Below are 111,551 nucleotides of genomic sequence, written 5' to 3' on the forward strand. Positions count from 1 at the left end.
CTCGGCGGTCGCGATGAGGTCGATCGCGTCGGTCGTCGTGCCGGCGTCGGCGTCGGTGCCCGCGCTCTCCTCCGCCTCGGTCTGCGCCGTCGACTTGATGCGGCGCGAGGCGAGGCTCGGCGCCGCGGCGACGAGCCGCTTCGTGTACGGGTGCTGCGGGTTCTGCAGGATCTCGAGCGACGGACCCGACTCGACGACCTTGCCCTTGTACATGACCACGAGCTGCTCCGCGCGCTCCGCGGCGAGGCCGAGGTCGTGCGTGATGAACAGCAGGGTCGTGCCGAGCTCGCGGGTCAGCGACTCGAGGTGGTCGAGGATGACGCGCTGCACCGTGACGTCGAGCGCCGAGGTGGGCTCGTCGGCGATCAGGAGCTGCGGGTCGGCCGCGAGGCCCATGCCGATGAGCACGCGCTGGCGCATGCCGCCCGAGAACTGGTGCGGGAACTGCTTCAGGCGGCGGTCCGCGTCCTGCAGGCCGGCCTGCTTGAGCACCTCGATGGCGCGCGCGCGGACCTCCTTGCGGCCGCTCGCGATGCCGTTCGCGCGGATGCCCTCCTCGACCTGGAAGCCGATCGACCAGACCGGGTTCAGGTTCGACATCGGGTCCTGCGGGACGAAGCCGATCTTGCGACCGCGGATGTCCTCCATCTCGCGCTTCGACGCCTTCGAGATGTCCTGGCCGTCGAGCAGGATCTGGCCGCCGGCGATCCGGCCGGAGCCGGGGAGCAGGTTGATGATCGCGTGCGCGGTCGTCGACTTGCCCGAGCCGGACTCGCCCACGATCGCGAGGCTCTGGCCGCGGTAGAGCGTGATGTTCACGCCGTCGACGGCGGTGACCTTGCCCTCCTGGGTCGTGAAGTCGACCTGGAGGTCCTTGATCTCGAGCAGCGGGCGCTCGGCGGTGTCGGTGGTGCTCTGCTGCACGTCGGTTCCGTTCACGGTGGAGGTCATCGCAGCGCCCTCGCCTTCGGGTCGAGTGCGTCGCGGACGACCTCGCCGAGCATGATGAAGCTCAGCACGGTGACCGACAGCGCGATGGAGGGCAGGATCAGGGTCTGCGGGTTCGTCCGCAGGTCGACCTGGGCCTGGCTGATGTCATTTCCCCACGACATGGTCGACGACGGCAGGCCGACGCCGAGGAACGACAGGGTCGCCTCCGCGACGATCGCCGATGCGAGCGAGATCGTCGTGATCACGATCACGGGCGCGATCGAGTTCGGCAGCACGTGACGGAGCAGGATGCGGAACCGGGTGACGCCGACGGCCGTGGCCGCCATGACGAAGTCGGAGTTCTTCACCCGGAGGATCTCGGCCCTCAGCACACGGGCCGTCGCCGGCCACGCGAAGATGCCGATCGCGAGCGAGATCGTCCACACGCTCACGTACTGCGAGAGCACCGACATGATGACGACGGCCGCGAGGATGTAGGGGATCGAGAAGAAGATGTCGCCGAGGCGGGACAGGACCGCGTCGACCCACGTGCCGTAGAAGCCCGCCAGCGCACCGAAGAGGATGCCGAGGAAGGCGACGATGAACGTCACGATGAGGCCGACGGACAGCGACGTCGACGTGCCGTAGATGATGCGCGCGTAGATGTCGCAGCCCTGGCGGTTGTAGCCGAGGACGCTGCCGCCGCCGGGGCCCTGGTTGCTCAGCGAGAGCTGGCAGTACCGCGGGTCGAGGCTCGTGAACAGGGTCGGGAACAGGGCGACGATCACGATGATGAAGATCATCACGGCGGAGACCCAGAACATGGGCCGCTTGCGGACGTCGCGCCAGGCGTCGCGCCAGAGGTTCGAGGGCTTGCCCTCGGCCTTGACCGAGTCGATCGCGACGAGCGGGGTCTCGTCGATCGGCGCGACGAAGTGCGCCTGGGTGGGTCTGGTGTTACTTGGCATAGCGGATCCTCGGGTCGAGCACGGCGTACAGGAGATCCACCAGCAGGTTGATGACGAGGTAGATCAGCACCATGACGGTCACGAACGAGACGACGGTCGGTCCCTCGCCGCGGATGATCGCCTGGTAGAGCGTGCGGCCGACGCCGGGCACGTTGAAGATGCCCTCGGTGACGGTCGCACCGACCATGAGCGTGCCGAAGTCGACTGCCAGGTAGGTCACGACGGGGATGAGCGAGTTGCGCAGGATGTGGATGGGGACGATCCGACGACGGGACAGGCCCTTGCTCGCGGCGGTGCGAACGAAGTCCTGGCCGCCCGTATCGATGACCGACGCCCTTGTCAGTCGAACGATCTGGGCGAAGCTGATCGTCGCCAGCACGATGGCTGGCATGATCAGGTCCTGTATCGGTGCGCCCGGTCCGACGGTGGTCCGGAACAACCCGAGTTGGATGCCCAGGACGAACTGCGCGACGAACGCGACGACGAAGATCGGCAGCGAGATCAGGATGAGGCTGATCACGAGGAAGCTCGCGTCGAAGATGCCGCCCTTGCGCAGGCCCGAGACGAGGCCGATGGTGATGCCGGCGACCATCTCGAAGAAGACCGCGAGCACGGCCAGGCGGAGCGTCACGGGGAACGTCTCGGCGAGGATGTCGCCAACCGGCTGTCCCGAGAACGAGACACCGAAGTCACCGCGGAAGATGCCGCCGAGGAAGAGCAGGTACTGCACGATGAACGGCTGGTCGAGGTTGTACCGCTCACGGACGGCCTCGAGCACCTGGGGCGGGGGGGTCTTGTCGCCGAACAGGGCGACGACGGGGTCGCCCGGCATGGCGAAGACCATGAAGTAGATCAGGAAGGTGGTGCCGAGCAGCACAGGGATGGCCTGCAGGAGTCGGCGCGCGATGTAGCCGGCCATGGATCAGGCCCCGCGATCTGCGTGTGTAGACATTGTTGAAGAAACCTCACCGTTAAGGGAGTGCGCACACACGATGTTACGCGCCTCGGCACACCCCGGATACGTGGGAGTGGGGCGGCGATCCAACGGACCGCCGCCCCACGGGCGTCAGAGAGTCTAACCCTCGGATGCCCCGACCGAGAATTACTCGCTCTTGGTGACCTGGAAGTACAGCGGCACCGAGTTCCAGCCGAACTCGACGTTCTCCACCGACTCGCTCCAGGCGCCGTTCACCGTGGAGTACCAGAGCGGGATCGCGGGGAGGTCCTCGAAGAGGATCTCCTGCGCCTGCTGGAACTTCTCGATGCCAGCGTCGACATCGGTCTCGCCGAGGCCTTCCTGGATCAGCGCGTCGAACTCGGGGTTCGAGTAGTCACCGTCGTTCGAGCCGGCGCCGGTCACGTAGATCGGGCCGAGGAAGTTGGAGAGCGACGGGTAGTCGGCCTGCCAACCGGTGCGGAACGCGGTCTGGATGGTGCGGTCGGTGACCGCGGTGCGCATCTCGGCGAACGTCGGGTACGGAGCACCCGAGGCGTCGATGCCGAGCTCGTTCTTGATCTGGTTCGTCGTCGCGTCGACCCAGCCCTGGTGGCCGCCGTCGGCGTTGTACGCGATCTGGAACGAGCCCTCCCACGGGCTGATGGCGTCGGCCTCGGCCCACAGCTCCTTGGCCATGTCGCCGTCGTAGTCGAGCACGTCGCTGCCGGGGATGTCCTCCGAGTAGCCGTCGATGACCGGCGACGTGAAGTCGTGGGCCGGGGTACGGGTACCCGAGAAGATCACGTCGGTGACCTCCTGGCGGTTGATCGCGTGCGAGATCGCGGCGCGGCGGAGCTGGCCCTCCTCACCCTCGAAGTGCGGGAGGCGCTCCGGGATGGTGAAGGACTGGAAGATCGCAGCACCCTGCGTGATGGCACGGTCGCCGAACTCGTCCTGGAAGGTCGAGAGCGCGCTGTCCGGGATGGCGTCGAGCACGTCGAGGTTGCCACCCTGCAGGTCGGCGTACGCCGCGTCCTGCGTGGCGTAGAAGATGATCGAGAGACCACCGTTGGCGGCCTGGCGGTCACCCTGGTAGTCCTCGTTCTTCACGAGGTCGATGCGCTCGTTGTGCTTCCACGCGCCCTCGCCGTCGAGCATGTACGGGCCGTTGCCGATCGGGTTCTCACCGAAGGCGTCCAGGTCCTCCCAGGCCGCCTCGGGGAGCGGGAAGAAGGCCGAGTAGCCCAGTCGGAGCGGGAAGTCCGACTCCGGCTGCTTGAGGGTCACGGTGAAGGTCTTGTCGTCGACGACCTCGAGGCCGGACAGCTCGTCCACGTTCTCGTCGTAGCTGAAGCCCTCGATCGAGTCGAAGAAGTAGCTCGAGAGCTGCGCGTTGTCGAGCGCGGCGCCGTAGTTCCAGGCCTTGACGAACGACTCGGCGGTGACGTCCTCGCCGTTCGTGAACGTCTGGCCGTCCTTGATCGTGATCGTGTACGTCTGCGCGTCGTCGGTCTCGATCGACTCCGCCATGTCGTTGTGCGGAGCACCCTCGCCGTCGTAGTAGACCAGGCCAGCGAAGATCGAGTCGAGGATCTTGCCGCCACCGGTCTCGTTGGTGTTGGTCGGGATCAGCGGGTTCTGGGGCTCGGAACCGTTCGTGGTGATGATCGCGGTGCTGTCACCCGCGGGTGCGGTCGGCTCGCTGCTGGACGAGCAACCGGCGAGCGTGAGCGCACCGGCCGCCGCAAGAGCAATGGCGGCAACGCCGATTCTCTTGATCTTCAATGTTCCTCCTGTGAGATGAGCGCACGACTGTCCGATTCGTGGTCGAGCAGGGGGCGCTGGTAGGTGAATCGAGACTATAAGCGGCTCCGGGCCGAACAAACTTCACGGCGGAACCGTTACCGAGGCGCAATCTTGCGAGCCGCCGGTGCGCAGATGAGCATGCGCCGACGCACGATTCTTGCGCGTTGCGCGCCCGTGCGAGGATTGCCGCATGGCCGACGCCCGACGACGCCTGCGCATCGAGATCGCCATCGTGCTCGCGCTCTCACTCGGCGCCTCGGCCGTGTACTCGATCGTCGCGATCGTGGCCCGCCTGACCGACGAGCGGCCGCTCGCGCAGCAGAGCGCCGCGCTCAACCAGTCGCGCTCGGCGCGCGAGTGGCTGGACTTCACCTACCAGTTCCTCGACGTCGCGTTCGGGCTCGCGGTCGTCGCCCTCGTCCTCTACCTCCTCTGGCAGCCCGGTCGCAGCCCCTTCCGACGGATCGGCTTCGACCTGACCAGGCCGGGTCGCGACCTGGCCTCGGGCGTGCTGCTCGCGGCGGTCATCGGCGTGCCCGGACTCGCGCTGTACGCGGCCGGCCGAGCCCTCGGGTTCAGCGTCGCCATCGTGCCGCAGCCGATCGACACGCACTGGTGGACGGTGCCGATCCTCGTGCTGGCCGCCCTGAAGGCGGCCCTCACGGAGGAGCTCATCGCCGTGGGCTACCTCTTCACCCGGCTCCGGGAGCTCGGCGTGGGCCCGTGGGCGACCATCATCTCGAGCGCGCTGCTGCGCGGCAGCTACCACCTCTACCAGGGCTTCGGCGGGTTCGTGGGGAACGCCCTCATGGGCGTCGTGTTCGGCTGGGCCTACACGCGCTGGGGCCGCACGATGCCGCTCGTCATCGCGCACTGGCTCCTCGACATCGTGTCGTTCGTCGGCTACCCGCTCGCGGTCGGGTGGTGGCCGGCGCTGTTCGCGCCGCCCGCCGACTGACCGACGGGCTGCGTCGGGCGGCCCGGTCGGGGCGACGGATGCCGCGGCCGCGGCGCCTCGGCGACGTGGCGCGACCCGGCGAGCGCGACGACCGTCGCGGGCATCGGCGGGAGCACCTCCTCCGGCGGCTCGACGCGCAGGTCGGAGTCGTTCGCGCGGACGCGCGCGCCCTCGATCCAGCTGCGCCGGCCCGGCGTGCACACGGTGGAGAACTGCTCGGCCCCGCCGTAGAAGCCGCTGCGGGTCATGTCGCTGAACGACTCGGCGCGACGCAGCGCGTCGGCGAGCCCCGGGTTGCGGCGGTCCAGCATTCCGGCGCGCTGCTCGAGCCCGGTCATGCGAGACGCGCCGATCGTGCAGCCGACCATCACGCCCACGAATCCGAGCGTGGCGAGCGTCGCCACGAGGTCCATCGGGATCATGCGCACCCCCCTTAGTGCGAGTGATCCTCAGTGTACTCCCGGGCACCGACGACGGGACCGCCCGGATGCCGCGCCGACGCGGTCGGCGCACGCTGGCCGAGGCCGTCGCGAACGGCCCCGCCAGGGAGAAGGAAGACCATGGACCTCGCACACGCCGCACATGCCGGCGGCCTCGCCGCTCGCCGCACCGAGCGCCGGTTCTCCGCGACCGAGGCGGAGGTCCGCGAGGCCGAGCAGCGCGTGCTCCGCCGCCGGGCCGCCGCCGCGGAGTCGCGCATCGTCTACGTCGAGCGCGGCCGCCACGCGGCGCCGCGGACCGCCTGACCGCCGCGCCGCGCGGCCGGATGGAGCCGCGCCCTCAGCCGCGGACCGGCTCGCCCGCCGGGGTGAGCACCCACCAGACGCCGTTGACGCCCTGGCCGGCCGTGTCGCCGGCCGCCGCGTCGCCCGCGAAGTAGTAGAGCGGCCATCCGTCGAGCGTGAGCTGCGGTTCGCCGTCGATGCCGGTGATCGAGCCGACCTCGCCCGTGACGCCGTCGAGCTCCACCGCTGCGGCGTCGCCGTGCACGGCCGGCCAGTTGTCGGCGCACTGTCCCTCGCAGGTGGATGCGTCGCCGCCCTGCGTGTCGCTGTCGAACTGGTACACGGTGGTGCCGTCCGAGTCGACGACGATGGTGCCGAGGTCGGAGTCGGCGGTCGAGAGCCCGGTGATGCCGGACGTGTCGTCGTCGGACGGCGACTCGGTGGCCGCGGTGTCGCCCGGCGCCGACTCGCTCGACTCCACGCTCGACGAGCTCGATGCGCCGTCGTCTCCGGCGGCGCATCCGGCGAGCCCGAGCAGTGCCGCCGCAGCGACCGCGACGCCCAGCATGATCCTGGAATCCATGGGAACCCCTCCGTTCGAGGATCGCGAGGTGCGATCACCCGAGACACGAGACGGGTGCCGCCGCGGTTCACCGCGGTCCGGCGGGCGGTCCGTTCAGGGGAGGTCGGCCTCGAGCTGCGCCTCGCCGGTCGCGAGGGCGCGCACCTCGATCGAGACGAGGTCGTCGCGCTCGAGCGCGGTGCCCGCGTCGAGCCTGACGACCTGCCCCTGGCCCGCATGCCAGGTCGACACCTGCGTCTCCTCCCCCGCGGCATCCGTCAGGTAGAGGCCGTACTCCCACGTCTCGCCCTCCCCCGTCCACTCGCCCGTGCCGTACCGGCAGGTGATCGACAGCCGGGTGCCCCACGGCACGCTCGCGACCGCGACCGACGCCGTCAGCGGGGTGTCGCCGACCGGCTCCATGGCGACCACCTCCGCGTCGCCGCGCGGGAGCGTTGCCGTCACGATGCCCGCCACGACGGCCGCCACGAGCAGCACCGACGCCGCGATCGCGGCGAGGAGGCGCACGCGGCGCGGCCCCGCTCCGCCGATCCGAGCGGGTGGGGCGCCCGTGCGGGCGATCGCCGGGGCGGGCACGGCGGGCGCCTCCGGACCGGCGACCGGGTCCGTGCCCGGACGGGCCGCGGCATCCGCCCCGCCGACGGCCTCCGCGGCCTCCGCATCGAGCCTGGCGAGCAGGCCGGGCATCGGCGCGAGCTCGGCGACGGCGGCACGGCACCGCTCGCAGCCATCGAGATGCGCCTCGTACGCTCGGCGGTCGACCGGCGTCAGCGCGCCGAGCACGTACGCGGCGTCCCAGTCGACGTAGCGCTCGTGGTCGTCGTTCACCGGGTCACCCCCTTCTCCTGCAGTGCGAGGCGCAGCGCGCGCAGCCCGTAGTGGAGCCGCGACTTGACCGTGCCCTCGGGGATCCCGAACCGGTCGGCGAGCTCCGCGGTGCTGCGTCCGCCGTAGTACGCCTCGACGATGACGGCGCGATGGTCCTCGCTGAGCGAGGCGAGCGCCTCCTCGACGATGAGTCGCTCGAAGAGGGCGTCGGTCCGGTCGTCGACGGCGCGCTCGGGCGGGTCGGGCGTGCCGAGCTCGTGACGTCGACGGGCGCTGCGCTGCTCGTCGACCACGAGGTGCCGCGCGACCGTGAACATCCAGGCGCGGGTGTGCTCGGGCCCCTCCGCCATGATGCCCGGCGTCCGCCAGGCCCGCAGCAGGGTCTCCTGCACGACGTCGTCCACGCTCGCGCTGCCGCCGGTCAGGTGCATGACGTAGCGGCGGATCGCCGGCGCGTGCGCGTCGTGCAGCGCCCGCAGCGCGGAATCGTCGTCGCTCGGCATGGCACCTCCACCGGGACCACGAGGCCGGCGCCCGATCGGTTCACCCTGCGGATGAACCGGAGGCCGATCGGTCTCGTGCCCTCGGTATGGACGATATCTCCGAACTCATCGGGCTTCCGCTGCATCCGCTGCTCGTCCACGCCCTCGTCGTGCTCGTGCCGCTCGCCGCACTCGCCCTGATGCTCGGCCAGTGGTGGCCCGCGGCGCGTCGGCGCCTCGGCATCCTCACCTTCCTCGCGACCCTGGCGGTCGCGGTGCTCGCCCCGGTGACGATGCAGGCCGGCGCGGACCTGCTCGCGCGCGTCGGCCCGCTCCCCGGCACCGCGCAGCACGAGCAGTTCGGTCGCGCCGTGCCGATCTGGACGACGGCGCTCTTCGTCGTCGCGGCGGCCCAGTGGACCTGGTTCCGGGTCGGCGTGCCCGCGCTCGCCGAGCGTCGCGGCATCCGGGTGGCCGGGAACGTCGTGCTGGGCGTCGCGGTCGCCGTCGTCGGCGCAGGCAGCGTGGTCGCGGTGGTGCTGGCCGGCGACTCGGGCGCGCGGGCGGTGTGGGGCGGGATCTTCGGATGACGGGAGCGGGCGCGGTCGTGATCGACCGCGCCCGCTCCCGTCGAGTCGTCGGCGCTTACGCGAACGCCGAGACTGCGTCCCGGCGCGATGCCGCTGCGCTTCCCATCGAGGCGTCCGCTACGCGAACGCCTCGATCGGCGGGCACGCGCACACGAGGTTGCGGTCGCCGTACGCCTGGTCGATGCGGCGGACGGGCGCCCAGTACTTGTTTCGCACGAGCGAGTGAACCGGGTAGACGGCCTGCTCGCGCGTGTACGGGTGCGTCCACTCCCCCGCGATGACCGACTCCGCGGTGTGCGGGGCGTTGCGCAGCGGGTTGTCCTCCGCCGGCCACTCGCCGCGCCCGACGGCGTCGGCTTCGGCCTTGATCGCGATCATCGCCTCGACGAAGCGGTCGAGCTCGCCGAGGTCCTCCGACTCCGTCGGCTCGACCATGAGCGTGCCCGCGACCGGGAACGACATCGTCGGGGCGTGGAAGCCGTAGTCGATGAGGCGCTTGGCGACGTCGTCGACCGTGACGCCGGTCTCGGCCGTCAGCGGACGAAGGTCGAGGATGCACTCGTGCGCCACGAGCCCGTTCTCACCCGTGTAGAGCACCGGGAAGTGGTCGCGCAGGCGTGCGGCGACGTAGTTCGCGGCGAGCACCGCGGTCGCGGTCGCCTGCTTCAGGCCCTCGGCTCCCATCATGCGGACGTAGGCCCACGAGATCGGAAGGATCGACGGGCTGCCGTAGGGCGCCGCCGAGACCGGCCCGCCGCCGTGCTCGACGCCCCCGGCGTGGTCGGCGCGCTGCGCCATCGGGTGGCCGGGCAGGTGGGGCGCGAGATGCGCCTTCGCCGCGACCGGGCCGACGCCGGGGCCGCCGCCGCCGTGCGGGATGCAGAACGTCTTGTGCAGGTTCAGGTGCGACACGTCGCCCCCGACGTCGCCGAAGCGGGCGAAGCCGAGCAGTGCGTTGAGGTTGGCGCCGTCGATGTAGACCTGGCCGCCGGCGTCGTGCACGGCCTGCGTGATCGACTTCACCTCGTGCTCGTAGACGCCGTGCGTCGACGGGTAGGTGATCATCAGCGCGGCGATGTGCTCGGCGTTCGCGGCGATCTTGGCGCGCAGGTCGTCGAGGTCGACGTTGCCGAGCTCGTCGGTCGCGACGACGACGACCTTCATGCCTGCGAGCACCGCCGACGCGGCGTTGGTGCCGTGGGCGCTCGACGGGATGAGGCAGACGTCGCGCTCGGCGTCGCCGTTGGCGAGGTGGTAGCCGCGGATCGCGAGGAGGCCCGCGAGCTCGCCCTGGCTGCCCGCGTTGGGCTGCAGCGAGACCGTGTCGTAGCCGGTGACCTCGGCGAGCCACGCCTCGAGCTGCTCGATGAGCCCGAGCGAGCCGACCACGTCGGCCTCGGGCGCGAACGGGTGCAGGTCCGCGAACTCGGGCCACGTGACGGCCTGCATCTCGGTCGCCGCGTTGAGCTTCATGGTGCAGGAGCCGAGCGGGATCATGCCCCGGTCGAGCGCGTAGTCGCGGTCGGCGAGCTGCTTGAGGTACCGCATCATCTGCGTCTCGGAGTGGTGCGAGTTGAACACCGGGTGCTCGAGGTACGGGGTGGTTCGGCGCATCGCCTCGGGCAGGCTGGCCGGCAGCTCGCGCAGCGGGACCGGGACCTCGACGCGCTCGCCGAGGCCGAACGCGTCGACGACGAGCGACAGCTCGGCCTCGGTCGTGGTCTCGTCGACCGCGACGTGGACGGTCGCCTCGTCGGCCTCCCACAGATGGACGCCGAGCTCGCGGGCGCGCTCGACCACGTTGCGGGCGAGGCCGGGCACGTGGACCCGGATCGCGTCGAAGTACGCGTCGTGCTCGAGCGTCAGCCCGTAGCCGGTCAGCGCATCGGCGAGGGCCTTCGCCTTCGCCGCGGTGGTCACGGCGATGTGGCGGATGCCGCGCGGCCCGTGGTACACGGCGTACATCGACGCCATCACGGCCAGCAGCACCTGGGCGGTGCAGATGTTCGACGTCGCCTTCTCGCGGCGGATGTGCTGCTCCCGCGCCTGGAGGCTGAGCCGGTAGGCGGGGTGGCCGGCGGCGTCCTGGGAGACGCCGACGAGCCGTCCCGGGAGCTGTCGCTCGAGGCCCTTGCGCACCGCCATGTAGCCGGCGTGCGGACCCCCGAAGCCCATGGGCACGCCGAAGCGCTGCGACGTGCCCACGGCGACGTCGGCGCCGAGCTCGCCCGGGCTCGTGACGAGCGCCATGGCGAGCAGGTCGGCCGCGACGACCGCGAGCGCGCCCTGCTCCTTCGACGCGGCGATGATCGACGACGGGTCCCACACGCGACCCGACGCGCCGGGGTACTGCACGAACACGCCGAAGTGCTCGCCGAGCGCCGCGACATCCGTCGTCTCGTCGAGGTCGGCGACGACGAGCTCGATGCCGACCGCCTCCGCGCGCGACGCGAGCAGGGCGTGCGTCTGCGGCAGCGCGTCCGCGTCGACGACGAACCGGTTCGTGCGGTTCTTCGACGCGCGACGTGCGAGCAGCATGCCCTCGACGACCGCCGTGCCCTCGTCGAGCATCGACGCGTTGGCCGTGTCGAGGCCCGTCAGGTCGGCGACGACGGTCTGGAAGTTGATCAGCGCCTCGAGCCGGCCCTGCGAGATCTCGGGCTGGTACGGCGTGTAGGCCGTGTACCAGCTCGGGTTCTCGAGCACGTTCCGCTGGATCACCGCAGGCGTGATGGTCCCCGAGTAGCCGAGGCCGATCATCGAGGTGCGCACGGTGTTCGCATCGGCGAGGGCGCGCAGCTCGGCGAGCGCCTCGCGCTCGGTCGCGGCAGCCGGGATCGCCGAGTCGACGACCTCCTGCATCCGGATGGCGCTCGGCACCGCCGCATCCATGAGCGCGTCGAGCGAGTCGTAGCCGAGCGCCGCGAGCATCCACTCGTGGTCGCGCGGGGTGGTGCCGATGTGGCGGCGCCCGAAGGCGTCGACGTCGAAGGCCGGGGAGGTGCTGGGCATGTGCGTGCTGGTTTCCTTGTCGCGGGTCGCGGTGCCGGGCGGGCCCGGCGGAGGGGCGACTACTCGCCCGTGAGGGCGCGGTACTCGTCGTGGCTGAGGAGGGCGGGCAGCGAGGTGGTGGTCACCTTGAGCAGCCATCCGTCGCCGAAGGGGTCGCTGTTGACGAGCTCGGGCGAGTCGACCACGGCCTGGTTCGACTCGACGACCTCGCCGTCGACCGGGGCGAACAGCTCGCCGACGGACTTCGTCGACTCGATCTCGCCGACGACCGTGCCGGCGGCGACCGTGCTGCCCGGGTCGGGCAGGTCGACGTAGACGACGTCGCCGAGCTTCTCGGCGGCGTAGTCGGTGATGCCGATGGTGACGGTGTCGCCGTCGACCTTCACCCACTCGTGCTCGGCGGTGTACTGCAGTTCGCTGCGATCGGTCATCAGGTGCTCCTCGTGCTGGTCGTGTGGTGCGGTGCGGGTCCGGCGGGGCGCCTAGGCGCCGCGCTTGTAGAAGGGCAGTGCGGTGACGGATGCCGGCATGCGCGTGCCGCGCACGTCGACGAAGAGCGCGGTCCCCGCCTCGGTGAGGTCGGGCGCGACGAACGCCATCGCGACCGGGTGGCCGAGCGTCGGCGACAGCGCGCCGGACGTGACCTCGCCGACGCGGCGGGCGTCCTCGCCGTCCCCGTCGAACACGGCGTAGCCGGCGCGCGGGGCGCGGCGCCCCTCGGCCGTCAGGCCCACGAGCACCGGCGCGTCGGCCGCGGGGCCCTGCTCGATCGCCTCGCGCCCGACGAAGTCGCCCTCCTTCGAGAGGGCGACCACGCGGCCGAGGCCCGCCTGCACGGGGAAGATGTCGCGGCCGAGCTCGTGGCCGTAGAGCGGCATGCCCGCCTCGAGGCGGAGCGTGTCGCGGCTCGCGAGCCCGCACGGCACGACGCGCGGGCCACCGGTCTCGCGCAGCGCGTCCCAGAGCGTCTTCGCGCGATCGGGGGCGACGTACAGCTCGAAGCCGTCCTCGCCGGTGTACCCGGTGCGGGCGACCAGCACGGGCTCGCCCTCGAACGTGGCCGGCAGGGCGCGGTAGTACTTCAGCGCGGCGACGGCGGCGACGAAGTCCTCCTCGTCGTTGCCGGGGCCCTCGATGCCGAAGCCCTCGGTCTGCTGGAGCACCTCGAGCGCGTCGGGTCCCTGCAGCGCGATGAGCGCGATGTCGTCGGACTCGTCGAACACCTCGGTCTCGAACGGCGCGGTGCGGGCGCGGAGCTCCTCGGCGACGACGTGCCGGTTGGCCGCGTTCGCGACGACCATGAAGCGGTCGGGCCCGGTGCGGTAGACGACGAGGTCGTCGATGACCCCGCCGTCGCGCGCGAGCAGCAGCGAGTACTTGGCCTGGCCCTCGGCGATCGCGGAGAGCTTGCCGGCGAGCGCGTAGTCGAGCGAGTCGGCGGCCTCCGGCCCGACCACGACGATCTCGCCCATGTGCGAGAGGTCGAAGAGGCCGGAGTGCTCGCGCACCGCGTGGTGCTCGGCGAGGTCGCTGGAGTAGCGGACCGGCATCTGCCAGCCGGCGAAGTCGGTGAACGAGGCGCCTTCGGCGCGGTGCACCTCGTCGAGGGGGCTGCGGCGCTCGGTGGTGCCCTGGTCGGTGGTTCCGGGTGCGTCGGTCACGAGTTCTCCTGGATCGCGCGGATCGCGCGGCGGTCGCCGCTGGAAAGAACTCCCCCTCTGTCATGGGCCTGAGAGCTTCGCGACGCCCCGGGGAGCTGTGCTTTCACCTTCGGCGGGAGGTCCGCCGGGGCGGCATCCGCTTTTCAGAGTCGGCCTCGTCATCGCGGTGATGCGACCTGAGAGATTGGCGGGGAGGCTTGCTCCTTCGGTGCCGGTCGGCCTCCGTCTGGACGGATTCCGCCGGCTCTCCCGCGATGCGTCGATGGCCCGGTATGAGGTTGTCGGGGGCAGTCTACCAACGCGCGCGCGTCGCGCCATGCACGCGCGGGCATGCACCGCGCCCGCCCGACATCGGGGGTCGGGCGGGCGCGGTGCGGCGGTCGTGCTCAGAAGGTGAAGTACGGGTCCAGCACGCGGACCTCGGTGATGCGGTCGACGGGGAAGCTGTTCAGCTCCGCGGCCGCGCGGATCGCTTCCGGGTCGGGACCGTCGTACACGCAGAACGTGTGCTTGGTGTCGCCCGTGACGTACGAGTGGAGCCAGGTGACGCCGCGCTCGGCGTTCCGGTCGACGACCTTGAGCATGGCCGCCGCGCCCGTCGCGTCGGGCGGCACGGAGAGGCCGTCGGGGAAGGTCCGTTCGACGATGTATCGGGGCATGCGCGTCTCCTCGTGTTCCGATGACCGGCCGTCGAGCCCGGTGCCCGTGGTCCGGTGCGGGAACGCTACGGCCGCGCGGGGCGGCGGGACATGGGCGGGATCGCCCATGTTCGGACCTCGGCTACGGGGTCTCGGACTCCGCGCGACGGGCCAGGGCTGCCGCCGCGCCGCGCGTCGCGACGCCGAGCTTGCCGAGGATCGCCGACACGTGGTGGTCGACGGTCCGGACCGACAGGCTCAGCCGTTCGGCGATCGCCTGGTTGGAGGCGCCGTCGGCCACGAGCGCGAGCACCTCGGACTCCCTCCGGGTGAGCCCGAACGGATCGTCGCGGGTCGAGGCGCGCGGCCCCCTCGGCAGGTTGCCGACGCCCGCGGCGCGCAGCCGTCGACGGAGCGCCTCCGCCGCCGGCGGGGCGCCCATCGCCTCGAGCGCCCGGACCGCCTCGATCGCCTCCGGCGCCTCGGCGAAGCCGCGCGCGAGCTGCTCCTCGAACACCGCGCCGCGCTCGGCCCACCCGCGGGCGGCGGCGGCCCAGTCGCCGGCCGCCATGGCGGCGTACGGGCCGTCGGCCCACTCGGGCACGGCCGGCTCGCGGCCTGCGGCGCGCAGCCACCACGTCAGCTCGGCGGCGAAGACGGGATGCCGCTTGGCGACGGCGAGCGGGAGCGCCGCCTCGGCCTCCGCCGCGGCACGGTCGTCGTCGCCGGCGAGCCAGGCCGCTTCGGCGCGCGCGGCGCGCACGGGCGCGATGCGCTGGAGCGTGTCGGAGGACTCCGCGAGCGCGAGCGCGTCGTCGAGCGCCTCGTCGGCGCCGGGGTCGCCGCGTCGGGCCCGGAGCCGGCCGAGCGCCAGCAGTGCCATGATGCGGCTGATCGCGGCCGTCCCGTCGCGGCCGAGCACGGCGTGCGCGTCCTCCGCGGCCCCGGCGGCGTCCCCGAGGTGCAGGCGCGTGAGCGCGCGCCACGCCTGCATGTAGTGGTGGAACACGTCGACGTCGGCCGTGCCCGCCTCGGCCATGCCCTCGGTGAGCACGGCGTCGGCGAACCGGTACTGCCCGATCTCGCCGCTGGCGCTGCCGAGGTTGGTGAACGCCGCGCAGGCGTCGTAGTCGAGCCCGGCGCGTCGTGCGACGTCGAGGCTCTCGCGCAGGTCGGCGACGCCCGCCTCGAACTCCGATCGGACGATCCGCGCGGAGCCGGTCGCGTTGAGCGCGCCGGCGAGCAGCGCGTCGTCACCGATCGTCCTGGCCAGCGCGAGCGCGCGGTCGCCCCACTCGATCGCCTCGTCCGTGTCGCGCGTGAGCATGCGCAGGGCGGCCCGGCGCCGGTAGGCGGCCGCCAGCTCGCGACCGGGCGGATGCCGCTCGGCGAGCTCGACGGCCTCGCGGCTCGCGGCATCCGCCTCGGTCGTGCGCCCCAGCGAGAACGCGATGGCCGCCAGTCGCACGAGGTCGTCGACGAGGCGCAGGTCCTCACCGCGCCCGCGGCGGAGCGCCACGGCGTCGGCGATGGCGGCCTCGGCCGCCGTCGGGTCGTCGATGGTGTCGGCCTCGCGAGCGTACGCCTCGAGGAGCTCGGCTCGCCGATCGTCGGGCTCGCCTCCGGCGACGGCGAGCGCGGCGCGGAGGTGCGCGGCGGCCTCGCGGTGCGAGCCGGCCGCGGCGGCCTCGGCCGCGGCGAGCGGGGCGAGCTCCAGGACGGCGGCGTGGTCGTCGGCGCCGATGGCGTGCGCCACGAGCCGGGCGAGGTCGTGGCGCGCGGGCGCGGCGCGGAGCGCGTCGAGCAGTCGCCGGTGGATCGACGCGAGCCGCGCGGGCGGGATGTCGGAGCGGACCGCTCGGCGGGCGAGCTCGTGCCGGAAGCCGAGCGCGTCGTCCTCGGCCGAGAGCACGCCCGCAGCCACGGCCTCGTCGGCGGCGGGGAACTCGGCGCCGGCGGCGGTCGCGACGAGGCCGCGTTCGAGGCGAATGCCGCCGACGGCGACGATCTCCACGACGTTCCGCGCTGCAGGCCCGAGTCGTCCGACGCGGGCCAGCACGGCGTCCCGCACCGTGCGGGGCAGCTCCTCGCCGGCGGCGACCACCTCGGTGACGAAGAACGGGTTGCCCGCGGTCCGCTCGTGCAGGCGGCCGGCATCGAAGTCGGTCCCCGCGGCCAGGACCCCGACCGCCTCGACCGACAGCGGAGCGAGCCGGATGCGCACTACCCCGGGCATGCCGGCCAGGTCGCCGAGCAGGCCGCGCAGCTCGGGCGTGGGCGGCTCGTCGCGGAAGGTGAGCACGAGGGCCGTCCGCAGTTGCGCGACGCGACGCGCGAGGGAGCGGACGACGTCGAGCGTCGCAGCATCCGCCCAGTGCAGGTCCTCGAGGACGACGGCGCGGGGCGCGCCGGCACCGGCGAGCGCCTCCGCGAGCGCGCGCGACATCCGAGCGGCGTCGGCGGTCTCGACGAGGTCGTCGTCGAGGCCGAGCGCGGCCGCGACGTCGCGGACGGCGGCGAGCGGCGTCGGCGTCTCGAGTGCGTCGCTCCAGCCCCAGGCGACGCGACCGGGCACGCGTTCGGCGAAGCGGCGCACGAGCGCGGACTTGCCGATGCCGGCCTCGCCGCTGACGAGCACGACCGTGCCGCCGTGCGCACGCGCCGCAGGGTTCGCCGCGCGGTCCAGCGCGGCAACGTCGTCCTCGCGCTCGAGCAGCTCCATCCCGGCGCGAGTCTACGACCGGCGGGCCTCCCGATGCATGACGGGCGCTCTCGTCATGCGATTCGCGTTCGTGTCACGGTGACTGTAAGCTGGGCGTCGACGACTTCGCGTCATGCTGACTCGAAGTCCGATCCGCATCGACGAAGGGGGTGAGCGGATGCCGCAGCACGACGCGCACGCGCGCCTGGCCGTCTCCACGGTCATCTTCGCGCTCGCGCCCGACCAGGCCGATGCCGACCTGCCCGGTCGCGAGCGCCCCGCCAGCCTGCGCGTTCCGCTCGTCCGCCGGCTCCGCGAACCGGGCCTCGGCCGCTGGGCGCTGCCCGGCGGCTGGCTGCCCGTCCACGAGGCGCTCGACGACGCCGCCGCGCGCACGCTGCGCGAGACCACGGGCCTCGTCCCGCGCTACCTCGAGCAGCTCTACACCTTCGGCGACCCCGACCGCTCCCCCGGCGAGCGCGTCGTCTCGGTCGTCTACTGGGCGCTCGTGCACTCCGCCGAGGTCGAGCGCGCCGTCTCCGACGAGAACGTCTGCTGGTTCGACGAGGACGCCCTGCCGGAGCTCGCGTTCGACCACGACGCGATCCTCGACTACGCCCTCCGTCGCCTGCGCACCAAGCTCGAGTACTCGCGCATCGCGCACGCCCTCCTCGGCGAGGTCTTCACGATGGCCGAGCTCCGCCGCGTGCACGAGGCCGTGCTCCGCCGCCGCCTCGACCCCGCGAACTTCCGCCGCACGATCGAGGCCTCCGGCACCCTGATCGACACCGGCGAGCGGCTCGCCGGCACCCGGCACCGACCACCCGCGCTCTACCGGTTCGACCCCGCCCACTCCCCCGTCGCGTCGCCCTCACCGACGCCGGCGGGCCCGCCGCCCGCGGCATCCGCCACGGCATCCGAGACCAGGCCCGGCACGCACAGCAAGGACACGCCATGAGCACCACCCTTCCCGCCACCACGCCCGACGCCGAGCGCCGCATCCGCGACGCGGCGTCCGTCGACCGTGCGATCCGGCTCATCACCACGGGCCGCGCGACCGGCGAGACCTGCACCCCTGACCTCGCCAAGGGGCCGTGGGAGTTCGACGCCGGTCCCGCCGGCTACGGCCCCGGCTCGTCGATGGGCGACGTCATCCCGACCGGCGCTCCGCGCCAGGGCGCGCTGCCCGCCGTGTACCGCGAGGCGAGCGACGCCGAGCTGCACGACCGCATCCGGGCCGCCAAGGCGACGCTCGGCGAGAAGGTCGTCGTCCTCGGTCACTTCTACCAGCGCGACGAGGTGGTGCAGCACGCCGACTTCACGGGCGACTCGTTCCAGCTCGCGAACGCCGCGATGACCCGTCCCGAGGCGGAGGCCATCGTGTTCTGCGGCGTGCACTTCATGGCCGAGACCGCCGACATGCTCTCGCGGCCCGACCAGGCCGTGATCCTGCCGAACCTCGCCGCCGGCTGCTCCATGGCCGACATGGCCGACGAGTCGGGCGTCGAGGAGTGCTGGGAGCAGCTCGCAGAGGTCTACGGCGACCTGTCGGCCGTCGACGACGAGGGCCGGGTCCCGGTCGTGCCCGTGACCTACATGAACTCGTCGGCGGCGCTCAAGGGCTTCGTCGGCCGCAACGGAGGCATCGTCTGCACCTCCTCGAACGCGCGCACCGTGCTCGAGGAGGCGTTCGCGCGCGGGCAGCGCGTGCTGTTCTTCCCCGACCAGCATCTCGGCCGCAACACGGCCAAGGCGATGGGCGTGCCGCTCGAGCGGATGCCGATGTGGAACCCGAACCGGCCCCTCGGCGGCAACGACGCTGCCGACCTCGACGACGCCCGCGTCATCCTCTGGCACGGCTTCTGCTCGGTGCACAAGCGGTTCACGGTCGACCAGATCGCGAAGGCCCGCGCCGAGCACCCGGGCGTGCAGGTCATCGTGCACCCCGAGTGCCCCATGCCGGTCGTCGACGCGGCGGACGCCGCCGGCTCCACGGACTTCATCGTGAAGGCCATCCAGGCCGCCCCCGCCGGTTCGACCTTCGCGATCGGCACCGAGATCAACCTCGTGCAGCGGCTCGCCGCGGAGCACCCCGAGCACGAGATCTTCTGCCTCGACCCGGTCGTGTGCCCGTGCTCCACGATGTACCGCATCCACCCGGGCTACCTCGCCTGGGTGCTCGAGGAGCTCGTCGCCGGCCACATCGTCAACCGCATCGAGGTGCCGGCCGACGTCGCCGAGCCCGCACGACTCGCACTCGAGCGCATGCTCGCCGCGAAGCCCCCGGCGTCCGTTCCCGTGCCGGCCGGTTCGACGATCGCCCAGGCGACGGATGCCGCGGCGGCGGCCTCCGCGACCGGAGCCTGACATGACCGCCGTGCTCGTCGTCGGGTCCGGCATCGCCGGCCTGTGGACGGCGATCCGCGCTGCCGAGGCGGGGTGCGACGTGACCGTCGTGACGAAGGCCGCGATCGGCGAGGGGTCGACCCGGTGGGCGCAGGGCGGCATCGCCGCAGCCGTCCACCCGGGCGACGCCCCGGCGCGCCACGCCGCCGACACGCTCGCCGCGGGGGCCGGGATCGCCGACGCCGACGCCGTCCGCGTGCTCGTCGAGGAGGGGCCGGCGCGCATCCGCGACCTGATCCGGTTCGGCGTCGCGTTCGACGCCGACGAGTCCGGCCTCGCACGCGGCCTCGAGGCGGCGCACTCGCGCGCCCGGGTCCTGCACGCCGGCGGCGACGCGACGGGTGCCGCGATCGAGGCGGCGCTCGTCGACACGGTCCGCAGCCGCGGCATCCGCGTGCTCGAGCGCACGACGCTCGTCGACCTGGTCGTCGAACACGGCCGGGTCACCGGGGTGCGCGTGCTGGACGACGGCGTCGGCGTCGCGGCATCCGTCGTCGGCACGCCGGCGCTGCGCGAGCTCCACGCCGATGCCGTGGTGCTCGCGACGGGCGGCACCGGCGCGCTCTACCCCCACACGACGAACCCCGACGTCGCGACCGGAGACGGCGTCGCGGCCGCCGTCCGTGCCGGCGCCGAGGTCGCCGACCTCGAGTTCGTGCAGTTCCACCCGACCGCGCTCGCGGTGCCGGGCACGCCGCTGATCTCGGAGGCGGTGCGCGGCGAGGGCGCGGTCGTCCGCGACGCCGACGGTCGGCGGTTCCTGCTCGACATCGACCCGCGCGGCGAGCTCGCACCGCGCGACGTGGTCGCGCGCGCCGTCTGGCGGCGGATGGCCGAGCAGGGCGGCGTCCCGGTGCGCCTCGACGCCACGGCGCTCGGCGCCGGGTTCCTCGCCCGGCGCTTCCCGTCGATCGATCGCGCGTGCCGCGCCGCGGGCTTCGACTGGTCCCGCGAACCGGTGCCGATCGTGCCGGCGGCGCACTACGCGATGGGCGGCGTCGTCACCGACCTCGACGGTCGTGCGAGCCTGCCCGGGCTGTGGGCCGTGGGCGAGGCGTCGCGCACCGGCGTGCACGGCGCCAACCGGCTCGCCTCGAACTCGCTGCTCGAGGGCGCGGTGTTCGCGGAGCGCGCGGCTCGCGCCATCGCCGCGGCCGAGCCCGAGTCCGCGGCATCCGCCGGCGCCGCATCCACCGCCGCCGCCGCATCCGCCGCGCTCGCCTCCCCCGCCACCCACAGCGCGGCCGCCGCGTCCTCGGGAGGAGGAATCCCGCGACACGCCGACCGTCGCGGCCCCGGCCACGGCGCGTCGGCCGGAATCTCCTCCCGAGCCGCGACGCAGTCGAGCGGGCAGGCACGGCCCGCGCAGCCGACGCAGCCCGTCGACCGTGAGGCGCTGCAGCAGCTGATGTGGCGGCACGTGGGCCTGGAGCGCGACGCGCACGGCCTCGCCGAGGCATCCGCCCGACTCGACGGATGGCACGCCCCCGACCCCGTCGATCGGCGGAGCGTCGAGGACCGCAACCTGCTCGACCTCGCCCGGCTCACCGTCGCCGCCGCCCTCGCCCGCACCGCCAGCGTGGGCGCGCACACCCGGAGCGACGCGCCGCCCGCCGCTCGGGACCGGATCGCACCGACCCCCGAGAGGCAGGCCGCCTGATGACCGAAGCCCGCGAGATCGAGCGGATCGTGCTCATGGCGCTCGACGAGGACGCGCCGTGGGGCGATCTCACCGGCGAGACGCTCATCCCTGAGTCCGCGACCGCGACGGCCGACCTCGTCGCCCGCGAGCCGGGCGTCTTCAGCGGCGCCGCCGTGGTCGAGGCGACGTTCGGGCTCGTGGACCCGAGCATCGACGTGCAGGTGCTCGCCGCCGACGGCGACCGGTTCGAGGCGGGCGACGTCCTGGCGCGCGTCGCCGGGCCCGCCCGCGGCATCCTCCGCGCCGAGCGGGTCGCGCTGAACCTCGTGCAGCGGATGTCGGGCGTCGCGACGCTCACGGCCCGGTACGTCGCCGCAGTCGAGGGCACCGGCGCGCGCATCGTCGACACCCGCAAGACGACGCCGGGCCTGCGCAGCCTCGAGCGCCAGGCAGTGCGCGACGGCGGCGGGCGCAACCACCGCCGCTCGCTGTCCGACGCGATCATGGCCAAGGACAACCACCTCGCCGTGCTCACCTCGGGCGGCGCCGACCTCGCCGGGGCGCTGCGCGCCGCCCGCGAGCGGATGCCGCACACCGCCCACCTCGAGGTCGAGGTCGACCGGCTCGACCAGATCCCGCCGGTGCTCGCCGGCGGCGCCGACACGATCATGCTCGACAACTTCGACCTGGACGCGCTCCGCGAGGGGGTCGCGCTGATCGGCGATCGGGCGATCGTGGAGGCATCCGGTGGCGTGACCCTCGACACCGTCGCGGGGATCGCCGCGGCCGGCGTCGACGTGATCTCGGTCGGGGCGCTCACGCACTCGGCCCGGGCGCTCGACCTCGGCCTCGACGTGGTCATCGAACCGGCGTCCGCCGGCGCGGCGCCCGCGGAGGCCGGACCGGGAGGTCCGGCGTGATCTTCGCCGACCACGCCGCCACCACGCCCGTCCGCCGCGAGGCGCTCGAGGCGATGTGGCCGTACCTCACCGGCGCGTTCGGCAATCCGTCGAGCCGGCACGGCGTCGGCGAGGAGGCGGCGCGCGCCCTGGCGTGGGCGCGCGAGACGGTCGCGGCGGTCGTCGGCGCGCGGCCCGGCGATGTCGTGTTCACCTCCGGCGGCACCGAGGCCGACAACCTGGCGGTGAAGGGCCTCGGGCTCGCGACCCCGCGCGGTCGGCATGTCGTCGTGTCTCCCGTGGAGCACGAGGCGGTGCTCGAGGCGGCCGACGCGCTGCGGCGCCTGCACGGCTTCGAGGTCGCGCACGTCGAGGTCGACGCGACCGGCGCCGTGACGCCCGAGGCGCTCGCCCGCGTCATCCGTCCCGACACGACGCTCGTGTCGGTCCAGCTCGCGAACAACGAGGTCGGCACGGTGAACCCGATCGCCGACCTCGCTCGGGTCGCGCACGGAGTCGGCGCGCTCATGCACACCGATGCCGTGCAGGCCGCGGGCTGGCTGCCGCTCGCCGTCGACGACCTCGGCGTCGACGCGCTCTCCCTGGCGGGGCACAAGGTCGGGGCGCCCAAGGGCACCGGTGCGCTCGTCGTGCGCGGCCGGCTGCCGCTCGAGCCGGTGCTCCACGGCGGCGGCCAGGAGCGCGGACGGCGCTCGGGCACCGAGAACGTCGCGGGCGCGGTGGCGTTCGCGACGGCGCTCCGCCTCGCCGAGGACGACCGGGCGGATGCCGCGGCGCGCGTCGCCGACGTCACCGCCGCGTTCCGCGCCCGCGTGGCGGTCGGCGTGCCGGACGCGGTCCCGACCGGGCATCCGGACCGGCGCCTCCCCGGCACGGTGTCGTACGTGTTCCCGGGCACGGGCGGCGAGGCCGTGCTGCTCGAGCTCGAGCGGCGCGACGTCGTCGTATCGAGCGGCTCCGCGTGCGCGGCCGGAAGCGACGAACCGTCGCACGTGCTCACCGCGATGGGACTCGCTCCCGAGGTCGCGCAGACCGCGGTGCGGTTCTCGTTCGGAGCGGACGTCACGGAAGCGGATGCCGCAGCAGCGGCGGACGCCCTCGCCGAGGCGGTGTCGGCGGTCCGGGATATCGTCGCCTGATCGGCCCGCCCGCGTGCGTCGGGCCTCGGGGGAACCGGCGGATGCATGCGTCGACATGGGTCGCGCCGATCGGGAATAGCGCCCGCGCGTGCGCGGGTTGCATTCCATGTTCGCCCGGTCCCGGGTATCCCTGTCACGCCCGGCGAGCACGAGACGACGAGATGAAGGACGCACCGTGAGCGAACGCACCCCGCCCCATACCGATTCGATCGCCGTGCCCGACGATGCCGCGCTGGCGGCAGCGGCCGCCGACGAGGCCGCCGACCGCGCGATCGACCAGCACGTCCGCGCCGCGCAGCCGGAGCACGGGGCGCGCAACACGCGCGTGATCTGGCTGCTGCTCGCCGCGACGTTCACCGTCTTCCTCAACGAGACGATCATGAGCGTCGCCATCCCCGAACTCGTCGACGACCTCGGGGTCACCCTCTCGGCGGCGCAGTGGCTCACGACGGCGTTCATGCTGACGATGGCGGTCGTGATCCCGATCACCGGCTTCCTGCTGCAGCGCTTCCCGACGCGGCCGATCTTCGGCACCGCGATGGGCCTGTTCTCCGCCGGCACGCTGCTGGCCGCGCTCGCGCCCGGCTTCGAGGTCCTGCTCGGCGCGCGCATCATCCAGGCGACCGGCACGGCGATCATGATGCCGCTGCTGATGACCACGCTGATGACGCTCGTGGCGCCGTCGGACCGTGGCCGGTTCATGGGCCGCGTCTCGATCGTGATGTCGGTCGCACCCGCGATCGGCCCCGCGATCTCGGGCCTCATCCTCAACACGCTCGGCTGGCGGTACATGTTCTGGCTCGTGCTCCCGCTCGCCGTGGGCATGCTCGTGATCGGGCTTCGCCGCGTCGAGAACGTCGGCGAGACGCGGGTGTTCCCCATCGACCTGTTCTCCGTGGTGCTGTCGGCGTTCGGCTTCGGCGGGCTCGTCTACGGCCTGAGCCTCGTCGGCGAGGTCGTGAGCGCGCGCTCCACCGGCCAGCCGGTCGCGATGTGGATCGCGCTCGCGGTGGGCGCCGTCGGCATCCTCGCCTTCATCCTGCGTCAGCTGCTCCTGCAGCACCGCGACCGTGCGCTGCTCGACCTGCGCACGTTCCGCTCGCGCAACTTCGCCGTGTCGATCGCACTGATGGCGGTGATGATGGCGGCGCTGTTCGGCACCATCATCCTGCTGCCGATCTACCTGCAGGACGTGCTCGGGCTCGAGCCGCTCGCCACCGGGCTGCTCGTGCTCCCGGGCGGCCTGATCATGGGCCTGCTCGGACCGACGGTCGGCCGCCTGTACGACCGCGTCGGGCCCACGCCGCTGCTCGTGCCGGCCTCGATCGGCGTGAGCGCGGTGCTGTGGTCGCTCACCCTCGTGACCGACTCGACGCCGCCGTGGATGATCCTCGTCGCGCACGTCGTCCTCTCGACCGCGCTCGCCTTCATGTTCACGCCCCTCTTCACCACGGCGCTCGGCTCCGTCGAGCCGCACCTGTACTCGCACGGCGCGGCGATCGTCGGCACGCTGCAGCAGGTCGCCGGCGCCGCCGGCACGGCGCTGTTCATCACCGTGATGACCGCGACGGCCGCCGCCGCCGAGTCTGGCGGCACGGCCGCGATCGCGGCGCAGGCGGCGGGCGTGCGCAGCGCGTTCCTCGTCGGCGCGCTCGTGTCGCTGCTCGCGATCGTCGGCGCGACCCTCGTGCGACGCCCCGCCGACATGGTCCAGGGCGCCGCACCGGGGCACTGACGCCGGAACGCGCCCGCCCGGCCAGGACGACGACGGGCCCCCTCCGATCGGAGGGGGCCCGTCTCGCGTTCCGGTCCGGCGCGGCGCGTCAGCCGCAGTCCGGGCGGCAACCGCGCTGCGAGAGCGCGTCGACCAGCACGGTGCCGAGGTCCTCGGGCTTGGTCGCCGAGTAGGCGCCGCCCTTGGTGGCCGCGGCGATCTTCTTCATCGCGTCGAAGTCGGTGTCGGGGCCGAAGCCGATCATGATGATGGCGACGGGCTTGGTCGGGTCCTCGAGCTTCTTCAGCTCGCCGAGGAGCTGGTCGAGGCTGATGCCGTTCTCGTCCTCGTTCTTGCCGTCGGTGATCACGAGGACCGAGTTGACCTTGTCGGGGTCGTACGACTCCTGCACCTTCTTGAAGGCCGCGAGCGTCGTGTCGTACAGGCCCGTCGCGCCGCCGAGGCGGCTCGGCAGCGATCCGATGATCTGCTGGATCTGCTGCGTGTGGCCGGTGTCGGCGAGCGGGGCGATCGGCGAGAGGTCCTCGTAGTCCAGGTCGCCGTTGCGGGCGGTCGAGAAGATCCACACGCCGAGTTCCACCTCGCCCGAGAACTTCGACATGGCGCCGACGGCGGCCTGCTGGAAGATGTCGATGCGGCGCAGTCCGTTGTCGGCCGGCTCCTCCATCGAGCCCGACACGTCGATCACGGCGAGCATGCGCGAGCGGAGCGTGAGCACGCTCCACGAGCGGAGGATCTCGACCTGGGCGGCGCCGTCGAGCTCGGTCTGGGCCGGCGGGGCGGTCGGCGTGATGCCGGGCGACTCGACCTCGCCGGAGCCGTCGGGTCCGCGGAACCCGGCCTCGAGGAAGAGGTCGGAGGCCGTGCCGAGCGCCGTCTCGAGCTTGTCGAGGTTCTTCGAGCCGGCGTCGCCGATCCGGACGAACGGGTAGTCGAGGGCGACCGTGCCCTCCTCGGGGTAGGCGGCGACGAGCGGTTCCGCCGAGGCGTCCGCGTTGTGGGCCGCGACGCTCGCCTCGCTCGTGAGCACGACCGTCGGCGTGCCGGCCGAGGCGACGGTGGCCATCGCGGCATCCGCCGTGGCCGGGATCGACTTGCCGAGCGCGATCAGCGCGCCCGCGAACTGTCGCGGGTCGTCGGGCGACGACTGGCCCTGGAGGGCGTACAGGCTGGCGAGGCTCGCCGCGGACGCCTCGGGGTCCGGGAGGAGGGCCGGCAGCGTGCCGTTGAGCACGCGCGCCCAGCTCACGGGCTCGGCGGCCAGTTCCTGCGCCTCGCTGGCGGGGGCGGCGAACACGACGGGCGAGCTCGCGATCGAGGCGCCGGCCGCCGCATCCGGCTCGTTGAGGCCGAGGGACGCGGCCGTGGATGCGGTGCGCGCGAGCCAGACGCTCGAGTCGGGCACCCAGGCGTCGGCGGAGAGCGTGCCGGCGGCGAGCTCCGCGGCGGTGTCGGCCGAGTCCTGCGCGCGGACCTTGGTCTCGACGCAGCGCTTCGGATCGGCGTCGAAGTCCGCGGCGAGTTCCTCGATCGGCGCGGCGATCGAGGGGTCGGCCACGATCTGGAGCTGCTCGATCTCCTCGCAGGCGGGTTCGCCGGCGGACGCGAAGAGCGGGTTCAGGTGGCCGCCGACCCACAGGTAGACGCCGGAGGCGACGACGCCGACGACCGCCACGCCGGCGATGATGGACAGGATGAATCGGCGGCTCGGCGTCTTCGCCGGAGCCGCGACGCTATGACGTCCCACGGACACTCCAAGCCGATCGGCACCACCGTGAGATGCCAATCCCAGTCTGAACGGGTTCCCCCGTTCAGGGGGAAGGGTGCTGCCCAGTGTAGGCGAACATGAGCGATCGCCGAGAATTCGCTCCCACGCGCCTAACCACAGGTCCGTGGGCCGCGCAAGGCCTAGCCTGCCGATGCCCCGCTGCGATTGGGTGACGGCAACTGACGAAAGGACCTGCGCAGTGGACACGAGCACCACCATCTGGATCGTCGTCGGCGTCATCGCGTTCCTGGTCGTCGTCGCGGCGATCGTGCTCATCGCGACCGCCGGACGACGACGCGAGGCACGGGTCGAGGCCCAGCGAGAGCGCGCCGCCGAGATCCGCGAGCAGGCGGCGCAGACCGACCGCGAGGCACGCGAACGCGAGGTGCAGGCGCTGCAGGCGGATGCCGCGGCGCGATCGGCCGAGGCCGACGCCGCCCGGGCCCGCCTGGAGGCCGAGCGCCTCGCCGATGCCGGACGGGAGCACCGCTCCGGCGCCGAGCAGCTGCGCGCCGAGCAGGCGGAGCAGGAGCGCCAGGCCGCCGAGCTCGACCCCGACGGTGCCCGCCCCGCCGCGGAGCCGGAAGCGGCCCCCGCCGAGGCAGCGCCCGCGGCCGCCGCCGCTCCGGCCGACGAGCCGGCTGCTCGCGACGAGCAGGCCGAGCGCGCCGAGGAGCGAGCGGACGAGCGCGACGCGGAGCGGGCGGACGAGCCCGTGGCGGAGCGCGTCGACGAGCCCCTCGCGGCCGCGTCGGTGCACGACGACGACGCGCATCGGGCTCCGACCGAGCACGCCGAACCGCGCGTCGAGGCGACCGACGCCACCTCGCGCGGCGACGACACGGTCACGGCCGATGCGGCGACCCGCTCGGAGGAGGACGACCGCATCGTCGCCGACGAGCCCCGGCCGGTCGACGAGCGGATGCCCGCGGACGACGCGCAGCACACCCCGCGGCACGCCCGCGAAGCCTGACGTGACGCGAGGAGGCGGCGCGTGCGCCGTCTCCTCGCTCCGCGTCCGCACGTCGGAGGTCTGATGCCGGTTCGATGGCTCTTCGCCGGCCAGCTCGGTCCGCAGTTCGACGACGGCGGACGGGTGCTGCTCGTCGAGTCGCGCTCGGCGTTCGGCCGGGCGCCGATGCACCGGCAGAAGGCGCACCTCATCCTCTCGGCCCTGCGCCACCGCGCCGCCGAGCTGGGCGACCGCGCCGAGTTCCGCCGGGTCGAACGGTTCGCCGAGGCCGTCGACGGCCGCGACGACCTCGAGGCGATCGCGCCGCCGTCCCGCGCGGCGCGTGACGCGCTCCGCCGCCGCGGCATCCCGATGCTCCCGAGCCGCGGCTTCGTCACGTCGGAGGCCGACTTCGCGCGCTGGATGGCGCAGCGCGAGGGCCGCCGCGTGCGCATGGAGGACTTCTACGGCTGGGTCCGCGAGCGGACCGGCATCCTCATGCGCGGTCCGGAACCGGCCGGCGGTCGACTCAACCACGACCGGGAGAACCGGCATCCGCCCCCGAGGGGCGCCACGACCCTCGGCCTGCCCGAGCCCGTCTGGCCCGAGGAGGACGAGCTCGACCGCGAGGTGCGCGACGACCTCGACCGATGGCAGGCCGACGGGCACGTGCGGCTGATCGGCGAGGACGGTCCGCGCCGGTTCGCGGTCACCCGGGCGGAGGCGGACCGGGCCGTCGACGACTTCATCGAGTCGCGGCTCGGCGACTTCGGCCCGTTCGAGGACGCCGTCCTCGCGCACGACCGGGTCATGGCCCACTCACTGCTGAGCGTGCCGCTGAACCTCGGCCTGCTCGATCCGCTCGCGCTCGCGGAGCGGATCGCCGCCGAGTACGACGCCGGACGCGCGCCCCTGCCGAGCGTGGAGGGCTTCGTCCGGCAGGTCATCGGGTGGCGGGACTGGGTGTGGCACCTCTCCTGGCACCTGGGCCCGGACTACGTGGCGGCGAACAACCGGCTCGAGGCGACGCGGCCGGTGCCGAGGCCGTTCGCGACGCTCGATCCGTTCGGCGTCGAGGCGGCCTGCGTGCGCGAGACCATCGCCGACGTCCGCGATCACGGCTGGGCGCACCACATCCAGCGGCTCATGGTGCTCGGCAACTGGGCGCTGCAGCGAGGCGTGGACCCCGCGGCGCTGACGGACTGGTTCGCCGGCGCCTTCGTCGACGGCACGCCGTGGGTCATGCCCGCGAACGTCGTCGGGATGTCGCAGCACGCCGACGGCGGGCTCGTGGCGACGAAGCCCTACGCCGCGGGCGGCGCCTACCTGGACCGCATGACCGACTACTGCGGCGGATGCCGCTTCGATCCGAGGGTTCGCGTCGGCCCCGACGCGTGCCCGATGACGGCCGGGTACTGGGCGTTCCTGGACCGTGCCGAACCCCACCTGCGGGGCAACCATCGGATGGCGCAGCCCCTCGCCGGGCTGCGCCGGCTCTCGGACCGCGCGGAGGTCGTCGCCCAGGAGCGGGCGCGCGACGAGGACAGCGAGGGCTTCGGGCCGGCGCCGACCTGAGCGCGGGGCACCGGGTCGACGCGGCGCGGCGCCGTGCCGTGCCGTGCCGCGCCGTGCCGCGCCGTGCCGTGCCGTGCCGTGCCGTCGACGGTCAGCCGAAGACGTGGCGGATGCCGAGGGCCTCGTCGATCCGGCCGTGCAGGTCGTCGAGGCGGCATCCGTTCGGGCATCGGTAATCGGCCACGGCGAGGCCGGAGTCGCCCATGGTCGGCACGACCGTGACGAGCGCCGCGGCGGTCGCGCCGCAGTGCGGGCATCGGAGTCGGCTCCAGCGGTCGGTCATGCGGGTCCCCCCTCGGGTCCGGGATCAGGGTCGGTGGAGCGGTCGTCCGCCCCGGCGGCGCCGTCGTCGTCGGATCGGTCGTCGTCGTCGGATCGGTCGCCCCCGTCGCCGGATCGGTCGTCCCCGTCGACCGGGTCACCGTCGACCGGACCGAGCGCCGCGGCGATCTCGGCGTCGAGGTCGTCCTCGGCGGCCCACGACAGGGTGAGCACGTCGCCGGCGCCAAGGGTGAGCTCGACGAGGTCGGTGAGCAGCACGCGGAGGCTGGTCGACCCGAGCAGGCGCACCTGGTCGAGCGCCGTCAGCGGCGCGATGCCGGCGAGCTGCCATGCCGCCTCGGCGGGATCGTCGCTCAGGGATGCGTCCGCGTCCCACGGGAGTTCGACGAACTCGCTCGCGCGGGCGATGGTGCGGCGCACCACGAGGTCGGCCTTCTCGAGGAGCGGTCGCAGCGATTCGTCCCACTCGAGCTCGGGGAGCTCGCGGACGATCGCCGACGGATGCGGATCGTCCGGCAACCACTCCACGACCTCGATGCGGCGTCCGCCCCGGGCGATCACCGCGAGGTCGCCGTCGGTGGCGCCGAGCTCAGTGATCCTCGCGACCGTGCCCACGCCGAACCGGCGCTGCGCCTCGGCCCCGGCCGCCTCGCGACCGCTCTCGATGAGGACCACGCCGAACTCGCTCGGCTGGTCGTCGAGGATGCGCGACATCATCACGAGGTACCGCGGCTCGAACACGCGCAGCGCGAGCGGCATGTGCGGGAACAGCACGCTGCCGAGCGGGAACATCGCGAACGCGCCCATGTTCCTCATGGAAGCACGACCGCGCCCGTCGCGGGCGATGCCACAGGGGCCTCGCGGCATCCACCCAGCCGGCTCGGAGCAGCTACTTCACGAGACGCGACCGGACCCGGTCGGCCAGGGGCGTGCCGCCCGTCTGGCACGTCGGGCAGTACTGGAACGTCGAGTCGTGGAATTCGACCTGGCGGATCGTGTCGCCGCACACGGGGCAGGTCTCGCCGGTACGCCCGTGGACGCGGAGGTGGCGCCGCTTCGCGTCCTTCAACTCGGCGGCGGGCTTGCCGGATGCCGCGGCGAGCGCCTCGCCGAGCGTGCCGCGCATCGCGTCGTAGAGCCGCTCGACCTCGCCCTCGTCGAGCGTCGCCGCGATCTTGTACGGCGACATCTTCGCCGCGTGCAGGATCTCGTCGGAGTAGGCGTTGCCGATGCCGGCCAGCACGGCCTGGTCGCGGAGCAGCCCCTTGATGCGGGTGCGGCGCCCGTCGAGCACCTCGGCGAACCGCTCGAGCGTGAAGTCGTCGGTCATCGGGTCGGGGCCGAGCCGGGCGATGCCGGGCACCTCGACCGGGTCGCGCACCACGTACACCGCGAGCGACTTCTTCGTGCCGGCCTCGGTCAGGTCGAAGCCGGAGCCGTCGTCGAGCCCGACCCGGAGCGCGATCGGCGAGCGCCCCGGGCGGAGCACCGTCTTCGGGAGCACGTCGTACCACCGCAGCCAGCCCGCGCGCGCGAGGTGGAAGACGAGGTGCAGCGCGTCGTCACCCGCCGCGGCACCCGTCGCCCCGACCTCGAGGTCGAGGAACTTGCCGTGCCGGCGCACGCCGATGATGTCGCGGCGCTCGACCGCCTGGAGCGGCGGATCGAACGTCTTCAGCGCCGCGATCGCGGCGACCCGGGCCGTCGTGATCGCGTGCCCGACGGTGCGCTCGCGCAAGAACCCGGCGAGCGCCTCGACCTCGGGCATCTCGGGCACGGCTCCATGCTCGCACCGGGCGCCGACATCCGCGAGGCCTCAGCCGGCGGGAGCCGCGGATCCCGGCTCGGGCGAGCCCCGGTCGAGCTCCGCGAGCGCGCCGAGCAGCTCGGGCGTGAGCTGCAGGCCGCCGACCCCGTTCGCGGACCGCATGAGCAGGTCGACCCTGCGACGGTCCAGCCGGAGGTCGCGCTCGTCGTCGAACGTCACGGCGACCGGCATCGAGGGATGCACCAGGACCTCGTCGTGGGTGCCCTCCGGCGACGTCCAGCCGACGAGCACGGGTTCGTGCACCCTGAGCTTGGCGATGACGACGACGTGGACGTGGACGAGGACTTCGTCGGGGAGGTCGATCCGCACGATGCGGCCGAGGTGGAGCGTACCCAAGCAGGGGTCCTTTCGGGCGGGGGCGATGAACGGGGCAGGCCGCCGGTCGACCCGGGGTGTCCCGGGACTCGCGTGGGTCGAACTCCACGCGTGGACCGACGGCCTGTGGCGGGCTTCGGGGACCCGCGCAGACAGTTCTATGCGTTCCCGATGATTTGCGGGAGGGTCTTGACACGCGGTCGCCGCACGTGCTTGCGGCGCACCGCTCAGCTCACCCCGCGCGGTGCGCGGCGTCGAGGAGCGAGGTCAGCTCGTCGCGGAGCCGCTCGAGGTGGTCGACGGGTACGCCGAGCCGTCCGACGACCTCGCCCGGGACCGCGATCGCGCGCTCGCGCAGCGCCGCGCCCTCCTCGGTGAGGGCGATGTCGACGGCGCGCTCGTCGGCGGCGCTGCGCCGTCGGGTGATGAGGCCCGACGCCTCGAGCCGACCGACGAGCGGACTCACGGTCGCCGGCTCGAGGTACAGCCGATCCGCGATCTCGCGCAGCCGCAGCGGGCTCTCCTCCCAGAGCGCGAGCATCACGAGGTACTGCGGGTGCGTGAGGCCGAGGGGATCGAGCGAGGGACGGTACAGCCGCACCACCTCGCGACTGGTCGCGGCGAGCGCGAAGCACAGCTGGCGGTCGAGCTCGAGCGGGTCGTCCATGCCGCCCAGAATAGTCTGTACACTAATGATTCGTGCACGAACAGAATCTGCCGAATCCCTGGAAGGGCGTCCCGGGCTTCTGGGCGCGCGTCAACCGGCTCGTCTACCCGTTCACCGGTCCCGCCCAGGTCGGCATCGGCCGCCCCGAGGCGCCGTACGTGCCGCCCGCCGACCCGACCTGCCCGCTGTGCGGTGCACTGATGGCCGACCACCGCATCGATCGCGGCGACGCCACGACGCCGACCCACCTGCACTGCCCCGCGCCGACCGCCTGACCGGCGCTCGGAGCCCGGACAGCGAATTCGTCAGGCGCCGCCGGCCGCGCAGGCCACCTGGTCGATCCACCCGTAGTCGAAGTCGTCGTTGCCGAACACGACCGGCACGGCCCGACCGTGCACGACGTCGCGCAGCACGACGGTGTCGGTCGCATCCGGCCGCAGGGCCGTGGCCCGATCGCTGAAGCCGAGGGTGACCTCGAGCTCCGTGCAGTCGGCCTCGGTGAAGAGCGCCGACTGCCAGCACCCCTCGAGGTACGCCGTCGAGCAATCCCCGTTGTACCGACCGTCGGCGTACAGCTCCAGCGCGGCCGGGAACTCGAACCCGGTGTCGCGAGCCTCGTAGCGCTCGACGTCGTCGCTGTCGGACGTCGCGGCATCCCCGTTGCCGTGCCCCACCTCGGCCATGACCGCCTCGGCCGATCGACCGAGCGCGAGGAGGATCATGAGGCCCGCGACCACGGCCCCCACGACCACGAAGGCTCCGGCGACGATGCCGACGATCGCCCCGACCGGCAGGCTGCGGCGGGGGCGGGAGGACGCCAGCGTCGGCGAGTGGAGCTCCGCGACCAGGGCCGATCGTGCGGCGCCCAGGGTGTCGCGCCACGCCTCGGCTGCACGGCGTCCGTCGCCGGCCGGGTAGCGCGAGGGATGCCGCAACCAGAACTCGTGCTGGTAGGCCGCGTCGATGCCCTCCATCGTCAGCGGCTGGTCGGCGGGGATCTGCAGGATCTCTCGGGCGGCGTTCGGGTCCACAGCGCGATCCTACGGACGACCACCTCCGCTTCGACAGCCCCGTCCGTCGGATCCGCGACCCGAGGCCGAATCGAGACGTCCGTCGAGGACGCCGCGCGACACGATGCCGCGCATCGCGGCCGCCCCGACGCCCCCGCGGTACGGTGACCCCGAGCGGCCGCTCCCCCGCGGCCCGGACCGGACGGAGCATCGACATGGCAACTCGACCCGCAGGCGTCACGATCGTCGCGATCCTGGCGTGGCTCTCCGGACTGCTGCAGATCGTCGGCGGCATCCTCACCCTGACCGGCGGCGGCGCGACCGCGACGGGATGGACGCAGATCATCATCGGCGTCATCACGTTCGTCGTGAGCCTCGGCCTGTTCCGAGGCAGCAACACCGCGCGCGTGCTCGTCACGATCGTGTTCGTGCTGAACCTCGGCGCGGCGGTCTGGGCGATGTTCGTCGTGCCGGGCGCCTTCTGGGCGGCCCTCGTCGCGGCGCTGTTCGCGCTCATCGGGCTGATCCTGCTCTACACCCGCGCGGCGAACGAGTTCTTCTCGCGCTGACCGATGCATGCCGTGCCGGGCATGCACGGTCGCGTACGGTTGGCGGATGCTCCGACGACTCGCCTCACGCCTCTACTGGGCCTGCAGCAGGTGGACCCTCGCGGGCGAGCCTGCTCCCGGACGTCCGTCGGTGCTCATCGGGGCGCCGCACACGTCGAACTGGGACTTCGTGCTCATGCTCGGCATCGCATGGCGCTACGGGATCGACGTCCGCTGGCTCGGCAAGAAGAGCCTGTTCGCGGGATGGCGCGGCCCGATCATGCGCCGGCTCGGCGGCATCCCCGTCGACCGCGACGACCCGAGCCGCGTGGTGGACGAGGTCGTCGCGCGCATCCGCGCCGGCGAGGTGTTCGGACTCGTGGTCACGCCCGACGGCACGCGCGGCGCGAACGAGTACTGGAAGTCGGGCTTCTACCGCATCGCCCGCGAGACGGGAATGCCGGTCACCCTCGGCTTCGTCGACCGCACGACCATGACGACCGGGCTCGGCCCCACCTTCGAACTCACGGGCGACGTGCCCGCCGACATGGACCGCATCCGCGCGTTCTACGCCGACAAGGCCGGGGTGCGGCCCCACCTGCGGACCGAGCCGCGGCTGCGCAGCGAGCACGCCGCGAAGCGGGCCCGCTGACGCGGCATCCGCCCTACATCGGCTCCTCGAGCCGGAAGCCGACCTTCATCGTGACCTGCACGTGCGCGACGCCGCCCTCGGCGAGCTCGCCGCGGATCGAGACGACCTCGAACCAGTCCAGGTGACGCAGCGTCGCCGAGGCGCGCTGCAGGCCGTTCCGGATCGCCGTGTCGACGCCCTCCGGCGACGTGCCGACGATCTCGGTGACGCGGTACGTGTGATTGCTCATGGCCCGTTCCCCCTCAGCCGGCGCCTCGTCGCACCGGCCCGTCCGACGCTACTCCGGGTCGTCTCGCCGCACAGCCCCGAACCGCCTGCCGCGCTCAGTCGGTCGAGAAGTCGAGCTGCGCGTCGTCGACGGCGATCATCGACCACGTGCCGCCCGCGCTGTCGGTGAACTCGTACGCCGGCACGACCAGCACACTGCCGTCCGGCTGCCACTGGCTCCCGAGCCCGAGCCGGGCGTCGACGATCTCGACCTCGGTGACGGGCCACGCGACGGGCGTGCCGGCCGCAGGGGCGGCGGGCGGCTCGGTCGGCGGCACCCACTCGGTCACGTCGTCCGTGACCGCTTCGCGGGCCGCGAGCGGATACGCGATCACCTGCGCGCCGAAGCGCGGGTCGGAGAGCCGCTCGAAGGCCGCCTGCTCGCTGACGACGGCGTAGTCGCCGAGGGGCACGAGGTCGGCGAGCGGGCCGTAGGCGCTGACGATGCCGTCCTCCGCGAGTTCGATCGTCCACGGCTGGTCGACGCGCTGCCCGTCGACCACGGGCCATGCCTGGGCGTTCCGGGTCACGGCGCCGTCCCACGTCTCCGAGGTGTACTCGTAGCCCTCGGCGTCGCGGCCGGACGAGGCGATCAGCGAGCGGAGGGCGTCGATCGCGGCGTCCTCGCCCGGGAGGTCGCCCGAGGGCGCGCACACGTCGTCGCCCTGCTCGCACAGCCAGGGGCTGATCCGCGGGTCGGAGTAGGAGAAGCTCAGCGTGCCGTCGAGCGAGACCCACAGGGCGGGTGCGGTCCCGTCCTGCGGCCCGACCGTCCATCCGCCGTCGGCGAGCACCGGCGTACCCTCGATGCCCAGGGCCACGGCGACCGCGGCGACACGGTCCTCGACCGACCCGGCACGCGGGTCGAAGGCGTAGGCGGTCGCCGTGCCGGCGTCCGTCGAGAGCCCGGATGAGGTGAAGTGGGTGCGGCCGGATCCGTACGGCACGGTCAGCGCCGCATCCGGCGCGGCGATCCGCTGGTCCTCGGTGGTGACGCCGGGGAGGGCGCCTTCGTTCGCACCGGCGCCCTGCAGGGCGATCGGCGGCGCCGCCCCGCCACCGGCGAGCTCGGATCCGCCCCCGGCGCTCGCGCCGAGCCCGTAGCCGGCGGCGCCCACGACGAGGACGGATGCCGCGGCCGCGGCGACCTGCAGCCAGCGGCGACGACGGGCCCGCGCCGCGGCGAGGTCGGCGACCGGCGCAGCATCCCGGCTCGCGGCACCGTCGGCGGCCGCGGCGCCTGCGGGCGCCGCGTCGGCGATCGAGCCGTCCGCGGTCGCTCGGGCGACCACGTCGTCGGCGAAGCCCGCACGGGCCTCGACGTCCGCGGCGGGGTCGGCGGCGCGCAGGCGCTCGATGGGGTCGCGCTCGTCGTCGTTCATGTCGTTCGCCTCCGTGGCATCTGGTCTCACCATGCCTGTGTGCCGAGGATCGAGAACCTTGCAAGGGGCGACCCGACGCGATCCGGCTAGAACGACATCCGTTCGCCCCACGCCTCGCGGAGGCGCGTGCGGGCGCGCGACAGCGCGGCATCCGCCCCCGACCGCGAGATCCCCAGCACCTCGGCGAGCTCCGCGCCGTCGAGGCCCTCCCACGCGTGCAGCAGCAGGATGCGGCGATCGCGCTCGCCGACGCTCAGGAGCGCGCCGCGGAGCTCGGCGTCGAACAGGGCGCTGAGCTCGGGATCCTCGTCGACGCGTCCGGAGTCAGCCTCGGGCACCTCGTCGACGGGGAGGTCGACGAGCTTCCGGCGGTGGTTGGCGAGCGTGAAGCCGGCCGTGCGGTACAGCCAGGGCAGCACGGCCTCGCGCGGCACGTCGTCGCGGCGCCGCCACGCGGTCGCGAACACCTCGGCCGCGAGGTCCTCCGCATCCTGGCGCGGGCCGCGGCGCGCGAAGTACTTCACGAGCGCCGTGGAGTGCTCGCGGACCACCGCAGTGAACCACTGCAGGGCATCGTCCGCCGGAGCGGGCGGTTGCTCGCGCTCGGGCATCGGCTCCCCCTGGGTCGTCCGGGCGTCGGCGGCGTCGGTGCTGGCGATCCTCACACCGTGCTTGTGTCGCGACTGGGGCGAGTCTTGCACGCGACGACGCCCGGGGTGATCACGGAATCGTCGCGATCACCGATGGGACCGCCTGTGGCCCGCCGACGGGCGATTCGCCCCCGGACAGCCTGAAAGGCCTCGGCGTCTGTCGACTCGTCGGGGCCTTTCTATGCCGGAGCGTCCTCCGGTGGTGACGACGATTCTACGCCGCTCGGCGGAGGATGCAAGAGATTTCATGACGATTGCTCATGTTCCGATGGCACGGACGCCTTCGACCCGCTGGCGGCGCTCATGGTCGTGCCCGTCCGAGTGGTGGCGATCGCCCCGCTCCCGTGATCGCGGGTCCCCCTGTATGGGGTCCTTTCCACGGGGTCAGTGGAGTCGTAGCGTTGCGATGTTCCACGCATGGCCGTTCGGTCGGTGGGAAGGAGCGCCCTGATGCGCAAGACATCGCGGAACTCGGTACGGGTCGTCGTCGCGGCGGGTGCGGTCGGTGCGCTCCTGTTCGCCGGCGGGGCCGCGGTCGCCGCGCCGGGCGGGAACGCGGGCGGGAACGCCGGCGGCAACGGATGGCCGGTGGCGGGCGGCGACCGGCAGGACACGCGGTACGCGGCATCCGAGCGGAAGATCTCGGCGACGAACGTCGACACCCTCGCTCCCGAATGGGTGTTCACCACCGAGGGGGATGTCACGGCCACGCCGGCCGTCGACGCGACGCGGGTCTACGTGCCCGACTGGGACGGCAACCTGTACGCCGTCGACCGCGCCACGGGGCAGCAGGCGTGGGCCGCGGAGATCGGCTCGTACACCGGGATCCCGAACGACCTCGCCGTCGCGACGCCGGCGGTCACCGACAGCGCCCTCGTCTTCGGGGACGTGGGCCCCTTCGGCCTCGGCGGCGGCGCGGTGATGGCCGTCGACAAGTCGACGGGCGAACTACTGTGGAGGACCCAGGTCGAGACCCATTTCGCCGCGACCATCACGCAGTCCGCGACCGTGTTCGACGGGGTCGTGTACGTCGGCACCGACTCGACGGAGGACCTCCTGGCCGGCGTGATCCCGAACTACGACTGCTGCAGCTTCCGCGGCAGCCTCGTGGCGCTCGATCTCGCGACCGGCGCGATCCTCTGGAAGACGTACCTCACGCCCGATGGGTACCCCGGCGTCGCGGTCCTGGGCGGCTCGCCCGCGATCGACGCGAAGCGCAAGTCGGTCTACGTCACGACGGGGAGCAACTACGACCTGCCGGACGACGTGCTCGCGTGCGTGGAAGCGGCGGGCTCCGACGAGAACGCCCAACGAGCGTGCATGGATCCCGCCGACCACTTCGACTCGATCATGGCCATCGACCTGCAGACGGGTGGGATCAAGTGGGTCACCCGGACGCTGCCGTTCGATGCGTGGAACTTCGCGTGCATCCCCGGCCTCGGCAACCCCGACGACTGCCCCGAGCCGGCCGGCCCCGGCTACGACTTCGCGCAGGCGCCGATGCTCGCCACGGCGAAGACCAGTCGCGGCAAGAACACGGAGTTCGTGGGCGCGGGCCAGGAGAGCGGGAAGTTCTGGGCGCTCGATCCCGGGACCGGCCAGATCAGGTGGGTGTCCGAGGCCGGCCCCGGCGGCACGTTCGGCGGCCTGGGGCAGGGCTCGGCGACGGACGGCTCACGCGTCTACACCGCGAACGCCAACAGCAATCAGATCGACTACTTCGGCAGCACGGACGGCGTGTGGAGCGCGCTCGACGCCGTGACGGGGGCGATCCTGTGGCAGACCAGGCCGACGCACGGCGGCTCCACCTCCGGACCGGTCACGACGGCCAACGGGGTCGTCTTCGGGTGCGCGCTCGACCCGCAGGGGTATATGTACGCGATGGATGCCGCGACGGGCGTGGTGCTCTGGGAGTTCGCAAGCGGCGGCTCCTGCGTCTCGGGCGCGGCGATCTCGAACGGGAGCGTCTACTGGGGCTCCGGATACCGCGACCTCGGCGTCGGCGCCGGCTTCACGACGCAGAACAACAAGCTGTACGCGTTCGGGCTGAACTGAGCCCGGAGTCCGGCACCGGTCGGCCCGCCGTGGCGAGAGGGGAACGCACATGGCCATCACGGTGATCGTGGAACTGACGGCGCATCCGGGCCGACGTGACGAACTCCGGTCCTGGATGGACGGACTCGTCGCGGAGCACGGGTCGGGTCAGCCGGGGTTCCTCGGCAGCGCCCGGTACGAGGTGCTGGACGACCCGGACACGCTCGTCGAGATCGCGGAGTGGGAATCGGCCGAAGCCCGCGCGGCGCACATGGCCGAGGCTGCGAAGACGGGCGTCTATGCCCCACTCGCGGACTTCCTGGCTTCCCCGTTCCGGGCGACGGTGATCCGCCGGCTCGACTGATCGCCCGGCTGGTGCGTCCACTCCCACGTGGGCGACCATCGCGCGCTCAGACGTTGAAGCGGAACTCCACGACGTCGCCGTCCTGCATGACGTAGTCCTTGCCCTCCATGCGGGCCCTGCCCTTCGCGCGCGCCTCGGCGACGGACCCGGCCGCGACGAGGTCGTCGAACGAGATGACCTCGGCCTTGATGAAGCCCTTCTCGAAGTCGGTGTGGATGACGCCGGCCGCCTGCGGGGCCTTCCAGCCCTTGCGGATCGTCCAGGCGCGCGACTCCTTGGGGCCGGCGGTGAGGTAGGTCTGCAGGCCGAGCGTGTCGAAGCCGACGCGCGCGAGCTGGTCGAGGCCCGACTCCTCCTGCCCGGTCGAGGCGAGCAGCTCCGCGGCATCCCCCGGGTCGAGGTCGATGAGCTCCGACTCGATCTTGGCGTCGAGGAAGACCGCCTCGGCGGGCGCGACCAGCGCGGCGAGCTCGGCCTTGCGCGCGGCATCCGTCAGCACCGCCTCGTCGACGTTGAAGACGTAGATGAAGGGCTTGGCGGTGAGGAGCCCGAGCTCGGCGATGGGCGCGAGGTCGACCTTCGAGGCCGACAGCGGGGTGCCCCTCTGCAACTCCTCCTGCGCCTCCGTCGCCGCGGCGAGCACCGACGGGTCGAGCTTCTTGCCCTTGACCTCCTTCTCGTAGCGCGTGATGGCGCGCTCGAGGGTCTCGAGGTCGGCGAGGATCAGCTCGGCGTTGATCGTCTCCATGTCGTTCTTCGGGTCGACCTTGCCGTCGACGTGCACGACGTCGGAGTCCTCGAATCCGCGCACGACCTGGGCGATCGCATCGGCCTCGCGGATGTTGGCGAGGAACTTGTTGCCGAGGCCCTCGCCCTCGGAGGCGCCCTTCACGATGCCCGCGATGTCGACGAACGACACGGCGGCGGGCAGGATGCGCTCGGAGCCGAAGATGCCGGCGAGCACCTCGAGTCGCGGGTCGGGCAGGTTCACCACGCCGACGTTCGGCTCGATCGTCGCGAACGGGTAGTTCGCCGCGAGCACGGTGTTCTTGGTCAGCGCGTTGAAGAGGGTCGACTTGCCGACGTTCGGGAGGCCGACGATTCCGATGGTGAGTGCCACGGGCGACCATCGTACCGGGCCGCGGCTGAGCGACGGATGCGCGCTCAGGGCGTCCCCTGAAATCCCGCAGGATCGCTGGCCGTCGCCGCGCGGCGGTCGTATGCTCCGGAACGAGAGCATCACTCAGGAATCGCGTCGGGAGTTCTGCGTCACGGGGGAAGGACCGGACATGGACGTCACGGTGATCGATGCGGAAGCGGGCCTCGCGCCCCGGGTGTCCGCCGACGACCCCGACGCGGCCGACGCTTCGGCGATCGAGGGCGGCGAGCTCGTCGGATGCTGGCGCCTCGCGCCCACGGAACGTCCGCTGCACGTGCTCGACGTCCGGTTCGGCGCGACGGTCGAGATCGACCTCGACCGGGTCGGCGTCTGGTTCCGGCATCCGACCGGTCCGGCCCTCCTGCCGTTGACGGTGCTGCGGCAGCGGATGACGGACGGGCGGCTCGGTCGCACGGTGCGCCTGCACGTGCCCGCGGAGGTCGACCTCCTGGCGCTCCTGCGCTTCGCCACGGTCGACGAGCTGCAGCGGGCCTGGGACCGACTCCCGGGCGCGTTCGGCATGGGCGGCGGCGCGGAGACGGCGGCGCCCGAGGCCCCGGAGGAGGAGGCGCCCGAGGAGGCCGCCGAGGAGGAGCCGCCGCCCGGTCCGTCGGTGCCGGCACCGCCGGTGATCCGAGGTGCGGAGCCGCCGACGCCTCCTCGACCGGGCCGCCGGCGCGGCCCGGTCTTCGGGATGGACGAGGCCGCCGAGGAGGCGGCACCCGAGGCCGCCGAGGAGGCCGCACCGGAATTCTCGGCGGCAGCGGAGTCGCCCGCGGCCGGGCGCGGCGCCGAGGGACCCGTCGCCGGCGGCGGCCCTCCGCCGCGAACGGCTCTCGCGCACCTGCAGGGCGAGATGCCGCAGACCGTGGTCGTCGACCGTCCGTTCCCCGTGCGGTTCTCGCTCTCGCGCCGGCCCGTCGCACCGACGCCCGGGTTCGGGCAGGCGTCGACCGTCGCGAGCGTCGACGTCTCGCGAGCGGTGACGGTCACGATCGTCCCGCGCGGATTCCGGATGGCGGCCGACGAGCCGCGCACGATCGACCTCGAGCTGCCGGGCTCGGACGACGACGTCGCCCGGCACGAGTTCACGCTGGTGGCGCCGGAGCCCGGGTTCGGCGAGGTCGCGCTCATCGTCCGTCAGGGCGCCGACCTCCCGCTCGCGACGCTGCGCCTGACCGCGGAGGCCGTCGCGGAGGAACCCGGGGAGTCCGGAGCGGCGACTCCCCGGACCGTCGAGGCCGCGGTCACCCGCCCCGATCGCGAACTGCTGGCGCTGCCCAGCATCCGCGTCGACGAGGAACTCGTCGACGGGGTCTCGACGCTCTCGATCCGGGCCAGCGTCGGTCGCGACTCCGCGGATGGCACCATGCGCCTGCCCGACAAGGGGGGCTACGTCAGCCGGCTGTACCGGCGCATCGACGGCATCCGCTCCCGCGTCGCGGGCATCCGGGACACGCAGCGCCGTGCCGATGCGGCGCTGCGCGAGCTCAGCCGACTCGGCCGGGCGGTCGCCGCCGACGTGCTGCCGCCCGAGGTGCTCGAGTTCCTCTGGACCCACCGCGACGAGCTCGACGGACTGATCGTGCAGACCACGGGCGAGGTCGACGTGCCGTGGGAGATCGTGCACCTCGTGCCGCCGCCGACCGAGCCGTCGTCCGGCGAGGACGGCCGGTTCCTCAGCCGCTACGGCCTCACGCGCTGGGTGTACGGCACCGCGCACCCGGTCGACCTGCACGTGGCGACGGATCGGGCGCACGTCATCTGCCCGACCTACAAGCTGCGGCGCTTCCAGCTGCAGGCGACCGCCGAGGAGCGCGACCTGCTCGAGGACCGCCTGAAGGCGACCCTGATCGACCCGGATGACGTCGACGCCGTGCGCACGGTCGTGACCGAGGGCTACGACCTCCTGCACTTCGCCGGGCACGGTCACTGGGCGACGACGGCGCCGCCCATCCAGGAGCTGCTGCTCTCCGAGTTCGACGACGAGGCACCCGGCCGCGACTGGCGGTACTCGGACGAGGACCTGCGCGCCGACCTGCCCGACCTCGGCACGATCGCCGAGGACGCCGAGGGGCCGCTGGTGTTCCTGAACGCGTGCGACCTCGGCCGCCTCCCGTCGGGCGACCGGTCGCTCGGCGGGTTCCCCGAGGCGTTCCTGCGCCGCGGCGCCGGCGCCTTCGTCGGCTGCTCGTGGTCGGTCGGCGACGACGCCGCCGGCAGCTTCGTCCGCGCGTTCTACGCCGCGCTCGTCACCGGTGAGACGCTCGCGGAGGCCACCCGCGACGCCCGCACCGCCGCCGCGCGCGACGCGGACCTGTCCGACCTCGCCTTCGCGGTCTACGCGCATCCGCGCGCCCGCCTGCACCTGACCTGATCCACCGAGCCGGCCGCCACGGCCCACCAGGAAGGAACCACCGCCATGGTCACGACCCGTCCTCCCGGACCGAGCACCGAGCTGCGCGCCTCCGCGCCCCGCGCCGCGGGTCACGACTTCACTCCGGCCGAACTCGCCGCGCTGCGACCGCACGTGGTCCTGCTCGAGGACGGTGCGCTCTCGACGGAGCAGGTCGACCATCCGCGCACGGTCGGCGAGTTCACGACGACCGCCGCCGACGTGGAGGAGATCTTCCGCACCCACCTGCCCGAGTTCGTCGAGCAGCACCGGCCGGGCCCCGTGCCGATCGTGGTCTACGCGCACGGCGGCCTCGTCGATCGCGGCGCGGGCTTCGAGATCGCTCTGCAGCAGGTCGACTGGTGGAAGGCGAACGGCGTCTACCCGATCCACCTCGTCTGGCAGACCGCCTTCGGCACGGCCCTCTGGGACGCGCTCGGGCGCTGGGCGTCCGGTCGTCGCGGGTGGGTCGACGAGGCGTGGGACGGCTTCCTCGAGACCGCGGCGCGCCTGCTCGGCGGGGGCGCGATCTGGAACGACATGAAGCTCGACGCGGCCGCGGCGTCCGTCGCCGACGGCGGCGGGGCGAAGCTCGCCGCCGAGCTGGGCGCGTTCATGTCCGCGCCCGGCCGGAGCGACCTGGTGTCGGTGAGCGCCGTCGGGCACAGCGCGGGCTCGATCTTCCACTCGCACTTCGTGCCGCGCGCGCTGGCCTCCGGCGTGCCGGAGTTCGAGCACGTCGACTTCCTCGCACCGGCCGTGCGCATCGACACCTTCCGCAAGATGCTCGTGCCCCACGTCGAGTCGGGGAAGGTCCGCAACCTCGCGGTCTTCGAGATGGACGACAAGCACGAGCGCGACGACGACTGCAAGGTCTACCGCAAGTCGCTGCTGTACCTCGTCGCCGCGTCGTTCGAGCCCCGGAAGGACACGCCGATCCTCGGCATGGAGAAGTACCTGCGCGCCGATCCCGCGTGCGCACGCCTCTTCACGGCCGCCGACGCGGTCTCCGACCTGGTGATCTCGCCGCGCGACAACCGTCGCCCCTCGGCGAGCGGCTCCACCTCCCACGGCGGGTTCGACGACGATCCGCTCACGATGGAGAGCGTCGCCATGCGCATCGCCGGACGCTCCGAGCGCGACGTGACGAGGTTCCCGATCGGCCGTCGCGAGCGGTCGCTCGCGCCGTGGGACGTCGAGGTGCCCGCACCGCCGACCGTCGGCGCCGACGCCTCGCGCGACGCCACGACCGGCCTCGGCACCACCCGCCGGATCGCGCTGTGCATCGGCATCGACGCGTACCCCGACGAGAACGACCGGCTCGCGGGCTGCGTGGCCGACGCGAAGGGCTGGGCGGGCGCGTTCCGCGAGCAGGGCTTCGACGTGCGCGAGCTGACGGATGCCGCGGCCACGCGCGACGCGATCCTGATGGCGATCCTCGACCTCGTCGCCGGGTCGTCGCCGGGCGACGTCCTCGCGATCCAGTACTCCGGGCACGGCACGTTCGTGCCGGACCTCGACGGCGACGAGGACGACGGCGACGTCGCGAACGACGAGGCGATCTGCCCGGTCGACTTCCGCGGCACGGGTCGGCTCGTCATCGACGACGACCTCGCCCGCATCTGGGACGTCATCCCCGAGGGCGTCAGCGTGACGGCGTTCTTCGACAGCTGCCACTCGGGGTCGGCGAACCGCGCGCCCGACGTCCCGGACGCCCCGGCCGGCAGCCGGGCACGCGTGCGGCGGCTCACGGAGGAGGACAAGCGCGCGTACCGTGCGGACCGCGGGGCCGCCGCGACCGAGGACGCCGCGCCGCTGCGCGCGGACGCGGCCGCCGCGCTCGCGGACTCCGAGACGCCGCCGGCGCCGGGCGGACGCCCGGTGGGCCCGCACCGCGAGGTCCTGCTCAGCGCGTGCCGGGCGGGCGAGGTGGCCTGGGAGACGAACGGGCACGGCGACTTCACGAGCCGTGCGCTCCCGCTGCTCGCGGCGAGCGTCGGCAGCACCTCGAACCGCGACTTCGTGGCGGCCGTCGTCGAGCAGCTCGGCCCGAACCGGCGCCAGACGCCGGAGTTCCACGGCGACGAGGTGCTCGGCGGCCGTCCGCTGCTCTCCCCGGCGACCGATGCGACCTCGCCGCTCCCGCTCGCACCCGCCGTCGGCGGCCCGACGCGCGGCGTGGACCGGCGCACGGCGGCCATCGTCTCGATCCTGCGCGCCACGGCGGACCTGCTGGAGGGCGAGGCCTGAGCCCGGGTCGGGGTGCACCCTGAGGCGATCGCGGACGACGGCACGTAGCGTCTCCTCAGGCGCTCGGCCGGGGCGCCGGATGTCGTGCGCGGCGAGGGGCCGCTCGAGGGGGTTCGGATGCTGCAGGATCGACGCGTCGTCGCGGAGGGGGCCGCCACGGCGCAGCTGCAGGCGGAGCTCAAGCCGATCGTCCCCGCCGGGTCGACGACGACGCTCACCGTGCGCCTGGTGCGGGCGGAGACGGCCGCCGGCGGCGGTCGGGGCGAACTGCCGTCCGACGCCCCGGTCACGGTGACGGTCGTGCCGCGCGGCCTGCGCTTCCTCGTCGGTGCCCGGCACCGCCGCCGCGTGCGACTCCCGTCCCGCGGCGCCGCCGAGCTCCGCTTCACGATGCTCGCGACGGACCGCGGTCCCGCCGAGGTGTCCGTGCTCGTCCGCGGCGACGACGAGCTGCCGCTCGCGACCGCCCGCCTGACGAGCGAGGTGGTGGCCGCGGACGACCACGACCAGGCGGGTCTGGCGCGCGTGACCGCGCCCCTGGTCCCGGCCGACCCGGCCATCGCGTCGCGTCCCACGATCCGCGTCGACGAGGAGACGGCGCGCGGCCGGTCCGTCCTGCACGTCGCGCTGTCGATCGGGGGCGACCGGCACCGGTTCCGGATGCGGATCGCGGACATGTCGGCGTTCGTGCACGAGGTGCGCGGGTCGCTCGCCGACGCCCGCGAGGCGGGCATGCGGCTCCCCCGGCCTGAGGGCGCCTTCGAGGTCGAGCGACGGCTGCGCGAGATCGGCTCGGGGCTCGCGGACCGCCTCCTCGACCGTCGTGCCCGCGACCTGCTCTGGGCGCACCGCGACGGGCTCGACGGCATCGTGCTCCAGGCGACCGGGGGGACCGCCCTCCCGTGGGAGCTGCTCGTCGTCCGCCGTCCCGGCGGCGGCGCGACCGCTGAGGACCGGTTCCTGGGCCAGTACGGCATGACCCGCTGGCTCACGGATGTCGCCAACCCCGCCGCGGTCCGGCTCGCGGCCGGCGACGGCGGGGTCTCCGCCCCGCGGGTGGCCACCGAGATCGCGTCGGCGTCGGTCGTCGCCCTCGGGGCGGGCACCGGGGCGCCCGACGGCGGCGCGGCCGCCGCGATGCGCAACGGCGCCGGCGTGGTCGTCGAGTGCGGTGGCCGGGGCGGCGGGGTGCACGCCGACCGCTTCCTCGCGGCGTTCTCGGCGGAGCTCGCGTCCGGCGCGCCCCTCGACGCGGCATCCCGACGCGCCCGCGAGGCCGCCCGCGACGCGGGCGAGACGTGCGCGCTCGCGTACGCCGTGTACGGACACCCCGCCGCCCGCACGACGGACTGAACGCCGAGCAGCAGGGTCGGGGCGGACGCGCTCGGCCGCGGCTCCCGGCCCTCGGGCTCAGCGCAGCATCGTGCGGAAGCAGTGCGTCACGTACGGCACGGCGAGCTCCTCCGCGCCGGCGACGTCGGGATGGGTCGCGAGCAGCGTCTCGACGACGGCGATCACCGCACGCTGCTCGTCGGGCGGCGCGGTCAGCCAGTGGCTGCGCGAGCGCACGAGGTCGAGGAACCTCGCACGCGACATCCGCTCGACCCAGTCGACGCGGTGCGACTCGATCGGCCCGAACGGCGAGCCGACCCGCACGTACGACGCGAACGACGCCGAGGCGTCGTGGCGCTCGTGCATGAGCTCCCCGGCCTCGCGCAGCCAGGCGACGGACGTGTCGCGCGCGTTCCAGGCGAGGCCGAGCACGCCGCCGGGACGGAGCACCCGCGCGATCTCGGGCACGGCGCGCTGCGGGATGAACCAGTGCCACGCCTGGCCGACGACGACCGCGTCGAACGAGCCGTCCTCGACCGGGAGGTCCTCGGCGGTGCCGAGGATCCGCGGGACGCCCGGCACGCGGATCTCGAGTTCCTCCAGCATCTCCTCGACGGGGTCGACCGCGGTGACGTCGCGGTCCAGGGCGATGAGCGCCTCGGTCAGCCGGCCCGTCCCGGCGCCGAGGTCGAGCACCCGGCGCGCGTCAGCGACGAGCCACTCGACGGCGGTGACGGGGTAGCCGGGCCGCGATGCGCCGTAGACGGATGCCGCCGCGCCGAACGATCGCGCGGCGCGGACGGTCTCCGGGTCGGCCGGGTCCGCCACGAGGGCGCGCCGCCCACGGGTCGCCGTGTCGTCATCGCCGGCCATGCCCACCCCCCGGATGCCGCCCATCGCACATTCCACGCCACCGACGCGCCGGCGTCAATGGCCGGTCGCCGCGGACGCGCCGGGCCGCCTCCGGATCGGGTCGGCGGACCGTGCGAGGATGCCCGCGTGCCAGTGAGCTTCACCGCGATCGACTTCGAGACCGCCAACCCCTCCGCCGCCTCGGCCTGCTCGATCGGGCTCGTGAAGGTCGTCGACGGCGCGGTCGTCGAGCGCGAGCACCGGCTCATCCGCCCGCCCTTCCCGCACGGCGAGTTCTCCCCCTGGAACATCCGCATCCACGGCATCACGCCCGACCGTGTGGCCGACGCCGACGGGTGGGAGGTGCACCTGCCCTTCCTCCGAGAGTTCGCGGGCGACGACTGGCTGGTCGCGCACAACGCCGGATTCGACATGGGCGTCATCCGGGCGACGAGCGAGGCCCTGGCGCTGCCCGTTCCGGACTTCCGCTACCTCTGCAGCCTCCAGGTCGCGCGGCGCACCTACCACCTCGACTCGTACCGCCTCACCGCGGCCGCGGCGGCGGCCGGGTTCGAGGACTTCGCGCACCACGACGCCCTCGCCGACGCCGAGGCCTGCGCCGCGATCGTCGTGCACGCCGCGAAGCGGCACGAGGCGCCCGACCTCGAGCGGCTCGCGCACGTGACCCGGGTGCGCGTCGGCGCGATCGGGCCCGAGGCCACCCGCGAGCGGTCGTCGCAGCATGGGCCGATGGCGCTCCAGTAGCGCGCCGGGCGGCCCGCCGCCGAGCCTCCGGGGGGATGTCGGGGGCCGCTGCCACACTGATCGCCATGGACATCCTCCTCCTCGTCATCGGGCTCGTCGTCGGCGGCACGCTCGGCGCCCTGGTCATGCACGTCGTCGCGCAGCGCCGCGCCGGCGAGGGCCTCGCGACGGAGGATCCGGCGCTCGTCGAGGCGAGGCACGAGCGCGCGCTGCTCGAGCAGCGGGCCGCCGCCGAGGCGGAGCGCGCACGCCTGCTCGGCGAGCAGCAGGGCGTGCAGGCGAACCTCCGCGCCGAGCTGGCCGCCGCCGATGCCGCCGCGTCCGCGCTGCGCGAGCAGCTCGAGGAGCGCGCCGCGCAGCAGCGCGAGCTGCTCGACCAGCAGCGCCGCGACCAGGCGGAGCGCACGGAGCGCGAGCGGCGCGAGAGCCAGGTGATGCAGGCCCTGAGTCCGGTCCGCGAGACGCTCGCGAACATGCAGCGCAAGGTCTCCGAGCTCGAGCAGCAGCGCAGCGAGCAGTATGGCTCGATCGCCGAGCAGCTGAAGCGGGCACAGCTCTCCGATGCCGAGCTGCGCGCGACGACCGAGTCGCTGGCCAGCGCACTGCGCAACAACAGCACCCGCGGCGTCTGGGGCGAGACGCAGCTGCGTCGGGTCGTCGAGGCGGCGGGCCTGCTCAACCACGTCGACTTCAGCGAGCAGACCCAGGTCACGACCGAGGTCGGCCGCGGCCGACCCGACATGGTCGTGCACCTCCCGGGCGGCAAGTACATCCCGCTCGACTCGAAGGTCCCGCTCGGCGACTACCTGGAGGCCTCGGCGATCCCCGAGACGGCGACCGGCGAGGAGGGCGCCCGGCGTGCATCCCTCATCGAGCGGCACGTCAAGGCCATGCGCTCGCACATCGACGCGCTCGGCAAGAAGGGCTACTGGTCGGGCCTCGAGAGCCCCGAGTTCGTGATCGCGTTCATCCCGAACGAGTCGCTGCTGTCCGCCGCGCTCGAGGCCGACGCGGGGCTGCTCAACTACGCGTTCGAGCGACGCGTCGCCCTCGCCTCGCCCGTGAACCTCTTCGCGGTGCTCAAGACCATCGACTACGCCTGGCAGCAGCAGGCGGTCTCCGACGAGGCGAAGAAGCTCTTCGACCTCGGCACGACGCTCTACCAGCGCATCGGCGTCCTCGCCGGGCATGCCGATTCGCTCCGGAAGGCGATCGAGCGCACGGTCGACAGCTACAACAAGTTCGCCAGCTCGCTGGAGTCCCGTGTGCTCGTGACGGCGCGCCAGTTCCCCGGCATCAACGAGACGAAGCTCTCGCTCGTCGCCGAGCCGGCGCCCATCCACGAGTCGCCGCGCCGCCTGTCGGCCCCGGAGCTCACCGACGACCCGGCCCCCCTGGCGGGCGCGGGCGGCGACGGCATCGCTCTCGCCGGCGCGGTCGACGACGGCGGCAGCGCGGGCACCGACGATGCCGACGACGCGGAGCGTGCCGCCGACGCCGACCTCGAACTCACGATCGAGCCCGACTTCGAGGGCGCCGACCTCGACGACCACATCCGGCGCTCCGCGTCCTCCTGACGCCCGCCGTTCCAAGCGGGGCGACCGGCCGGGCGACGAGCCCGCTCAACCCGCGAGCACGCTGAGGACGTTCCCGGCCGGGTCCCGGAACCAGGCGATGTCGGGGCCCGCGCCGGACGCCGACCCGCGGTTGATGCCACGCTCGTCGGTCCCGTACGACTCGTCGCCCGAGTAGATCTTCGTGACGACCCCGGCCGCGTTGAGCTCGTCGACCGCCCGGTCGATGTCCTCCACCTCGAGGTTGAGGATCGTGTAGCGGGCGGGCTCGTGCGCCGGGCTCGGGTAGACGAGCACGCCCTGCCCCGACGGCAGCCGCAACGTGAGGCCGCCCGCGCCCGGTGCATCCTCCACCGTGAGGCCGAGCGCGGTGCCGTAGAACTCCCGCGCCGCCTCGACGTCGTCCACGCTGAACCCGGAGAACGCGTCTCGAATCGCGACCATGGTCGCTCCCTTCCTCGCCGATGTCGCCAGCGTGCCACGCACGCCCGACCCTGTCACCCCGTTGCGTCCGGCGGATCGGGGTCGGCGTATCGCTCGTCGACCGGCGGCGCGAACCCGGCCGCGGCCTCCGGTCCCGTGACCGGCGTCGCGTCGAGGACGCCGTCGAGCGGATGCGCCAGCTCGTCCTGCCCGAGCCGCGCCCACACCAGGGTGACGATCGCGAGCACGGGCGGGGCCAACCCCGCGATGAGGAACGCCGGCGCGAGCCCGAGCCACTCGCCCACGGGACCGGCGAGCGCCATCGACAGCGGCATGAGCGCGAGCGAGACGAAGAAGTCGAGGCTCGACACGCGGCCGAGCATCGCGGGCGGCACGCGCCGCTGCAGGAGGGTCCCCCAGACGACCTGCGCGGCGTCGAACACGAAACCGACGATGAACGTGGCGACCACCATCACCCAGAGCGAGGATGTGAGGCCGATGACCGCGAGCGGCACTGCCCCGACGCCCCACGCCAGGATCATGAGCGTCAGGTACCGGCGGGGCAGTCGCATCGATGCCACGAGCAGCGAGCCGAGCGCGCCGCCCAGGCCGAACGCGGCGAGCACGAGCGCGAACTCGCCCGCGCCGCCGCCCGTCTGGTCTCGGATGGCGAACGGGATGAGCACCTCGATCGGCCCCATGATGACGAGCACGAGCACGATCGCGAAGGCGAGCGTCGCGAACAGCCACCTCGTGCGGAGCAGGTACACGAACCCCTCGCGGAGGTCCAGCGCCATCCGACGGAGCGGGTGCGTCTCATCGGCCTCGAGTTCGCGCCGGAGCGGCGTCGTGCGCATGAGCCCGAGCCCGAGGATCGCGACCACCTGCAGCACGGCGACCACCACGAACGCCAGCCATGGGGCCTGGATCGCGATGAGCACGCTCGCGAGCGCCGGCCCCGCGGCGTTCTGCGCGACCGGCCGCAGCACGCCCTCGACGCCGTTGGCCGCGAGGAGGCGGTCCTCCGGCAGCAGGGCGGGCAGCCAGGCCGAGTACGCCGGGTAGAAGAACCCGTCGGCGGCGCCGAGCACGAACGAGAGCACGGCGAGGTGCCACACCTCGATGACCCCCGTCCAGGCCAGGAGGCCGGCGACCCCGAAGACGACCGACCGCGTCGCCTCGACGACGAGGAGGATGCGGCGCTGCGGCACGCGGTCGGCGACGACGCCGCCGACCAGCACCGCGAGGACGAGGCCGAGGCTGGCGCCGACGGCGACCGTGGAGAGGTCGATCGGCGTTCCCCCGAGCTCGATCACCTGCCACGCGGCGGCCACGATCCACGCACCCGCCGACAGCAGCGACGCCGCGAGCGCGACGACGAGCAGCCGGTACTGGCCGGAGATGAAGGGCCGGAGCGCTCGGGGCAGCCGGGATTCGGTGCTCACCGGGCCATTCTGCGCCCCGCCTCGGACATCGTGCGAGCGCTCAGCGCTCGAGCCTCGCCTTCAGCGCCGCGAGGTCCTTGCGGTTCGCGCTGCGCATCGCCACGGTCATGAGCGGTCGAGCGGCGCGCGCGAACCCCGACGGTTCGCCCCGGTTGCGGAGCGTCATCCGCGTCGCGTTCGCGCCGGCCGCTTCCCACGTGTAGACGGTCTCCATCGGGAACGGGCCCTCGGCCGTGCGCATCACGAGACGTTCGCCGGGGTCGAACTCGACGACCTCGTACGTGTACTCGAGCCGGCGCCCGAGGAACCGCGCCGAGAACGCGACCCTGGACCCCACGCGGACGGGCGGGCGCGTCAGCCACTCGACCCGGTCGATGTTCGCGTACCACTCCGGGGCGTTCGCCGGATCGGCCGCGTAGTCCGCGACGTCGCGGGGCGCGCGATCGATCACGACCTCGCTGACCACGTCGACGCCCATGCGTCCACTCCCTCGAGGACCGACCGCCGCGTCGTCGTCAGCGGTCGGCGTCGTCGAGCCACTTCTCCACGAGGTGGTCGGCGCGCACGCGCCGGATCGTGCCCGAGCGGCCGCGCAGCACGATCGACTCGGTCCGGATGATCGGGCCCTTCTTGCGGACGCCGTCGACGAGTTCGCCGTCGGTCACGCCCGTCGCGACGAAGAACGTGTTGTCGCTGCCCACGAGGTCGTCGAGCTCGTACACCTGGTCGCAGTCCAGGCCCGCGGCCTCGCCGCGCGCGCGCTCCTCGTCGTCCTTCGGCGCGAGCCGGCCCTGCATGAACCCGCCCAGCGCCTTGATCGCGCACGCCGTCGTGATGCCCTCCGGGCTGCCGCCGATGCCGACGCACATGTCGATCCGGGACTCGTACCGCGCCGCGTTGATGCCGCCCGCCACGTCGCCGTCGCTGATCAGGCGCGTGCCCGCGCCCGCCTCGCGGATGTCAGCGATGAGCTGCTCGTGCCGCGGACGATTGAGCACAGCGACGCGCAGGTCGCTGACCTCCACGCCCTTCGCGGACGCGAGCGCTCGCAGGTTCTCGCCGATGGGCTTGCGGATGTCGACGACGCCGCGGCCCGAGGCATCCGTCACGATCTTGTCCATGTAGAACACCGACGACGCGTCGAGCATCGTGCCGCGGTCGGCGACCGCGATCACCGACAGCGCGTTCTGCCGCCCCGCGGCGGTCAGCGACGTGCCGTCGATCGGGTCGACCGCGATGTCGCAGGCGGGGCCGCGGCCGTTGCCGACCCGCTCCCCGTTGAAGAGCATCGGCGCCTCGTCCTTCTCGCCCTCGCCGATCACGACGACGCCGTCGAAGTCGACCGTGCTGAGGAACGCGCGCATCGCGTCCACCGCGGCACGGTCCGCGCCGATCTTGTCGCCGCGGCCGATCCACGGGTAGGAGCGGATGGCGGCCGCCTCCGTCGCACGCACCAGTTCGAGCGCGATGTTGCGGTCGGGGTGCAGGTAGAGGCTTTCGGAATCGCTGCTCGCCATCGAGATGTCCTCCTCGGTCGTGGGCTGCAGTGCCCGGGACGCGCACCGCGCCGGGCCACGTCTCCGAGCCTACTGACGGCCCGCGCCGCCGCACCCCTGATCGGCACTCCGCGGCGTGAAAGTTCGTGCATTCTTAACGACGCCGGATCGCCGCGTCGGCCGTGTTCCGCCGCCCGCGCCGGATGGTTCGGCGTTCTTCTCCCGACGTCGTGCTGCCCAAGCGGCGGACGACCGGGCTCACGCCGGGCCGAGGGCGGCCGCGTCCCCGACGCGCCAGGAGTCCCCCGGCGAGAGTCGCACGCCGCCGCCGAGGTCGCACGGCGTCACCGCGGTGAGGAACACCGCCGCGGATCCCGCGCACAGCCCGTCGAGGCCCACGACCCGGCCGAGCGGGATGCCGGCGGCCGCGAGCCGCTCCGACTCCTCGGCCGACTGGGGCGCGAGCCGCGCCTGCATCCACCCGCCGAGCGCGCGCACCGCGGCCGACGTGAGCACGCCCTCCGGCGCCCCGCCGATGCCGATCACGAGGTCGAGTCCGGCCTCCGGCCGCGCCGCCATGAGGCACCGCTCCACGTCGCCGTGCACGAACCGCTCGACGCGGGCGCCGGCGGCCTCGGCGGCATCCGCGAGCACCGCGTTGCGCGGCCGGTCCTGCACGGCGACCACGACCTCCCCGACCGGCACGCCGCGCACCGCGGCGATATGGGCGACGGACTCGCGGACGGGCGCGTCGATGTCGAGCCCCGGCATGTGCGAGACCAGCTTCGCCATGTAGTGGGCGGGGCCGATGTCGAGGAACGCGTCGCGCGGCGCGACCGCCATGACGGCCATCGCGCCCGCCAGCCCGGCCGCCGCGAGGCTCGTCCCGTCGACCGGGTCGACCGCGAGGTCGAGCGCCGGACCGGCGCCGGTGCCGAACCGCTCGCCGAGGTGGAGCATGGGCGCGTCGTCCTTCTCGCCCTCGCCCACGACGACGCGGCCGTCGACCGGCAGCCCGGCGAGCGCGGCGCGCATGGCCTCGACCGCGGCGCCGTCCACCGCGTCGCGGTCGCCGGCGCCGACGAGGGGAAGGGCGGCGAGCGCGGCCAGTCGCGTCGCCTCGGCGAAGCGGGTCGCCAGCGGGTGCTCATCGAGCGGATGGAGCGTCATGGCACCATCCTGCCGGTCACGACGCGGCATCCGTGACCCCTTGCGCCGCGGAGCTCGAGCGCACCTGGACACCTGAGCGCGACTCGACACCTCGCTAGACTCGTGCCGATCCCACTTCACCTCCGAAGGAGCAAGGTATGCCCATCGCAACGCCCGAGCAGTACGCCGAGATGCTCGACACCGCCAAGGCCAAGGGGTTCGCCTTCCCGGCAATCAACGTCTCGAGCTCGCAGACGCTCAACGCGGTGCTGCAGGGGCTCACCGAGGCCGGCTCCGACGGCATCATCCAGGTCACGACGGGCGGCGCGGACTACTTCGCCGGCCACACCGTCAAGGCTCGCGCCGCCGGCGCCCTCGCCTTCGCGAAGTTCGCCCACGAGGTCGCCAAGGCCTACCCGGTGACCGTCGCGCTGCACACCGACCACTGCCCGAAGAACGCGCTCGACGACTTCGTGTACCCGCTCATCGCCGCCTCCGAGGAGGAGGTCAAGGCGGGTCGCAACCCGATCTTCCAGTCGCACATGTGGGACGGCTCGGCCGTGCCGCTCGACGAGAACCTCGAGATCGCGAAGGAGATCCTCCCGCGCATGAAGGCGATCAACGCCATCCTCGAGGTCGAGATCGGCGTCGTGGGCGGCGAGGAGGACGGCGTCCAGCACGAGGGCTCGAACGAGGCGCTCTACACGACCCTCAACGACGCCATCGCCGCGGTCGAGGCGCTCGGCCTCGGCGAGCAGGGCCGCTACATGGCCGCGCTCACGTTCGGCAACGTGCACGGCGTGTACAAGCCCGGCAACGTGAAGCTGCGCCCCGCGCTCCTGAAGGAGATCCAGGACGGCCTGGCGGCCAAGTACGGCACCGGCGAGAAGCCGCTCGACCTCGTCTTCCACGGCGGCTCGGGCTCGACCGACGACGAGATCGCCGAGGCGGTCGCGAACGGCGTCGTGAAGATGAACATCGACACCGACACGCAGTACGCGTTCACCCGGTCGATCGCCGGCTACATGTTCGGCAACTACGACGGCGTGCTGAAGGTCGACGGCGAGGTCGGCAACAAGAAGCAGTACGACCCGCGCGCGTGGGGCAAGGTCGCGGAGTCCGCGATGGCGGTCCGCGTCGGCGAGGCCACGAAGCAGCTGGGTTCGACCGGCCACTCGATCTCGGCGTAGGGCGACGGATGCCGCAGGACGAGGTCGCTCGGAACGAGACGCAGGGGCAGCCGGCCGACGACGCCGGCTCCCCGCCGCCGCGCGACGAGCGGCCCCGTCCCCGCTATGGGGAGTACGCGCCGGAGGGGTGGTCGTGGCAGCCGCCCGCCGACGAGCGCGCTGAGCCCGCGGCACCCGCCCCGACTCCCCCGCCGCCGCCCGCGCCCGTCGCGGGCCCGGCGGCGGATCCGGCCGCCCGGCCTCCGCGCTCGACGGACCGGTTCTTCACGATCCTGCTGCTCGCCATCGGCGCCGTGGGCGCGTGGAACACGTCGGTGAGCCTGCAGCAGCTCCCCGTGGCCGTCCAGGCCCTCTACACCGATCAGGGCATCGGCACGTACTCGCCGCAGCCGTGGCTGTCGACGCTGACCCTCGTCGGCACGGTCTTCATGCTCGCGCTCTACGCCGCGATCCTCGGCTGGGCCATCCTGCGCATGCGCGCGCGCAAGGTCGCCTTCTGGGTGCCGCTCGTCGGCGGCGCGCTGGCGTTCCTCGCGATGATGGTGATCAGCGCGTTCGTGTTCCTCACCGACCCGACGTTCCAGGCGTACGTCGACGGGATCGCCGGCGGCTGACCTCCGCGGCGGCACGACGGCCGCGGCAGGCCGGTCGGGGCCGCCGCCTCAGCCCTGCGCCGCGCGGGACCGCCCGCCGAGGGCGCGCGCGTCGCGGTTGCCCGCGAGATCCTTGCGGAGCTCCTTGGGCAGCGAGAACATCAGGTCCTCCTCGGCCGTCTTGACCTCCTCGACCGTGCCGTAGCCGGCATCGGCGAGCTCGAGCAGCACCTCCTGTACGAGCCCCTCGGGCACCGAGGCGCCGCTCGTGACGCCGATCGTGCCGGCCTCCTCGAGCCACTCCTGGCGGATCTCGGTGGAGTAGTCGACCCGGTACGCCGCCTTCGCGCCGTACTCGAGCGCGACCTCGACGAGCCGGACGCTGTTCGACGAGTTCGCCGAGCCGACGACGATCACGAGGTCGGCGCCCTGCGCCACCTTCTTGATCGCGACCTGGCGGTTCTGGGTGGCGTAGCAGATGTCGTCCGACGGCGGGTCCTGCAGGTTCGGGAACCGCTCGCGCAGGCGGCGGACCGTCTCCATCGTCTCGTCGACCGACAGCGTGGTCTGCGAGAGCCACACGACCTTGTCGGGGTCGCGGACCTCGATGTTCGGCACGTCGTCGGGGCTGTTGACGAGCGTGACGTGGTCGGGCGCCTCGCCGGCCGTGCCCTCGACCTCCTCGTGGCCCTCGTGGCCGATGAGCAGGATCTCGTAGTCGTCGCGCGCGAAGCGCACCGCCTCGCGGTGCACCTTGGTCACGAGCGGGCACGTCGCGTCGATGGCGTGCAGCCCGCGCTCCGAGGCGGAGTTCACGACCGCGGGCGAGACGCCGTGCGCGCTGAACACCACGTGGGCGCCCTCGGGCACCTCGTCGACCTCGTCGACGAAGATCGCACCGCGCTTCTCGAGCTCGGTCACGACGTGGATGTTGTGCACGATCTGCTTGCGCACGTACACCGGGGCCCCGTAGTGGTCGAGGGCCTTCTCGACCGCGATCACGGCGCGGTCGACGCCGGCGCAGTACCCGCGGGGGGCCGCGAGCAGCACCTTCTTCGTCCCCTCGACGGGGATATCCTTGAGCCGGCCGCGCACGCTCGGGATCCGAGGCATGCCGAGGTCGATCCGCGGGGCATCCGTCAAGCTCGTCACGGCTGCCATCCTACGCGGACGATGATGACGGGCTGCTGGGAGGCGTATGGCCGAGGGCCCCACGACCCGCGACACCCCGTGGCCGGTCTCGGTCCTGTCGGGCAAGCTCAAGGAGTACCTGGACCGGCTCGGCACCGTCTGGGTCGAGGGCGAGATCACCCAGTGGGGCGTCTCCGCGCGCAACGTCTACGGCAAGCTCACGGACCTCGAGGCGGATGCCACGGTGTCGTTCGCGATCTGGTCCTCCACGCGCGCCAAGCTCACCGAGCAGTTCAAGGCGGGCGACCACGTCGTCGCGCTCGTCAAGCCGAACTGGTGGGTCAAGGGCGGCACGCTCACGATGCAGGTCTTCGACCTCCGCCACGTCGGGCTGGGCGACCTGCTCGAGCGCCTCGAGCGCCTGCGGGCCCAGCTGGCCGCGGAGGGCCTCTTCGCCGCCGAGCGCAAGCGCCCCCTGCCGTTCCTGCCGCGCGTCGTCGGGCTCGTCACGGGGCGCGACAGCGACGCCGAGCAGGACGTGCTCCGCAACGCCCGCCTGCGGTGGCCGGCCGTGGAGTTCCGGACCGCGTACGCCGCCGTGCAGGGAGACCGCTGCGCGCCCGAGGTGGTCGCCGCGATCCGGCGGCTCGACGCCGACCCCGAGGTCGAGGTCATCATCGTCGCCCGCGGCGGCGGCGACTTCCAGAACCTGCTCGGGTTCAGCGACGAGCGCGTCGTGCGCGCCGCGGCCGCGGCATCCACCCCGATCGTGAGCGCGATCGGCCACGAGGCCGACCGGCCCCTGCTCGACGACGTCGCCGACCTGCGCGCGTCGACGCCGACGGATGCCGCGAAGCGCGTCGTGCCCGACGTGGCGGAAGAGCTCGTCCGGGTCGAGCAGGCCCGCATGCGGCTGCGCATGCGCGTGACGACGCTCGTGGGCCACGAGATCGACCGGCTCGGGCACCTCCGGTCGCGGCCCGCGCTCGCGGACCCGACGTGGATGGTCGACCGCCGCGCCGAGGAGGTCACGCGCTGGGTCGCGCGCGGCGCCGAGCTGGCCGAGCGGGCGATCGAGCGGGCAGCGGTGCGCACCGCCGAGCTCCGGTCGCAGCTGCGTGCGCTGTCGCCGCTGGCGACGCTGCAGCGCGGGTACGCCATCGTGCAGCGCGAGCACGACGGCGTGCTCACGGACCCCGAGCAGGCGCCCGAGGGCACCGCGCTCCGCATCACGCTCGCCGAGGGTCGCCTCGCGGCGGTCTCGCGGGGAACGGACGGGAGCGCCGAATAGAATGCCTGCCATGCCCCCCTCCTCCACCGACGTCGCCGAGCTCAGCTACGAGCAGGCCCGCGACGAGCTGGTCCGCGTCGTCGCCGAGCTCGAGCAGGGCTCCGCGACGCTCGAGCAGTCGCTCGCGCTCTGGGAGCGCGGCGAGGCGCTCGCGCAGCGATGCGAGGAGTGGCTGATGGGCGCCAAGGCGCGCCTCGACGCGGCGCGCTCGGGCGGCCGGTCGGCGGGCGCCGGCGCGACCGCCGGGGCATCCGCCGAGCCGGCCGGCGACGAGCTCGACCTCGACGGCGGCGACGCCTGATGGCCGCGCGCCCGCCCCGCGTGGTCGCCGAGCTCGGCCGCCCCGAGACCCCGCAGGAGACCGCCGACCGCAAGGCCGAGCAGTCCCGCAAGCACCGCGAGCGGCAGACGCTGCGCAACCTCATCGGCTCGCTGGTCGCGTGCGTCGCGGTGGTGGCGCTCATCGTGCTGCTCGTGCCGCGCAGCGACACCCCCATCGAACGCGACGTCGACGTGGCGTCGGTCGCCGCGCAGGCGCAGGTGGGCGTCGACCAGGAACTCGCCGTGCCCGAGCTGCCGGAGGGGTGGCGCTCGAACGCCGCCGAGCTGCGCCAGCGCGCGACCGACGGGATCACGGCGTGGTACGCCGGCTACCTCACGCCGAGCGACGAGTACGCCGGCCTCTACCAGGGCCTCGGGGCGAACCCGACGTGGACCGCCGAGCTCCTGAAGAACACCATCGCCACGGGCGTCGCCACCATCGACGGCGTGCCGTGGACCGTGTACGACAACCGCGAATCCGACGCCGACGTCGGCAACGCGCGATACGGCCTCGTCGCCGAGGCGGGCGAGAGCACGTTCGTGCTGCTCGGCACGGCGACCCCCGACGAGTTCGAGACCCTGGCCGCCGCGATCGCGCCGGCCATCGCCGCGCAGCGCTGAGAGGAGCGGCCGTGAGCCAGCCCGCACCCGCACGACCGAGTACGCCCGCCGAGACCTGGCGCGAGCTCCGCGCCGGCAACGCGCGATTCGTGGCCGGAGCCCCGCTGCATCCGCGCCAGGACGTCGAGCGCCGCACGGAGCTCGCCGACCACCAGCGACCGCTCGTCGCCATCTTCGGCTGCAGCGACTCGCGCCTGTCGGCGGAGATCATCTTCGACATCGGGCTCGGCGACGCCTTCGTCGTCCGCAACGCCGGGCAGGTGCCGTCGGACTCGGTCCTCGGCTCGCTCGAGTACGCGGTCGGCGTGCTCGGGGTCCCGCTGATCCTCGTGCTCGGCCACGACCACTGCGGGGCCGTCCGCGCGGCGATCGACTCGCAAGGTGAGGACGCCGATCCGCTGCCGGCGCACATCAAGGGACTCGTCGACCACATCGTCCCGGCGGTGCGCAGCGTCGCCGGGGTCGAGGAGGGGCCGGTCGACGCCGCGGGCATCGACGCCGGGTACGTCGGCCGCGAGCACCTTCGGAACACCGTCGGCGAGCTCCTGGAGCGCTCCGAGGTGATCAGCGACGCGATCGCAGCGGGTACGCTGGCTGTCGTCGGCGCGAACTACCGCCTGCTCGAGGGACGCGCCGAGACCGACGTCGTCGTCGGTCGCATCTGACGCCGCCGCGGCCTCCGACCGCCGCGCCGCACGCACCAATCGAAGGGGAGCACACCGTGGTGGACAACGCCGCCGACTACCGGATCGAACACGACACGATGGGCGAGGTGCGGGTCCCCGCGTCGGCGCTCTACCGCGCGCAGACGCAGCGAGCGGTCGAGAACTTCCCGATCTCGGGCCTCGGCCTCGAGCCCGCCCAGATCGCCGCGCTCGCCCGGATCAAGAAGGCGGCCGCCCTGGCCAACGCGCGCCTCGGCGTGCTCGACTCGCAGCTCGCGCAGTCGATCGCCGACGCGGCGGACGAGGTCATCGCCGGCACGCACGACCACGCGACGCACTTCCCGGTCGACGTGTTCCAGACCGGCTCGGGCACCTCGTCGAACATGAACATGAACGAGGTGCTCGCGACGATCGCGACGCAGAAGCTCGGCGCCGCCGTGCACCCGAACGACCACGTGAACGCGTCGCAGTCCTCGAACGACGTCTTCCCGACCTCGGTGCACATCGCCGTCACCTCGGCGCTCATCGACGACCTCATCCCCGCGCTCGACCACCTCGCCGTCGCCCTCGAGGCGAAGGCCGAGGCGTGGGCGGGCATCGTCAAGGCCGGCCGCACCCACCTCATGGACGCCACGCCGGTCACGCTCGGCCAGGAGTTCGGCGGCTACGCCCGCCAGGTGCGCCTCGGCATCGAGCGCGTGCGCTCGGCGCTCCCCCGCGTCGCCGAGGTCCCGCTCGGCGGCACCGCCGTCGGCACGGGCATCAACACGCCCGCCGGCTTCCCGCAGCTGGTCATCGAGCTCCTGCAGCAGGAGACGGAGCTGCCCATCTCCGAGGCCGCCGACCACTTCGAGGCCCAGGCCAACCGCGACGGCCTCGTCGAGGCCTCGGGCGCGCTGCGCACGATCGCCGTCAGCCTCACCAAGATCTGCAACGACCTCCGGTGGATGGGCTCGGGCCCGAACACGGGACTCGGCGAGCTGTTCATCCCCGACCTGCAGCCGGGCTCGTCGATCATGCCGGGCAAGGTCAACCCGGTCGTCCCCGAGGCCGTGCTCATGGTCGCGAGCCGGGTGGTCGGCAACGATGCCACGGTCGCCTGGGCCGGCGCCTCGGGCTCGTTCGAGCTCAACGTGCAGATCCCGGTCATGGGCACCGCGCTGCTCGAGTCGATCCGCCTGCTGTCGAACTCGGTCCGCGTGCTCGCCGACAAGACCGTGGACGGACTGCAGGTCAACGAGGCGCGCACGACCGCGCTCGCCGGCATGTCGCCGTCGATCGTCACGCCCCTGAACAAGGTCATCGGCTACGAGGCCGCCGCGAAGATCGCGAAGCACTCGGTCGCCAAGGGCATCACGGTTCGCGAGGCGGTCGTCGACCTCGGCTACGTGGACCGCGGCGAGGTCACCGAGGAGCAGCTCGACGCGGCGCTCGACCTCCTCTCGATGACCCGCCCGCCGCAGCAGGGCTGAGCCCGCGGCATCCGCCACGACGCCGCGACGGCCCCGGAACCCATCGGTTCCGGGGCCGTCGTCGTCGCTGCAGCGGGTCAGGCGAGCTCGGCGCCGTCGAGCATCTCGGAGACGAGTGCGGCGATCGCGGAGCGCTCCGACCGGGTCAGCGTGATGTGGGCGAACAACGGATGCCCCTTCAGCGTCTCGATCACGCTCGCGACGCCGTCGTGGCGGCCGACCCGCAGGTTGTCGCGCTGCGCCACGTCGTGCGTGAGGACGACGCGCGAGTTCTGGCCGACCCGGCTGAGCACCGTCAGCAGCACGTTGCGCTCGAGCGACTGCGCCTCGTCGACGATCACGTAGGCGTCGTGCAGCGAGCGCCCCCGGATGTGGGTGAGCGGCAGCACCTCGAGGATGCCGCGGTCGACGACCTCGTCGAGCACGTTGTCCGAGACGAGCGCGCCGAGCGTGTCGAAGACCGCCTGCGCCCACGGGTTCATCTTCTCGCCCTGGTCACCCGGCAGGTAGCCGAGCTCCTGGCCGCCGACGGCGTAGAGCGGGCGGAAGACCATGATCTTCTTGTGCTGCTGCCGTTCGAGCACCGCCTCGAGGCCGGCGCACAGCGCGAGCGCCGACTTGCCGGTGCCCGCCCGTCCGCCGAGCGAGACGATGCCGACCTCGGGGTCGAGCAGCAGGTCGATCGCGAGCCGCTGCTCGGCCGAGCGCCCGCGGACGCCGAAGGCCTCGCGGTCGCCGCGCACGAGGCGCACCTCGCCGTCGCCGACGACGCGCGCGAGCGCCGACCCCCGGTCGGAGTGGATGACGAGGCCGGTGTTCACGGGCAGGCCGATGGCCTCGCTCGTGTCGAGTCGGTCGTGCTCGTAGAGCTCGGCCATCTCGTTCGAGCCGAGCGCGATCTCGCCCATGCCGGTCCAGCCGGACTCGACCGCGAGCTCGGCGCGGTACTCCTGGGCGTCGAGGCCGATCGAGGCCGCCTTGATGCGCAGCGGCAGGTCCTTCGAGACGACGGTCACCGCGATACCGTCGTTGGCCAGGTTCATGGCGCAGGCGAGGATCCGCGAGTCGTTGTCGTTGAGCTGCAGCCCGCTCGGGAGCACCGACATGCTCGAGTGGTTGAGCTCGACCCGCAGCGAGCCGCCGTCGCCGACAGGGATCGGGAAGTCGAGCCGCTCGTGCTGGACGCGCAGGTCGTCGAGCAGGCGCAGCGCCGCGCGTGCAAAGTACCCGATCTCGGGATCGTTGCGCTTGGACTCGAGCTCGGTGATGACGACGACCGGCAGCACGACGGGGTGCTCGGCGAATCGGAACAGGGCACGCGGGTCCGACAGCAGGACGGACGTGTCGAGCACGTACGTCCGTTCGGCCTGCGCGACGCCCCCAGGCGCGTGGTCGTCGGGACGTCGCTGCACGTCTCGCTCGACCGGTCCGAGGGGCTTGATGGGATCGACAGAGGTCACGACCGCTCCTGCCCCGAGCTCTCGCTCGGCTCACACGCCGGCCGGCGATCCTCCCACGAGCGGTTCACGAGCCGACTCGACCGGGCGCCTTGCCCGATGACCCGACGGTACGTCCGACCGGCGACATCCGCGGAACCGACACGCGGCGCGTCATGCGCTGTTCACAATGCCCCGCCCCGGGCACCGCGCGGCGACGCGCGGGCGCGGCGCTCAGTACGTGACGGCCGTGCTGAAGGACACGAACGCCCCGCGGAGCATCTCGACGGTCTCCTCGTCGAGGTGCGCGTGCACGGCGAGCCGCACCGTTCCGAGGCGCGTGGTCGCGGTCACGCCGTGGTTGTGCAGCGACGCCGTGAGCACGGTCGCGTGCTCCGGCTCGGGCTCGAGCACCACGATGCCCGCCCGTTCGCGCTCGTCCCGGGAGCTGGCGACGGGCATCGCGAACTCGTCGGCGAGCTCGATGACCCGGCTCACGTTCTCGGCGACGCGCGCGTTGACGGCCGGCACGCCGACGCCGGCCAGCTCCTCCAGCGCGGCGGCGAACCGCGCCTGCGCGATCGGGTCCGGGTTCGACACGCGGAACGCCCGCGCGCCCGACGCGGGCCGCGGGACCTCGTCCCACACCTCGTCGCCGTCGGTCCCCGTGTAGCCCGAGAACACCGGCGTGAGGCGCTCGGCGCCGCGCTCGGAGAGCGCCATGAGCCCGGTGCCCCAGCCCGCGCGGCACCATTTCTGCCCGCCCGTGACGATCACGTCGGCGAGCTCCCACGGCGCGTCGACGACGCCGAAGCCCTGGATGGCGTCGACGATGAGCAGCCGGTCGCCGATCACGTGCCGGATGCCCTCGAGGTCGCACAGGTAGCCCGTGCGGCTGTCGACGAGGCTGACCGCGACCGCGGCGACGTTCGACTCGAGCTGCTCGCGGATGCTCCCGGGCGTCACCTTGCCGTAGTCGGTCTCGAGCCAGGCCGGCTGCACCGAGTGCAGCGCCTCGTTCGCGCGGACCGCCGCGATGGGCACGCTCGGGAACTCGCGCGGCGAGAGCAGCACCGTGCCGGTCAGCCCGAACATGGCGTGCATGAGGCCGGTCGTCGTGTTCGGCACGCCGACGATGCGGTCGGCGGGGATGCCGGTCACCTCCGCCGCCGCGGCCCGCAGGCGATCGTCCTGGCGGCCGAACGCGTCCATGCTGCCGTGCCGGGCCCGCTCGAGCACCTGCGTGAACGCCAGCGTCTCCTCGGCGGCGACCCGGGACATCGGCCCGACGCGGGCGTAGTCGAGGTAGCCGGGCTCCTCGGTGAATCCGGCCAGGTAGTCGTCCATGCTCACGTCGCGTGCCCCCTGTCTCCGAAGGCAATCCTGACAGAAACCTGACAGGAACGCGGCGCGGCTCAGCCGCCGAAGCGGCGGTGTCGCTGCGTGTAGTCGCGGATGGCGCGCAGGAAGTCGACCTCGCGCAGGTCGGGCCCCAGCGCCTCGACGAAGTAGAACTCGCTGTGCGCGGCCTGCCAGAGCATGAAGTCGCTGAGGCGCTGCTCGCCGGACGTGCGGATCACGAGGTCGGGGTCGGGCTGGCCCCCCGTGTACAGGTGCTCGCCGATGAGCTCCGGCGTGAGCGACTCGGCGAGGTCCTCGAGGCTGCGCCCCTCGGCGTGGTGCGAGGCGACGATCGAGCGCATCGCGTCGGTGATCTCGCGTCGGCCGCCGTAGCCGACGGCCAGGTTGACGTGCATGCCGCGCTTGCCGGCGGTCCGGTGCTCGGCCGCGTCGAGGGCGGCGACGAGGGGCTCGGGCAGCCCGGCGTCGGAGCCGACGTGCTGCACGCGCCAGTCGCGGTAGTGGCTGAGCTCCTCGGCGAGCTCGGCGATGATCTCGATCAGCTCGGCGAGCTCGTCCGACGTGCGGTTGCCGAGGTTGTCGCTCGAGAGCAGGTACAGCGTGACGATCTGGATGCCGAGGTCGTCGCACCACTCGAGGAACTCGCGCATCTTCGCCGCTCCGGCCCGGTGGCCGTGGGCCGCCGAGTCGTAGCCGAGTTGCTTCGCCCAGCGCCGGTTGCCGTCGATGATCATCGCGACGTGTCGCGGGAGTTCCGCCTCGTCGAGTTCGCGGCGGAGCCGGTTCTGGTAGAGCCGGTAGAGGAGGCCACGACCGGGGCGCTGGTCGCTCGTCTGCACCCGACTACGCTACTCCCCCGCGAGCGGGCGGACACTCACAGCAAGCCGTGATGCACTCGGCCATACGCTGTCAGCATGACCCAGCGCGAACCCGAGGACGTCGCCGAGCACCTGCACCGGCCGGCGGCCGAGCTCGATCGTGCGGACGCCGCCGTCGCCGTCGACGAGCGACGCGGACCGGACCTGCCGAACCTGCCCCTGATCGACGCGTCGCCGGAGAACCCGGCCGACATCAAGCCGACCTGGCGCGGGTGGATCCACGCCGCGACCTTCCCGATCGCGACCGCGGCGGGCATCGTGCTCATCGCGCTCGCCGACGGTCCGGCGGCGAAGTGGGCGTCGGCGGTGTTCATGCTGACCTCGATGCTGCTCTTCGGCAACTCGGCCCTCTACCACCGCTTCAACTGGTCGCCGCGGACCAAAGTGATCCTGAAGCGGATCGACCACGCGAACATCTTCCTGCTCATCGCGGGCACCTACACGCCGCTGTCGATCCTCGCCCTGCCGCCCGAGAAGGGCATCCTGCTGCTCGTCCTGGTCTGGGGCGGTGCGCTCATCGGCATCGCCTTCCGCGTGTTCTGGATCACCGCGCCGCGCTGGCTGTACGTGCCGATCTACGTGCTGCTCGGCTGGGCCGCGGTCATGTACCTCGGGGACCTGCTGGCCGCGAGCGTCGCGATGATGGTCCTCGTGATCGTGGGCGGCGTGCTGTACACGCTCGGCGCCGTCGTCTACGGCCTGAAGCGCCCGAACCCGTGGCCGGGCCACTTCGGCTTCCACGAGATCTTCCACGTGTGCACGGTGCTGGCGTTCATGTGCCACTGGACGGCCACGCTGCTGATCGCGCTCGCCCCGGCGTACCACGCGGGCTGAGCGCCGCCCAGGCGCTCCGCCGCGCGGTGCGGGCGCGAGCGCGTCAGTCCCGGTCGGCGGGCGGGGTGTCGGATGCCGCGGCATCCGTCGTCGGGTCGTCCGTCGTGGCGTCGGCGGCATCCGCGACGTCGGCCTCGTGCGCCTCGGCCTCGGCCTGCTCGGCCGCGATGCGCTCGCGCGCCTCGGCACGGTAGTTCACGCGGCGGATGCGGCGGACCATGTCGAGCACGAGCAGCAGCACGGCGCCCATGATCACGATCGTGACGATGAAGCCGATCACGCCGGGCGTGACGTCGTTCGGGTCGAACTCGTCCTCCGCTGCGGAGACGAGGGCCAGGACCGACGCGAGCGCGGGGGTCATCGGCAGGCTCCGCGGACGGTGACGGCGGGCGCGACGAGCATCGGATTCCCTTCAGGGAGGCGGGGTTAGGCTGGACCTCAGCCTAGACGATCCGATCGGGAAGGAGCCGGGCGGTGCCCCAACGCGAGTCCGCCGACGCGGCGGCCGAGGACGCCGCCCTCGACGGCACCCCCACTCCCCCGTCGGGCACGTCCACCACGGCGCAGGCGCTCGCCGAGCGCTACGGCCGCACGCGCAGGCGGAGGCGCCGCGAGCGGCTCATCCTGGTCGGCGCTGCGATCGCGTTCGCCGTCGTCCTGGGCGCGTGGGTCGTGTGGGCCGGTCTCGACGGCAGCCGGCCGCAGGTGCAGGCCACCGACCTCGGCCACCGCCTGCTCGACTCCCGCGCGGTCGAGGTCACCTGGCGCCTCTCGGTGCCCGCCGGGACCGACACGGCGTGCATCGTCCAGGCGCTCAACGAGGACTTCACGGTGGTGGGCTGGAAGGTCGTCGAGATCCCCGCCTCCGAGCGTCCGCTCCGGACCTTCACCGAGACCGTCCGCACCGCGCAGGAGGCCAACACGGGTTTGATCTCCCAGTGCTGGGTTGTCTAGAATTGGGGATTCGCCCCGGCAGACGCTGGGGCGACACGTCTATTCACGGGAGTGTGCACCATGGCGCAGGACGCCACCGTCACCTGGCTCACCCAGGATGCCTACGACCGGCTGAACGCCGAACTCGAGCACCTCTCCACCAGCGGCCGCGAGGAGATCGCGAAGCGCATCGAGGCCGCGCGTGAGGAGGGCGACCTCAAGGAGAACGGCGGCTACCACGCCGCGAAGGACGAGCAGGGCAAGCAGGAGGCCCGCATCCGACAGCTCACGGAGCTGCTCCGCCACGCCGAGGTCGGCGAGGCGCCCACCTCGAGCGGCGTCGTCGAGTCGGGCACCGTCATCACCGCCGTCGTCGCGGGCGACGAGGAGCGCTTCCTCATCGGCAGCCGCGAGATCGCCGGCGACTCCGAGCTCGACGTCTTCAGCGAGCAGTCCCCGCTCGGCGAGGCCATCCTCGGCCTCAAGGTCGGCGACTCCACCACGTACACCGCCCCCAACGGCCGCGAGATCGCGGTCGAGATCCGGGGCGTCGAGACCTGGTCCGGTCAGTGACGCGCTGACGGACGACACGCGGAACGGCCCCTCCTCGGAGGGGCCGTTCCGCGTCTCCGGGGCGGGTCGCACGACCCGCCCGGCTCACTCCTCGATGATCTCGGGTTCGTAGCCGGCTCTCCGCAGGACCTCGACGACCTCGGCCCGGTGCTCCGGGCCGCGCGTCTCCACCGACAACTGCAGGGCGACCTCCGAGATCTGCATCCCCGCGCCGTGGCGCGTGTGCAGCACCTCGACGACGTTCGCGTTGGCGTCGGCGACGAGTTCCGCGATGCGGGCGAGCTGCCCGGGCCGGTCCGGGAGTCCGATCCGCAGCGTGAGGTAGCGGTCGGAGGCGGCGAGGCCGTGCGCGATCACGCGCTGCATGAGCAGCGGGTCGATGTTGCCGCCGGAGAGCACGACGACGACCGGGCCGTCCGCGACGACCTTGCCGGTCATGAGCGCGGCGACGCCCACCGCGCCGGCGGGCTCGACGACGAGCTTCGCGCGCTCGAGCAGCACGAGGAGCGCCCGCGCGATGTCGTCCTCGGTCACCGTCACGACCTCGTCGATCGCCTCCCGGATGATCTCGAAGTTCAGGGCCCCGGGCCGGTAGACGGCGATGCCGTCGGCCATCGTCGGCACGACCGGCACCTGAACCGGCTCGCCGGCCTCGAGCGACGGGAGGTAGGGCGCCGCGTTCTCGGCCTGCACGCCGATCACCCGGACCGTGCGGCCGAGCGCCGCCGCCTTCTGCTTCGCGGCGCTGGCGATGCCGGCGGCGAGCCCGCCGCCGCCGATGGGCACGACGATGGTCGTGGCATCCGGCGCCTGCTCGAGGATCTCGAGGCCGAGCGTGCCCTGGCCTGCGACGACGTCGGCGTGGTCGAACGGCGGGATGATCGTGGCGCCCGTCTCGGCGGCGAACCGGGCCGCCGCCTCGAGCGTCTCCCCGATCGAGTCGCCGCGCAGCACGACGTCGGCGCCGTACGCCCGCGTCGCCTCGAGCTTGGGGAGGGCCACGCCCACGGGCATGAAGATCGTGGCGCGGATGCCGAGCTCCCGGGCGGCGAAGGCGACGCCCTGCGCGTGGTTCCCGGCCGACGCCGCCACGACGCCGCGCGCCCGCTCGTCGGCGGACAGCGCCGACATCCGGTTGAACGCGCCCCGCAGCTTGTACGACCCCGTCCGCTGCAGGTTCTCGCACTTGAGGTGGACCGGCACGCCGGCGATCGCCCCGAGGAACCGCGACGTCTCCATCGGCGTGCGCCGGGCGATCGCCGCGACCGTCCGCTGCGCGTGCTCGAAGTCCGCGAGCACCGGCCCCGGGATGCGCGGATCGGCCGGTACCGGGGGCAGCACCGTCCCGGGCGCGTCGGGGGTCGTCGTGTGGAGGGCGTGGTTCATGTCACCGTCCGTATCCGGGTCGCTGGGGTACCGTGCGCCACAGTGGAGAGTGCGTCTCCTCGGGCGAGGGCGGCTCGGCCTGCTTCCAGGTGCCGCCCGAGACGTAGAGGATCATGACGTTGAGCACGGCCGCGACGGGAACGGCGAAGAGCGCGCCCGGGATGCCGGCCAGCAGGGACCCGGTGGCGACCGCGATGACGACGCCGAGCGGATGCACCTTCACGGCCGTGCCCATGATCAGCGGCTGGAGCACGTGGCCCTCGACCTGCTGCACGAGGAGCACGACGCCCAGCATCAGCAGCGCGATGCCCCAGCCGTTGTAGACCAGCGCGACGAAGACCGCGAGCGCGCCCGTGACGACCGCGCCGACGATCGGGATGAACGAGCCGAGGAACACCAGCACGGCGATCGGGATCGCGAGCGGCACGCCGAGCAGCAGGGCGCCGAGGCCGATGCCGACGGCGTCGATCGCGGCGACGAAGATCTGCACGCGGACGAAGTTCTCGAGCGTCGCCCATCCGGAACGGCCGGCGCCGTCGATCGCGGCCCGCGCGCGGCGCGGGAAGATGCCCACGAGCCAGTTCCAGATCCCGCGGCCGTCGATGAGGATGAACAGGGTCGCGAATAGCGCGAGGAGCGCCCCGGCGACGAAGTGCCCGATCGACGAGCTCACCGAGAGGGCACCCGAGACGAGCACGCCGCTGTCGCGCTGCGCGGCCTCGACCACCTGCTGCACGGCCTGGTCGAACTGGTCGGGCGTGATGTGCAGCGGACCCTCGAGCAGCCAGGAACGGAAGTCGTTCCACGCGATGACGCTCTGGTCGGCGAGGTCTGCCGACCCTCGCACGATCTGCGAGATGCCGAGCGTGAGCAGGCCGCCGACGAGCGCGAGCGTGGCCACCATGGCGAGCACGACCGCCAGCCACTTCGGCCAGCGGTGCCGCTGCAGGAAGGTCGAGAACGGCACGAGGAGGGCCGACAGCAGCACGGCGACGAGCACCGGGATGATGACGAGCCGCAGCTGGATGACGAGGAAGATCGCGACGGCGACGACGCCGCCGACCAGCAGCAGCCGCCACGACCAGGCGGCGGCGACCCGCATCGCGTACGGCACGGAGTCCGCGGCGTCCCGCCGTGGCCCTGCCGCGCGCTCGGCCGCGCGCTCGGACGCGGTGGTTCGGCGCACGCGTCCGCGCCGCGCACGCGAGGTCCCCTTCGCCTCGGTCACGATCCCAGTGTAGGCCGCACCCATATGGCCGTCCCGACATGTGTCGGCGGCCGGCTGTAGGGTCGGGTCACCATGGTCGATCAGGTCTCACCCGCGCTCGCCCGCCGCATCGCCCTCGCCGCACAGGGGTTCGCGCGCCCGGCCCCCGACGCCCCGGGCACGCGCGCGTTGTCCGGGGTCGTCGACCGGCTCGGGCTGCTCCAGATCGACTCCGTCAACGTCTTCGAGCGCAGCCACTACCTGCCCGCGTTCAGCCGCCTCGGCGCGTACGACCGCGCACTGCTCGACCGCATGGCGTGGGGCCGCCGAGGGCGGCTCGTCGAGTACTGGGCCCACCAGGCGGCGTTCATCCCGCGCGAGCTCTGGCCGCTGTTCGAGTTCCGGAGGGCGGAGTACCGGGCGCAGGGTTCCGAGTGGGGCGGCTGGCTGCGCGAGAACCGCACGCTCGCCGACTGGCTGCGCGGCGAGCTCGCGGCGAACGGCCCCATGCCGGCGAGCGCGATCGAGCACGACGCCAACGAGCGCCGAGGCCCGTGGTGGGGCTGGTCGTCCGTCAAGCGCACGCTCGAGTGGATGTTCCGCACCGGCGAGGTCGTCTGCGTCGAGCGGCGGCGATTCGAGCGCGTCTACGCGCTGCCCGAGCAGGGGCTCGAGCCGCACCTGCTCGAGCACGGCCCCGCCGAGGCCGACGCAGCGCGGGTCCTCATCGAGCGCGCGGCCGCCGCCCTGGGCATCGCGACCGCGGCCGACCTCGCCGACTACTGGCGGATGACGCAGGCGCAGGTCCGTCCGGCGATCGCCGACCTCGTCGACGCGGGCGTCCTGCTGCCGGTGACGGTGCCGGGCTGGACCACCGGGTCACGTCCGACCCCGACCTGGGTCCACCGCGAGGCCCGCCGTCCGCGGCGCGTCGAGGGCGTGGCGCTGCTCTCGCCCTTCGACCCGGTCGTCTGGTTCCGGCCGCGCGCCGAGCGGCTCTTCGACTTCCACTACCGCATCGAGATCTACACGCCGGAGGCCGAGCGACGGTACGGGTACTACTCGCTCCCGCTCCTCGTCGACGACCGCGTCGTGGGCCGCGTCGACCTGAAGAGCGACCGCGCCGGTCGGGTGCTCCGCGTGCAGTCGGCGTGGGCCGAGCCGGGCGCGCCCGGCGACGTCGCGGAACGGCTCGTGCCGGTGCTCCGCCGGGCGGCCGCGTGGCAGGGCCTCGACGACGTCGTGGTCGCCGGCCGGGGCGACCTGTCGCCGGCCGTGGCCGACGCGCTGCGTCACGTCGACGTGGCCGCGGCGGGGTAGCCGCGGCGCCCTAGAAGCTCCGGCCCATCTCGTGCAGGCGCTGCACGCGCTCCGGGATCGGCGGGTGCGTGGCGAAGAGGCGGTCGATGACGCCCGGCTTCAGCGGGTCGGCGATCCACAGGTGCGCCATCGAGGTGTTCTGGCGCCGCATCGGCCGCCCGTACTGCTCGAGCTTCAGCAGCGCCCGGGCGAGCGCGTCCGGATGCCGCGTGGTCATCGCGCCCGTGGCGTCCGCCAGGTACTCGCGCTGGCGCGAGATCGCGAGCTGCACGAGGGTCGCGACGAGCGGCGCCACGAGCATCGCGACGAGGCCGAAGATCATCACCACGGGGTTGCCGTTGTTGTTGCCCCGGCCGAAGAACGCCATGCGCACGAACAGGTCCGAGATGAAGCCGATCGCCACGACGAGCCCGAACACGATCATCGACAGGCGGATGTCGTAGTTGCGGACGTGGCCCAGCTCGTGGGCCATCACGCCCTCGAGCTCGGAGTCGTCCATGATCTCGAGCAGCCCGGTCGTCGCCGCGACGACGGCGTGCTCGGGGTCGCGCCCGGTGGCGAACGCGTTCGGCGCGGGGTCCGAGACCACGAAGACCCGGGGCATCGGCGTGCCGGTCGTGATCGACAGGTTCTCGACGGTGCGCCAGAGGCGCGGGTGGTCGGACACGCTGCGGACCTCGACCGCGCCGGACATGGCCAGCGCCTGCCGGTCGGCGGTGAAGTACTGGAAGAGCGCATACGCCGTCGCGAGGACGACCGTGACGATCACGATGGTGAGGTCGCCGTAGATGACGGCGGCCAGGTAGCCGAGCCCGCCGACGATGGCGAGGAAGAGGATGATCGTGAAGACGGTGTTGCGCTTGTTCCGGGCGATCGCTCGGTACATCGGCGGCTAGAACTGCACGCGCGGCGGCTCCGCGATGGCCGCCGCCTCGGTGACCTCGAAGAACTCGCGCTCGTGGAAGCCGAGGCCGCGCACGAAGAGGGTGTTCGGGAACACCTTGATCTTCGTGTTCAGCTCGCGCACGCCGCCGTTGTAGAAGCGGCGGGCCGCCTGGATCTTGTCCTCGGTGTCGACGAGCTCGCCCTGCAGCTGCAGGAAGTTCTGGCTCGCCTGCAGCTGCGGGTACGCCTCGGCGACCGCGAAGATCGACTTCAGCGCCTGCTGCATGTGGTTCTCGGCCGCGGACGCTTCAGCAGGACCGCTCGCGGAGAGGGTCTCGGCGCGCGCCTTCGTGACGTTCTCGAAGACGGCCTTCTCGTGGGCCGCGTAGCCCTTCACCGCCTCGATGAGGTTCGGGATGAGGTCGGCACGTCGCTTCAGCTGCACCGTGATGTCGCTCCACGCCTCGTCGACGCGGACGTTCAGGGTGACGAGCGAGTTGTACGTCGCCCAGAGGTAGATGCCGATCACCAGGACGAGCACGACGACGATGATGAGCGGGATGAGCCATTCCATGGCGGGGACTCCTGATGCTTCGGCGACGATCGGAACGGACTCTTGAATCCTATCGATCCACCCTGCGACCGGGCGGATTTCCCATGAGACTCCGAGCGAGCGGAGGGCGGGCTCCGGGGCGGCGGCCGGCCGGGCCGACGTGTCCGGGCGCGATCACGCCGCGGCGCCGAACGCCCCGGCCCCGGCGCGGCCGCCGGCGCCGACCGGACCGAGCACCCGGTCGAGGTACGGGTTCGCGAACCGCCCCTCCGGGTCGAGCCGCCCGCGCACCCGCACGAAGTCGTCGAAGTGCGGGTAGGAGCCCCGCAGCGACTCGGCGGTCTGCGTGTGCATCTTGCCCCAGTGCGGACGGCCGCCGAGGTCGCGCATGATCGCCTCGACACCGGCGAAGTAGGCGGTCGGGTCCTCGCGGACGTACCGGTGGACCGCGATGTAGCCGGTCTCCCGGCCGTGCGCCGTCGACAGCCAGTTCTCGTCGGCGGCGGCGGCGCGCACCTCGATCGGGAAGCTGATGCGCCAGCCGCGCCGTTCGATGAGGGTCCGGACGGCCCGGAAGGCCTCGGGCACCGCCTCGAGCGGGATCGCGTACTCCATCTCGCGGAACCGCACCGTGCGGTTGGTCGTGAACACCGCAGGCGAGAGGTCGGTGAAGTCCCGACTGCCCGTGAACCGCTCGGCGAGCCGCGCCAGCGGCGGGGTCGCCGCGGGCACCGCGGTCCCGAGCGCGCAGATCGCGCGGTAGACGCCGTTCGCGAGCAGCTCGTCGTCGATCCAGCGGCCGACGCGACCGAGCGGCGCGTGCGGGGCGTCGGCCGGCAGTCGCGTGTTCGTCTTCGTGAGCGCCGTCTCGGTGTGCGGGAACCAGTAGAACTCGAAGTGGTCCTCGCCGCGCACGCGCGGCATCCACTCCTCGAGCACGCGGTCGAGCGGTTCGGTCGCCTCGACCGCGTGGAGTGCGAACCGGGGCACGAGCTGCAGGGTGAGCTCGGTCAGCACGCCGAGCGCACCGAGCCCGAGCCGCACGGCCGGCAGCAGCTCGGGCCGACTCGTCTCGCTCACCTCGAGCAGCTCGCCGGTGCCCGTGACGAGCCGCGCGCCGACGACCTGGGTGGCGAGCCCGCCGAAGGCGAGGCCCGTGCCGTGGGTGCCGGTGGAGGTGGCGCCCGAGATCGTCTGGCGGTCGATGTCGCCCATGTTCGCCATCGCGAGCCCGAGGGGCTCGAGCAGGCGCGGCAGCCGGTGCAGGGGCGTGCCCGCGCCGAGCGTGACCCGGCCCGTCTCGGCATCCGCGTCGACGACGCCCGACAGGTCGGTCAGGTCGAGCTGGACGTCGGGCGCCACCGCGATCCCGGTGAAGCTGTGGCCGGACCCGACGGGCTTGATGCGGCGACCGGATGCCGCGGCGGCGAGCACCGCGCGCTGGACCGCGCCCTCGTCGGCCGGACGCTCGATGCGGTTCGGCCGCACCGCCTCGGTCCGACCCCAGTTGCGCCAGACCGCTCCGCTCGCCGTCACAGGAACGCCCTCCCCTCGCCTCGATAGGTCGGCACCGTGCCGACCACGTCGTCGCCCTCGATCACGGCGAACTCGTTCAGGTGCTCGGCGAGCTCGCCGGACTTCGTGTGGCGGAACCACACCCGGTCCCCTGCGCGCAATCGGGCGGCGGCCGGCCCGGTCAGCGGCGTCTGCACCTCGCCCGCGGCCTCGCGCGGCAGCATCCGCAGGCCCTCCGGCCAGACGGGCTCCGGGAGCCGGTCGGCGCCGGGCGGTCCCGAGGCGACCCAGCCGCCGCCGAGGATCGTCGCGTGCCGCGCGCTCGGCGAGCGCACGACGTCCAGCGCGAACGCCGACGCCGGCGCCGGCGTGAACTGGGCGTAGCCGTCGAACAGGTGCCCGGCGAGGATGCCGCTCCCGGCGCCGAGCTCGGTGACGGACGGGTCGGCGGCGGTCGCCTCGAGCGAGCCGGTGCCGCCGCCGTTGACGAACTCGAGGTCGGCGTGCCGTCGGACCGCGGCGACCGCGCGCGCGCGACGTTCGACGAGCTCGGGCATCGAGCGGGACTGCATCCAGCGGTTCACGGCACCGCCGACGGGTCGTCCGGGCGGACGCGTGGTCACCCCGGCGACCTGGGCCTCGTAGGCCATCATCCCGACGAGGCGGAATCCGGGACGCGCGTCGACGTACGCGGCGAACGCCCCCGCCTCCTCGGGTGCGTGGATGGGCGAACGACGCACCCCGAGGTGCCCGAGCACGGGCGCGTCCCACGAGGCGTCGAGCTCGAGGCAGACCCGGAGCTCCTCGCGCGATCCGGGCGGGAGCACCGCGTCGACGAGGTCCAGCTGGTCGGGCGCATCGACCATCAGCGTGATCCGGCGCGCGAGGTCGGCATCGGTGGCGAGCCGGAAGATCCCGGCGGCCTCGGCCGTCGGGTAGCCGACCACGAGGTCGTCGAGGTCCGGGATGCGCTCCGCGAGCCAGAGCGCCTCGGCGAGCGTGTAGGCGAGGACCCCGCGATACCCCGGCAACGCGAGGAGCGCCTCGACGACCGACCGCACGCGAACCGACTTCGTGGCGATCCGGATCGGCGTGCCTGCGGCGCGACGCAGCATCTCCGCGGCGTTCCACCGCAGCGCCCCGAGGTGCAGCGCCCCCACCGGCGCGTCGAGGTGGCGCGTCGCCTCGGTGAGCGTCGGCCAGTGGTGCGCCGGGTCCGTCCAGGGATGCTCCGTCGCGGCATCCGCCGGCAGGGCCAGGTCGAGCGGTCGCGCGGCCGTCATCGCACGCTCCGGACCCGCGCGACGGCGAGCGCGCCGCCGAAGGCGAAGACGGCGCCCAGCACGAACACGAGCGTGAACGACCCGGTCGCGACGACGGCGATCGCCCCGAGCAGCGGGCCGATCGACTGCGGGACCGCGGTGGCGATGTTCATGATGCCGAGGTCCTTCCCCCGCGCGGCGGGGTCGGGCAGCACCTGGGTGGCGAGCGCCTGGTCGACGGAGAGGAAGCAGCCGTACGCGAGGCCGAGCAGCCCGGCCGAGACCATGGCCGTGGCGAGCGCCGGGGCGAGCGCCAGCAGGAGCGCCGCGACGCCCTGCAGCACGGCGGCGACGAGCACGAACACGCGCCGGCGGCCGAGCGCGTCCGAGAGCCGCCCGAAGCCGAGCGACGCGAGGATCACGAACACCATGTAGACCAGCGTGAGCACGATGAGGTCGTCCTCGGCGTTGGCGTCGCCGAGGCCGAACATGAGGAAGTAGAGCAGCAGGCCGGTGCCGAGTGCGTTGCCGATCGACACCAGCACGCGGCTGAGCAGCGTCCAGCCGAAGTCCGGGTACTTCCGCGGGCTGATCCAGAGGCTCGCGATCACGCCCCGTGCGGTCACCCGGTCGCGTTCGCCCGCCGCGAGCGGGGTCTCCCGGCGCAGCAGGAACGGGACCGCGAGCACGAGGAGCGCCGCGGCGACGAGCGCGTACCCGGCGAGCTGGCCCGTCACGACCATGGTGACGAGCACGAGCCCGAGGATGATCCCGACGGCCTGCGGCGCGGACATCCACCCGGAGACGATGCCCCGCTGGCGGACGGGCACCTGGTCGCTGATCGTCGCCGTCAGCGCGGCCGTCATGACGCAGAAGCCCACGGTCGCGGCGACCCAGGCGAGCCCGATCGCCCAGAGCTCGTGCTGGAGGCCGAGCACCACGAGGGACGCCGCGAAGAGCACCGCGCCGCCCGCGATCCACGGCCGGCGACGGCCGAACCGCGACGTCGTGCGGTCCGAGAGCGCGCCCGTCAGGGGATACGCGACGATCACGAAGACCGCCGCGATCCCCGACACGACGCCGAACGCCACCACGGACTCGATCCAGTCGTCGGGGTGCAGCTCCGCGTCGATCTGCGCGGGGAGCAGCAGCTGCACGGGCGTCAGCTGCGCCATCCAGATGCCGAGCCAGGCGGCGGCGAACCCGGCCATCCAGCCGGCGCCGACGGGTCGGGTCGGGTCGGCGAAGGCGCCGTCGGCGCGTGCCGTGGCCGCCGCGGCGGCATCGGTTCCGGTCACTGGGGGTCCGCCATTCTCGCGAGGGCGTCGGCGGCCGCGAGGGCGGTCGCCCGGGCTGCGGCGTCGTCGCGGTGGACGAGCCAGGTCATCGTGATGCCGTCGGTGAACGCGACGAGCACCGCCGCCACCTCTGCGACGGGCCGGCGCCACGTCGCACCGGTCCGCTCGGCGGCGAGGGTGAGCGCCTGCTCGGCGAGCTCGGCGTACCGGCGGTACTGCGCGGTCGCGAGCGGATGCCGGTCGGGGTCGCGCAGCGCGTACTGGGTGAGCTCGAGCATGGCCTGCTCGTGCGCCGGATCCGCGCGCAGGTGGTCGAGGTAGCCCGCCAGCCCGGCCTCGAGGAGGTCGCGGAGGTCGCCCTCGCCCTCGGCGACGGGCAGGACGGCGGCCTCCTCGCGCGCGACGACGCTCGCGATGAGCTCGTCGAGGAACGCCTCGCGCGACGCGAACGCGTAGTGGAAGCTCGCGAGCGACATCCCCGCCTCGGCCACGATCGCGCGCGTCGAGGCGCCGGCGATGCCCTCGCGGGCGATGACGCGCAGGCCCGCCTCGATGAGCGCCGGGCGGCGCTCGGCGGCGGACATGCGGGGCACGGTGCTCCTCTCGACGTCATCGCCGGAGACGGGGAAAGTGGGACGCTCGTCCCAGTTCGACCAAGTATGCACGGGGGCCGCGCGATGCACCAGCCTCCGGGTACGCTCGCACCATGCGCCTCGGGGTCCTCGATGTCGGTTCCAACACCGTCCACCTGCTCGTCGTCGACGCGCACCCGGGTGCGCGCCCGATCCCCGCGGCCTCCCACAAGGCGGTCCTCCGCCTGATGCGCTACCTCGACGACGACGGCTCGATCAGCCGGGCCGGCGTCGACGCGATCCTCGAGGCGGTGCGCGAGGCCTCCGCCGTGGCGAAGGAGTCCGGCATCGACGAGCTCCTCGCGTTCGCGACCTCGGCGATCCGCGAGGCCGCGAACGGCGCCGAGGTGCTCGAGCTCATCGAGGAGGCCGCCGGCATCCACCTCGACGTCCTCAGCGGCGCCGACGAGGCCCGCATCACCTTCCTCGCCGTCCGCCGCTGGTACGGCTGGTCGGCCGGCCGCATCCTGCTCTTCGACATCGGCGGCGGCTCGCTCGAGATCGCGCACGGCGGCGACGAGGTCCCCGACGCCGCACGCTCGGTCCCGCTCGGTGCCGGCCGCTCGACGATCGAGTACCTGCCGACCGATCCGCCCACCGAGAAGCAGGTCGAGCACCTGCGCTCGCACGCCCGGAAGGTCCTGAAGTCGGCGATCGACGACATGGACGGCATCCCCGAGGTCGACCACGTCGTCGGCTCGTCGAAGACGATCCGCTCGCTCGCACGGCTCGCGGGCAGCACCGAGGACGGAGTCGGCGCCGAGGAGCGCAGCATCCTCAAGCTCTCACGGCTCGACGACTGGATCCCGCGGCTGGCGAAGATCCCCGCGGACGCACGGCCGAACCTGCCCGGCATCACGGCGGACCGCACGTTCCAGATCGTCGCCGGCGCGGTCGTGCTCTCGGAGACGATGCGGGCGTTCAAGGCGAAGACGCTCGAGGTGTCGCCGTGGGCGCTCCGCGAGGGGCTCATCCTGCGGCGGATCGACCGGCTCACCTGACCGTGCTCCCGCTGGGATTCGAACCCAGACTCGGGCGGGTTTAAGCCGCCTGCCTCTACCGGTTGGGCTACGGGAGCGCGGCGCCGGCCGGATGGCCGACGCCGCGTCACAGCATAGGGCGCCTACTTGGCGGCGACGGCCTTCTCCGCGGGCTTCGCCGACTTCGACGCCGGCTTCTTCGCGTCGGCCTTCGCCGGTGCGGCCGGGGCCGCGACCTCGCCGGCCGGCTTCGGGCGGGCCGCGAATCGCTCGAACTCGGCGCGCGGGTGCTGCACGGCCTGGAGCGACACGATGTCGCGGCCGAGCCAGAAGTTGTTCCACCAGCCCCAGAACACGCGGAACTTGCGCTCCCACGTCGGCATCGCGAGGCCGTGGTAGCCGCGGTGCGCGAACCACGCCAGCAGGCCCTTGATCGCGAGCTTGCCCGACTGGAACACGCCCGAGCCGACGCCCAGGCCGGCGACCGCGCCGAGGTTCTTGTGGAAGTAGTCCTTCGGCTCCTCGCCGCGGAGGACCGCGACGATGTTCTTCGCCATGAGCTTGCCCTGGCGGACCGCGTGCTGCGCGTTGGGCACGCAGTAGCCGCCCACGCCGCCGCCCGACAGGTCGGGCACCGCGGCGATGTCGCCGGCGGCCCAGGCGTCGGGGACGATCTCGTCCTCGTCGCCGACGCGGAGGTCGGGGCGCGCCTTGATGCGGCCGCGCTCCTCGACGGGCAGGTCGCTGGTGCGGACGATGGCCGGGTTGGCCATGACGCCCGCGGTCCAGACGATGAGGTCGGTCTCGAACGTCTCGCCCGTGGAGAGCTCGATCTTGCCGTCGAGCGCGCTCGTGAGCTGCGTGTCGAGGTGGATCTCGGCGCCGCGCTGGGCGAGGTGCTTGATCACCCAGTGGCTCGTCGGCAGCGATACCTCGGGCATGATGCGGCCCATCGCCTCGATGAGGTGGAAGTGCGTGTCGTCGAACGTGAGCTGCGGGTAGAACTCGAGCAGCGCGCTCGCGAACGAGCGGAGCTCGGCGAACACCTCGATGCCCGCGAAGCCGCCGCCGACGACGACGACCGTGAGCAGTCGGTCGCGCTCGGGCCCGGCGGGCAGATTCGCGGCCTTGTCGAAGTTGGTGAGCAGGCGGTCGCGGATCGCGACGGCCTCCTCGATGGTCTTCAGGCCGTAGGCCTGGTCTGCAACGCCCGGGATCGGGAAGGTGCGCGAGACCGCGCCCCCGGTCACCACGACCACGTCGTAGTCGAACTCCCACGGCTCGCCGAGCTCGGGCGTGATCGTCGCGGTCTTCGACGCGTGGTCGATGCCCGTCACCTTCGCGGTGACGACGTTGGTCTTCTTCAGGTGGCGACGCAGCGACACGACGGAGTGGCGGGCCTCGATCGACCCCGCGGCCACCTCGGGGAGGAAGGGCTGGTACGTCATGTACGGGAGCGGGTCGACGACCGTCACCTCGGCCTCGCCGGGACGCAGCCACTTCTCGAGCTTCCACGCCGTGTAGAACCCCGCATAGCCGCCGCCGACGATGAGAATCTTGGGCACGGTGAATGGACTCCTTGGATCTGTGATGCCTGCGTGCCTACGCGCCGGTGCGCGTGGTCCGCCTGATGTGCCGAGTGGCGCCGATGCCCAACAGCGCTGCTAGCGTACCAAACCCCGCGACGAGCGAGAGCGGCACCGTGATATAGGCCAGCGTCCAGGGCGTGGGCATGAGCGTCTTCGCGCTCTCCGCCCGCGGCGGCGGCGGATCGGCGATGGGCACGATCTCCTGCTGCGTGTCGTCATCAGGCGTCTCCTGGTCGGGGACGTCGGCCCGACGGTGCACGCGCACCCATTCCTCGAGGCTGCCGAGCGGGTTCTGCTCGACGAGTTCGACGTCCGCGGTGAGCGCCGCGACGGGATCGATGATGCCGTAGCCGTAGAGCGGGCCGGGGACGTCCTCGCCCTTCGGGTCCGCGGTCCGGATGATGCGGTTGATGACGTTCGCCGCGTCGAGGTCCGGGTACTGGGCGCGCACGAGCGCGACGAGGCCCGACACGAGCGGCGCCGCGGCGCTCGTGCCCGACCACACGACGTGGCTGCCGTCGGGCAGCACGCCGACGAGGTCCTCGCTCGGGGCCGCCACCGCGATGGTGATGCCCTGCGAGCTCGCATCGAAGCTCGCGTTCTGGTCGCGATCGACGCCCGCGACCGCCAGCACCCCGGGGATCGTCGCGGGCGCGCCGACCTGGGTCGTGCCGGAGCCGCGGTTGCCCGCCGCCGCGACGACCACGACGTCGTTGTCGAACGCGTACTGGAACGCCTCGTCCCAGCTCTCGGGCCAGTCCGGGGTGTTCCGGGTGAGCGACATGTTGATGACGTCGGCGCCGTTGTCGACCGCCCAGCGCACGGCCTCGGCGATCTGCTCGTCGTTCGTCTTCTCCGAGCCCGTGTCGAGGCCGAAGGCGACCGATGCCGAGAGCAGGTCCGCATCGGGCGCCACGCCGATGACGCCGTTGCCCTCGCCGGTGCCGCGCCCGGCCAGGAGCGAGGCCACCATCGTGCCGTGCTCCTCCTCCTCGCCGATCGGCGTCTGGCCGTCGGGAGAGCCGATGCCCGAGACGTCCGTGCCGCCCACGACCACGCCGCGCAGCTCCGCGACGTCGCCGTTCACGCCGGTGTCGATGATCGCGACCTTCACGCCGTCGCCGCGCGACATCGTCCACGCCTGGGTGAAGCCGTAGTCGTTCAGCCAGTACTCGAGGTCGCGGACCGTGTCGGCCTGCGCGGGCGCGGCGCCGCCCAGCGCGAGCACGCCGACCGCCACCGCGCCGACGAGCGCGCGCCACGCGGCCCGCCGTGCCCCGCCGCGGCGCGGGGTCCGGCCGGATCGCCGGGTCGTGCGGGCACCCGTCATGCGGGCTCCTCCGCGGGTAGGTCGTCGACGCCGTAGTCGGGGCAGCGGCACACGTCGGGCGACCACGTGGAGCGCTCGAGCGCGAGGTCGCCGATCGGGTTCACGCCCGGCCCGGCCGCGAGCGCGTGCCCCGCGAGGGCGTGCAGGCACTTGACGCGCGTCGGCATGCCGCCCGCCGAGACGCCGGCGATCTCCTCGACGACGCCGAAGGTCTCGCGATCGGCGAGGTACTGCTCGTGCGCGGCGCGGTACGCGTCGCGCACCTCCTCGTCGGCCTCGAGCAGGTCGGTGAACTCGACCATGAGCTGTGCGGCCTCGAGGAACGACATGGCGGCCGTCGCGACCGGGTGCGTGAGGTAGTAGAACGTGGGAAAGGGGGTACCGTCGGACAGGCGCGGCCGGGTCGACACGACCGTCGGGGCGCCGCAGACGCACCGCGCGGCGATGCCGACGACGTCGCGCGCGGGACGGCCGAGCTGCACCGAGACGATGCGGAGGTCGCGCTCGGACACGGGTTCGAACGGCGGACGGGTCATCGGTTCCCCTCGTCGGCGGGCTGGTCGGCGGGCTCCTGGTCGGCCTGGTCGGCGGGGTCGGCCGCGTCCGTGACACTCGGCGCGAGCCCCGCGGTCATCACCGAACGGAGCATGGTCTGCATCCAGTCCCCGCGGGCTTCCGTGACCTGCGCCGACACGGCGCGGTCCGCGGGCATCGACGTGGCCGGGTCGCGGTCGTCGATGACGAGGTAGCTCACCTCGCCCGGGAGCACGTAGTAGAGGCGGTCGCGGGCCTGGGTGACGATGAAGGTCTCGTCGTTCCAGCGCTCGCGCTCCTCGGTCAGCCGGGCGACCTCGGCCTCCTGCCGGGCCACCTCGGCCTTCGCCTCGGCGATCTGCTGGCGCTGGCCGGCGTAGGCGGCGATGCTGGGCGCGAGCACGACGACCGCGAGCACGAGCACGCCCATCATGATGATCGAGAAGCCGGAGAAGCGGATGCCGGCGAGCCACGTCTCGGCGACCTGCCGGATCGACTGGCGGGCGCGGGCGGGGCGCGACGGACCCGACGCGCGGGCGGCGCGCGAGGGACGACGTGCAGCGCTCATCGTCCTCCTCACCTCGCTGGAAACGACCGACGGGGGCGGCCGCGGCCACCCCCGTCGAGCGTCTCAGTGACGCGTCACGCCGTGAAACGCGGGAATGCCGAGCGGCCCGCGTACTCCGCGGCCTCGCCGAGCTCTTCTTCGATCCTCAGCAGCTGATTGTACTTGGCGACCCGCTCGGACCGGGCGGGCGCGCCCGTCTTGATCTGACCGCAGTCGGTCGCGACCGCCAGGTCGGCGATCGTGGTGTCCTCGGTCTCGCCCGAACGGTGGGACATCACGGCGGTGTAGCCGGCGCGCTGCGCGAGCTTCACCGCGTCGAGCGTCTCGGTGAGCGTGCCGATCTGGTTCACCTTCACCAGGATCGAGTTTCCGACGTGCTTCGCGATGCCGTCGGCGAGGCGCGCCGGGTTGGTGACGAAGAGGTCGTCGCCGACGAGCTGGAGCTTGCCGCCGAGCTCGGTCGAGAGCGTCGCCCAGCCCTCCCAGTCGTCCTCGGCCAGCGGGTCCTCGATGGACACCAGCGGGTAGGCGGCGGCGAGCTCGGCGTAGTACGCGCTCATCTCGGCCGCCGTGCGGTCCTTGCCCTCGAAGCGGTAGACGCCGTCCTCGAAGAACTCCGTCGAGGCGACGTCGAGGCCGAGCGCCACGTCGGTGCCGACGGTGAAGCCCGCCTTCTCGATCGCCTCGGAGATGAGGTCGAGCGCGGCGCGGTTGTTCGCGAGGTCGGGCGCGAAGCCGCCCTCGTCGCCGAGGCCGGTGGACAGACCCTTCGACTTCAGCAGGCTCTTGAGCGAGTGGTACGTCTCGACGCCCCAGCGCAGGCCCTCGGAGTACGTCGGCGCACCGATCGGCAGCACCATGAACTCCTGGATGTCGACACCGGTGTCGGCGTGCGCACCGCCGTTGATGATGTTCATCATCGGCACCGGGAGCACGTGCGCGTTCGGCCCGCCGAGGTAGCGGAACAGCGGCAGGTCGGCCGAGTCGGCCGCGGCCTTCGCGACGGCGAGCGAGACGCCGAGGATCGCGTTGGCGCCGAGGCGGCTCTTGTTGTCGGTGCCGTCGGCCTCCATGAGGGCGGCGTCGACGACGCGCTGCTCCGTGGCGTCCAGGTCCTCGACGGCCGGGCCGAGCTCGTCGAGCACCGCGTCGACGGCCTTCTGCACGCCCTTGCCGAGGTAGCGGTCCGAGTCGCCGTCACGCAGCTCGTACGCCTCGAAGGCGCCGGTCGACGCGCCCGAGGGCACGGCCGCCCGCGAGACGGTGCCGTCGTCGAGCAGGACCTCGACCTCGACCGTGGGGTTGCCGCGCGAATCCAGGATCTCCCGTGCGCCGACAGCTTCGATGAATGCCACAGTGAACTCCTCTGTGATGGGGGTGTGCGTGGACGACTCCGTCGTTGCCCGCTCGACAGTCTAGGACCCGGTTCCGAGGCCCGCTCGCCTATGTCGGATCGTCGCCGGGCACCGGCCCGCGCCCCGTGCCGACGAGTCCGCGCTCGATGCCGATCGTGCGCTGCGCGCCGCCGTCGCCGGACCCCGGGACCGGCTTCCGCCAGCTGCGGAGCGGGCGCAGGAGGGCGCGATGCGCGAGTCCGTCGGCGATCCGCCCGAGCCCCTCGACGACGCGCCCGCGACCGAGCAGCGCCCGACCCTGGGCGACCTTGCGCGCGGAGGTGCGCCGCTGGTGCGTGCGCCACACGGACGCGAGGAGGGCGGTGTCCGACGCGGAGTTCTCGGGCGAGTGGTAGGCGGTCGCCCACACCCGACGCGCGGTGCGCACGTCGCGCACGCGGTTCGCGGAGGCGTTGCCGCCGTGCCGGCGGTATCGCACCAGCGCACGGTCGACGACGACGAGCGGCGCCTGCCGCACCAGCCGGATCGTGAAGTCCCAGTCCTGTCCGACGACGAAGGTCGGGTCGTACCCGCCCGTGGCCTCGAAGGCCGCGCGCCGAACGAGGAGCGTGCCCATCGGCACCACGGGCGTCGCGAGGAACACCTGGTCGAGCCCGCGGAACGCGTCCGAGGCCGCGCCGTCGGCGAGGCCGAGCTCCTCGCGGGCGATCATCTGGTCGCGGAACGCGCCGTCGTGCACCGGGCCGCCGTCGGAGTCGATGAACTCGCCGCGCACGAAGGCGCCGGACGCCTCCGTGTGGGCCTCCAGCGCATCGACGAGCGATCCGAGCAGCCCGGGCTCGCAGACGTCGTCGTCGTCCATGAAGATCAGGTATTCGCTGGACGCCGCGGCGAGCGCGGCACCCGCGTTCCGCGCCGCACCGACTCCGCCGTGCGACCGCAGGACGAGCGTCACGCGCGGGTCGTCGAGGAACGCGCGGACGACGTCCGGCCCGTCGTCGGTCGACGCGTCGTCGACGACGATCACCTCGAACCGGGCGAACGACTGCCCGAGCACGCTGCGCAGCGTCTCGCCGATGTACCGGCCGCGGTCGTGCAGCGGGATCACGACGGTGACGAGCGGATGGGCGGCGTCGCTCGCCCGGCCCGGGATCGTGGCGTCCGAGGTCATGCGACGAGCATGTCATGAAGCGCGACGGCCGTGGAGGCCGCGCGCCTCAGCTCCCGGCCCCGAGGTCGCGGAACTCCAGCGACGCCGCATCCGTCGTCTCGGCGGTGACCGGCGCCCACGCGTCGAACCCGTCGCCCGAGACGCGCTCGAGGAGCCCGCGCAGGTTCTTGGTTCGGCGCTCGAAGCGCACCCGGGTGCCGGAGGCCACGAGCTCGTGCTTGAGGGCGAGCAGGTCGCGCGCCGCGAGGTCGCGGCCGTGCACGAGCACCACCGAGCGCGGCCGGCCGTCGTCGCGCACGGCGAGCAGGTCGACGATGCGCTCGAAGCCGATGGAGAAGCCGCAGGCCGGCACCTCCTGGCCGAGGAAGCGGCCGATCATGTGGTCGTAGCGGCCGCCGCCGCCGAGCGAGTAGCCGTGGTCGGGGTGCGCGATCTCGAAGATCGTGCCCGTGTAGTACCCCATGCCCCGCACGAGCGTCGGGTCGAAGTCGACCCCGGCGCCCGGCACCGCGTCGCGGAGCACGATGAGCTCGCCGTAGGCCTCGAGGTCGAGCCACGCGGGCGGCGGGGCGGTGCCGTCGGCGAGGTGCCAGTCGGCGGTCGCGAGCTGCCGCAGCTCGGCGGCCACGTCGGCCTTCTCGACGCCGAGCGTCGCGAGCTCGGCGGCCACCCCGTCGGGCCCGATCTTGTCGAGCTTGTCGATCGTGATGAGCGCCCGCTCGCGCAGCTCCTCGGGCACGCCCCAGGAGCCGAGGATCCCCGCCAGGATGCGCCGGTCGTTCAACCGGATGCGGCAGCCCTCGAGGCCGAGCGCGTCGAGCGCGGCCACCGTCGCGGTCAGCAGCTCGAGCTCGGCCATGGGCCCGGCCTCGCCGATGATGTCGATGTCGCACTGCACGAACTGGCGGTAGCGGCCCTTCTGCGGCCGCTCGGCCCGCCACACCGGCGCGATCTGGATCGCGCGGAAGACCGGGGGCAGCGCGGCCCGGTGGGTCGCGTAGAAGCGGGCGAGCGGCACGGTCAGGTCGTAGCGCAGGCCCAGGTCGGCGAGTGCGAGCGCGTCGCCGGACTCGGCGGCCGCGGCGAGGTCGTCGGGGGTGAGCCCGCGCCGCATGACCGCGAAGGCGAGCTTCTCGTTGTCGCCGCCGAGGCCCGCGTGCAGGCGCGAGGAGTCCTCCATGACCGGCGTCTCGATCTCGTCGAACCCGTGCGTCGCGTACACCCCGCGGATGATCGAGAGGGCGTGCTCGCGGCGGGACTTCTCGGCGGGCAGGAAGTCGCGCATGCCGCGCGGGGGCGTCACGGTCTGGGCCATGCGTCCATTCTTCCAAAGCGGACGCCGCGCCCCGAACCGGGCCGCGCTCAGGCCTCCGCGGCCCGCACGTCCTCCTGCAGCCCCCGGACGGCCGCGCGCAGCGCGCGCTCCGCGTCCAGGCCCTGCGACCGCGCGGACGCGACGAGCGCCATCAGGGTGTCGCCGAGCTCGGCTTCCGTGCGCGGCGCGACCGCGGCGTCCGTCGGCGCCCGGGTCACCCCGACCCGCTCGGCCTTGCCGAGCAGCTTCTGCGCGAGCGCGAGCGCGGGCATGCCCTGCGGCACGCCGTCGAGCACGCTCGTGCGGTGCGGCTTCTCGCTCGCCTTGAGGTCGTCCCAGAACGCGACGACGTCGGCCGCGGTCTCGGCCTCCCGATCGCCGAAGACGTGCGGATGCCGCGCCACCATCTTCGCCGTCATGTGACGGGCCACGTCGTCGATGTCGAAGTCCTCGCCGGGCGTGTGCGCGGCGAGGTCGGCGTGGAAGAGCACCTGGTAGAGCACGTCCCCGAGCTCCTCGATCATCTCCTCGCGACTGCCCGACTCGATCGCGTCGATGAGCTCCCAGCACTCCTCGACGAGGTACTGCACGAGGGACTCGTGGGTCTGGTCGGCGTCCCACGGGCACCCGCCCGGCGCGCGCAGGAGCGCCACCGTCTCGACGAGCTCCTCCAGTCCGGTGGCGGTGCCGCCCGGCACGATCGGCGCCCGCTCCGCGGCATCCGCCCGGGTCCTGCCGCCCGCTCGCGCCTCGCCCATGCGTCCTCCCCTGCTTCCGCTGCGTGGTCGTGCGGCGATGCCGCGGGCCCACGCAGCCATGCTAGGCGCCGATAGGATCGTGAATGGAGAGCCGGGAAGACTGGTCGGCCGATCCGCGCCGCGCGCGCCGATCGCTTCGCAACCCGGCGACCTCGTCGCCAGACAGGGGACCCATGAACGCCCAGACGGGCCGGACTCCGGTGACGGTCCGGCAGTTCGCCGGCGCGACCGCACGCAACTTCCTCGGCGACGCGCCCCGCTGGTACAAGGCGACCATCGTCGCCTTCCTCGTCGTCAACCCGCTCGTGCTCGTCGCGTTCGGGCCGTTCGTGACCGGATGGCTCTTCGTGGCCGAGTTCATCTTCACGCTCGCCATGGCGCTGACCTGCTATCCGCTGCAGCCGGGCGGGCTGCTCGCCATCGAGGCCGTCGCCATCGGCATGACCAGCGCCGAGAGCGTGTACCACGAGACGACGCAGAACTTCGCGGTGATCCTGCTGCTGATCTTCATGGTCGCGGGCATCTACTTCATCCGCGAGCTGCTGCTCGTCGTCTTCACGAAGCTGCTCGTCGCGGTCCGCTCGAAGCTGCTGCTGTCGCTCACGTTCGTCGTCGCGGCCGCGCTGCTGTCGGCCTTCCTCGACGCGCTCACGGTGATCGCCGTCGTGATCGCGGTCGCGACCGGGCTCTACTCCGTGTACCACCGGTTCGCGTCGGACCGCGGGTTCGACGACGACCACGACCACGAGGACGACGAGCTCGTCAACGACCCGCACCGGGGCGACCTCGATCGGTTCCGGCTGTTCCTGCAGAACCTCATGATGCACGCCGCCGTCGGCACGGCGCTCGGGGGCCTGGCGACGCTCGTGGGCGAGCCGCAGAACCTCGTCATCGGCGAACTGCTCGGCTGGGGCTTCATGGACTTCTTCGTCCACATGCTGCCCGTCTCGCTGCCCGTCTTCATCGTCGGGCTCGGCACCACGCTGCTGCTCGAACGGACGCGGTGGTTCGGGTACGGCGCCGAGCTCCCGGCATCCGTCCGCGAGGTCATGGAGCGCTGGGACCGCCGCGAGTCCGCCCGTCACGACCCGCGCCGCCGCGTCCGCCTGATCGTGCAGGGCGTCACGGCGCTCCTGCTGGTGGCGGCCCTCGCGTTCCACCTCGCCGAGGTGGGCCTGATCGGGCTGATGGTCATCGTGCTCGTGACGGCGTTCAACGGCATCATCACCGAGCACTCGCTCGGGCGGGCGTTCCAGGACGCCCTGCCGTTCGCGGCCCTCCTCGTCACCTTCTTCGCCATCGTCGCGATGATCAACGACCAGGGCCTGTTCACGCCGCTCATCGAGTTCGACCTCGCGCAGGAGGGGCAGCAGCAGCTGACGCTCCTCTTCCTCGCGACCGGCGCGCTCTCGGCGATCAGCGACAACGTGTTCGTCGCCACGGTCTACATCACGGAGGTGTCGCACGCGTTCGACCTCGGGGCGATCACGCGCGACCAGTACGAGGCGCTCGCCATCACGGTCAATGCGGGCACGAACGTCCCGAGCATCGCGACGCCGAACGGGCAGGCCGCGTTCCTGTTCCTGCTGACCTCCGCGCTCGCCCCGCTCATCCGGCTCGGATACGTGCGGATGCTGTGGATGGCGCTGCCCTACACGATCACGCTCACGACGACCGCGATGCTCGCGATCACCTACCTCGTCTGAGCGCCCGGCCGCGGCCGTGGCCAGCCGGGGGTCCCGCCCGCCCGCGCCGGGTCGGGACGGCCGGGTCGGATAGGCTGGAGGCGAGCGCGCCGGCGGAATGCCGGCGCGGTCGACGACCCCGCCGCCGTCCATCACGAACCCGGAGGAGCGCCGACCACTCCCCCGGCGCCGTCCGACCTGGAGCCACATGAACCTCCTCCGTTCCGAACGCCTCGCCTCCGTGCTGCTGCTCGCAGCCGCCGTGCTCGGGTTGCTCATCGCGAACCTGCCGTTCGGCCCGTCGGTCATCGGCCTGATGGACGCGCACATCCCGATGCCGTGGATCGGCCTCGACCTGTCGATCGACCACTGGATCAGCGACGGGCTCCTGGCGATCTTCTTCTTCGTCGTCGCGGTCGAGCTCAAGCGCGAACTCGTCATCGGCGAGCTCAACTCGCTGTCGAAGGCGCTGCTGCCCACGATCGCCGCGATCGGCGGCGTCATCGTGCCGGCGCTCATCTACCTGGCCTTCACGATCGGCACCGACACGACCGAGGGCTGGCCGATCCCGACCGCGACCGACATCGCCTTCGCCCTGGGCGTGCTCGCGGTGTTCGGCCGCTGGATCCCGACGCGCGTGCGCGTCTTCCTCCTCGCGCTGGCGGTCATCGACGACCTCATCGCGATCCTCATCATCGCGTTCTTCTTCACGACCGACGCCGACCTCGCAGCCCTCGGCTTCGCGGCGATCACGGTCGCGCTCTTCGGCGCCGTGAGCCGCCTGCTGAAGCCGCGTTCCGAGTGGATCCTGCGCCGCCGGCCGCAGTGGCCGGTCGCGGTGGTGCTCTGGGCCCTCGCGGTGCTCACGTGGTACTTCGTCTACCAGTCGGGCGTGCACGCGACCATCGCGGGCGTGGTCCTGGGCCTCGTCATGGCCCGCCGCCCCGGCGGTCGTGCGGCGCACGACCTGGAGCCGTGGTCGAACGGCGTCGTCCTGCCGCTGTTCGCGTTCTCGGCGGCGATGGTCGTCATCCCGCAGGTGCACCCGCGCGAGCTCGACCCGGCGTTCTGGGGCATCCTCGTCGGGCTGCCGGTCGGCAAGCTCGTCGGCATCATCCTCGCCGGCGGCGTCGGCCTCCTCGTCGCCCGACGACGGACCGGGGTCCCGCTCACGATCGGCGACCTCGCCACCGTCGGCGCGCTCGGCGGCATCGGCTTCACGGTGTCGCTGCTCATGAACGAGCTCGCGTTCGCCGGCAAGGGCGAGGTCATCGACCTCGGCACGCTCGCCGTCCTGCTCGGCTCGGGCATCGCGATCGTCGCCTCGGCGATCCTCGTGTCGGTGCGCTCCCGCCAGTACCGGGCGGCCGGCGCGCAGCCCGGCACGGGCGGCGCGTTCGCGCACTGAGCCGCGCCCCGCTCGGGCGGCGTCAGCGCGCGGCGGCGGCCGCGTCGGGAGCGGGCTGCTCGGCCGGGAAGATCGCGCCGATCAGGTTCGACACCCACTCGATGAGGTCGCCGTCGCCCGGCGCCTCGCCTCCCGGCGTGGGGAACGGCACGAGGATGACGTCGTTCTGCGGGAACATCCGCGCGCCCGGGTACATCCGCTCGAGCCGCACGCGGCGCGAGTCGGGCAGCCGTGCCGGGCCGAGCCGCAGCTTCGAGCCCGTCGCGATGACGTCCGACAGGCCGGCCTGCTGCGCCTTCCGACGCAGCCGCGAGACCGCGACCAGGTGCTCGACGGGCTCGGGAAGCTCGCCGTAGCGGTCGACGAGCTCCTCGACCACGAGGTCGATCTGGCCGTCCTTCGCGGCGGGCCCGCTCGCGGCGGAGAGCTTCTGGTAGGCCTCGAGCCGCAGGCGCTCGCTGTCGACGTAGTCGTCAGGGATGTGCGCGTCGACCGGCAGCTCGAGCCGCAGCTCGGTCTGCCCCTCGGCGACCTCGCCGCGGAAGGCGTTCACCGCCTCGCCGATCATCCGGAGGTAAAGGTCGAAGCCGACGCCCGCGATGTGGCCCGCCTGCTCGGCGCCGAGCAGGTTGCCGGCGCCGCGGATCTCGAGGTCCTTCAGTGCGACCTGCATGCCGCTGCCGAGCTCGTTGTTCGCGGCGATCGTCGACAGCCGGTCGTGGGCGGTCTCGGTCAGCGGCTTCGCCGGGTCGTAGAGGAAGTAGGCGTATGCGCGCTCGCGCCCACGGCCCACGCGCCCGCGCAGCTGGTGCAGCTGGCTGAGCCCGTACTTGTCGGCGCGGTCGATGATGATCGTGTTCGCGTTCGAGATGTCGAGGCCCGTCTCGATGATCGTCGTCGAGACGAGCACGTCGAACCTGCGCTCCCAGAAGTCGACGACGATCTGCTCGAGCACGTGCTCGTTGAGCTGCCCGTGGGCGACGGCGATGCGGGCCTCGGGCACGAGCTCGGCGAGCCGGGCGGCGACCCGGTTGATCGACGACACCCGGTTGTGCACGAAGAACACCTGGCCCTCGCGCAGCAGCTCGCGTCGGATGGCCGCCCCGACCTGCTGGTCGGAGTAGGGGCCGACGAACGTGAGGATCGGGTGGCGATCCTCCGGCGGCGTCGCGAGCGTGGACATCTCGCGGATGCCGGTCACCGCCATCTCGAGCGTGCGCGGGATCGGCGTCGCGCTCATGGCGAGGATGTCGACGTTCGTCTTGAGCTTCTTCAACTGGTCCTTGTGCTCGACGCCGAAGCGCTGCTCCTCGTCGATGACCAGGAGGCCGAGGTCCTTGAACGAGACCTTCTCGGTGAGGATGCGATGCGTGCCGATGACCATGTCGATCGTGCCGTCGGCCAGGCCGGCGACCGTCTCGCGCACCTCCTTGTCGGTCTGGAAGCGGCTGAGCGCGCGCACGTGCACCGGGAAGCCGGCGAACCGCTCGGAGAACGTCTCGAGGTGCTGCTTGACGAGGAGCGTCGTCGGCACGAGCATCGCGACCTGCTTGCCGTCCTGGATCGCCTTGAACGCCGCGCGCACCGCCACCTCGGTCTTGCCGAAGCCGACGTCGCCCGCGAGCAGGCGGTCCATCGGGATGGGCCGCTCCATGTCGGCCTTGACCTCGTCGATGGTCTGCAGCTGGTCCGGCGTCTCGGCGTACGGGAACGCCTCCTCGAGCTCGTGCTGCCACGGGGTGTCGGACCCGAACGCATGGCCCTTGGCCGCCATGCGGGCCGAGTAGAGCTTCACGAGCTCGACGGCGATGTCGCGCACCGCCTTGCGCGCGCGGCTCTTCGCCTGCGCCCAGTCGCTGCCGCCCATCTTCGACAGGCTCGGCGCCTCGCCGCCGACGTAGCGGCTGAGCAGGTCGAGCTGGTCCATCGGCACGTACAGCCGGTCGCCCGCCTGGCCGCGCTTGGACGGCGCGTACTCGAGCACGACGTACTCGCGGACCGTCTTCGGCGGCGGCTTGATGCCCGCGGTGCGGCTCGGCCCGGTCGGCCGCGCGCCCGCGACCTCGCGCTGCACGAGCTCGACGAAGCGGCCGATGCCGTGCGTGGAGTGCACGACGTGGTCGCCGGCCTTGAGCTGCAGCGGGTCGACGACGTTGCGCCGCCGGCTCGCGAGCTTCTTGACCTGGCGGCTGTCGTAGCCGGCGGAGCGGCCGTAGAACTCGGCCTCGGCGACGAGCCCGAGCTTCGCGTCCGGCACCTCGAAGCCCGCCGCGGCCTGTGCCTGCACGAGGTAGGCGACGCCGGGCTCGAGCGCCTCGGGCACGGCGTCGACGATGCGGCCGGCGAGCGCGTGCTCGGCGAGCACGTCGCGCGCGCGTTCGACCAGCCCGTGCCCCGCCGCCGCGACGACGAGGCTCCAGCCGTCGCGGAGTCGCTCGCCGACGTGCGCCACGGCGCCCTCGACGTTGCCCTGGAAGCTCGGCACGCCGGTCGCGGCGACGCGCACGTAGGAGGCGTCCGCATCGCCCGGCGCGACGCCGACCGCCTCGACGGCGTCGCCCTGGTCGAAGCTCGAGAAGGTCCACCACACGCATCCCGGGTCGGGATCGCCCGGCGCGCTGAACAGGACGGACTCGCGCAGGTCGCGCAGGGTCAGGAAGTCGCCCGCCGCGAGGTCGATCGGGGCTGCGGCCCCGGCGGTCGCGGCATCCCACGCGGCGGCGAGGAACTCGCGGTTGGTCTCGGCGAGGCTGACGGCGCGGCCGGCCACGCGCTCGGGGCCGACCACGGCGACGGCGGCGCCCTCGGGCAGGTACGACGTCACGGGCACGAGACGATCCAGCAGGGCGGGCGCGAGCGACTCCATGCCCTCGACCGGGATGCCCTCGGCGATGCGCTCGAGCATGCCGGACAGGTTCGGGAACTCGTGCACCATCTCGCGGGCGCGCTGGCGGACCGGCGCGGTGAGCAGCAGCTCGCGGCTCGGCGCGAGCACGAGGCGTTCCACCGGCTCGGGCAGCGAGCGCTGGTCGGCGACCGAGAAGGCGCGCAGCTCCTCGACCTCGTCGCCGAAGAAGTCGACGCGGACGGGGTGGGCGGCGGTGGGCGGGAACACGTCGAGGATGCCGCCGCGCACGGCGAACTCGCCGCGGCGCGACACCATGTCGACGCGCGCGTACGCCAGGTCGACGAGCCGGGTCGCGAGCTCGGAGAGGTCGTTGCCCCGGGCGCCCGCGGTCAGCTCGATCGGGGCGAGGCCTGCGAGGTTGTCGGCGACGGGCTGGAGGGCGGCGCGCACCGACGCGACGACGACCAGCGGACGCCGCGCGCCGTCGTCGGCCCAGGTCGCCATCCGGCGGATCGCGTGCAGGCGCCGCCCGACGGTCTCGGCGCTCGGGCTGAGGCGCTCGTGGGGCAGGGTCTCCCACGCGGGGAACTCGAGCACCTCGGCGTCGTCGAGGTACGGCTCCAGCGAACTGCGCAGCGCCTCGCCCTCGCGGCTGGTCGCCGTCACGACGAACAGCACGGGCGGATGCCCCGCGGCGGCGCGGCGGGCGAGCAGGCCGGCGAGCAGCGGCGCGTCGAGCCCCGACGGTGCCGAGAAGTCGGCGTTCCGCTCCGCCTCGGCGAGGGCTCGGTCGATCGTGGAGGCGCGCGAAAGCGCCGTGTTCAAGCCCTGCAGGATCACCGGAGCAGTCTACGCGCGCCCCCTGACACCGATCCCGTCGGTGCGCGCCGATAGCATGGTCGCCGCCCCGCACCGAACGGAAGGACCGGCATGATCATCGCCGCCGCAGACGGCTCCGCCCTCGGCAATCCCGGCCCGGCCGGCTGGTGCTGGTACGTCGACGACGGCTGCTGGGCGGCGGGCGGCTGGCCGCGCGCGACGAACAACCAGGGCGAGCTGACCGCGGTGCTCGAGCTCTTCCGTGCGACCGCGCACCTCGACGACGAACTGCTCGTCCAGTGCGACAGCCAGTACGTGATCAACGCGGTGACCAAGTGGATGCCCAACTGGAAGCGCAAGGGCTGGCGCAAGGCCGACGGCTCGCCCGTACTGAACCGCGAGCTGATGGAGGCGCTCGACGCCGAGCTCGCGGGTCGCCGCTACCGGTTCGAGTGGGTCCGCGGCCACGCCGGGCACCCGGCCAACGAGGCTGCCGACGACCGCGCCCGCGCCGTGGCCACCGCGTTCCGCAGCGGCGGCGACATCCCCGCCGGCCCCGGCTGGACGCGCGAGTGCGACCCGGCGGATGCCGCGGGGGGCGCCCTCGCCGGGCACGCCGGCGCCGCCGGACCCGCCGAGACGCCCGACCCGGTCCCGGCGGCCGCGGTGCTCGCCGATCGCGAGTCGGAGGACACGACCCTCTTCGACTTCGACGACCCCAGTGCCGACTGGCGCACGCTGACGCTCGAGCTCACCACCGATGAGCACACCCGCCTCGTCGAGCGCGCACGCGAGGCCGGAGTCACGCCGGAGGAGTTCCTTCGCGGCCTCATCTGACCGCGTGGGATAGCGTCGGCCCATGACCCGTCGTCCCACCCGATGGCGGCCCGGCATCACGCTCATCTCGATCGTCGCCGTCGCCGTCCTCGTCCTCGTCGCGTGGATCGCGACGCGCTCCGTGCCCGACCCGAGACCCGCGACGACCGCGGCCGCCGAGGGCGAGCTCACCGAGGTGTTCGACCAGATCGAGCAGACCCTTCCGGCGGACATGGTGCTGGCCTCGACCCAGTCGAGCGAGGTGGAGGGCTGCGTGACCGGCTCGGGCGGCGACGAGGTGCACGTGCGCCGCCTCGTCGACCTGGATCCGGCGCTCGATCGCGTGGCGTGGGTCAACGCCCTCGGCACGGAGTTCACGTCGGCGGACGGCTGGGAGTACCGCGGACCGCAGTACCGCACCGAGCCGCTGCGTGCGAAGCTCGTCGACCGGCGACTCCTGGTGACGTACATCACGGCGAGCATCGAGAGCGGATCGCCTCGCGTCATCCTCAGGTCGACGAGCCGCTGCACGCAGCCCGGGTGACCGGTGCCGCGGCCTCAGCCCGGCAGCGACCGTTCCGCGCCGCCCTCCGGCGCGGCCCGCTCCGCAGTCGCACCGTCGGGCGACCCCAGCGCATCGATCACGGGGCATCCCCCGGCTTCGGGCGGCCGATCGGCGATCCCGGCGAGCGCGGTCCGGACCCGCTGCAGATCGGCGATCCTCCGGTCGAGGTCGTCGATCCGAGCCGCCACGAGCCCGGGCACCTCCGGCGGTCGCCCGAGGTCGGAGAGCTCGAGGAACCCGGCGATGTCGGCGAGCGTGAACCCGAGCGCCTTGGCCCGGCCGATGAAGCGGAGCCGCGCCGCCGTCGAGGCCGCGTAGCGCCGGTAGCCGGCTCGGGAGCGCTCGGGTTCGTCGATCAGCCCGCGCCGCTCGTAGAACCGGAGCGTGCTGACGGGCACGCCCGCGGCCGCGGCGAGTTCGGACGTGTGCATCACCGCAGGGCCCTCGCGACGCCGATCCCCTGCAGGATCCCCCACAGCACCTCGAACGCCAGGAAGCCCAGGACCACCGGGCTCGCCCCGGTGAGCAGCGCCGTCACCATCCACGCCGAGAAGGCTACGCGTCCGCCGGTGTCGATCGCGATCAGCGACGCGAAGGGATACCTGATGCGCGCCAGGGCCCACATCGTCACGGCGGTTCCCATCATCGCGGTGAACATCAGCTCGACCGGCCCGAACGCCGGCGTCGGGATGCCGGGGAGGCCGAGCGCGGCATGCGCGGCGCGCTGGAGGTCGAGGAGCGCGGCCGCGGTCCACGGCGTGGCGAATCCGACCGTCACGACGAGGTCGTAGACGGCCCCGGCGCGGCCCAGGGGAACGCGTCGTTCCCATCGGCTCGGCGCGCTCAGCGCGGTCGTGGCCGGCTCGGCCGGTCCGGGTGCGGGGCGGGGTGCGGGGGCGGTTCGAGTGGTCATGCCCACATGCTCGACCCTGCACCACGGTGCAGGGTCAAGTCGGCGGGAGACCCTGGCGCCCTCAGGCCCGGTGCGGCCCCGCGGAGTCGCCCGCGGTTCAGGCCGGCGAGTGGAAGCGCTGCTGCGCCGCCACGAGACCGTGCTCGACGACCGCCTCGACGGCGTCCGCGGCATCCGCCAGCAGGTTCGCCAGGGCGTCGCGCTCGGAGCCGGCGAAGTCCCGGAGCACGTAGTCCGCGGCATCCATCCGTCCCGGCGGCCGGCCGATGCCGACGCGCACTCGCGTGAAGTCGGGCGACCCCGCCGCCTTCTGGATGTCGCGCAGCCCGTTGTGGCCGCCGTGGCCGCCGCCCCGCTTCAGCCGCACCGTGTCGAACGGGATGTCGAGCTCGTCGTGCACCACGATCAGGCGGTCGACGTCGAGCGAGTAGAACTTCAGCAGCGCCGAGACCGGACCGCCGGAGGTGTTCATGTAGCTGTTCGGCTTGGCGAGCACGAGCTTCGGCCGGCCCGGGCCGAGGAACCCCTCGGCGACGCGCGACGGCGTCTTGTGGCTCTTGAACGTCGCGCCGAGGCGCGACGCGAGCTCGTCCGCCACCATCTGGCCGACGTTGTGGCGGTTGCCGGCGTACTGGGCGCCGGGGTTGCCGAGGCCGACCACGAGCCAGGTGTTGTCGGACACGGCCTCGTCCTTCCGGCGGTGCAGGAGGCGGTCGATGAGGTTCACGCATGCCTCCGGGGCGGGTGGTGGTGGGAACGGCGGAGGGCCCGCGGCCCCGCGATCCGAGCGTACCCGGATGCGGCGCCGCGGACCCTCGCGACGACGGGGGACCGACTACTCGGCCGACTCCTCCTCGGCGGCCTCGCCCTCGGCGACCTCGGCCGGAGCGGCCTCCTCGCCCTCGGCGGCCTCGGGCTCCTCGCCCAGGTCGACCTTCTGCGGCACGTGCACGTTCACGACGAGCACGTCGGCGTCGGTGATGAGCGTCGCGCCCTTGGGCAGCTCCACGTCCTTCGCGAGCAGCTGCGTGCCCTCGTCGAGGCCCTCGACGCTGACGACGACGTTCTCGGGGATGTGGGTCGCCTCGACCTCGAGCAGCAGGGTGTGCGCGTCGAGGTCGGCGATGGTGCCGGAGACGGGCTCGCCCTCGACGTGCACGGGCACCTCGACCTGGACCTTCTCGCCGCGCTTGATGACGATGAGGTCGATGTGCTCGATGATCTGGTGCACCGGGTCCTTCTGGACGTCCTTGACCAGGGCGAGCTGGCTCTTGCCCTCGAGCTGGAGGTCGATCACGGCGTTGGCCTTGCGGATGAGCAGGGCGGTCTCGTGGCCGGGCAGCGTCACGTGCTTGGGCTCGCTGCCGTGGCCGTAGAGGACGGCGGGGATCTTGTGGGCGGCACGGATCTTGCGCGCCGCGCCCTTGCCGAACGACTCGCGCAGCTCGGCGAGGATCTTGTTGTCTTCGTCCATGGTGATGGCTCCTTGCGGGCTCGCGGCCCAGAGTGGGTTTCTGTTGTGTCATCTCGAACGCCCGGCACTGCGTCAGGCGCAGCCAGCGTGAGGAACAGCCGTGAGTCTCGTTCCACCGCGTCGATCACGGATGCCGCACCGGGGCGAGCCCGGCTCCGGCGGCATCCCTCGCCGAAGTTCAATGGGTCAGTCTACCGGATGCCGCGGCCGGCGTTCGCCCCACCGGGCGCCGACCACCGCCCGTGCGCCGACGCGGATGTGAGACCATCGTGCCCGTGAGCACCCCGGGGGCCCTGTGGCGATCGTCGCACCCCGGGCCGACCTCGATCGTGACCGCGCTCGCGGTGGCGCTGGGGTGGTCGGCCGGGCTCGATGCGGCGCGCATGGGCGTGCTCGCCCTGGCGGTCTTCGCCGGGCAGCTCTCGGTCGGGATCTCGAACGACGCGATCGATGCGCCGCGCGACCGCATGGCGGAACGGGAGGACAAGCCGATCGCGCGCGGCGAGGTCTCGGTCCGCATCGCCTGGGTGGCCGCGCTCGCCGCGCTGGCGGCCGCGCTGGTGCTGTCGGCGCTGCTCGGCTGGGGGATGCTCGCCGCCCACGCGCTCGCCCTCGGCTCGGCCTGGTCCTACAACGCGCGGCTGAAGTCCACGGCGGCGTCGATCGTGCCGTTCCTCGTGAGCTTCGGGATCTTCCCGAGCCTCGCGACCCTGTCGGCGCCCGAGCCCGCCGTCGCGCCGCCGTGGACCTGGATCGCCGGCGCCGCGCTCGGTGCGGCGGTGCACCTGACGAACGTGCTCCCCGACCTCGACGACGATGCCGCCGCCGGCATCCGGGGCCTCCCGCATCGCTGGGGTCCGCGGGTGTCGTCGGCCGTCGCCGCGGTCGCGGTCGTCGCGGGCGCGGTGGTGGTGCTGGTCGGATCGTCGGCCGGCGACCCGTCGGCGATCCCGGCGTTCTCGTGGGCGTGCTTCGCGGCCGTCGTCGTGGTCGCGGCGACGACGCTGGCCGTGGCGTTCCTGCGGCCGCCGTCGCGCACGCTCTTCCGGCTCGTCATGCTGGCCGCCCTGCTCCTGGCCGTGCAGCTCGTCGCCGCCGGGCGCGTGCTCGCGGCCTGACCCGGGACCCGCGGACGGACGGTGGCGGTGCCCCGGGGCGGGCGGTCGGAACGGCGACGGTCAGAACATCGACGGCACGGGCCGGTCGGGGTAGAGCTCCTGCATCGCACGGTCGTACCGCCGCTTCATGAGGAGCAGGTACAGCAGCCGGATCGGTGCGGGGACGTTCGCGTGGTACCACTCGTCGCGCTCGTCCTCCGGGACGCTCGCGAGGAGCAGTCCGAGCTGGAGCGACAGCACGTCCCGCGGGAAGTCCCTGCGGCGCGCCATGAGCTCGGCACGCGTGTGCGCCTCGAGCTCGTCCCACTCCCGTTGGGACATCACCGCACCGGCGACCGGGAGGATGTCGTCCTCCTCCTGGCCCAGGTGCGCGACGAGCGTCTCCCGCAGGGCCTCGATGTCGCCGGCGAACGCGTCGCGACGCTCCGGGTCGGCGGTCTCGAGCCACGGCCCGAGCTGGGGCTCGATGCGGGAGAGCTGCGACGCGACCTCCGCGTGCTGCGCGCGCATCAGCTCCACGTGCATCGCGCAGGCGGGCTCGCGGGCGGCGAGGCGATCCCAGAGCACGGTGTCCTCGGTCCGGTGATGCAGGTGGAGGGCGAAGAAGTCGAGCCTGGCGTAGACCCCCACGACCCCGGCACGCTCCACGTCGCCCTCCGGCACGTCGCGGACGAGCAGCGGGAGCTCGCGGTAGAGCCAGCGGAAGATGCGGTGGACGAGGATCATGCCCGACGTGTCGCATCCCGCGACCTCTCCGTCGGGCAGCGAGCCGGACGACGGCAGCTTCTCGGCCATCGGCAACCCCGATCCCGTCGCGGAGCAGCGGGCGGATGCCGCGACCCGCGGCGAACACGCCGGAGTCTACACCCGGCGCCGTCCCGCCTCGCGGGCCGTCCGTCGTGCGGGACCGCGGACGATTGCGTGCGACGGGACCGGGGAAATACACTCACGCCCGTGGACGACCACCCGCTTCGGGGCGAGGGCCGGACCGACGGACGCCGGCCCGCGGCCGCATCGCGGCGACGGGGGTGGGAACGCCGCATCGTCGTCGACGCTACGGTGCACCATCCGATCGAGTCGGTGTTCCCGTACCTCACCGATCCGCTGCGATGGCACGACTTCGCGCCGGCCGTCGAGTTCCGCCGGCAGATCGACGACGGCCCCGTCCGCGTCGGCACGCGCTGGATGGCGACGGACCGCATCGGGCCCTTCCGGGCGCACTTCATCGACACGCTCGAGGAACTCGACGAGCACCGCGTGGTGTGGCATTCGTCCGGGCCCTGGAACGCGCGGGTCGAGTACGCGTGCCGGCCATCGGGAGCCGAGACGCGGATCCGGGCCGACTACCGCGGCGAGCTCGGCGGAGCGTTGCGCTGGCAGGTCGGATGGCTGCCCGACTGGGTGACCCACCACCTGATCCTCGCCCGGGACTTCCGGCGACTGGACCGGCTGCTGACGCGTCGGGCCCGCGCCGCACGACGATGGCGGGAGCAGCACGGACCCGCGTCGGACTGAGGCCGGTTCACGCGTCGCGGTCGAATCCCATCGCGTACGCGTGCGCGAAGAGCTCCCCCAGCGGCGGCGCGAGTCCCAGCCGGAGCGCCGCGCGGCGCGCGGCGTCGCCCGGCAGCGCCCGGGGGCGGCCGAGTGCGGTGTTGAGGTGCGCGAGGCGGGCGGCGACCCGCGCCGAGGCCACGCGTCGCCGTTCCCAGCGGGCGAGCGCGGACCGCGGCTCCCGGCCCGTGGCGATCCACCGCGCGAGCAGGGGCGCGAGCGTGACGGCGTCCAGCAGGCCGAGGTTCATCCCCTGCCCGCCGATCGGGCTGACCTCGTGCGCCGCGTCCCCGACGACGAGCACGCGGCCGCGGCGCATCGACGGGGCGACGAAGCGGCGCACGCCGAATGACGCGGCCTCGGAGATCGCGCCCGCGGCGTCGGCCTCGCCCCGCACGTCGAGGGCGCGCCGCAGGCGATCGGCCCGGGCCGGACCGGATGCCTCGGCACCGGGTCGGTCCCAGGCGACGAATCGCCGCCGGCCGCCGGGCAGGGGGAACGACTCGAGCACGCCCGTGCGATGCAGGTGCACGATCGCCACGTTGGAGTCGGGCCGCTCGCCCACGTCGGCGTCGGCCATCAGGTAGCGGTCGCCGTAGTCCCGCGCGACCGCCCGGTCGGGTCGGAAGACGAGTGTCCGGCCCGACGCTCCCGACGCCACGACGACGAGGCGCGCCGCGCGCTCGGCGACGGCTCCCGCGAGCTCGACGCGCACGACCACCCGGTCGGGCGCGGACCGCACCGCGCGAACCGTCGCCCCGCGCACCGGTGCGGGTCCGCCAACCGCCAGCGCCGCCTCGGTGCGGTGCTGGGGCTGCATCGCGACGAACGGGAATCGCGCCGCCAGGCGGTCGAAGTGGACGACGCCGATGACCTCGCCCGCAGACCGGGCCTCGCCCCGGCCGACCCGCACGGCGCCCGCGAGCAGCCGCTCGGTCGTGCCGGAGGCCTCCAGGGCGGCGAGCACCGGCGGGTGCACGCCGACGGCCCGGCTGCCGAGTCCCGCGACCTCGCGCCGTTCGAGCAGCTCCACGTCGAGACCCCGGCGCTGCAGCTCGGCCGCGAGGAGGGCGCCGACCGGGCCGGCCCCCACGATGATCACGTCGCGCACGTCCGTCTCCCACCGCCGCCGCTCGCGGACACGGTTCACGATATCCGCGTCGCGCACGGTGATCGAGCGCGACGTCCGTCCTCCGCACCCCGCCCGCCCTTCGCACCCGGGCCCGCCGTCCGCACCGCGCCCGCCCCTCGAACCCCGTGCGGGGACGCGCCGATATGCTCGCCGCATGGGTTCCCGCCTGCACGACCTCGCCGTCGAGCACCTCGGCTCGCGGATCGTCTCGGGCGAACTCGCGTCGGGCACGGTGCTCCGCACCGAGGTGCTCGAGGCCGACCTGCGGGTCTCGCGCTCGGTGGTGCGCGAGGCGGTGCGCGTCGCGCAGTCGCTCGGCCTCGTCGAGTCCGTGCGCCGGGTCGGGATCCGGGTCCTGCCGATGGCGTCGTGGAACGTCTTCGACCCCTCGGTCATCCGCTGGCGGCTCGAATCCGAGCGGAAGGGCGCGCAGCTCCGGTCGCTCACCGAGCTCCGCACGGCGGTGGAGCCGGTCGCGGCCGAGCTCGCGGCGCGGTTCGCGCCCGCCGAGCACGGGACCGAGCTCATGGCGATCGCCGCGGCGATGCGGGCGGCCGGGCGCGCGGGCGACGCCGGGGCATTCCTCGAACGCGACATCGAGTTCCACCGGACCGTGCTCCGTTCGTCGGGCAACGAGATGTTCGCGGCGCTGGGCGACGCGATCGGCGAGGTGCTGCGCGGCCGCGCGTCGAGCGGGCTCATGCCGGCGCACCCCAGCGAGGAGGCGATGCAGTGGCACGTCGACGTCGCCGATGCGATCCTCGCGGGCCGGCCGGAGGCCGCACGCGAGGCCATGCTCCGGGTGCTCGGTCGGACGGCCGACGACGTGGCGCGCACGTGGCGCGACCTGCCCAGGTCCGTGCCCGGCGCGTGAGGCCCGCCGGCGTTCGGATCGGACGGGGATGCGTCACGTCACGACCTCCGTTTTAAATCATACTTATTCGATGCGATACTGATTGGCGTCAGATTTCTCACCGGCGCCGCCCTGCTAGCGTGGTGCCGGGAAACCGCACCGACGCAGGAGCCGTGAGCATGTCCGAGAGCACCACCACCGCCACCGCGAACATCGGAGTCGTCGGCCTCGCCGTCATGGGCTCCAACCTCGCCCGCAACCTCGCCGGTCGCGAGGGCAACACCGTCGCGGTCTTCAACCGCCACCCCGACCGAACGCGCACGCTGACGGCCGAGCACCCCGAGGCCGGCTTCGTCGCCTCCGAGTCCTACGACGACTTCGTGGCCTCGCTCGCGCGGCCGCGGACCGCCATCATCCTGGTGAAGGCCGGCGCCCCGACCGACGCCGTCATCTCCGAGCTCGCCTCCCGCTTCGAGCCGGGCGACATCATCGTGGACGGCGGCAACGCGAACTTCCACGACACCATCCGGCGCGAGGCCGACCTGAAGGCCAGCGGCATCCACTTCGTCGGCATGGGCGTCTCCGGCGGCGAGGAGGGCGCGCTCCACGGCCCGTCGCTCATGCCCGGCGGCACCGCCCAGTCGTACGAGACGCTCGGACCGATCCTGCGCACCATCGCCGCGGTCGCACCCGACGGCGAGCCCTGCGTGACCCACGTCGGCACCGACGGCGCCGGCCACTTCGTGAAGATGGTGCACAACGGCATCGAATACGCCGACATGCAGCTCATCGCCGAGGCGTACGACCTCATCCGCCGCGGCACCGGCAAGTCCCCGGCCGAGATCGCCGACGTGTTCGCCGAGTGGAACACCGGCGAGCTCGAGAGCTACCTCATCGAGATCACCGCCGAGGTGCTCCGCCAGGTCGACGCCGAGACCGGGGCGCCGCTCGTCGACGTCATCCTCGACGAGGCCGGCGCGAAGGGCACCGGCGCGTGGACCGTCCAGAACGCGCTCGACCTCGGCGTACCCACGTCGGGCATCGCCGAAGCGGTCTTCGCCCGCAGCCTCTCCTCCCGTCGCGCGCAGCGCGAGGCCGCCGCCGACCTCCCCGGCCCCGAGACGGAGTGGAAGGTCGACGACGTCGACGGCTTCATCGAGGACGTCCGACAGGCGCTCTACGCCTCGAAGATCGTCGCCTACTCGCAGGGCTTCGACGAGATCATCGCCGGCGCGGAGCAGTTCGGCTGGGACATCCACAAGGGCGACATCGCGAAGATCTGGCGCGCCGGCTGCATCATCCGCGCCCGCTTCCTCAACCGCATCTCCGACGCGTACGCCGAGGACCCGTCGCTCGTCGCCCTCGCCGTCGCCCCGTACTTCCGCGACGCGATCACCGGCGGCCAGGCCCCGTGGCGGCGCATCGTCGCAACGGCCGCGCAGGCGGGCATCCCGACGCCGGCGTTCTCGTCCTCGCTCGCGTACTACGACGGCCTCCGCGCCGACCGCCTGCCCGCCGCCCTGATCCAGGGCCAGCGCGACTTCTTCGGTGCGCACACCTACCGGCGCGTCGACAAGCCCGGCGTGTTCCACACGCTCTGGTCGGGCGACCGCTCCGAGATCACGATCGAGTCCTCGAACTGACGTCACGCGGACCACGCGAGGAAGGAGGCCCGTGCGCGAACCGTCGTGGCGCCGTGAGGGCGCCGACCCGGACTACCGGTTCACGCTCGCCAACGAGCGCACCTTCCTCGCGTGGATCCGCACCGCCCTGGCGCTGCTCGCCGGCGGGGTGCTGCTGCACCAGTTCGCGACCGAGCTCGAGCCGCGCGTCGTCGTGCTGGTGCTCGCGATCGTCCTGGCCATCGCGGCCGCCGTGCTCAGCGTCGGCGCGTACACCCGCTGGCGCGCCAACGAGATCGCCATGCGCCGCAACGGCCCGCTCCCGTTCAGTTGGGTGCTGCCGCTGCTCTCCGGCGTCGGGCTGCTCGCCGCGGGGCTGCTCGCCGTGCTCTTCCTGGTGACCCGGTGACCGACCACGCCGTGCCGCGCGACCCGGGCCTGCAGCCCGAGCGCACCGCACTGGCGTGGTCGCGCACGTCCTTCGCCATCGCGGTGAACGGGCTGCTCGTGCTCCGCGAGGGCGTGCTCTCCGAGCGCACGACGCTCGTCGCGGCATCCGTCGTGATCCTGGTCGGTTCGGCCGTCATCCTGGGCGTCGGGTGGCAGCGCCGTCGCGCGCTCGACGCCGCCGGCACCCCGCTGCCGCTGCCCCTGCCGATGGCGTGGACCGCCCTCGGCGCCACCCTCCTCGCCTGCCTCGCCGCGGCGTGGTCGATCCTCGCGAGCGGCGCATGGTGAATCCCGGAGCGAGCGGCGGCTGGGACGACCCGGGCGGGGTCGACGACGGCCCGGTCATCGGCGACCGGCGTCGACGCGTCATCCGCATCGCCGTCCTGCTGGCCCTCGCGGCCATGGTGCTCCCGGTCGTGCTGTCCGGGATCGGCGTCGCGCGATCCGCCGCGGCGCGCGCCTGCGCCGCCTACGTGGCCGACCTCAGCCTCCTCGACGACTCCCGCGTCGAGTTCGACCTGTTCGCCCGCGGCGGCCCCGGCTGGCTGTGCATCGCCGTCGCCCCCTCGGGCACGTCGACCGTCATCGGCAACCTCGGGCTCATGCCGGCGTCGCCGAAGCCGACGAACACCGGCCGCGAGACCTGACGGCGGGGCCGCCGCGCGGACCTGGTCCGCGATCAGGCCGTCGCGCACCTAGTCCGCGATCAGCCCGTCGCGCACCTGACGCCGGATCACCTTGCCGATGAGCGACCGCGGCAGGTCGTCGACCTGGACCACCCGGCGCGGCACCTTGTACGGCGTCAGCCGGTCCCGGACCACGGTGCGGATCTCCTCGGCGTCGAGCTCCGCGCCCGCGCGGAGCACGACGGCCGCGACGACCTGCTCGCCCGAGCGCTCGTCCGGCAGGCCGACGACCGCGCAGTCCTCGACGTCCGGATGCTGCCGGATGGCGTCCTCGACCTCGCTCGGCGCGACGTTGAAGCCGCCCGTGATGATGAGCTCCTTGATGCGGTCGACGATGCGCACGAAGCCGTCCTCGTCGATCGTGACGATGTCGCCCGTCCGGAACCACGGGGCGCCGCCCGCCGGGTCGTCGACGAAGACCGCCGCCGTCTCCTCCGGCTTCTTCCAGTAACCGCCGAAGACCTGCGGCCCGCGCACGACGAGCTCGCCGCGCTCCCCCGCCGGCACGTCGCGCATCGGCTCGTCCGGGTCGACCACGCGGCACTCGGTGTCGGGCAGCGGCAGGCCCACCGTCCCGGCCTTCCGGGTGTCGGCGACCGGGTTCGCCATGAGCACCGGTGAGCACTCCGACAGTCCGTAGCCCTCGACGAGGTACCCGCCCGTGCGCTCCTCCCACGGCTCGACGACCGAGGCGGAGAGGGGCATGGCGCCCGAGATCGCGATGCTGATGCCCTCGAGCGAGACCCCGCGTTCCGCGGCGGCGCTCGTCAGGCGCTCGTAGATCGGCGGCACCGCCGGCAGGAACGTCGGAGGATGCCGGCGGACGGCCTTCAGCACCAGGTCCGGGTCGAACCGCGGGAACAGCACGAGCCGGGAGCCCATGCTCATCGCGAACGTCAGGCACAGCGTCAGCCCGTAGGCGTGGAACATCGGCAGCACGGCGTACACGACCGACGTGCCCCGCGCGATGTCGGGCACCCACGCGCGCGCCTGCGCGGCGTTCGCGAGCAGGTTCGCGTGCGTCAGCGTGGCGCCCTTCGGGCTCCCGGTCGTGCCGCTCGTGTACTGGATGAGCGCGACGTCACTCGAGCGCGGCGCATGGATGTGGGGCTCGATGCGGTCGGATGCCACGAGCTCCCGCCACGGGACCGTGCCGTGCACCGCGGTCGTGAGGGCCGCGCGCGACTCGCGCGCCTTCGCGATCGGCAGGCGCAGCGCGGCACGTGTCGTCCACGGCATCGCCCGCGTCAGGTCGACCGAGACGATGTGGCGCATCGCGAGGTCGTCGGGGAAGTCCTGGATCGACGCGACCACCTTGTCCCACGCGATCACGACGCGCGCGCCGTGGTCCTCGAACTGGTGGCGCAGCTCGCGCGGCGTGTACAGCGGGTTGTGCTCGACCACGATCGCACCCAGCCGCAGCACGGCGTAGAACGCGACGATGTGCTGCGGGCAGTTCGGCAGCACGATCGCCACCGGGTCGCCGGGCTGCACGCCGAGTCGCCGGAGTCCCTCGGCGGCGCGGTCCACCTGCTCGCCCAGCTGGGCGTACGTCGTCGTGCGGCCGAAGAACTCGAGCGCGGGCCGGTCGGGGTACTCCCGGACCGAGTCGTGGATCAGGTCGACGAGCGATCCCGACGGCGCGGGGAGCGAGTGCGGGACGCCGTCGGCGTAGCTCGTGAGCCAGGGCTTCGCCGTGGCATCCGCCATCAGGCCGCCCCGTCGAACATGCTCGTGACCGAGCCGTCCTCGAAGACCTCGTGGATGGCGCGGGCCAGCAGCGGCGCGATGGGCAGCACCGTGAGGCGGTCCCAGCGCTTCTCCTCGGGCAGCGGCAGCGTGTCGGTCACCACGACGCGGTCGATGAAGTCGGACTGGAGGATCTCGGTCGCCGGGTTCGAGAACACGGCGTGCGTGGCCGCGACGACGACGCCGGTGGCGCCGTTCGCCTTGAGCGCCTCGGCGGCCTTCACGATCGTGCGACCCGTGTCGATCAGGTCGTCGACCAGCAGGCAGACGCGGCCGTCGACCTCGCCGACGATCTCGTGCACCGACACCTGGTTCGGCACCAGCGGGTCGCGGCGCTTGTGGATGATCGCGAGCGGCACGCCGAGCTTGTCGGACCAGATGTCGGCGACGCGCACGCGGCCCATGTCGGGCGACACGACCGTGAGGGTCTCGGGGTCGAGCGAGTTCTTGAACTCCTCGAGCAGCACCGGCATGGCGAAGAGGTGGTCGACGGGGCCGTCGAAGAAGCCCTGGATCTGGGCGGCGTGCAGGTCGATCGACATGATCCGGTCGGCGCCCGCCGCCTTGTAGAGGTCGGCGACCAGGCGCGCCGAGATCGGCTCGCGGCCCCGGCCCTTCTTGTCCTGGCGGGCGTAGGGGTAGAACGGGGAGACGACGGTGATGCGCTTCGCCGACGCGCGCTTGAGCGCATCGACCATGATGAGCTGCTCCATGAGCCACTCGTTGATCGGCGCGGCGTGCGACTGGATGACGAACGCGTCGGACCCGCGGACGCTCTCGTCGTAGCGCGCGTACAGCTCGCCATTGGCGAACGTGCGGGCATCGGTCGGGACGAGCTCGCTGCCGAGCTCGGCGGCGATGTGCTTGGCGAGGTCCGGATGCGCACGCCCCGACACGAGGACGAGGCGCTTGGATCCGGTGGTCTCGATTCCCGACATGGTCACAGTCCTTCCCGCCGGCCCAGCCGGGTTCTCATTCGCCGTCGGTCTCACCCGCCTCGCGCGCGGCCTCGGCCGCCTGCGCGGCCGCGGTCCCTGCCCGGTGCTGCTCGACCCATCCGTCGATGTTGCGTTGCGGGGCGACGTTCACGCCGAGCGCCCCGGACGGCACGTCCTTGCGGACGACCGTGCCTGCCCCCGTGTACGCTCCGTCCCCAATCGTAACGGGCGCGACGAAGACGCCGTGCGACCCGGTGCGCACGTGGGAGCCGATCGTGGTGCGGTGCTTGTTCACGCCGTCGTAGTTCGCGGTGATCGAGCCCGCGCCGACGTTCGAGCCCTCGCCGATCTCGGTGTCGCCGATGTACGACAGGTGCGGCACCTTGCTGCCCTGGCCGATGTGCGCGTTCTTCGTCTCGACGAAGGTGCCGATCTTGCCCTCGGCATCGAGCACGGTGCCGGGGCGCAGGTAGGCGAAGGGGCCCACGGAGGCGTCGGGGCCGATGACCGCCAGCGTGGCATCCGTGCGCTTCACCTCGGCGCGCTCGCCGACCTCGCAGTCGAGGAGCGTGGTGTCGGGGCCGACGACGGCGCCGGTGGCGATGGCCGTCGCACCCTTGAGCTGGGTGCCCGGCCGCACGGTGACGTCGGGCTCGATGCGCACGGCGAGGTCGATCCAGGTCGTGGCGGGATCCTCGATCGTGACGCCGTTCAGCTGCCAGCCGCGCACGATGAGCGCGTTCAGGCGGGCGGCGGTCTCGGAGAGCTGGGCGCGGTCGTTGACGCCCGCGACGAGCCATGCCTCGGACACTGGCCGGGCCTTCACCTCGGAGCCGGCCTCGCGCAGCAGCGCGATGATGTCGGTCAGGTACTTCTCGCCCTGCGCATTGTCGGTCGTGAGGTTCGCGAGCTGGTCGCGCAGGGCCCCGACTCCGAACGCGTACACGCCCGCGTTGATCTCGTCGATCGCGAGCTCGTCCTCGGTCGCGTCCTTCTGCTCGACGATGCGGTCGAACGCGCCCTCCGCGCTGCGGACGATGCGCCCGTAGCCGGTCGGGTCGTCGTAGCGGGCCGAGAGCACGGATGCCGCGAGCTCGTCGGAGCGGTGCCGCTCGAGCAGCCCGGCGAGGGTCGACGCGTTCAGCAGTGGCACGTCGCCGTTCAGCACGAGCACGTCGCCCGTGAAGTCGTCGGGGAGCGCGGCCACGGCCTGCTCGACCGCGCGGCCCGTGCCGGGGACCTCGTCCTGGTCGACGATGATCGTGCCGGGCAGCTCCGTCTCGATCGCGCCGGCGACGAGGTCGCGCTCGTGCCGCACGACGGCCACGACGTGCGCGGCGTCGAGCGCCCGGGCGGTCGCCAGCACGTGGGCGATGATCGGTGCACCCGCGAGCGGGTGGAGGATCTTCGGCGTCGCCGACTTCATGCGCGTGCCCTGGCCCGCGGCCAGGACGATGATCGCGAGATTGTTGTCCATGCTCCGCCACCAGGATTCGAACCTGGGCCTCACAGCTCCAAAGGCTGTCGTGCTGCCGTTACACCATGGCGGACCGCGCCGACGGTCCCGCCGAAACGCACCCCAAGTCTGCCACGGTGCCCCGGCCGGCCCGAACGCGCCGGCGGCCGGTGGGATACTGGCGGCATGGCGACGACGGACCAGGACGAGGTGGACCGCATCGTCGACGACTGGGAGCGCGAGCGCCCCGACCTCGACTTCGCGCCGCTGCAGGTGTTCTCCCGCGTCGGCCGGCTCTCGAAGCTCCTGGACCGGGCGCGACGGCAGGCGTTCGAGCGCTCCGAGCTGGAGTCGTGGGAGTTCGACGTGCTCTCGGCGCTGCGGCGCGCCGGGTCGCCGTTCCGGTTGCCGCCGAAGGCGCTGCTCGCGCAGACGCTGGTCTCGAGCGGCACCATGACGAACCGCATCGACCGGCTGGTGTCGCGCGGGTTCGTCACGCGCCAGACCGATCCGCACGACGGCCGCGGCATCCTCGTCGAGATGACGCCCGCCGGCCTCACCCGCGTCGACGCCGCGATCACGCGGCTCGTCGACGCGGAGGCGGAACTGCTCGCCGGACTCCCCTCGGCCGAGCAGCGACGGCTCGCGGCACTGCTGCGGAAGCTCTCGCTCGGCTTCGTCTGAGTCGACGACGGCCGGCGCCGACGGCCGGCCGAGCCCGCCGGACGTCACGCAGCGCCCGGGGAGCGGCCTCAGCGCCGCAGCACCCGCCTGGCCAGCCGGTTGCCGACGAACTGCACGACCTGGACGAACACCACGATGAGCAGCACGGCCGCCCACGTGACGACGGGCTCGAACTGCCGGAAGCCGTAGAGCTGTGCGAAGTAGCCGAGGCCGCCGCCGCCGATGAGCCCCGCCATCGCGGACATGTCGATCACCGCGATGACGATGAACGTGTAGCCGAGGATCAGCGGGCCGAGCGCCTCGGGCACCACGACGGTCGCGAGGATCCGGAACGGACCCGCGCCCATCGACCGCGCCGCCTCGATGACCCCGGGCCGCACGGTGACCAGGTTCTGCTCGACGATGCGGCCGATGGCGAACGACGCCGCGAGCGAGAGCGCGAAGATCGCGGCATCCGTGCCGATGCCGACGCCGATCACGGCCCGGGTCAGCGGCTGGACCGCCGCGATGAAGATGATGAACGGGATCGGGCGGAAGAAGTTGATCACGAGGTTCAGCACCTGGTTCACGACGGTGCTCGGCAGCAGCCCGCCGCGACGCGTCGCGTACAGCCCGAGGCCGAGCAGGAACCCGCCCGCACCGCCGAACAGCATGGTCAACGCGACCATGTAGAGCGTCTCGCCGGCGGCGGCCCAGAACTCGGGGCCCAGTTCGAGGAGCCGGTCCATCAGCGCACCTCCGTCACGTCGGCGTGCTGCGCCACGGCGGCGAGCGCGCGGTCGATCGCGGCATCGTCCCCGCGCACCGCGAGGGTCAGGTGCCCGAACGCGCGGCCGCGGATGTCGTTGATGCCGCCGTAGACGAGCTCGAACTCGAGCCCCGCCTCGGCGAGGTCGAGGAACACGCGCGCCTGCGACGCGTCGCCGTCGCGGAACGAGCACGTGACGATGCGCCCCGCGTGCCGTTCGCGCAGGACCGCGAGCTCGGCCGGCGAGGGCACGCCCTTGATCACCGTGCCGACGAACCGCTGCGACGACGGATGCCGCGGGCTCGAGAACACGTCGAACACGTCGCCGTGCTCGATGACCCGCCCCCCGTCCATCACGGCGACCTTCGTCGCGATCGACTGGATGACGTCCATCTCGTGGGTGATGACGACGATCGTGACGCCCTGCTCCCGGTTCACGCGCTTGAGGAGCTCGAGCACCTCGTGCGTGGTCTCCGGGTCGAGCGCGCTCGTAGCCTCGTCGGCGAGCAGGATCCGCGGGCGCGTCGCGAGCGCCCGGGCGATGCCCACCCGTTGCTTCTGCCCGCCGGAGAGCTGGTCGGGCCACGCGTCGGCCCGGTCGGCGAGCCCGACGAACGCGAGCAGTTCGTCGACGCGCGTACGGATGTCGGCGCGCGACCAGCCGGCGACCTTCAGCGGGTACGCGACGTTGGCGCGCACGGTCTTCGCCTCGAACAGCTCGAACTGCTGGAAAACCATGCCGATGCCGAGGCGGATGCCGCGCAGCTCGCGCTCCCGCAGGCCCGTGAGCTCGCGGCCGTCGATGCGGATCGACCCGCTCGTCGCCGGTTCGAGCGCGTTGAGCAGGCGGACGAGCGTCGACTTGCCGGCGCCGGAGTAGCCGATGATGCCGTAGACGTCGCCCGCCTCGATCTCGAGGGAGACGTCGTCGACGGCGGCCACCGGGGCCGACCGCCGGTCGGCGGCGGGGTATGACTTGCTGACGTGCTCGAGGGTCACGAGCGCCATGCGGTACCTCCTGGTCGCCCGCGCGTGCGGGTGGGCGCGCCCGGTCGGGGCGCGCGCCACCCGCGGCGCGTCGGGTTGCTCTCGTGCGGCCGGTCAGCCCTGGGCGCGGGTGTCGTCCTCGACCGTGGCGAGCGAGGCGACGAGCTCGTCGGCCGGCGTGGTCAGGGCCACCGCCGTGTCGCCCGAGGCCTCGAGGAGGCCCGCCTGGACCTCGGGGTCGGTCTGGAAGATCTCGACGAGCTCCAGGTAGGTCGGGTCGTCGGCGTCCTCGG

General features: G+C 73.0%; 109 protein-coding genes, 2 tRNA genes and 2 riboswitches (2 of these 113 cut by a window edge). Of the genes, 45 read left to right on the forward strand and 66 right to left on the reverse strand.

What is annotated here, in order from left to right:
* The 4 genes from ABD230_RS04955 to ABD230_RS04970 form a co-directional block, all read right to left on the reverse strand.
* Positions 1-951, reverse strand: partial view of a dipeptide ABC transporter ATP-binding protein gene (locus tag ABD230_RS04955; protein ID WP_344369880.1) — the 5' portion only. The gene continues 819 nt to the left of window position 1, outside the view; only the first 951 of its 1,770 coding nucleotides appear in the window; its start codon is at positions 949-951; the stop codon falls past the left edge of the window.
* On the reverse strand, positions 948-1,898 hold the full coding sequence (locus tag ABD230_RS04960; protein ID WP_344369881.1) for an ABC transporter permease: 951 nt from the start codon (positions 1,896-1,898) through the stop codon (positions 948-950). The genes ABD230_RS04955 and ABD230_RS04960 overlap by 4 nt, the downstream gene beginning before the upstream one ends.
* Positions 1,888-2,817 (reverse strand): ABC transporter permease, encoded by a 930-nt coding sequence (locus ABD230_RS04965; protein ID WP_344369883.1) that lies wholly within the window; start codon positions 2,815-2,817, stop codon positions 1,888-1,890. The genes ABD230_RS04960 and ABD230_RS04965 overlap by 11 nt, the downstream gene beginning before the upstream one ends.
* A gap of 183 nt (positions 2,818-3,000) precedes the next feature.
* Positions 3,001-4,620: a peptide ABC transporter substrate-binding protein gene (locus ABD230_RS04970; RefSeq protein WP_344369884.1), complete on the reverse strand. Its 1,620-nt coding sequence runs from the start codon at positions 4,618-4,620 to the stop codon at positions 3,001-3,003.
* A 211-nt stretch (positions 4,621-4,831) separates the two neighbouring features.
* Here ABD230_RS04970 and ABD230_RS04975 point away from each other — a divergent pair, with 211 nt between their 5' ends.
* Positions 4,832-5,599: a CPBP family intramembrane glutamic endopeptidase gene (locus tag ABD230_RS04975; RefSeq protein ID WP_344369885.1), complete on the forward strand. Its 768-nt coding sequence runs from the start codon at positions 4,832-4,834 to the stop codon at positions 5,597-5,599.
* Here ABD230_RS04975 and ABD230_RS04980 read toward each other — a convergent pair.
* The gene (locus tag ABD230_RS04980; RefSeq protein WP_344369887.1) at positions 5,545-6,021 is read right to left on the reverse strand and encodes a hypothetical protein; all 477 of its coding nucleotides are present in this window, start codon (positions 6,019-6,021) and stop codon (positions 5,545-5,547) included. The genes ABD230_RS04975 and ABD230_RS04980 overlap by 55 nt on opposite strands.
* 138 nt (positions 6,022-6,159) lie before the next feature.
* Here ABD230_RS04980 and ABD230_RS04985 point away from each other — a divergent pair, with 138 nt between their 5' ends.
* Positions 6,160-6,345, forward strand: coding sequence for a hypothetical protein (locus tag ABD230_RS04985; protein ID WP_344369888.1), 186 nt, complete (start codon positions 6,160-6,162; stop codon positions 6,343-6,345).
* Between the two features lie 34 nt (positions 6,346-6,379).
* Here the strand turns inward: ABD230_RS04985 and ABD230_RS04990 are convergent, their stop codons facing one another.
* The 3 genes from ABD230_RS04990 to ABD230_RS05000 form a co-directional block, all read right to left on the reverse strand.
* Positions 6,380-6,907 (reverse strand): COG4315 family predicted lipoprotein, encoded by a 528-nt coding sequence (locus ABD230_RS04990; protein WP_344369889.1) that lies wholly within the window; start codon positions 6,905-6,907, stop codon positions 6,380-6,382.
* Between the two features lie 93 nt (positions 6,908-7,000).
* Positions 7,001-7,735, reverse strand: a complete 735-nt coding sequence (locus tag ABD230_RS04995) for an anti-sigma factor (RefSeq protein ID WP_344369890.1) — start codon at positions 7,733-7,735, stop codon at positions 7,001-7,003.
* On the reverse strand, positions 7,732-8,238 hold the full coding sequence (locus ABD230_RS05000; protein ID WP_344369891.1) for a sigma-70 family RNA polymerase sigma factor: 507 nt from the start codon (positions 8,236-8,238) through the stop codon (positions 7,732-7,734). Before ABD230_RS05000 ends, ABD230_RS04995 begins: the two co-directional genes overlap by 4 nt.
* Before the next feature lie 86 nt (positions 8,239-8,324).
* Here ABD230_RS05000 and ABD230_RS05005 point away from each other — a divergent pair, with 86 nt between their 5' ends.
* Positions 8,325-8,807 (forward strand): DUF2231 domain-containing protein, encoded by a 483-nt coding sequence (locus ABD230_RS05005; protein WP_344369893.1) that lies wholly within the window; start codon positions 8,325-8,327, stop codon positions 8,805-8,807.
* Positions 8,808-8,924: 117 nt separating this feature from the next.
* On the opposite strand, the gene gcvP is transcribed toward ABD230_RS05005, so the two are convergent.
* From gcvP to ABD230_RS05030, 5 genes are all read right to left on the reverse strand, one after another.
* Positions 8,925-11,819, reverse strand: a complete 2,895-nt coding sequence (gcvP, locus tag ABD230_RS05010; protein WP_344369895.1) for an aminomethyl-transferring glycine dehydrogenase — start codon at positions 11,817-11,819, stop codon at positions 8,925-8,927.
* Between the two features lie 59 nt (positions 11,820-11,878).
* Positions 11,879-12,250, reverse strand: coding sequence for a glycine cleavage system protein GcvH (gene gcvH / locus ABD230_RS05015; protein ID WP_344369896.1), 372 nt, complete (start codon positions 12,248-12,250; stop codon positions 11,879-11,881).
* A gap of 51 nt (positions 12,251-12,301) precedes the next feature.
* A complete protein-coding gene (gene gcvT, locus ABD230_RS05020) occupies positions 12,302-13,480 on the reverse strand; it encodes a glycine cleavage system aminomethyltransferase GcvT (protein WP_344369898.1) in 1,179 nt (392 codons plus the stop codon).
* 47 nt (positions 13,481-13,527) lie between these two features.
* Positions 13,528-13,633, reverse strand: a riboswitch (glycine riboswitch).
* A 1-nt stretch (position 13,634) separates the two neighbouring features.
* A riboswitch (glycine riboswitch) is annotated at positions 13,635-13,742 on the reverse strand.
* Positions 13,743-13,866: 124 nt separating this feature from the next.
* Entirely contained in the window at positions 13,867-14,139 is a 273-nt protein-coding gene (locus ABD230_RS05025) for a DUF4242 domain-containing protein (RefSeq protein WP_344369899.1), read from the reverse strand.
* Positions 14,140-14,260: 121 nt separating this feature from the next.
* On the reverse strand, positions 14,261-16,840 hold the full coding sequence (locus ABD230_RS05030) for an ATP-binding protein (protein ID WP_344369901.1): 2,580 nt from the start codon (positions 16,838-16,840) through the stop codon (positions 14,261-14,263).
* A 157-nt stretch (positions 16,841-16,997) separates the two neighbouring features.
* On the opposite strand from ABD230_RS05030, the gene ABD230_RS05035 reads away from it, so the two are divergent.
* From ABD230_RS05035 to ABD230_RS05060, 6 genes are all read left to right on the forward strand, one after another.
* Positions 16,998-17,777, forward strand: coding sequence for an NUDIX hydrolase (locus ABD230_RS05035; RefSeq protein WP_344369902.1), 780 nt, complete (start codon positions 16,998-17,000; stop codon positions 17,775-17,777).
* Positions 17,774-19,186, forward strand: coding sequence for a quinolinate synthase NadA (gene nadA / locus ABD230_RS05040; protein ID WP_344369903.1), 1,413 nt, complete (start codon positions 17,774-17,776; stop codon positions 19,184-19,186). The genes ABD230_RS05035 and nadA overlap by 4 nt, the downstream gene beginning before the upstream one ends.
* A gap of 1 nt (position 19,187) precedes the next feature.
* Positions 19,188-20,885: an L-aspartate oxidase gene (gene nadB, locus ABD230_RS05045; protein WP_344369904.1), complete on the forward strand. Its 1,698-nt coding sequence runs from the start codon at positions 19,188-19,190 to the stop codon at positions 20,883-20,885.
* Entirely contained in the window at positions 20,885-21,787 is a 903-nt protein-coding gene (gene nadC / locus ABD230_RS05050; protein WP_344369905.1) for a carboxylating nicotinate-nucleotide diphosphorylase, read from the forward strand. The genes nadB and nadC overlap by 1 nt, the downstream gene beginning before the upstream one ends.
* On the forward strand, positions 21,784-22,926 hold the full coding sequence (locus ABD230_RS05055) for a cysteine desulfurase family protein (protein WP_344369906.1): 1,143 nt from the start codon (positions 21,784-21,786) through the stop codon (positions 22,924-22,926). The genes nadC and ABD230_RS05055 overlap by 4 nt, the downstream gene beginning before the upstream one ends.
* Before the next feature lie 232 nt (positions 22,927-23,158).
* Positions 23,159-24,661 carry an MDR family MFS transporter gene (locus ABD230_RS05060; protein ID WP_425546193.1) on the forward strand — a complete coding sequence of 501 codons (1,503 nt, stop codon included), beginning with the start codon at positions 23,159-23,161 and terminating at the stop codon, positions 24,659-24,661.
* 88 nt (positions 24,662-24,749) lie between these two features.
* Here the strand turns inward: ABD230_RS05060 and ABD230_RS05065 are convergent, their stop codons facing one another.
* Positions 24,750-26,408 (reverse strand): VWA domain-containing protein, encoded by a 1,659-nt coding sequence (locus tag ABD230_RS05065; RefSeq protein ID WP_344369908.1) that lies wholly within the window; start codon positions 26,406-26,408, stop codon positions 24,750-24,752.
* 220 nt (positions 26,409-26,628) lie between these two features.
* Here ABD230_RS05065 and ABD230_RS05070 point away from each other — a divergent pair, with 220 nt between their 5' ends.
* Together ABD230_RS05070 and ABD230_RS05075 are read left to right on the forward strand one after the other, a co-directional pair.
* A complete protein-coding gene (locus tag ABD230_RS05070) occupies positions 26,629-27,402 on the forward strand; it encodes a hypothetical protein (protein WP_344369909.1) in 774 nt (257 codons plus the stop codon).
* Between the two features lie 63 nt (positions 27,403-27,465).
* Positions 27,466-28,956 (forward strand): cryptochrome/photolyase family protein, encoded by a 1,491-nt coding sequence (locus ABD230_RS05075; protein ID WP_344369910.1) that lies wholly within the window; start codon positions 27,466-27,468, stop codon positions 28,954-28,956.
* Positions 28,957-29,047: 91 nt separating this feature from the next.
* Here the strand turns inward: ABD230_RS05075 and ABD230_RS05080 are convergent, their stop codons facing one another.
* From ABD230_RS05080 to ABD230_RS05100, 5 genes are all read right to left on the reverse strand, one after another.
* The gene (locus ABD230_RS05080) at positions 29,048-29,239 is read right to left on the reverse strand and encodes a hypothetical protein (RefSeq protein ID WP_344369912.1); all 192 of its coding nucleotides are present in this window, start codon (positions 29,237-29,239) and stop codon (positions 29,048-29,050) included.
* Positions 29,236-30,045, reverse strand: coding sequence for an LON peptidase substrate-binding domain-containing protein (locus tag ABD230_RS05085; protein WP_344369913.1), 810 nt, complete (start codon positions 30,043-30,045; stop codon positions 29,236-29,238). The genes ABD230_RS05080 and ABD230_RS05085 overlap by 4 nt, the downstream gene beginning before the upstream one ends.
* Before the next feature lie 82 nt (positions 30,046-30,127).
* The gene (locus ABD230_RS05090; RefSeq protein WP_344369914.1) at positions 30,128-31,015 is read right to left on the reverse strand and encodes an Fpg/Nei family DNA glycosylase; all 888 of its coding nucleotides are present in this window, start codon (positions 31,013-31,015) and stop codon (positions 30,128-30,130) included.
* Between the two features lie 39 nt (positions 31,016-31,054).
* Positions 31,055-31,402 carry a DUF7882 family protein gene (locus ABD230_RS05095; RefSeq protein ID WP_344369915.1) on the reverse strand — a complete coding sequence of 116 codons (348 nt, stop codon included), beginning with the start codon at positions 31,400-31,402 and terminating at the stop codon, positions 31,055-31,057.
* A gap of 211 nt (positions 31,403-31,613) precedes the next feature.
* On the reverse strand, positions 31,614-32,048 hold the full coding sequence (locus ABD230_RS05100; protein WP_344369916.1) for a MarR family winged helix-turn-helix transcriptional regulator: 435 nt from the start codon (positions 32,046-32,048) through the stop codon (positions 31,614-31,616).
* 32 nt (positions 32,049-32,080) lie between these two features.
* Between ABD230_RS05100 and ABD230_RS05105 the strand changes: the two genes are divergently transcribed.
* Complete coding sequence (locus ABD230_RS05105; protein WP_344369918.1) at positions 32,081-32,323, forward strand: hypothetical protein; 243 nt, start codon at positions 32,081-32,083, stop codon at positions 32,321-32,323.
* 30 nt (positions 32,324-32,353) lie between these two features.
* Here ABD230_RS05105 and ABD230_RS05110 read toward each other — a convergent pair whose 3' ends face one another.
* Positions 32,354-33,079 (reverse strand): hypothetical protein, encoded by a 726-nt coding sequence (locus ABD230_RS05110; protein ID WP_344369919.1) that lies wholly within the window; start codon positions 33,077-33,079, stop codon positions 32,354-32,356.
* 194 nt (positions 33,080-33,273) lie between these two features.
* Here ABD230_RS05110 and ABD230_RS05115 point away from each other — a divergent pair, with 194 nt between their 5' ends.
* Entirely contained in the window at positions 33,274-33,627 is a 354-nt protein-coding gene (locus ABD230_RS05115) for a hypothetical protein (protein ID WP_344369920.1), read from the forward strand.
* Between the two features lie 46 nt (positions 33,628-33,673).
* A complete protein-coding gene (locus tag ABD230_RS05120) occupies positions 33,674-34,258 on the forward strand; it encodes a 1-acyl-sn-glycerol-3-phosphate acyltransferase (RefSeq protein ID WP_344369921.1) in 585 nt (194 codons plus the stop codon).
* Between the two features lie 13 nt (positions 34,259-34,271).
* Here the strand turns inward: ABD230_RS05120 and ABD230_RS05125 are convergent, their stop codons facing one another.
* From ABD230_RS05125 to ABD230_RS05135, 3 genes are all read right to left on the reverse strand, one after another.
* Complete coding sequence (locus tag ABD230_RS05125; RefSeq protein WP_344369922.1) at positions 34,272-34,487, reverse strand: dodecin; 216 nt, start codon at positions 34,485-34,487, stop codon at positions 34,272-34,274.
* Positions 34,488-34,581: 94 nt separating this feature from the next.
* Positions 34,582-35,907, reverse strand: coding sequence for a hypothetical protein (locus ABD230_RS05130; protein ID WP_344369924.1), 1,326 nt, complete (start codon positions 35,905-35,907; stop codon positions 34,582-34,584).
* 86 nt (positions 35,908-35,993) lie between these two features.
* On the reverse strand, positions 35,994-36,572 hold the full coding sequence (locus tag ABD230_RS05135) for an RNA polymerase sigma factor (RefSeq protein WP_344369927.1): 579 nt from the start codon (positions 36,570-36,572) through the stop codon (positions 35,994-35,996).
* A 435-nt stretch (positions 36,573-37,007) separates the two neighbouring features.
* Between ABD230_RS05135 and ABD230_RS05140 the strand changes: the two genes are divergently transcribed.
* Both ABD230_RS05140 and ABD230_RS05145 read left to right on the forward strand, forming a co-directional pair.
* Positions 37,008-38,612 carry an outer membrane protein assembly factor BamB family protein gene (locus ABD230_RS05140; protein ID WP_344369929.1) on the forward strand — a complete coding sequence of 535 codons (1,605 nt, stop codon included), beginning with the start codon at positions 37,008-37,010 and terminating at the stop codon, positions 38,610-38,612.
* A gap of 49 nt (positions 38,613-38,661) precedes the next feature.
* The gene (locus tag ABD230_RS05145; protein ID WP_344369931.1) at positions 38,662-38,955 is read left to right on the forward strand and encodes an antibiotic biosynthesis monooxygenase family protein; all 294 of its coding nucleotides are present in this window, start codon (positions 38,662-38,664) and stop codon (positions 38,953-38,955) included.
* A 46-nt stretch (positions 38,956-39,001) separates the two neighbouring features.
* Here ABD230_RS05145 and ychF read toward each other — a convergent pair whose 3' ends face one another.
* Complete coding sequence (ychF, locus tag ABD230_RS05150; RefSeq protein ID WP_344369937.1) at positions 39,002-40,075, reverse strand: redox-regulated ATPase YchF; 1,074 nt, start codon at positions 40,073-40,075, stop codon at positions 39,002-39,004.
* A 169-nt stretch (positions 40,076-40,244) separates the two neighbouring features.
* Between ychF and ABD230_RS05155 the strand changes: the two genes are divergently transcribed.
* The 3 genes from ABD230_RS05155 to ABD230_RS05165 all read left to right on the forward strand — a co-directional run bounded on the left by ABD230_RS05155 (position 40,245) and on the right by ABD230_RS05165 (position 46,112).
* Positions 40,245-42,491 (forward strand): DUF7363 domain-containing protein, encoded by a 2,247-nt coding sequence (locus ABD230_RS05155; RefSeq protein WP_344369946.1) that lies wholly within the window; start codon positions 40,245-40,247, stop codon positions 42,489-42,491.
* A gap of 45 nt (positions 42,492-42,536) precedes the next feature.
* Complete coding sequence (locus tag ABD230_RS05160; protein ID WP_344369947.1) at positions 42,537-44,759, forward strand: caspase family protein; 2,223 nt, start codon at positions 42,537-42,539, stop codon at positions 44,757-44,759.
* A 117-nt stretch (positions 44,760-44,876) separates the two neighbouring features.
* Positions 44,877-46,112, forward strand: a complete 1,236-nt coding sequence (locus ABD230_RS05165) for a DUF7363 domain-containing protein (RefSeq protein ID WP_344369948.1) — start codon at positions 44,877-44,879, stop codon at positions 46,110-46,112.
* Positions 46,113-46,169: 57 nt separating this feature from the next.
* Here the strand turns inward: ABD230_RS05165 and ABD230_RS05170 are convergent, their stop codons facing one another.
* A complete protein-coding gene (locus ABD230_RS05170; protein ID WP_344369949.1) occupies positions 46,170-46,988 on the reverse strand; it encodes a class I SAM-dependent methyltransferase in 819 nt (272 codons plus the stop codon).
* A 102-nt stretch (positions 46,989-47,090) separates the two neighbouring features.
* On the opposite strand from ABD230_RS05170, the gene ABD230_RS05175 reads away from it, so the two are divergent.
* Both ABD230_RS05175 and ABD230_RS05180 read left to right on the forward strand, forming a co-directional pair.
* Positions 47,091-47,708, forward strand: a complete 618-nt coding sequence (locus ABD230_RS05175; protein WP_344369950.1) for an exonuclease domain-containing protein — start codon at positions 47,091-47,093, stop codon at positions 47,706-47,708.
* A gap of 65 nt (positions 47,709-47,773) precedes the next feature.
* Positions 47,774-49,285, forward strand: a complete 1,512-nt coding sequence (locus ABD230_RS05180) for a DNA recombination protein RmuC (RefSeq protein ID WP_344369951.1) — start codon at positions 47,774-47,776, stop codon at positions 49,283-49,285.
* Between the two features lie 45 nt (positions 49,286-49,330).
* Here ABD230_RS05180 and ABD230_RS05185 read toward each other — a convergent pair whose 3' ends face one another.
* From ABD230_RS05185 to ABD230_RS05205, 5 genes are all read right to left on the reverse strand, one after another.
* A complete protein-coding gene (locus ABD230_RS05185) occupies positions 49,331-49,726 on the reverse strand; it encodes a VOC family protein (RefSeq protein WP_344369952.1) in 396 nt (131 codons plus the stop codon).
* A 53-nt stretch (positions 49,727-49,779) separates the two neighbouring features.
* The gene (locus ABD230_RS05190) at positions 49,780-51,150 is read right to left on the reverse strand and encodes an MFS transporter (RefSeq protein WP_344369953.1); all 1,371 of its coding nucleotides are present in this window, start codon (positions 51,148-51,150) and stop codon (positions 49,780-49,782) included.
* 40 nt (positions 51,151-51,190) lie between these two features.
* Complete coding sequence (locus tag ABD230_RS05195) at positions 51,191-51,628, reverse strand: SRPBCC family protein (RefSeq protein WP_344369954.1); 438 nt, start codon at positions 51,626-51,628, stop codon at positions 51,191-51,193.
* Positions 51,629-51,665: 37 nt separating this feature from the next.
* Complete coding sequence (gene glpX / locus ABD230_RS05200; RefSeq protein WP_344369955.1) at positions 51,666-52,667, reverse strand: class II fructose-bisphosphatase; 1,002 nt, start codon at positions 52,665-52,667, stop codon at positions 51,666-51,668.
* A 237-nt stretch (positions 52,668-52,904) separates the two neighbouring features.
* Positions 52,905-53,816 carry a fructose-bisphosphatase class II gene (locus ABD230_RS05205; protein ID WP_344369956.1) on the reverse strand — a complete coding sequence of 304 codons (912 nt, stop codon included), beginning with the start codon at positions 53,814-53,816 and terminating at the stop codon, positions 52,905-52,907.
* Positions 53,817-53,953: 137 nt separating this feature from the next.
* On the opposite strand from ABD230_RS05205, the gene fbaA reads away from it, so the two are divergent.
* Entirely contained in the window at positions 53,954-54,985 is a 1,032-nt protein-coding gene (gene fbaA, locus ABD230_RS05210) for a class II fructose-bisphosphate aldolase (protein ID WP_344369957.1), read from the forward strand.
* A gap of 8 nt (positions 54,986-54,993) precedes the next feature.
* Positions 54,994-55,599: a DUF6264 family protein gene (locus ABD230_RS05215; protein ID WP_344369958.1), complete on the forward strand. Its 606-nt coding sequence runs from the start codon at positions 54,994-54,996 to the stop codon at positions 55,597-55,599.
* A gap of 48 nt (positions 55,600-55,647) precedes the next feature.
* Here ABD230_RS05215 and ABD230_RS05220 read toward each other — a convergent pair whose 3' ends face one another.
* Positions 55,648-56,691, reverse strand: coding sequence for a 4-hydroxy-3-methylbut-2-enyl diphosphate reductase (locus ABD230_RS05220; RefSeq protein ID WP_344370120.1), 1,044 nt, complete (start codon positions 56,689-56,691; stop codon positions 55,648-55,650).
* Positions 56,692-56,776: 85 nt separating this feature from the next.
* On the opposite strand from ABD230_RS05220, the gene xseA reads away from it, so the two are divergent.
* From xseA to ABD230_RS05245, 5 genes are read left to right on the forward strand one after another with little or no spacing between them, the layout of a single operon-like run.
* Positions 56,777-58,000, forward strand: a complete 1,224-nt coding sequence (gene xseA, locus ABD230_RS05225; RefSeq protein ID WP_344369959.1) for an exodeoxyribonuclease VII large subunit — start codon at positions 56,777-56,779, stop codon at positions 57,998-58,000.
* Between the two features lies 1 nt (position 58,001).
* Positions 58,002-58,301 carry an exodeoxyribonuclease VII small subunit gene (locus tag ABD230_RS05230; RefSeq protein WP_344369961.1) on the forward strand — a complete coding sequence of 100 codons (300 nt, stop codon included), beginning with the start codon at positions 58,002-58,004 and terminating at the stop codon, positions 58,299-58,301.
* Entirely contained in the window at positions 58,301-58,942 is a 642-nt protein-coding gene (locus ABD230_RS05235) for a DUF4245 domain-containing protein (protein ID WP_344369962.1), read from the forward strand. The genes ABD230_RS05230 and ABD230_RS05235 overlap by 1 nt, the downstream gene beginning before the upstream one ends.
* A gap of 11 nt (positions 58,943-58,953) precedes the next feature.
* Positions 58,954-59,607 (forward strand): carbonic anhydrase, encoded by a 654-nt coding sequence (locus tag ABD230_RS05240; protein ID WP_344369963.1) that lies wholly within the window; start codon positions 58,954-58,956, stop codon positions 59,605-59,607.
* 56 nt (positions 59,608-59,663) lie between these two features.
* Positions 59,664-61,079, forward strand: coding sequence for a class II fumarate hydratase (locus tag ABD230_RS05245; RefSeq protein WP_344369964.1), 1,416 nt, complete (start codon positions 59,664-59,666; stop codon positions 61,077-61,079).
* 77 nt (positions 61,080-61,156) lie between these two features.
* Here the strand turns inward: ABD230_RS05245 and phoH2 are convergent, their stop codons facing one another.
* The 3 genes from phoH2 to ABD230_RS05260 form a co-directional block, all read right to left on the reverse strand.
* Positions 61,157-62,491 (reverse strand): RNA 5'-3' helicase PhoH2, encoded by a 1,335-nt coding sequence (gene phoH2, locus ABD230_RS05250; RefSeq protein ID WP_344370121.1) that lies wholly within the window; start codon positions 62,489-62,491, stop codon positions 61,157-61,159.
* A gap of 258 nt (positions 62,492-62,749) precedes the next feature.
* Positions 62,750-63,862, reverse strand: a complete 1,113-nt coding sequence (locus ABD230_RS05255; protein WP_344370122.1) for an aminotransferase class V-fold PLP-dependent enzyme — start codon at positions 63,860-63,862, stop codon at positions 62,750-62,752.
* A 68-nt stretch (positions 63,863-63,930) separates the two neighbouring features.
* On the reverse strand, positions 63,931-64,716 hold the full coding sequence (locus tag ABD230_RS05260) for an isoprenyl transferase (RefSeq protein WP_344369965.1): 786 nt from the start codon (positions 64,714-64,716) through the stop codon (positions 63,931-63,933).
* A 75-nt stretch (positions 64,717-64,791) separates the two neighbouring features.
* Between ABD230_RS05260 and trhA the strand changes: the two genes are divergently transcribed.
* Positions 64,792-65,589 (forward strand): PAQR family membrane homeostasis protein TrhA, encoded by a 798-nt coding sequence (gene trhA, locus ABD230_RS05265; protein WP_344369968.1) that lies wholly within the window; start codon positions 64,792-64,794, stop codon positions 65,587-65,589.
* A gap of 43 nt (positions 65,590-65,632) precedes the next feature.
* Here the strand turns inward: trhA and ABD230_RS05270 are convergent, their stop codons facing one another.
* Entirely contained in the window at positions 65,633-65,950 is a 318-nt protein-coding gene (locus ABD230_RS05270; RefSeq protein ID WP_344369969.1) for a hypothetical protein, read from the reverse strand.
* 113 nt (positions 65,951-66,063) lie between these two features.
* Between ABD230_RS05270 and ABD230_RS05275 the strand changes: the two genes are divergently transcribed.
* Both ABD230_RS05275 and greA read left to right on the forward strand, forming a co-directional pair.
* Complete coding sequence (locus ABD230_RS05275) at positions 66,064-66,543, forward strand: DUF4307 domain-containing protein (RefSeq protein ID WP_344369970.1); 480 nt, start codon at positions 66,064-66,066, stop codon at positions 66,541-66,543.
* 60 nt (positions 66,544-66,603) lie between these two features.
* Entirely contained in the window at positions 66,604-67,095 is a 492-nt protein-coding gene (gene greA, locus ABD230_RS05280) for a transcription elongation factor GreA (RefSeq protein ID WP_344369971.1), read from the forward strand.
* 84 nt (positions 67,096-67,179) lie between these two features.
* Here greA and ilvA read toward each other — a convergent pair whose 3' ends face one another.
* Entirely contained in the window at positions 67,180-68,481 is a 1,302-nt protein-coding gene (gene ilvA / locus ABD230_RS05285; protein ID WP_344369972.1) for a threonine ammonia-lyase, read from the reverse strand.
* 1 nt (position 68,482) lies between these two features.
* Entirely contained in the window at positions 68,483-69,709 is a 1,227-nt protein-coding gene (locus tag ABD230_RS05290) for an AI-2E family transporter (RefSeq protein WP_344369973.1), read from the reverse strand.
* Between the two features lie 72 nt (positions 69,710-69,781).
* Between ABD230_RS05290 and ABD230_RS05295 the strand changes: the two genes are divergently transcribed.
* Positions 69,782-71,008 carry a winged helix-turn-helix domain-containing protein gene (locus ABD230_RS05295; RefSeq protein WP_344369974.1) on the forward strand — a complete coding sequence of 409 codons (1,227 nt, stop codon included), beginning with the start codon at positions 69,782-69,784 and terminating at the stop codon, positions 71,006-71,008.
* 10 nt (positions 71,009-71,018) lie between these two features.
* On the opposite strand, the gene ABD230_RS05300 is transcribed toward ABD230_RS05295, so the two are convergent.
* The 6 genes from ABD230_RS05300 to ABD230_RS05325 form a co-directional block, all read right to left on the reverse strand.
* Positions 71,019-71,894: a M48 family metalloprotease gene (locus ABD230_RS05300; RefSeq protein WP_344369975.1), complete on the reverse strand. Its 876-nt coding sequence runs from the start codon at positions 71,892-71,894 to the stop codon at positions 71,019-71,021.
* Positions 71,895-71,900: 6 nt separating this feature from the next.
* Positions 71,901-72,467, reverse strand: coding sequence for a LemA family protein (locus ABD230_RS05305; RefSeq protein WP_344369976.1), 567 nt, complete (start codon positions 72,465-72,467; stop codon positions 71,901-71,903).
* A 153-nt stretch (positions 72,468-72,620) separates the two neighbouring features.
* Complete coding sequence (locus ABD230_RS05310) at positions 72,621-73,982, reverse strand: D-arabinono-1,4-lactone oxidase (protein ID WP_344369977.1); 1,362 nt, start codon at positions 73,980-73,982, stop codon at positions 72,621-72,623.
* Complete coding sequence (locus tag ABD230_RS05315) at positions 73,979-75,244, reverse strand: alanine racemase (protein WP_344369978.1); 1,266 nt, start codon at positions 75,242-75,244, stop codon at positions 73,979-73,981. Before ABD230_RS05315 ends, ABD230_RS05310 begins: the two co-directional genes overlap by 4 nt.
* Positions 75,241-76,521 carry an MFS transporter gene (locus tag ABD230_RS05320; protein ID WP_344369979.1) on the reverse strand — a complete coding sequence of 427 codons (1,281 nt, stop codon included), beginning with the start codon at positions 76,519-76,521 and terminating at the stop codon, positions 75,241-75,243. The genes ABD230_RS05315 and ABD230_RS05320 overlap by 4 nt, the downstream gene beginning before the upstream one ends.
* Positions 76,518-77,105 (reverse strand): TetR/AcrR family transcriptional regulator, encoded by a 588-nt coding sequence (locus tag ABD230_RS05325; RefSeq protein ID WP_344370123.1) that lies wholly within the window; start codon positions 77,103-77,105, stop codon positions 76,518-76,520. The genes ABD230_RS05320 and ABD230_RS05325 overlap by 4 nt, the downstream gene beginning before the upstream one ends.
* 122 nt (positions 77,106-77,227) lie before the next feature.
* Here ABD230_RS05325 and ABD230_RS05330 point away from each other — a divergent pair, with 122 nt between their 5' ends.
* Positions 77,228-78,154 carry a Ppx/GppA phosphatase family protein gene (locus tag ABD230_RS05330; protein WP_344369980.1) on the forward strand — a complete coding sequence of 309 codons (927 nt, stop codon included), beginning with the start codon at positions 77,228-77,230 and terminating at the stop codon, positions 78,152-78,154.
* Positions 78,155-78,157: 3 nt separating this feature from the next.
* On the opposite strand, the gene ABD230_RS05335 is transcribed toward ABD230_RS05330, so the two are convergent.
* The 9 genes from ABD230_RS05335 to ABD230_RS05375 all read right to left on the reverse strand — a co-directional run bounded on the left by ABD230_RS05335 (position 78,158) and on the right by ABD230_RS05375 (position 86,753).
* Positions 78,158-78,231 (reverse strand) — tRNA-Leu (locus ABD230_RS05335).
* A gap of 45 nt (positions 78,232-78,276) precedes the next feature.
* A complete protein-coding gene (locus tag ABD230_RS05340) occupies positions 78,277-79,698 on the reverse strand; it encodes an NAD(P)/FAD-dependent oxidoreductase (protein WP_344369982.1) in 1,422 nt (473 codons plus the stop codon).
* 37 nt (positions 79,699-79,735) lie between these two features.
* The gene (locus ABD230_RS05345; RefSeq protein WP_344369983.1) at positions 79,736-81,052 is read right to left on the reverse strand and encodes a S8 family serine peptidase; all 1,317 of its coding nucleotides are present in this window, start codon (positions 81,050-81,052) and stop codon (positions 79,736-79,738) included.
* Complete coding sequence (locus tag ABD230_RS05350; protein ID WP_344369984.1) at positions 81,049-81,588, reverse strand: DUF501 domain-containing protein; 540 nt, start codon at positions 81,586-81,588, stop codon at positions 81,049-81,051. Before ABD230_RS05350 ends, ABD230_RS05345 begins: the two co-directional genes overlap by 4 nt.
* The gene (locus ABD230_RS05355) at positions 81,585-82,154 is read right to left on the reverse strand and encodes an FtsB family cell division protein (RefSeq protein WP_344369985.1); all 570 of its coding nucleotides are present in this window, start codon (positions 82,152-82,154) and stop codon (positions 81,585-81,587) included. Before ABD230_RS05355 ends, ABD230_RS05350 begins: the two co-directional genes overlap by 4 nt.
* 74 nt (positions 82,155-82,228) lie before the next feature.
* Positions 82,229-83,509: a phosphopyruvate hydratase gene (eno, locus tag ABD230_RS05360; protein WP_344369986.1), complete on the reverse strand. Its 1,281-nt coding sequence runs from the start codon at positions 83,507-83,509 to the stop codon at positions 82,229-82,231.
* Positions 83,510-83,597: 88 nt separating this feature from the next.
* Positions 83,598-84,680 carry a glycosyltransferase family 2 protein gene (locus ABD230_RS05365; protein ID WP_344369988.1) on the reverse strand — a complete coding sequence of 361 codons (1,083 nt, stop codon included), beginning with the start codon at positions 84,678-84,680 and terminating at the stop codon, positions 83,598-83,600.
* A gap of 46 nt (positions 84,681-84,726) precedes the next feature.
* A complete protein-coding gene (gene hisS, locus ABD230_RS05370) occupies positions 84,727-85,995 on the reverse strand; it encodes a histidine--tRNA ligase (protein WP_344369989.1) in 1,269 nt (422 codons plus the stop codon).
* 47 nt (positions 85,996-86,042) lie between these two features.
* Positions 86,043-86,753 (reverse strand): nucleoside triphosphate pyrophosphohydrolase, encoded by a 711-nt coding sequence (locus ABD230_RS05375; protein ID WP_344369991.1) that lies wholly within the window; start codon positions 86,751-86,753, stop codon positions 86,043-86,045.
* Between the two features lie 173 nt (positions 86,754-86,926).
* On the opposite strand from ABD230_RS05375, the gene nhaB reads away from it, so the two are divergent.
* Both nhaB and nhaA read left to right on the forward strand, forming a co-directional pair.
* Positions 86,927-88,459: a sodium/proton antiporter NhaB gene (nhaB, locus tag ABD230_RS05380; protein WP_344369992.1), complete on the forward strand. Its 1,533-nt coding sequence runs from the start codon at positions 86,927-86,929 to the stop codon at positions 88,457-88,459.
* A gap of 187 nt (positions 88,460-88,646) precedes the next feature.
* The gene (gene nhaA, locus ABD230_RS05385; protein ID WP_344369993.1) at positions 88,647-89,846 is read left to right on the forward strand and encodes a Na+/H+ antiporter NhaA; all 1,200 of its coding nucleotides are present in this window, start codon (positions 88,647-88,649) and stop codon (positions 89,844-89,846) included.
* A gap of 22 nt (positions 89,847-89,868) precedes the next feature.
* On the opposite strand, the gene mfd is transcribed toward nhaA, so the two are convergent.
* On the reverse strand, positions 89,869-93,534 hold the full coding sequence (gene mfd / locus ABD230_RS05390) for a transcription-repair coupling factor (protein WP_344369995.1): 3,666 nt from the start codon (positions 93,532-93,534) through the stop codon (positions 89,869-89,871).
* Between the two features lie 90 nt (positions 93,535-93,624).
* On the opposite strand from mfd, the gene ABD230_RS05395 reads away from it, so the two are divergent.
* Both ABD230_RS05395 and ABD230_RS05400 read left to right on the forward strand, forming a co-directional pair.
* Positions 93,625-94,350, forward strand: coding sequence for a ribonuclease H family protein (locus tag ABD230_RS05395; RefSeq protein ID WP_344369997.1), 726 nt, complete (start codon positions 93,625-93,627; stop codon positions 94,348-94,350).
* Positions 94,351-94,372: 22 nt separating this feature from the next.
* On the forward strand, positions 94,373-94,873 hold the full coding sequence (locus tag ABD230_RS05400) for a hypothetical protein (protein WP_344369998.1): 501 nt from the start codon (positions 94,373-94,375) through the stop codon (positions 94,871-94,873).
* A gap of 14 nt (positions 94,874-94,887) precedes the next feature.
* Here ABD230_RS05400 and ABD230_RS05405 read toward each other — a convergent pair whose 3' ends face one another.
* The 4 genes from ABD230_RS05405 to ABD230_RS05420 all read right to left on the reverse strand — a co-directional run bounded on the left by ABD230_RS05405 (position 94,888) and on the right by ABD230_RS05420 (position 97,281).
* Positions 94,888-95,325 (reverse strand): MerR family transcriptional regulator, encoded by a 438-nt coding sequence (locus ABD230_RS05405; RefSeq protein ID WP_344370124.1) that lies wholly within the window; start codon positions 95,323-95,325, stop codon positions 94,888-94,890.
* Positions 95,325-95,807 (reverse strand): hypothetical protein, encoded by a 483-nt coding sequence (locus ABD230_RS05410; protein WP_344369999.1) that lies wholly within the window; start codon positions 95,805-95,807, stop codon positions 95,325-95,327. Before ABD230_RS05410 ends, ABD230_RS05405 begins: the two co-directional genes overlap by 1 nt.
* 97 nt (positions 95,808-95,904) lie before the next feature.
* Entirely contained in the window at positions 95,905-96,489 is a 585-nt protein-coding gene (pth, locus tag ABD230_RS05415; protein ID WP_344370125.1) for an aminoacyl-tRNA hydrolase, read from the reverse strand.
* A 153-nt stretch (positions 96,490-96,642) separates the two neighbouring features.
* Positions 96,643-97,281 (reverse strand): 50S ribosomal protein L25/general stress protein Ctc, encoded by a 639-nt coding sequence (locus ABD230_RS05420; protein WP_344370001.1) that lies wholly within the window; start codon positions 97,279-97,281, stop codon positions 96,643-96,645.
* Positions 97,282-97,556: 275 nt separating this feature from the next.
* Here ABD230_RS05420 and ABD230_RS05425 point away from each other — a divergent pair, with 275 nt between their 5' ends.
* Positions 97,557-98,399: a UbiA family prenyltransferase gene (locus ABD230_RS05425; RefSeq protein WP_344370003.1), complete on the forward strand. Its 843-nt coding sequence runs from the start codon at positions 97,557-97,559 to the stop codon at positions 98,397-98,399.
* Between the two features lie 60 nt (positions 98,400-98,459).
* Here ABD230_RS05425 and ABD230_RS05430 read toward each other — a convergent pair whose 3' ends face one another.
* Entirely contained in the window at positions 98,460-99,194 is a 735-nt protein-coding gene (locus ABD230_RS05430; RefSeq protein WP_344370005.1) for a hemerythrin domain-containing protein, read from the reverse strand.
* 159 nt (positions 99,195-99,353) lie between these two features.
* Here ABD230_RS05430 and ABD230_RS05435 point away from each other — a divergent pair, with 159 nt between their 5' ends.
* Complete coding sequence (locus ABD230_RS05435; RefSeq protein ID WP_344370007.1) at positions 99,354-99,914, forward strand: SRPBCC family protein; 561 nt, start codon at positions 99,354-99,356, stop codon at positions 99,912-99,914.
* 7 nt (positions 99,915-99,921) lie between these two features.
* Here ABD230_RS05435 and ABD230_RS05440 read toward each other — a convergent pair whose 3' ends face one another.
* The gene (locus ABD230_RS05440) at positions 99,922-101,103 is read right to left on the reverse strand and encodes an FAD-dependent oxidoreductase (RefSeq protein WP_344370009.1); all 1,182 of its coding nucleotides are present in this window, start codon (positions 101,101-101,103) and stop codon (positions 99,922-99,924) included.
* A gap of 136 nt (positions 101,104-101,239) precedes the next feature.
* Between ABD230_RS05440 and ABD230_RS05445 the strand changes: the two genes are divergently transcribed.
* The 5 genes from ABD230_RS05445 to ABD230_RS05465 all read left to right on the forward strand — a co-directional run bounded on the left by ABD230_RS05445 (position 101,240) and on the right by ABD230_RS05465 (position 104,657).
* The gene (locus tag ABD230_RS05445; RefSeq protein ID WP_344370010.1) at positions 101,240-101,959 is read left to right on the forward strand and encodes a FadR/GntR family transcriptional regulator; all 720 of its coding nucleotides are present in this window, start codon (positions 101,240-101,242) and stop codon (positions 101,957-101,959) included.
* A gap of 158 nt (positions 101,960-102,117) precedes the next feature.
* Entirely contained in the window at positions 102,118-103,581 is a 1,464-nt protein-coding gene (gene gndA / locus ABD230_RS05450; RefSeq protein WP_344370012.1) for an NADP-dependent phosphogluconate dehydrogenase, read from the forward strand.
* Between the two features lie 31 nt (positions 103,582-103,612).
* Positions 103,613-103,969, forward strand: a complete 357-nt coding sequence (locus ABD230_RS05455; protein ID WP_344370013.1) for a YidH family protein — start codon at positions 103,613-103,615, stop codon at positions 103,967-103,969.
* Positions 103,966-104,298, forward strand: coding sequence for a DUF202 domain-containing protein (locus tag ABD230_RS05460; protein ID WP_344370015.1), 333 nt, complete (start codon positions 103,966-103,968; stop codon positions 104,296-104,298). Before ABD230_RS05455 ends, ABD230_RS05460 begins: the two co-directional genes overlap by 4 nt.
* Positions 104,292-104,657, forward strand: coding sequence for a hypothetical protein (locus ABD230_RS05465; protein ID WP_344370016.1), 366 nt, complete (start codon positions 104,292-104,294; stop codon positions 104,655-104,657). Before ABD230_RS05460 ends, ABD230_RS05465 begins: the two co-directional genes overlap by 7 nt.
* A gap of 48 nt (positions 104,658-104,705) precedes the next feature.
* Here the strand turns inward: ABD230_RS05465 and ABD230_RS05470 are convergent, their stop codons facing one another.
* The 4 genes from ABD230_RS05470 to ABD230_RS05485 form a co-directional block, all read right to left on the reverse strand.
* Positions 104,706-106,406 (reverse strand): long-chain-fatty-acid--CoA ligase, encoded by a 1,701-nt coding sequence (locus ABD230_RS05470; RefSeq protein ID WP_344370018.1) that lies wholly within the window; start codon positions 106,404-106,406, stop codon positions 104,706-104,708.
* Positions 106,406-107,383 carry a ribose-phosphate diphosphokinase gene (locus ABD230_RS05475; RefSeq protein ID WP_344370020.1) on the reverse strand — a complete coding sequence of 326 codons (978 nt, stop codon included), beginning with the start codon at positions 107,381-107,383 and terminating at the stop codon, positions 106,406-106,408. Before ABD230_RS05475 ends, ABD230_RS05470 begins: the two co-directional genes overlap by 1 nt.
* 34 nt (positions 107,384-107,417) lie before the next feature.
* Positions 107,418-108,860 (reverse strand): bifunctional UDP-N-acetylglucosamine diphosphorylase/glucosamine-1-phosphate N-acetyltransferase GlmU, encoded by a 1,443-nt coding sequence (glmU, locus tag ABD230_RS05480; RefSeq protein WP_344370021.1) that lies wholly within the window; start codon positions 108,858-108,860, stop codon positions 107,418-107,420.
* A 1-nt stretch (position 108,861) separates the two neighbouring features.
* A tRNA-Gln gene (locus tag ABD230_RS05485) sits at positions 108,862-108,933 on the reverse strand.
* 92 nt (positions 108,934-109,025) lie between these two features.
* Here ABD230_RS05485 and ABD230_RS05490 point away from each other — a divergent pair.
* Entirely contained in the window at positions 109,026-109,523 is a 498-nt protein-coding gene (locus ABD230_RS05490) for a MarR family winged helix-turn-helix transcriptional regulator (RefSeq protein WP_344370024.1), read from the forward strand.
* Between the two features lie 68 nt (positions 109,524-109,591).
* On the opposite strand, the gene ABD230_RS05495 is transcribed toward ABD230_RS05490, so the two are convergent.
* From ABD230_RS05495 to ABD230_RS05505, 3 genes are all read right to left on the reverse strand, one after another.
* Positions 109,592-110,251: a methionine ABC transporter permease gene (locus tag ABD230_RS05495; protein WP_344370026.1), complete on the reverse strand. Its 660-nt coding sequence runs from the start codon at positions 110,249-110,251 to the stop codon at positions 109,592-109,594.
* Positions 110,251-111,279, reverse strand: a complete 1,029-nt coding sequence (locus ABD230_RS05500; RefSeq protein WP_344370029.1) for a methionine ABC transporter ATP-binding protein — start codon at positions 111,277-111,279, stop codon at positions 110,251-110,253. Before ABD230_RS05500 ends, ABD230_RS05495 begins: the two co-directional genes overlap by 1 nt.
* 93 nt (positions 111,280-111,372) lie before the next feature.
* Positions 111,373-111,551, reverse strand: the 3' end of a protein-coding gene (locus ABD230_RS05505) for a MetQ/NlpA family ABC transporter substrate-binding protein (protein ID WP_344370031.1). 709 nt of this gene lie beyond the right edge of the window; the window shows 179 of its 888 coding nt (coding positions 710-888); its start codon lies beyond the right edge, outside the window — the gene reads right to left on this strand; it ends in the stop codon at positions 111,373-111,375.

This window comes from Agromyces tropicus (assembly GCF_039531345.1).
In the GTDB taxonomy this organism is placed as follows: domain Bacteria; phylum Actinomycetota; class Actinomycetes; order Actinomycetales; family Microbacteriaceae; genus Agromyces; species Agromyces tropicus.

Bases quoted from the DNA above. Each gene is read 5' to 3' on its own strand.
- ABD230_RS04960 (WP_344369881.1), bottom strand. From the start codon at position 1,898: ATGCCAAGTAACACCAGACCCACCCAGGCGCACTTCGTCGCGCCGATC.
- ABD230_RS04965 (WP_344369883.1), bottom strand. From the start codon at position 2,817: ATGGCCGGCTACATCGCGCGCCGACTCCTGCAGGCCATCCCTGTGCTG.
- ABD230_RS04975 (WP_344369885.1), top strand. From the start codon at position 4,832: ATGGCCGACGCCCGACGACGCCTGCGCATCGAGATCGCCATCGTGCTC.
- ABD230_RS04980 (WP_344369887.1), bottom strand. From the start codon at position 6,021: ATGATCCCGATGGACCTCGTGGCGACGCTCGCCACGCTCGGATTCGTG.
- ABD230_RS04985 (WP_344369888.1), top strand. From the start codon at position 6,160: ATGGACCTCGCACACGCCGCACATGCCGGCGGCCTCGCCGCTCGCCGC.
- ABD230_RS04990 (WP_344369889.1), bottom strand. From the start codon at position 6,907: ATGGATTCCAGGATCATGCTGGGCGTCGCGGTCGCTGCGGCGGCACTG.
- ABD230_RS05000 (WP_344369891.1), bottom strand. From the start codon at position 8,238: ATGCCGAGCGACGACGATTCCGCGCTGCGGGCGCTGCACGACGCGCAC.
- ABD230_RS05005 (WP_344369893.1), top strand. From the start codon at position 8,325: ATGGACGATATCTCCGAACTCATCGGGCTTCCGCTGCATCCGCTGCTC.
- gcvP (WP_344369895.1), bottom strand. From the start codon at position 11,819: ATGCCCAGCACCTCCCCGGCCTTCGACGTCGACGCCTTCGGGCGCCGC.
- gcvH (WP_344369896.1), bottom strand. From the start codon at position 12,250: ATGACCGATCGCAGCGAACTGCAGTACACCGCCGAGCACGAGTGGGTG.
- ABD230_RS05025 (WP_344369899.1), bottom strand. From the start codon at position 14,139: ATGCCCCGATACATCGTCGAACGGACCTTCCCCGACGGCCTCTCCGTG.
- ABD230_RS05030 (WP_344369901.1), bottom strand. From the start codon at position 16,840: ATGGAGCTGCTCGAGCGCGAGGACGACGTTGCCGCGCTGGACCGCGCG.
- ABD230_RS05035 (WP_344369902.1), top strand. From the start codon at position 16,998: ATGCCGCAGCACGACGCGCACGCGCGCCTGGCCGTCTCCACGGTCATC.
- nadA (WP_344369903.1), top strand. From the start codon at position 17,774: ATGAGCACCACCCTTCCCGCCACCACGCCCGACGCCGAGCGCCGCATC.
- nadB (WP_344369904.1), top strand. From the start codon at position 19,188: ATGACCGCCGTGCTCGTCGTCGGGTCCGGCATCGCCGGCCTGTGGACG.
- nadC (WP_344369905.1), top strand. From the start codon at position 20,885: ATGACCGAAGCCCGCGAGATCGAGCGGATCGTGCTCATGGCGCTCGAC.
- ABD230_RS05075 (WP_344369910.1), top strand. From the start codon at position 27,466: ATGCCGGTTCGATGGCTCTTCGCCGGCCAGCTCGGTCCGCAGTTCGAC.
- ABD230_RS05080 (WP_344369912.1), bottom strand. From the start codon at position 29,239: ATGACCGACCGCTGGAGCCGACTCCGATGCCCGCACTGCGGCGCGACC.
- ABD230_RS05085 (WP_344369913.1), bottom strand. From the start codon at position 30,045: ATGGGCGCGTTCGCGATGTTCCCGCTCGGCAGCGTGCTGTTCCCGCAC.
- ABD230_RS05100 (WP_344369916.1), bottom strand. From the start codon at position 32,048: ATGGACGACCCGCTCGAGCTCGACCGCCAGCTGTGCTTCGCGCTCGCC.
- ABD230_RS05115 (WP_344369920.1), top strand. From the start codon at position 33,274: ATGGCAACTCGACCCGCAGGCGTCACGATCGTCGCGATCCTGGCGTGG.
- ABD230_RS05120 (WP_344369921.1), top strand. From the start codon at position 33,674: ATGCTCCGACGACTCGCCTCACGCCTCTACTGGGCCTGCAGCAGGTGG.
- ABD230_RS05125 (WP_344369922.1), bottom strand. From the start codon at position 34,487: ATGAGCAATCACACGTACCGCGTCACCGAGATCGTCGGCACGTCGCCG.
- ABD230_RS05130 (WP_344369924.1), bottom strand. From the start codon at position 35,907: ATGAACGACGACGAGCGCGACCCCATCGAGCGCCTGCGCGCCGCCGAC.
- ABD230_RS05140 (WP_344369929.1), top strand. From the start codon at position 37,008: ATGCGCAAGACATCGCGGAACTCGGTACGGGTCGTCGTCGCGGCGGGT.
- ABD230_RS05145 (WP_344369931.1), top strand. From the start codon at position 38,662: ATGGCCATCACGGTGATCGTGGAACTGACGGCGCATCCGGGCCGACGT.
- ABD230_RS05155 (WP_344369946.1), top strand. From the start codon at position 40,245: ATGGACGTCACGGTGATCGATGCGGAAGCGGGCCTCGCGCCCCGGGTG.
- ABD230_RS05160 (WP_344369947.1), top strand. From the start codon at position 42,537: ATGGTCACGACCCGTCCTCCCGGACCGAGCACCGAGCTGCGCGCCTCC.
- ABD230_RS05165 (WP_344369948.1), top strand. From the start codon at position 44,877: ATGCTGCAGGATCGACGCGTCGTCGCGGAGGGGGCCGCCACGGCGCAG.
- ABD230_RS05170 (WP_344369949.1), bottom strand. From the start codon at position 46,988: ATGGGCGGCATCCGGGGGGTGGGCATGGCCGGCGATGACGACACGGCG.
- ABD230_RS05180 (WP_344369951.1), top strand. From the start codon at position 47,774: ATGGACATCCTCCTCCTCGTCATCGGGCTCGTCGTCGGCGGCACGCTC.
- ABD230_RS05185 (WP_344369952.1), bottom strand. From the start codon at position 49,726: ATGGTCGCGATTCGAGACGCGTTCTCCGGGTTCAGCGTGGACGACGTC.
- ABD230_RS05195 (WP_344369954.1), bottom strand. From the start codon at position 51,628: ATGGGCGTCGACGTGGTCAGCGAGGTCGTGATCGATCGCGCGCCCCGC.
- glpX (WP_344369955.1), bottom strand. From the start codon at position 52,667: ATGGCGAGCAGCGATTCCGAAAGCCTCTACCTGCACCCCGACCGCAAC.
- ABD230_RS05205 (WP_344369956.1), bottom strand. From the start codon at position 53,816: ATGACGCTCCATCCGCTCGATGAGCACCCGCTGGCGACCCGCTTCGCC.
- fbaA (WP_344369957.1), top strand. From the start codon at position 53,954: ATGCCCATCGCAACGCCCGAGCAGTACGCCGAGATGCTCGACACCGCC.
- ABD230_RS05215 (WP_344369958.1), top strand. From the start codon at position 54,994: ATGCCGCAGGACGAGGTCGCTCGGAACGAGACGCAGGGGCAGCCGGCC.
- ABD230_RS05220 (WP_344370120.1), bottom strand. From the start codon at position 56,691: ATGCCTCGGATCCCGAGCGTGCGCGGCCGGCTCAAGGATATCCCCGTC.
- xseA (WP_344369959.1), top strand. From the start codon at position 56,777: ATGGCCGAGGGCCCCACGACCCGCGACACCCCGTGGCCGGTCTCGGTC.
- ABD230_RS05230 (WP_344369961.1), top strand. From the start codon at position 58,002: ATGCCTGCCATGCCCCCCTCCTCCACCGACGTCGCCGAGCTCAGCTAC.
- ABD230_RS05235 (WP_344369962.1), top strand. From the start codon at position 58,301: ATGGCCGCGCGCCCGCCCCGCGTGGTCGCCGAGCTCGGCCGCCCCGAG.
- ABD230_RS05255 (WP_344370122.1), bottom strand. From the start codon at position 63,862: ATGGACGACTACCTGGCCGGATTCACCGAGGAGCCCGGCTACCTCGAC.
- trhA (WP_344369968.1), top strand. From the start codon at position 64,792: ATGACCCAGCGCGAACCCGAGGACGTCGCCGAGCACCTGCACCGGCCG.
- ABD230_RS05270 (WP_344369969.1), bottom strand. From the start codon at position 65,950: ATGACCCCCGCGCTCGCGTCGGTCCTGGCCCTCGTCTCCGCAGCGGAG.
- greA (WP_344369971.1), top strand. From the start codon at position 66,604: ATGGCGCAGGACGCCACCGTCACCTGGCTCACCCAGGATGCCTACGAC.
- ilvA (WP_344369972.1), bottom strand. From the start codon at position 68,481: ATGAACCACGCCCTCCACACGACGACCCCCGACGCGCCCGGGACGGTG.
- ABD230_RS05295 (WP_344369974.1), top strand. From the start codon at position 69,782: ATGGTCGATCAGGTCTCACCCGCGCTCGCCCGCCGCATCGCCCTCGCC.
- ABD230_RS05300 (WP_344369975.1), bottom strand. From the start codon at position 71,894: ATGTACCGAGCGATCGCCCGGAACAAGCGCAACACCGTCTTCACGATC.
- ABD230_RS05305 (WP_344369976.1), bottom strand. From the start codon at position 72,467: ATGGAATGGCTCATCCCGCTCATCATCGTCGTCGTGCTCGTCCTGGTG.
- ABD230_RS05315 (WP_344369978.1), bottom strand. From the start codon at position 75,244: ATGACGGCCGCGCGACCGCTCGACCTGGCCCTGCCGGCGGATGCCGCG.
- ABD230_RS05325 (WP_344370123.1), bottom strand. From the start codon at position 77,105: ATGTCCGCCGCCGAGCGCCGCCCGGCGCTCATCGAGGCGGGCCTGCGC.
- ABD230_RS05330 (WP_344369980.1), top strand. From the start codon at position 77,228: ATGCGCCTCGGGGTCCTCGATGTCGGTTCCAACACCGTCCACCTGCTC.
- ABD230_RS05345 (WP_344369983.1), bottom strand. From the start codon at position 81,052: ATGACGGGTGCCCGCACGACCCGGCGATCCGGCCGGACCCCGCGCCGC.
- ABD230_RS05350 (WP_344369984.1), bottom strand. From the start codon at position 81,588: ATGACCCGTCCGCCGTTCGAACCCGTGTCCGAGCGCGACCTCCGCATC.
- ABD230_RS05355 (WP_344369985.1), bottom strand. From the start codon at position 82,154: ATGAGCGCTGCACGTCGTCCCTCGCGCGCCGCCCGCGCGTCGGGTCCG.
- ABD230_RS05365 (WP_344369988.1), bottom strand. From the start codon at position 84,680: ATGACCTCGGACGCCACGATCCCGGGCCGGGCGAGCGACGCCGCCCAT.
- hisS (WP_344369989.1), bottom strand. From the start codon at position 85,995: ATGGCCCAGACCGTGACGCCCCCGCGCGGCATGCGCGACTTCCTGCCC.
- ABD230_RS05375 (WP_344369991.1), bottom strand. From the start codon at position 86,753: ATGGGCGAGGCGCGAGCGGGCGGCAGGACCCGGGCGGATGCCGCGGAG.
- nhaB (WP_344369992.1), top strand. From the start codon at position 86,927: ATGAACGCCCAGACGGGCCGGACTCCGGTGACGGTCCGGCAGTTCGCC.
- nhaA (WP_344369993.1), top strand. From the start codon at position 88,647: ATGAACCTCCTCCGTTCCGAACGCCTCGCCTCCGTGCTGCTGCTCGCA.
- ABD230_RS05395 (WP_344369997.1), top strand. From the start codon at position 93,625: ATGATCATCGCCGCCGCAGACGGCTCCGCCCTCGGCAATCCCGGCCCG.
- ABD230_RS05400 (WP_344369998.1), top strand. From the start codon at position 94,373: ATGACCCGTCGTCCCACCCGATGGCGGCCCGGCATCACGCTCATCTCG.
- ABD230_RS05405 (WP_344370124.1), bottom strand. From the start codon at position 95,325: ATGCACACGTCCGAACTCGCCGCGGCCGCGGGCGTGCCCGTCAGCACG.
- ABD230_RS05410 (WP_344369999.1), bottom strand. From the start codon at position 95,807: ATGACCACTCGAACCGCCCCCGCACCCCGCCCCGCACCCGGACCGGCC.
- ABD230_RS05420 (WP_344370001.1), bottom strand. From the start codon at position 97,281: ATGGACGAAGACAACAAGATCCTCGCCGAGCTGCGCGAGTCGTTCGGC.
- ABD230_RS05430 (WP_344370005.1), bottom strand. From the start codon at position 99,194: ATGGCCGAGAAGCTGCCGTCGTCCGGCTCGCTGCCCGACGGAGAGGTC.
- ABD230_RS05445 (WP_344370010.1), top strand. From the start codon at position 101,240: ATGGGTTCCCGCCTGCACGACCTCGCCGTCGAGCACCTCGGCTCGCGG.
- gndA (WP_344370012.1), top strand. From the start codon at position 102,118: ATGTCCGAGAGCACCACCACCGCCACCGCGAACATCGGAGTCGTCGGC.
- ABD230_RS05465 (WP_344370016.1), top strand. From the start codon at position 104,292: ATGGTGAATCCCGGAGCGAGCGGCGGCTGGGACGACCCGGGCGGGGTC.
- ABD230_RS05470 (WP_344370018.1), bottom strand. From the start codon at position 106,406: ATGGCGGATGCCACGGCGAAGCCCTGGCTCACGAGCTACGCCGACGGC.
- ABD230_RS05475 (WP_344370020.1), bottom strand. From the start codon at position 107,383: ATGTCGGGAATCGAGACCACCGGATCCAAGCGCCTCGTCCTCGTGTCG.
- glmU (WP_344370021.1), bottom strand. From the start codon at position 108,860: ATGGACAACAATCTCGCGATCATCGTCCTGGCCGCGGGCCAGGGCACG.
- ABD230_RS05490 (WP_344370024.1), top strand. From the start codon at position 109,026: ATGGCGACGACGGACCAGGACGAGGTGGACCGCATCGTCGACGACTGG.
- ABD230_RS05495 (WP_344370026.1), bottom strand. From the start codon at position 110,251: ATGGACCGGCTCCTCGAACTGGGCCCCGAGTTCTGGGCCGCCGCCGGC.
- ABD230_RS05500 (WP_344370029.1), bottom strand. From the start codon at position 111,279: ATGGCGCTCGTGACCCTCGAGCACGTCAGCAAGTCATACCCCGCCGCC.